80 protein-coding genes and 1 pseudogene (1 of these 81 running past the window's edge) are annotated in these 92,746 nt (G+C 63.7%); 38 read left to right on the top strand and 43 right to left on the bottom strand.

Translation table 11 applies throughout. From position 1 onward, the window contains the following. A partial coding sequence (locus CF161_RS04810) for a 5-guanidino-2-oxopentanoate decarboxylase (protein WP_020295440.1) occupies positions 1–1,102 on the bottom strand: 1,102 nt, incomplete at its 3' end. A 194-nt stretch (positions 1,103–1,296) separates the two neighbouring features. Here CF161_RS04810 and CF161_RS04805 point away from each other — a divergent pair. Together CF161_RS04805 and CF161_RS04800 are read left to right on the top strand one after the other, a co-directional pair. Then, positions 1,297–2,214, top strand: a complete 918-nt coding sequence (locus CF161_RS04805) for a LysR substrate-binding domain-containing protein (protein ID WP_020295439.1) — start codon at positions 1,297–1,299, stop codon at positions 2,212–2,214. A gap of 108 nt (positions 2,215–2,322) precedes the next feature. Continuing rightward, positions 2,323–3,441: a succinylglutamate desuccinylase/aspartoacylase family protein gene (locus CF161_RS04800; RefSeq protein ID WP_020295438.1), complete on the top strand. Its 1,119-nt coding sequence runs from the start codon at positions 2,323–2,325 to the stop codon at positions 3,439–3,441. Between the two features lie 121 nt (positions 3,442–3,562). Here the strand turns inward: CF161_RS04800 and CF161_RS04795 are convergent, their stop codons facing one another. Beyond that, positions 3,563–5,929 (bottom strand): glucose/quinate/shikimate family membrane-bound PQQ-dependent dehydrogenase, encoded by a 2,367-nt coding sequence (locus CF161_RS04795; RefSeq protein ID WP_020295437.1) that lies wholly within the window; start codon positions 5,927–5,929, stop codon positions 3,563–3,565. Between the two features lie 313 nt (positions 5,930–6,242). Between CF161_RS04795 and CF161_RS04790 the strand changes: the two genes are divergently transcribed. The 10 genes from CF161_RS04790 to CF161_RS04750 all read left to right on the top strand — a co-directional run bounded on the left by CF161_RS04790 (position 6,243) and on the right by CF161_RS04750 (position 17,347). Then, a complete protein-coding gene (locus tag CF161_RS04790; protein WP_020295436.1) occupies positions 6,243–6,704 on the top strand; it encodes an Lrp/AsnC family transcriptional regulator in 462 nt (153 codons plus the stop codon). 268 nt (positions 6,705–6,972) lie between these two features. Then, positions 6,973–8,655, top strand: coding sequence for an NAD(P)/FAD-dependent oxidoreductase (locus CF161_RS04785; RefSeq protein WP_020295435.1), 1,683 nt, complete (start codon positions 6,973–6,975; stop codon positions 8,653–8,655). A 79-nt stretch (positions 8,656–8,734) separates the two neighbouring features. Next, on the top strand, positions 8,735–9,529 hold the full coding sequence (locus CF161_RS04780; RefSeq protein WP_020295434.1) for a carbon-nitrogen hydrolase family protein: 795 nt from the start codon (positions 8,735–8,737) through the stop codon (positions 9,527–9,529). Between the two features lie 48 nt (positions 9,530–9,577). Further along, positions 9,578–12,034: a pyrroloquinoline quinone biosynthesis protein PqqF gene (gene pqqF, locus CF161_RS04775; RefSeq protein WP_020295433.1), complete on the top strand. Its 2,457-nt coding sequence runs from the start codon at positions 9,578–9,580 to the stop codon at positions 12,032–12,034. A gap of 156 nt (positions 12,035–12,190) precedes the next feature. Next, positions 12,191–12,265 (top strand): pyrroloquinoline quinone precursor peptide PqqA, encoded by a 75-nt coding sequence (gene pqqA / locus CF161_RS32075; RefSeq protein ID WP_020295432.1) that lies wholly within the window; start codon positions 12,191–12,193, stop codon positions 12,263–12,265. 111 nt (positions 12,266–12,376) lie between these two features. Next, positions 12,377–13,288, top strand: coding sequence for a pyrroloquinoline quinone biosynthesis protein PqqB (gene pqqB, locus CF161_RS04770; protein WP_020295431.1), 912 nt, complete (start codon positions 12,377–12,379; stop codon positions 13,286–13,288). 95 nt (positions 13,289–13,383) lie between these two features. After that, on the top strand, positions 13,384–14,136 hold the full coding sequence (pqqC, locus tag CF161_RS04765) for a pyrroloquinoline-quinone synthase PqqC (protein WP_020295430.1): 753 nt from the start codon (positions 13,384–13,386) through the stop codon (positions 14,134–14,136). Further along, positions 14,133–14,408, top strand: coding sequence for a pyrroloquinoline quinone biosynthesis peptide chaperone PqqD (pqqD, locus tag CF161_RS04760; protein ID WP_020295429.1), 276 nt, complete (start codon positions 14,133–14,135; stop codon positions 14,406–14,408). Before pqqC ends, pqqD begins: the two co-directional genes overlap by 4 nt. Then, positions 14,380–15,549, top strand: coding sequence for a pyrroloquinoline quinone biosynthesis protein PqqE (gene pqqE, locus CF161_RS04755; protein ID WP_020295428.1), 1,170 nt, complete (start codon positions 14,380–14,382; stop codon positions 15,547–15,549). The genes pqqD and pqqE overlap by 29 nt, the downstream gene beginning before the upstream one ends. Next, entirely contained in the window at positions 15,515–17,347 is a 1,833-nt protein-coding gene (locus CF161_RS04750) for a S9 family peptidase (RefSeq protein ID WP_043228648.1), read from the top strand. The genes pqqE and CF161_RS04750 overlap by 35 nt, the downstream gene beginning before the upstream one ends. A 68-nt stretch (positions 17,348–17,415) precedes the next feature. On the opposite strand, the gene CF161_RS32070 is transcribed toward CF161_RS04750, so the two are convergent. The 6 genes from CF161_RS32070 to CF161_RS04720 all read right to left on the bottom strand — a co-directional run bounded on the left by CF161_RS32070 (position 17,416) and on the right by CF161_RS04720 (position 21,328). Continuing rightward, complete coding sequence (locus CF161_RS32070; RefSeq protein WP_003228885.1) at positions 17,416–17,574, bottom strand: YqaE/Pmp3 family membrane protein; 159 nt, start codon at positions 17,572–17,574, stop codon at positions 17,416–17,418. 142 nt (positions 17,575–17,716) lie between these two features. Continuing rightward, a complete protein-coding gene (locus CF161_RS04740; protein WP_020295426.1) occupies positions 17,717–18,037 on the bottom strand; it encodes a DNA-binding transcriptional regulator in 321 nt (106 codons plus the stop codon). Further along, on the bottom strand, positions 18,030–18,386 hold the full coding sequence (locus CF161_RS04735) for a type II toxin-antitoxin system RelE/ParE family toxin (protein WP_020295425.1): 357 nt from the start codon (positions 18,384–18,386) through the stop codon (positions 18,030–18,032). Before CF161_RS04735 ends, CF161_RS04740 begins: the two co-directional genes overlap by 8 nt. A 238-nt stretch (positions 18,387–18,624) precedes the next feature. Then, positions 18,625–19,350 (bottom strand): type 1 glutamine amidotransferase, encoded by a 726-nt coding sequence (locus CF161_RS04730; RefSeq protein WP_020295424.1) that lies wholly within the window; start codon positions 19,348–19,350, stop codon positions 18,625–18,627. Then, a complete protein-coding gene (locus CF161_RS04725; RefSeq protein WP_020295423.1) occupies positions 19,350–20,633 on the bottom strand; it encodes an aspartate aminotransferase family protein in 1,284 nt (427 codons plus the stop codon). The genes CF161_RS04730 and CF161_RS04725 overlap by 1 nt, the downstream gene beginning before the upstream one ends. Continuing rightward, positions 20,630–21,328: an MOSC domain-containing protein gene (locus tag CF161_RS04720; RefSeq protein WP_020295422.1), complete on the bottom strand. Its 699-nt coding sequence runs from the start codon at positions 21,326–21,328 to the stop codon at positions 20,630–20,632. The genes CF161_RS04725 and CF161_RS04720 overlap by 4 nt, the downstream gene beginning before the upstream one ends. A gap of 102 nt (positions 21,329–21,430) precedes the next feature. On the opposite strand from CF161_RS04720, the gene CF161_RS04715 reads away from it, so the two are divergent. Beyond that, positions 21,431–22,360 carry a LysR family transcriptional regulator gene (locus tag CF161_RS04715; protein WP_020295421.1) on the top strand — a complete coding sequence of 310 codons (930 nt, stop codon included), beginning with the start codon at positions 21,431–21,433 and terminating at the stop codon, positions 22,358–22,360. Between the two features lie 236 nt (positions 22,361–22,596). Here CF161_RS04715 and CF161_RS04710 read toward each other — a convergent pair whose 3' ends face one another. From CF161_RS04710 to bioB, 10 genes are all read right to left on the bottom strand, one after another. Then, complete coding sequence (locus tag CF161_RS04710) at positions 22,597–24,375, bottom strand: acyl-CoA dehydrogenase C-terminal domain-containing protein (RefSeq protein WP_020295420.1); 1,779 nt, start codon at positions 24,373–24,375, stop codon at positions 22,597–22,599. A gap of 187 nt (positions 24,376–24,562) precedes the next feature. Next, positions 24,563–26,359 carry an acyl-CoA dehydrogenase C-terminal domain-containing protein gene (locus CF161_RS04705; protein ID WP_020295419.1) on the bottom strand — a complete coding sequence of 599 codons (1,797 nt, stop codon included), beginning with the start codon at positions 26,357–26,359 and terminating at the stop codon, positions 24,563–24,565. An 89-nt stretch (positions 26,360–26,448) separates the two neighbouring features. After that, a complete protein-coding gene (locus CF161_RS04700) occupies positions 26,449–27,741 on the bottom strand; it encodes a GGDEF domain-containing protein (RefSeq protein ID WP_043228644.1) in 1,293 nt (430 codons plus the stop codon). A gap of 220 nt (positions 27,742–27,961) precedes the next feature. Beyond that, positions 27,962–29,767 carry a phenylacyl-CoA dehydrogenase gene (locus CF161_RS04695; RefSeq protein WP_020295417.1) on the bottom strand — a complete coding sequence of 602 codons (1,806 nt, stop codon included), beginning with the start codon at positions 29,765–29,767 and terminating at the stop codon, positions 27,962–27,964. A 293-nt stretch (positions 29,768–30,060) separates the two neighbouring features. Beyond that, positions 30,061–30,357, bottom strand: coding sequence for a hypothetical protein (locus CF161_RS04690; RefSeq protein WP_020295416.1), 297 nt, complete (start codon positions 30,355–30,357; stop codon positions 30,061–30,063). A 107-nt stretch (positions 30,358–30,464) separates the two neighbouring features. Beyond that, positions 30,465–31,145 (bottom strand): dethiobiotin synthase, encoded by a 681-nt coding sequence (gene bioD, locus CF161_RS04685; RefSeq protein ID WP_020295415.1) that lies wholly within the window; start codon positions 31,143–31,145, stop codon positions 30,465–30,467. Further along, the gene (bioC, locus tag CF161_RS04680; protein ID WP_020295414.1) at positions 31,142–31,954 is read right to left on the bottom strand and encodes a malonyl-ACP O-methyltransferase BioC; all 813 of its coding nucleotides are present in this window, start codon (positions 31,952–31,954) and stop codon (positions 31,142–31,144) included. The genes bioD and bioC overlap by 4 nt, the downstream gene beginning before the upstream one ends. Further along, positions 31,947–32,678, bottom strand: a complete 732-nt coding sequence (locus CF161_RS04675; RefSeq protein WP_020295413.1) for an alpha/beta fold hydrolase — start codon at positions 32,676–32,678, stop codon at positions 31,947–31,949. Before CF161_RS04675 ends, bioC begins: the two co-directional genes overlap by 8 nt. Further along, the gene (bioF, locus tag CF161_RS04670) at positions 32,671–33,849 is read right to left on the bottom strand and encodes an 8-amino-7-oxononanoate synthase (protein ID WP_020295412.1); all 1,179 of its coding nucleotides are present in this window, start codon (positions 33,847–33,849) and stop codon (positions 32,671–32,673) included. The genes CF161_RS04675 and bioF overlap by 8 nt, the downstream gene beginning before the upstream one ends. A 125-nt stretch (positions 33,850–33,974) precedes the next feature. Beyond that, positions 33,975–35,030 (bottom strand): biotin synthase BioB, encoded by a 1,056-nt coding sequence (gene bioB, locus CF161_RS04665; RefSeq protein ID WP_020295411.1) that lies wholly within the window; start codon positions 35,028–35,030, stop codon positions 33,975–33,977. A 92-nt stretch (positions 35,031–35,122) separates the two neighbouring features. Here bioB and CF161_RS04660 point away from each other — a divergent pair, with 92 nt between their 5' ends. From CF161_RS04660 to rarD, 5 genes are all read left to right on the top strand, one after another. Next, positions 35,123–35,863, top strand: coding sequence for a ComF family protein (locus CF161_RS04660; RefSeq protein WP_020295410.1), 741 nt, complete (start codon positions 35,123–35,125; stop codon positions 35,861–35,863). Positions 35,864–35,926: 63 nt separating this feature from the next. After that, positions 35,927–36,691, top strand: a complete 765-nt coding sequence (locus CF161_RS04655; protein WP_020295409.1) for a TOBE domain-containing protein — start codon at positions 35,927–35,929, stop codon at positions 36,689–36,691. A gap of 174 nt (positions 36,692–36,865) precedes the next feature. Beyond that, positions 36,866–38,767: a PhoX family phosphatase gene (locus CF161_RS04650; protein ID WP_020295408.1), complete on the top strand. Its 1,902-nt coding sequence runs from the start codon at positions 36,866–36,868 to the stop codon at positions 38,765–38,767. 125 nt (positions 38,768–38,892) lie between these two features. After that, positions 38,893–39,867: a serine/threonine protein kinase gene (locus tag CF161_RS04645; RefSeq protein ID WP_020295407.1), complete on the top strand. Its 975-nt coding sequence runs from the start codon at positions 38,893–38,895 to the stop codon at positions 39,865–39,867. A gap of 222 nt (positions 39,868–40,089) precedes the next feature. After that, a complete protein-coding gene (gene rarD / locus CF161_RS04640) occupies positions 40,090–40,977 on the top strand; it encodes an EamA family transporter RarD (protein WP_020295406.1) in 888 nt (295 codons plus the stop codon). A gap of 226 nt (positions 40,978–41,203) precedes the next feature. Here rarD and CF161_RS04635 read toward each other — a convergent pair whose 3' ends face one another. Beyond that, positions 41,204–41,722, bottom strand: a complete 519-nt coding sequence (locus CF161_RS04635) for a glycine cleavage system protein R (RefSeq protein ID WP_020295405.1) — start codon at positions 41,720–41,722, stop codon at positions 41,204–41,206. Between the two features lie 501 nt (positions 41,723–42,223). On the opposite strand from CF161_RS04635, the gene CF161_RS04630 reads away from it, so the two are divergent. Then, on the top strand, positions 42,224–44,401 hold the full coding sequence (locus tag CF161_RS04630; protein ID WP_020295404.1) for a malate synthase G: 2,178 nt from the start codon (positions 42,224–42,226) through the stop codon (positions 44,399–44,401). A 76-nt stretch (positions 44,402–44,477) separates the two neighbouring features. Here the strand turns inward: CF161_RS04630 and CF161_RS04625 are convergent, their stop codons facing one another. After that, positions 44,478–44,924: a response regulator gene (locus CF161_RS04625; protein WP_020295403.1), complete on the bottom strand. Its 447-nt coding sequence runs from the start codon at positions 44,922–44,924 to the stop codon at positions 44,478–44,480. A 258-nt stretch (positions 44,925–45,182) separates the two neighbouring features. Here CF161_RS04625 and CF161_RS04620 point away from each other — a divergent pair, with 258 nt between their 5' ends. From CF161_RS04620 to CF161_RS04585, 8 genes are all read left to right on the top strand, one after another. Next, positions 45,183–47,117, top strand: a complete 1,935-nt coding sequence (locus tag CF161_RS04620; RefSeq protein WP_020295402.1) for a DUF294 nucleotidyltransferase-like domain-containing protein — start codon at positions 45,183–45,185, stop codon at positions 47,115–47,117. Beyond that, complete coding sequence (locus tag CF161_RS04615; RefSeq protein WP_020295401.1) at positions 47,114–47,821, top strand: PolC-type DNA polymerase III; 708 nt, start codon at positions 47,114–47,116, stop codon at positions 47,819–47,821. Before CF161_RS04620 ends, CF161_RS04615 begins: the two co-directional genes overlap by 4 nt. Before the next feature lie 171 nt (positions 47,822–47,992). Continuing rightward, the gene (locus CF161_RS04610; RefSeq protein WP_020295400.1) at positions 47,993–48,511 is read left to right on the top strand and encodes an RNA polymerase sigma factor; all 519 of its coding nucleotides are present in this window, start codon (positions 47,993–47,995) and stop codon (positions 48,509–48,511) included. Then, the gene (locus tag CF161_RS04605) at positions 48,508–49,482 is read left to right on the top strand and encodes a FecR domain-containing protein (protein ID WP_020295399.1); all 975 of its coding nucleotides are present in this window, start codon (positions 48,508–48,510) and stop codon (positions 49,480–49,482) included. The genes CF161_RS04610 and CF161_RS04605 overlap by 4 nt, the downstream gene beginning before the upstream one ends. 198 nt (positions 49,483–49,680) lie before the next feature. After that, positions 49,681–52,140, top strand: coding sequence for a TonB-dependent siderophore receptor (locus CF161_RS04600; protein WP_020295398.1), 2,460 nt, complete (start codon positions 49,681–49,683; stop codon positions 52,138–52,140). Positions 52,141–52,209: 69 nt separating this feature from the next. Then, the gene (locus CF161_RS04595) at positions 52,210–53,340 is read left to right on the top strand and encodes a PepSY domain-containing protein (protein WP_020295397.1); all 1,131 of its coding nucleotides are present in this window, start codon (positions 52,210–52,212) and stop codon (positions 53,338–53,340) included. Next, positions 53,337–53,516, top strand: coding sequence for a hypothetical protein (locus tag CF161_RS04590; protein WP_020295396.1), 180 nt, complete (start codon positions 53,337–53,339; stop codon positions 53,514–53,516). Before CF161_RS04595 ends, CF161_RS04590 begins: the two co-directional genes overlap by 4 nt. Before the next feature lie 377 nt (positions 53,517–53,893). After that, entirely contained in the window at positions 53,894–55,201 is a 1,308-nt protein-coding gene (locus CF161_RS04585; RefSeq protein ID WP_020295395.1) for an MFS transporter, read from the top strand. A gap of 28 nt (positions 55,202–55,229) precedes the next feature. On the opposite strand, the pseudogene CF161_RS04580 reads toward CF161_RS04585, so the two are convergent. From CF161_RS04580 to CF161_RS04560, 5 genes and pseudogenes are all read right to left on the bottom strand, one after another. Next, positions 55,230–55,703: pseudogene (locus CF161_RS04580) on the bottom strand (hypothetical protein); the annotation flags it as partial. Between the two features lie 233 nt (positions 55,704–55,936). Continuing rightward, a complete protein-coding gene (gene creD, locus CF161_RS04575; protein ID WP_020295393.1) occupies positions 55,937–57,316 on the bottom strand; it encodes a cell envelope integrity protein CreD in 1,380 nt (459 codons plus the stop codon). 218 nt (positions 57,317–57,534) lie between these two features. Continuing rightward, the gene (gene creC, locus CF161_RS04570) at positions 57,535–58,956 is read right to left on the bottom strand and encodes a two-component system sensor histidine kinase CreC (protein WP_020295392.1); all 1,422 of its coding nucleotides are present in this window, start codon (positions 58,954–58,956) and stop codon (positions 57,535–57,537) included. After that, positions 58,956–59,636: a two-component system response regulator CreB gene (gene creB, locus CF161_RS04565; protein WP_020295391.1), complete on the bottom strand. Its 681-nt coding sequence runs from the start codon at positions 59,634–59,636 to the stop codon at positions 58,956–58,958. Before creB ends, creC begins: the two co-directional genes overlap by 1 nt. A 75-nt stretch (positions 59,637–59,711) precedes the next feature. Then, the gene (locus CF161_RS04560) at positions 59,712–60,212 is read right to left on the bottom strand and encodes an ATP-dependent zinc protease (RefSeq protein WP_020295390.1); all 501 of its coding nucleotides are present in this window, start codon (positions 60,210–60,212) and stop codon (positions 59,712–59,714) included. Positions 60,213–60,412: 200 nt separating this feature from the next. Between CF161_RS04560 and CF161_RS04555 the strand changes: the two genes are divergently transcribed. Beyond that, positions 60,413–61,300 carry an acyltransferase gene (locus CF161_RS04555; RefSeq protein WP_020295389.1) on the top strand — a complete coding sequence of 296 codons (888 nt, stop codon included), beginning with the start codon at positions 60,413–60,415 and terminating at the stop codon, positions 61,298–61,300. On the opposite strand, the gene CF161_RS04550 is transcribed toward CF161_RS04555, so the two are convergent. Further along, positions 61,301–61,858 (bottom strand): DUF2780 domain-containing protein, encoded by a 558-nt coding sequence (locus CF161_RS04550; RefSeq protein ID WP_020295388.1) that lies wholly within the window; start codon positions 61,856–61,858, stop codon positions 61,301–61,303. Positions 61,859–62,049: 191 nt separating this feature from the next. Here CF161_RS04550 and CF161_RS04545 point away from each other — a divergent pair, with 191 nt between their 5' ends. The 3 genes from CF161_RS04545 (at position 62,050) to CF161_RS04535 (ending at position 64,080) form a co-directional block, all read left to right on the top strand. Beyond that, complete coding sequence (locus CF161_RS04545) at positions 62,050–62,691, top strand: sigma-70 family RNA polymerase sigma factor (protein ID WP_043228637.1); 642 nt, start codon at positions 62,050–62,052, stop codon at positions 62,689–62,691. After that, a complete protein-coding gene (locus CF161_RS04540; RefSeq protein ID WP_020295386.1) occupies positions 62,688–63,362 on the top strand; it encodes an anti-sigma factor domain-containing protein in 675 nt (224 codons plus the stop codon). Before CF161_RS04545 ends, CF161_RS04540 begins: the two co-directional genes overlap by 4 nt. 148 nt (positions 63,363–63,510) lie before the next feature. Further along, positions 63,511–64,080, top strand: a complete 570-nt coding sequence (locus tag CF161_RS04535; protein ID WP_020295385.1) for a hypothetical protein — start codon at positions 63,511–63,513, stop codon at positions 64,078–64,080. 183 nt (positions 64,081–64,263) lie between these two features. Here the strand turns inward: CF161_RS04535 and fdhA are convergent, their stop codons facing one another. The 8 genes from fdhA to CF161_RS04495 all read right to left on the bottom strand — a co-directional run bounded on the left by fdhA (position 64,264) and on the right by CF161_RS04495 (position 74,094). Continuing rightward, positions 64,264–65,463: a formaldehyde dehydrogenase, glutathione-independent gene (gene fdhA, locus CF161_RS04530; protein WP_020295384.1), complete on the bottom strand. Its 1,200-nt coding sequence runs from the start codon at positions 65,461–65,463 to the stop codon at positions 64,264–64,266. Between the two features lie 126 nt (positions 65,464–65,589). Further along, on the bottom strand, positions 65,590–66,447 hold the full coding sequence (purU, locus tag CF161_RS04525; protein WP_020295383.1) for a formyltetrahydrofolate deformylase: 858 nt from the start codon (positions 66,445–66,447) through the stop codon (positions 65,590–65,592). 85 nt (positions 66,448–66,532) lie between these two features. Continuing rightward, positions 66,533–67,165: a sarcosine oxidase subunit gamma gene (locus CF161_RS04520; RefSeq protein WP_020295382.1), complete on the bottom strand. Its 633-nt coding sequence runs from the start codon at positions 67,163–67,165 to the stop codon at positions 66,533–66,535. Between the two features lie 61 nt (positions 67,166–67,226). After that, positions 67,227–70,244: a sarcosine oxidase subunit alpha gene (locus tag CF161_RS04515; protein WP_020295381.1), complete on the bottom strand. Its 3,018-nt coding sequence runs from the start codon at positions 70,242–70,244 to the stop codon at positions 67,227–67,229. Continuing rightward, positions 70,241–70,543, bottom strand: coding sequence for a sarcosine oxidase subunit delta (locus CF161_RS04510; protein WP_020295380.1), 303 nt, complete (start codon positions 70,541–70,543; stop codon positions 70,241–70,243). The genes CF161_RS04515 and CF161_RS04510 overlap by 4 nt, the downstream gene beginning before the upstream one ends. Positions 70,544–70,557: 14 nt before the next feature. Continuing rightward, the gene (locus tag CF161_RS04505) at positions 70,558–71,808 is read right to left on the bottom strand and encodes a sarcosine oxidase subunit beta family protein (RefSeq protein ID WP_020295379.1); all 1,251 of its coding nucleotides are present in this window, start codon (positions 71,806–71,808) and stop codon (positions 70,558–70,560) included. Between the two features lie 22 nt (positions 71,809–71,830). Then, positions 71,831–73,084 carry a serine hydroxymethyltransferase gene (gene glyA, locus CF161_RS04500; protein WP_020295378.1) on the bottom strand — a complete coding sequence of 418 codons (1,254 nt, stop codon included), beginning with the start codon at positions 73,082–73,084 and terminating at the stop codon, positions 71,831–71,833. 269 nt (positions 73,085–73,353) lie between these two features. After that, positions 73,354–74,094, bottom strand: coding sequence for a TraX family protein (locus CF161_RS04495; protein ID WP_020295377.1), 741 nt, complete (start codon positions 74,092–74,094; stop codon positions 73,354–73,356). Positions 74,095–74,315: 221 nt separating this feature from the next. Between CF161_RS04495 and CF161_RS04490 the strand changes: the two genes are divergently transcribed. From CF161_RS04490 to CF161_RS04480, 3 genes are all read left to right on the top strand, one after another. Beyond that, the gene (locus CF161_RS04490; RefSeq protein WP_020295376.1) at positions 74,316–75,356 is read left to right on the top strand and encodes a low specificity L-threonine aldolase; all 1,041 of its coding nucleotides are present in this window, start codon (positions 74,316–74,318) and stop codon (positions 75,354–75,356) included. An 890-nt stretch (positions 75,357–76,246) separates the two neighbouring features. After that, positions 76,247–77,692 (top strand): cytosine permease, encoded by a 1,446-nt coding sequence (locus CF161_RS04485; RefSeq protein WP_020295375.1) that lies wholly within the window; start codon positions 76,247–76,249, stop codon positions 77,690–77,692. Then, positions 77,689–78,513 carry a nitrilase-related carbon-nitrogen hydrolase gene (locus CF161_RS04480; RefSeq protein WP_020295374.1) on the top strand — a complete coding sequence of 275 codons (825 nt, stop codon included), beginning with the start codon at positions 77,689–77,691 and terminating at the stop codon, positions 78,511–78,513. Before CF161_RS04485 ends, CF161_RS04480 begins: the two co-directional genes overlap by 4 nt. A 182-nt stretch (positions 78,514–78,695) precedes the next feature. Here the strand turns inward: CF161_RS04480 and gbcB are convergent, their stop codons facing one another. Next, on the bottom strand, positions 78,696–79,796 hold the full coding sequence (gbcB, locus tag CF161_RS04475; RefSeq protein WP_020295373.1) for a glycine-betaine demethylase subunit GbcB: 1,101 nt from the start codon (positions 79,794–79,796) through the stop codon (positions 78,696–78,698). A 285-nt stretch (positions 79,797–80,081) separates the two neighbouring features. Here gbcB and gbcA point away from each other — a divergent pair, with 285 nt between their 5' ends. Continuing rightward, positions 80,082–81,377 carry a glycine-betaine demethylase subunit GbcA gene (gene gbcA / locus CF161_RS04470; protein WP_020295372.1) on the top strand — a complete coding sequence of 432 codons (1,296 nt, stop codon included), beginning with the start codon at positions 80,082–80,084 and terminating at the stop codon, positions 81,375–81,377. 99 nt (positions 81,378–81,476) lie between these two features. Here the strand turns inward: gbcA and CF161_RS32765 are convergent, their stop codons facing one another. The 8 genes from CF161_RS32765 to CF161_RS04435 all read right to left on the bottom strand — a co-directional run bounded on the left by CF161_RS32765 (position 81,477) and on the right by CF161_RS04435 (position 91,534). Then, entirely contained in the window at positions 81,477–81,755 is a 279-nt protein-coding gene (locus CF161_RS32765) for a hypothetical protein (protein ID WP_156882655.1), read from the bottom strand. Between the two features lie 28 nt (positions 81,756–81,783). Then, a complete protein-coding gene (locus CF161_RS04465) occupies positions 81,784–82,401 on the bottom strand; it encodes a hypothetical protein (RefSeq protein WP_020295371.1) in 618 nt (205 codons plus the stop codon). Between the two features lie 1,193 nt (positions 82,402–83,594). Then, positions 83,595–84,365, bottom strand: a complete 771-nt coding sequence (locus CF161_RS04460; RefSeq protein WP_020295370.1) for an electron transfer flavoprotein subunit beta — start codon at positions 84,363–84,365, stop codon at positions 83,595–83,597. Between the two features lie 10 nt (positions 84,366–84,375). Further along, entirely contained in the window at positions 84,376–85,596 is a 1,221-nt protein-coding gene (locus CF161_RS04455; protein WP_020295369.1) for an electron transfer flavoprotein subunit alpha/FixB family protein, read from the bottom strand. Continuing rightward, positions 85,596–87,539 carry a dimethylglycine demethylation protein DgcB gene (gene dgcB, locus CF161_RS04450; protein ID WP_020295368.1) on the bottom strand — a complete coding sequence of 648 codons (1,944 nt, stop codon included), beginning with the start codon at positions 87,537–87,539 and terminating at the stop codon, positions 85,596–85,598. Before dgcB ends, CF161_RS04455 begins: the two co-directional genes overlap by 1 nt. 198 nt (positions 87,540–87,737) lie before the next feature. Beyond that, the gene (gene dgcA / locus CF161_RS04445; RefSeq protein ID WP_020295367.1) at positions 87,738–89,798 is read right to left on the bottom strand and encodes a dimethylglycine demethylation protein DgcA; all 2,061 of its coding nucleotides are present in this window, start codon (positions 89,796–89,798) and stop codon (positions 87,738–87,740) included. Between the two features lie 14 nt (positions 89,799–89,812). Next, a complete protein-coding gene (locus CF161_RS04440) occupies positions 89,813–90,343 on the bottom strand; it encodes a 4-vinyl reductase (protein ID WP_020295366.1) in 531 nt (176 codons plus the stop codon). Between the two features lie 213 nt (positions 90,344–90,556). After that, on the bottom strand, positions 90,557–91,534 hold the full coding sequence (locus CF161_RS04435; RefSeq protein WP_020295365.1) for a dipeptidase: 978 nt from the start codon (positions 91,532–91,534) through the stop codon (positions 90,557–90,559). A 237-nt stretch (positions 91,535–91,771) separates the two neighbouring features. On the opposite strand from CF161_RS04435, the gene CF161_RS04430 reads away from it, so the two are divergent. From CF161_RS04430 to CF161_RS04420, 3 genes are all read left to right on the top strand, one after another. Next, a complete protein-coding gene (locus tag CF161_RS04430; protein WP_020295364.1) occupies positions 91,772–92,173 on the top strand; it encodes a lysozyme inhibitor LprI family protein in 402 nt (133 codons plus the stop codon). Positions 92,174–92,284: 111 nt separating this feature from the next. Continuing rightward, positions 92,285–92,539, top strand: a complete 255-nt coding sequence (locus CF161_RS04425) for a type II toxin-antitoxin system RelE/ParE family toxin (protein WP_020295363.1) — start codon at positions 92,285–92,287, stop codon at positions 92,537–92,539. Next, on the top strand, positions 92,520–92,746 hold the 5' portion of the coding sequence (locus CF161_RS04420; protein ID WP_020295362.1) for a helix-turn-helix domain-containing protein. Its footprint extends 100 nt past the window's final position; only the first 227 of its 327 coding nucleotides appear in the window; it begins with the start codon at positions 92,520–92,522; the stop codon falls past the right edge of the window. The genes CF161_RS04425 and CF161_RS04420 overlap by 20 nt, the downstream gene beginning before the upstream one ends.

The raw sequence follows: 92,746 nt of genomic DNA, 5'->3' as shown, positions 1-92,746 counted from the left end.
CGCGCAGGGTGTCGAGCAGCGCCTGCATCCGCCCTTGCTTGGGGTTCCAGCCCGCGCGCTCAGCCGCATTCACTGCGGCCACCCGCCCCTCGGCCCAGGCACCCACAGGCCGTTGCGGCAGGGCGTCGTGCAGCGCCTGCAAGCCCTGCCCGGCATCCCCCAGCAGGCCGATGTCGGCCCGCAGGGCGCCGAGAATCTGCAACGGGTCGATGTCCAGGCGAATCAGGGGTGCGTTTAGGCGCAAGGGCCCAAGGCCGAAGAAGTCGTAGTCGGTTTCCCCAAGTTCAGTGCCCACCGCCAGCACCACGTCGGCCTCGGCGATCAGCTCGCGACCATGGCTCGACGACTGCACGCCATCGAGCAGCAACGGGTGTTCCGGCGGCAGCAGACCCCGGGCGTTGGTGGTCAGCGCCACCGGTGCCTGCAAGCGTTCGGCCAGGGCGCGCAATGCACCCGCGGCGCGACGTGCACCGCCTCCGGCAAGGATCAACGGCTTGCGCGCCTGACTCAGCAACTGCACCGCGCTGGCGATGGCTTCGGCCGCCGGTGCGGGCGCCTGGGGCAAGGCACGGGGGCGCAGGTCGAGGTCGTCGGCCGGCATTTCCAGTACATCCAGGGGGATCTCGATATGCACCGGGCGCGGACGCGAACAGCCAAACAGGGCAAAGGCCCGGCCGAGCAGTTCCGGCAGTTCCTGTGGGCGTTGCAGGGTGTGGCTGAAGGCGCAGACCCCGGCGACCATGGCGCGCTGGTCGGGCATCTCATGCAGGTAACCGTGGCCCAGGCGCAGATGCTCGCGGCGGCTGGTGGTGGAAATCACCAGCATCGGCACCGAGTCGGCATAGGCCTGGCCCATGGCCGTGAGGATGTTGGTCATGCCCGGGCCGGTGATGATGAAACACACACCCGGCTTGCCGCTGGCACGGGCGTAACCGTCGGCCATGAAGCCGGCACCCTGTTCATGGCGCGGGCTGACATGACGCAGGGAACTGCCGTGCAACCCGCGATAAAGCTCGACCGTGTGCACGCCTGGAATGCCGAATACCGACTCCACGCCATAGCCTTCAAGCAACCGGACCAACGCCTGGGCACAACTGACCATGGGAGCTCCTCATCTTATTTTTATAAGTGGCCAGGCTCACCCGGAGCTGGCGCAGGCCCCTAGTATTGGTGAATGAATAATTACATCAATCGAATTTATTTTGCGTTAATGTCAAATTAAATTACCCAAAGATCAGCCGCCTTTTTGCCTGTCTGCCCGGGCTTGGAGGCACCCCATCGCTGCCAGGAGGTTGCATGCGTTACCCCTCGATGACCGCCCTGCGCGCCCTGGATGCGGTCGCCCGCCTGGGCAGCGTGACCGATGCCGCGCGCCAGTTGAACCTGACCCGCAGCGCCATCAGCCATCAGATCAACAGCCTCGAACAGAGCCTGGGCTTTGCCCTCACCGAACGCATCGGCCGTGGCATCGGCCTGACCTATCGCGGCGAATGTTATGCCCGTGAAGTGCACCAGATCCTCGCCGACATCCAGGAGGCCGGCCGCCGCTTCGAGGACCAGCAGATCTCGGGCAAATTGCGCATCAGTTGCAACCCGGGGTTCGCCAGCTTCTGGCTGTGCTACCACATCAACGATTTCCTGCGGCAGTACCCGCAGGTGCAATTGCAGGTGGTCACCCCTCGCGCACCGGACGACACCAGCGACCCGAATGCCGACCTGTTCATCGCCTATGGCATTGGCGACTGGCCGGACCTGCTGGTGGAGCAGATCGTCGCCCTGCACTTTTTCCCGGTGTGCAGCCCACGCCTGATCAACGCCCTGGGCGGCCTGAAAACGCCCCAGGAGCTGGCCGGCTTTCCGCTGATCCACATGAGCGACCAGACCGACTGGCGGGTCTGGCTGGCGGCGGCCGGGGCCTCCAGCATCGACGCCGGCAGCGGGATCATTTTTTCCGACGCCCATTGCGCCCAGTCGGCCTGCATCGCGGCCCAGGGCGTGGCCATCGGCGACAACCTGCTCAGCGGCGATGCCCTGGCGCGAGGCCTGCTGGTCAGGCCGTTCGAGATTGCCATCAACCCGTTGCGCGGCTACTTCCTGGTGGTCGACCCGACCAAGGCCGAACGCTCGGTGGTGCAGGCCTTCAGCACCTGGCTGAAAAACCAGTTGCTGGCCACCACCCAGGGCATCAGCGACAAGCCGCCGATCAGCAGTTGAGGCACGGCAATGGGCAATTACGCTCACCAGTGAGGCGCAAATTCTTCGATTGATGGGCTGTTTTACTTTGCCGAGAATGGCCCGCCATCACTGCCGAGGAAGCCCCCCATGCGTGTCCAACACCAGCCCTTGCTGGCCCGCAGCCCCTGCACCCGCCGGGACCTGACGAGCTTGCATTACGGCGAGCCCGGGCGGGGCACAAAGGTCTACCTGCAAGCCAGCCTGCATGCCGATGAACTGCCCGGCATGCTGGTGCTGCATCACCTGCGCCAGCGCCTGGACCGGGCCCTGGCAGCGGGCGCGATCCTCGGGGAAATCGTCCTGGTGCCGATGGCCAACCCGGTGGGCCTGGAGCAGACCCTGATGCACGATGCCATGGGCCGCTTCGACTTCAACAGCGGGGAAAACTTCAACCGCCGCTACCCCGACCTGGCGGCGTTGATCGGCGACGGCCTCGAGGCATGCCTGGGCCAGGACGCCGCGGACAATCGGCGGCTGATTCGCCAGGCCATGGGCCAGGCCTTGCAGCAGTGGCCGGTCACCAGCGAGCTCGACTCACTGCGGCGGGCCCAACTGCTGCTGGCCCATGACGCCGATGTGGTGCTGGACCTGCACTGCGATGCCCAGGCCGTCCTCCACCTGTACGCCGAAACCCCTTACTGGCCACAGATCGCACCCCTGGCGCGCTACCTGGGCGTGCACGCCAGCCTGCTGGCCAGCGGCACCGGCGCCGGCTCGTTCGACGAGGCCTGCGGCCAACCCTGGTGGCGCCTGGCCGAGCGCTTCGGCGAGCGCTTCCCGATCCCCCTGGGCTGCGCCAGCGTGACCCTGGAGCTGCGGGGCGAAGCCGATGTCGAGCACGAGCTGGCACAGAGCGATGCTGGGCAGCTCTTCGCCTACTTGCAGCACTTGGGGGTGGTGGATGGCGAGGCCCCGGCAATGCCGGCGCTGCTACACCCGGCGACGCCTTTTGCCGGCTCGCTGACCTTGCGTGCACCCTGCGCCGGGCTGGTGGTGTTTCTGCATAAACCCGGGGCCTGGATCAACCACGGGGACCCGGTAGTGGAGCTGATCGACCCAGTGTCCGGCGCGACCCAGGTGGTGCGCAGTTCAACCTGCGGCGTGATGTACATGCGTTCTGCCCTCCGTTTCGCCGCCTCGGGCGTGGAGCTGTGCAAGATCGCCGGTGCCGAACCCCTGCCGGACGGGGTGCAGGTCTCGGCCTGACGCTGGGGCCTACGTGAACCAGGCGTCACTCTCCAGGAACGGCCCAGCCCCAGGCCGAGGCGAAACCCCGCCCATGAAAAAGCCGCGCAATGCGCGGCTTTTTACTTTGCGGTGTCAGCCCTTACTTGGGCAGCGCATAGGCGATCACGTAATCGCCCCGGTCCGTCGACTGACGGGCGCCACCGGCGGTGAGCAGGATGTACTGCTGGCCGGTTTTCGGCGACACGTAGGTCATCGGCCCCGACTGGCTGCCCACCGGCAGGCGGGATTTCCAGATCTCATTGCCGTTGCCGGTGTCGAAGGCGCGCAGGTAGAAGTCCTGGGTGCCGGCGAAGAACAGCAGGCCGGATTGGGTGGCCAGGGAGGCGCCCAGGGTCGGCATGCCGATCGGGATCTGCATGTGCATGCGGATACCCATCGGGCCGGTGTCCTGCACGGTGCCCACCGGCACCTGCCACATCAGCTTGCGGGTCTTCAGGTCGATGGCCGACATGGTGCCGAACGGGGGTTTCTGGCACGGAATGCCAGCCGCCGACAGGAAGCGTTCACGCATGGCGCCAAACGGCGTGCCGGCCTGGGGCACCACGCCCATTTCGATGCCGCTGGCACCGGCGGCGATCTTGTCCCGCGGGATCATGTAGTTGGCCAGGCCCAGGCGCATGTCGTTGACGAACATGTAGTTCGTGTTCGGGTCCACCGACACGCTGCCCCAGTTCATGCCCCCCAGGGAACCCGGGAATTGCAGGGCACGGTCCAGGCCCGGCGGGGTGTAGACGCCCTGGTGGCGCATGCCCTTGAACTGGATCCGGCACATCAACTGATCGAACGGCGTGGCCCCCCACATATCGGCTTCGGTGAGGGTCTGGTTACCGATCGACGGCATTTCCACGGAGAACGGCTGGGTCGGCGAATAACGCTCGCCCGGCACATTGCCCTGGGGCACCGGCCGCTCTTCGACCCGGGCAATCGGCTTGCCGGTCTCGCGGTTGAGCAGGAAGATCTCGCCCTGCTTGGTGACCTGGGCCAGCGCCGGTTGCACGCCACCCTTGTCGTCCGGCACGTCGTACAGCAGCGGCTGCGCCGGCAGGTCGAAGTCCCAGAGGTCGTGGTGGGTGGTCTGGAAGTGCCAGCGCACCTGGCCGGTCGCGACGTCGAGGGCGACGATGGAGGAACTCCACTTGTCATCGAACTCGGTCCGCTCACCCGCGAAAAAGTCCGGGGTCGCGTTGCCGGTCGGCAGGTAGACCAGGCCCAGCTTGGGGTCATAGGACATGGCCGACCACACGTTCGGCGTACCGCGGGTGTACGTCTCGCCCGCCGGTGGCCGTTTGGTGGTGTTCGGGTTGCCCGGATCCCAGGCCCAGACCAGTTCGCCGCTGCGCACGTCGAACGCACGCACCACGCCCGGTGGTTCGCCGGTGGAGAAGTTATCCGCAACACGGCCGCCGACAATCACCACATTGCCCGCCACCAGGGGGGTCGAGGTCTGCTGGTAATAACCGGGTTTGACTTCACCCATGTCGGTTTTCAGATCGACCGTGCCCTGGTCGCCAAAATCGGCGCAGGGCTTGCCGGTTTCGGCGTCGAGGGCGATCAGGCGGGCATCGATGGTCGGCAGGAACAGCCGTTTGACACAGGCGCTGGCCGCCACGGGCTGCGCGGTCCCGGTTGCCGCGCTGCTGTCGAAGTAACCCAGGCCACGGCAACGCTGCCAGTTCGGCGCGCTGCCCTTGGGGTCGAACTTCCAGCGCTCGGCACCGGTGTCGGCGTCCAGGGAGAAGACTTTGCCGTAGGCGGTGCAGACGTAAATGTTGTCGCCGACCTGCAATGGGGTGTTCTGGTCTTCGGCGCCAGAGCCGTTGCTCTCGGGAATGTCGCCGGTGCGGAAGGTCCAGGCCACTTGCAGCTTGTCGATATTGCCTTTGTTGATCTGGTCCAGCGCGGCAAAGCGGTTGCCCGCCGTGGTGTTGCCCCAGTGCGCCCAGTCTTTCTGCTCGGTGCCCGGAGCCACGGGGGTTACCGCCGGCTCAACGCTGGCCTTGACCACATGGGTCGGCACAAACATGTAGGCCAGGGTCGCTACCACGCCAAGGCCGAGCACACCGGCCAGGCCATAGGCGCCACGGCCGGCGGTCGCGCCGGAAGCCCGCACCAGGGTCGGGTAGATCAGCGCCACCACCAGGCCGATCACGGCGAAGGTCAGGACCCGCGACACCAGCGGCCAGTATTCCAGGCCGGTGTCCCACACCGCCCAGATCGCGGTCAGCACCAGGGCCACGCCATAGAGCCAGGCACCGCGGGGGTTGCGGCGCGCGATCAGCAGGCCGGACACCAGCATCGCCAGGCCCATCAGCAGGAAGTACCAGCTGCCACCCAGAGTCACCAGGTAGCCACCGCCACCGGCCAGGCCAAGCCCGATCAGTGCGATCAGGACACCCAGCCCCAGCAGCAGCCATTTGCTGCCGGCGGCAGCTCCAGAGTTGTTCATGTCGGAAATTTCTCCCATCTTTAACGTGGGCGAGAGAATGTACTACCTAGTTACTTATGACAACTTGTCGCAGCCAATTTGTGGCAAAAAATGTCATGAGCGGTTTCAGATTAGCCATAAAGCCGCAGTACCGACGGCCAAAATAAATTCCAACGCTCATCAACACAGAATATTTATTCAGCGAGGCGTTTCCCCCTACGCAATGCTTCACCCCGTAGAACTGCGCGCAGTTACAGCGTCAGTAGCACAGCGAGCGTCGGTGCCGGCGAGGCGGTAACATGCTCGCCCACCGATTCCCGCGCCGGAGCCCACCGTGTCTGAAAGCCGCCCTCCCGTCCTCGACGAAATCGATCGTCAACTGATTGCCGCCTTGCAGATCAACGCCCGCGAAAGCGTGGCCATGCTGGCCCGGCAACTGGGCATCGCGCGGACCACCGTGACCTCGCGCCTGGCCCGCCTGGAAAAAGCCCGGGTCATCACCGGGTACGGCGTGCGCCTGGGGCAACGGGTGGTCGATGGCGGCCTGCAGGCGTATGTGGGCATCAAGGTCCAGCCGCGCTCGGGCAAGGAAGTGCTGCGCCGCCTCAGCGCCATGGCCCAGGTCCAGCAGCTGTGCGCGGTCAGCGGCGAATTCGATTATGTGGCCTGGCTGCGCACCGACTCGCCGGAACAGCTCGACCAGTTGCTCGACCAGATCGGCAGCGTCGACGGCGTCGAAAAAACCACCACCTCCATCATCCTCAGCAGCAAAATCGACCGCGGCCACCCCCTCTGATCCCTGTAGCCCCTGCCGAGCAGCGCGTAGCTGCGCTGGCCCGAATCGGCGCCCAAAAACAGTCAGGTGTACACCCATCACCTGACAGCACCACCCCCGCCCCAGCCACCCCGCCTCGTCATTAATTCACCTAAGTTCGTCATATCGCCTGATATGAATCCAAAACGACGACACTTTGCGTCTTATTTACGTGCGTTACGCTCCCTAGAATGGCTGCCAGCTTTTTCTATACTCAGCGCTCTGCGTGAGCCGCCAGCCAGGTCCCGCCATGAACAAGAACAATCGCCATCCTGCAGACGGTAAAAAACCGATCACCATTTTCGGTCCGGACTTCCCTTTTGCCTTTGACGACTGGATCGAACACCCCGCCGGCCTGGGCAGCATTCCCCAGGCCAACCACGGGGCCGAGGTGGCCATTGTCGGCGCCGGTATCGCGGGCCTGGTGGCCGCCTACGAACTGATGAAACTGGGCCTCAAGCCCGTGGTGTATGAAGCCTCGAAGATGGGCGGACGCCTGCGCTCCCAAGCCTTTGAAGGCGCCGAGGGCATCATCGCCGAGCTGGGCGGCATGCGCTTCCCGGTGTCGTCCACCGCCTTCTATCACTATGTCGACAAGCTCGGGCTGCAAACCAAGCCCTTCCCCAACCCGCTGACCCCGGCCTCGGGCAGCACCGTGATCGACCTCGAGGGCCAGACCCACTACGCCCAGAAACTCGCCGACCTGCCGGCGCTGTTCCAGGAAGTGGCCGACGCCTGGGCCGATGCCCTGGAAGACGGATCGCGCTTCGGCGAGATCCAGCAAGCCATTCGCGAACGCGATGTGCCACGCCTCAAGGAACTGTGGAACACCCTGGTGCCGCTGTGGGACGACCGCACCTTCTACGACTTCGTCGCCACCTCCAAAGCCTTCGCCAAGCTGTCCTTCCACCACCGTGAAGTGTTCGGCCAGGTCGGCTTCGGCACCGGCGGCTGGGATTCGGACTTTCCCAACTCGATGCTGGAAATCTTCCGCGTGGTCATGACCAACTGCGACGATCACCAGCACCTGGTGGTCGGCGGCGTCGAGCAAGTGCCCCTGGGCATCTGGCGCCATGTGCCCGAGCGTTGCGCGCACTGGCCCGAAGGCACCAGCCTCAGCTCGCTGCACAACGGCGCACCGCGCACGGGCGTGAAACGCATCGCCCACGCGGCCGACGGGCGCTTTGCGGTGACCGACAACTGGGGCGATACCCGGGAATACGCCGCGGTGCTGACCACTTGCCAGAGCTGGCTGCTGACCACCCAGATCGAGTGCGACGAAACCCTGTTCTCGCAAAAGATGTGGATGGCCCTGGACCGCACGCGCTACATGCAATCGTCGAAAACCTTCGTCATGGTCGACCGGCCATTCTGGAAGGACAAAGACCCGGAAACCGGGCGCGACCTGATGAGCATGACCCTCACCGACCGCCTGACCCGTGGCACTTATCTGTTCGACAACGGCGACGACAAGCCGGGGGTGATCTGCCTGTCCTACTCGTGGATGAGCGACGCCCTGAAAATGCTCCCGCAGCCCGTGGAAAAGCGCGTGAAGCTGGCCCTGGATGCCTTGAAAAAGATCTACCCGAAAGTCGACATCGCCGCGCGCATCATCGGCGATCCGATCACCGTGTCCTGGGAAGCCGACCCGCATTTCCTCGGGGCCTTCAAAGGCGCGCTGCCGGGCCACTACCGCTACAACCAGCGGATGTACGCGCACTTCATGCAGGACGATATGCCGGCCGAACAACGCGGGATCTTTATCGCCGGCGACGATGTGTCCTGGACCCCGGCCTGGGTCGAGGGCGCGGTACAGACCTCCTTGAATGCGGTTTGGGGCATCATGAAGCACTTCGGCGGGCAGACCCACGCCGAAAACCCGGGCCCAGGCGATGTGTTCCACGAAATCGGCCCCATCGCCCTGGCCGAATAGTCGACACCCGCCCTCGCGGGCCCGCTTGCCAGCCGCACCGCTGCCAAGCCGGCCCCGCGGTTGATCAGGAGTAATCCCCATGCGCGTAGCGCTTTATCAGTGCCCGCCACTGCCCCTGGATGTAGCCGGCAACCTGCAACGCCTGCAGAACATCGCCATGGAAGCCAGCGACGCCGACCTGCTGGTGCTGCCCGAGATGTACCTCAGCGGTTACAACATCGGCCCCGAGGCGGTCGGCGCCCTGGCGGAAGCCCAGGACGGCCCGTCGGCCGAACATATCGCGGCCATCGCCCGGGCCGCGGGCACCGCGATTGTCTATGGCTATGCCGAGCGCGCCGAGGACGGGCAGATCTACAACGCCATCCAACTGATCGATGCCCAGGGCCAGCGCCTGTGCAACTACCGCAAGACCCACCTGTTCGGCGACCTCGACCGCTCGATGTTCAGCGCCGGGGCCGACCAGTTCCCGCTGGTGGAATTGAACGGCTGGAAACTCGGGTTCCTGATCTGCTACGACATCGAGTTCCCGGAAAACGCCCGGCGCCTGGCCCTGGCCGGTGCCGAGCTGATCCTGGTGCCGACGGCGAACATGCGTCCCTACGAGTTCGTTGCCGAAGTGACCGTGCGCTCCCGGGCCTTTGAAAACCAGTGCTATGTGGCCTACGCCAACTACTGCGGCAACGAGGACGAAATCCACTACTGCGGCTTGAGCAGCATCGCCGCTCCCGATGGCACCCTCAGCGCCCAGGCCGGGCTCGACGAAGCGCTGATCAGCGGCGTGCTGGACCGGCAATTGATGCTCGACTCCCGGGCGATCAATCGCTATTTCGTCGACCGCCGCCCCGAGCTTTACGACGACCTGAACAAGCGCTGATCCCGGGTTATCCGCTAGCATGAGCGCTTCTCTGTTCTGGAAGTGCTCATGCCCGCGCTGAACCACCCCCACCTGCCCCACATTGAAACCCTGGCCAACGGCCTGCGGATTTCAGTGCGCCATGCCCCCCATTTGAAACGCTGCGCGGCGAGCGTGCGGGTCAATGCCGGCAGCCACGATGTGCCTCCGGCCTGGCCTGGCCTGGCGCACTTTCTGGAACACCTGATGTTTCTCGGCACTGAGCGCTTTGCCGCGCAGCAAGGGCTGATGGCTTATGTGCAAGGCCACGGCGGGCAGGTCAACGCCCAGACCCGCGAGCGCAGCACCGAGTACTTTTTCGAGTTGCCCCCCGCCGCCTTTGCCGGTGGGCTGGAGCGCCTGTGCGACATGCTGGCCCACCCGCGCCTGGCCGAAGACGATCAACTGCGCGAGCGCGAAGTGCTGCATGCGGAATTTATCGCCTGGTCCCGGGATGCCACGGCACAACGGCAGTTTTCGCTGTTCGACCGGCTGTCCGCGGCCCATCCGTTGCGCGCCTTCCATGCCGGCAATCGCTACAGCCTGCCGGTGCCGCGCCCGGCCTTTCGCCAGGCCCTGGGCGAGTTCTATCAGACCTTCTACCAGGCCGGGCAAATGACCCTGAGCCTGGCCGGCCCGCAACCGCTGCAAGTGCTGCGAGCCCTGGCCGAACGTTGCGGCGGCGAGTTCGCCCAGGGCACGCCCGTGCTCCAGGAGCTGCCGCCCGGTTTGCAGGCCGACGGCCCCGGGATCTATCCCCGGCAGGACGGCCGTCATCTGGACCTGCTGCTGTGCGCCGAGTCGTTGCCCGAGGGTGCCGCAGAGGCCCTGGAGGTGCTCTGTATCTGGCTGGCGTCGAGCAAGCCCGGGGGCCTGGTCGCCGAATTGAAAACACGCGGCCTGATCGACGGTCTCAAGGCCGCGCCGCTGTATCACTTTGCCGGGCAGGCCGTGGTGCATGTCGACATCGGCTTGACGCCCCAGGGCCTGGAACAAACGCCGCTGATCCGCCAACAGGTGCAGGACTGGCTGGGCTTTTTTGCGACGCAGACCGACTGGCCGAAACTGAGCGCGGAATACGCGCGTCTGCAACACCGCCGGCAACAGGTCGCGGGCGCGTTGGAACTGGCACGGTTCGATAGCGAGCAGCGCCAGGGCGCCTTGACCGGGCAAGGGCTGGCTGCCCTCCAGGCCCTGCTCCAGCAACTGCAAGCCAAGACCGGCGAGCCCCTGGGGATGGCCTGGCAACTGCCGCCTGCCAATCCGTTCCTGACCACCGAAGCCGAGCCGCCACGCGCCGGCCTGATTCGCGGACAAACCAGCAAGCACCGCGGGCTGCGCACCTTTGCCCAGGACCGCAGTCGTGGCCGGCTCGAGCTGCCGGCGCTGAACGTCAGCCAGGCCCTGCCCGAGGATACCGGCGAGGCCGCGTTGTACCTGCGCTGGCGCCTGCACCAGGCGGCTCCGGCCGGGCTGCTGCCGGCGCTGGTGCGCAGCCTGCACGAGCTGCAAGTGGATGCGCGCCAGGCCGGGGTGGAGGTGACGCTGCACGCCAATGGCCAGGACTGGCTGCTGAAAATGACCGGCCATCCGCAACCGCTGCCGGCGATTCTGACCCAGGTGCTCAAACAGCTGAGCCAGCCCGTCGCCGCCACGTGGCTGAGCAGCGAGCCGGCCGCCGCGCCGCTGATCCCGATCCGTCAGTTGCTCAAGGCCCTGGCCGAGCCGCAGTGGGAATCCGCCGCAACCAATGATGCCGCAGCCCTGCAGTTACTGTGGGACGGCGCCCGCTGGGACGGGCTGGGCCTGGGCCTGCCCGAAGCGACGCAAAACGCGCTGAAAAGAGCCCTGGGCAAGATGCCCGGCAGCCCCGACAGCGCCCTGGCAGACGTCACGCACAGCGCGACCGGCTACCTCTGGCAAACCCTCGACTGCGACTCCAGCGAACACGCGCTGCTGCTGTTTTGCCCGGCGCCGTCGACCCGTGTGGAAGACGAGGCCGCCTGGCGTCTGCTCGGCCAGCTGTGCCAGGCGCCCTTCTATCAGCGCCTGCGGGTCGAGCTGCAACTGGGTTATGCGGTGTTCAGCGGCGTACGCCAGATCAACGGGCGCACCGGGTTACTGTTTGGCGTGCAGTCGCCCGGTGCTCCGGTGCCCGAGATCCTCGAACACCTCCGGCAGTTTCTGCAGCAGCTGCCAACGCTGCTGGCTGAACTTGACCCCGTGGAACTGGCCTCCCAACGCCAGCGTCTGGCGGCGCAATTCGACCCCGCCGGCCTGGGGCTGACCCAAGCCGCCGAGCTGCTATGGCACAGCGCCCAGGCCGGCCATCCGTCGGATTATCTGCAGCAATTGCAGCCCGCCATCGAGGAGCTGTCGGTGGCCGCACTGCAGGATGCAGCCCGGCGTCTGAATCATGCCGAAGGCGGCTGGAGGTGCCTGGCCACCGGGGTTTGCCCGGGCGCACCGTGGCAGGTGCAGCGCTGATCATTACCGTGGCGGTAAAGGGCTTTCTTGCACAGGGGCAGGTCAGGACCGGGGGCCATTGAGTAAGATAGCTCCCTAAGCATCTGAACATCTCCGGCCGGAGGTGGACTATATGTAATGCAGTCACCCGTCCCACCCACTTGAAGGAGCGCTTCCATGTCCTGGTCCAAACCTGCTTACACCGACCTGCGTATCGGCTTCGAAGTCACCATGTACTTCGCCAACCGCTGATTGCTGTGCCCGGGCAACCGCCTTGCAGGAAGCCCGGAAACAGAACCCGCAGTGCAACGCCTCGGCTCGCCGGGGCGTTTTTTTGTTGTGTCTTGCCCTGATGGAGCCACCATGTTTGTCCAGATTCTAGGTTCGGCCGCCGGTGGCGGTTTTCCGCAGTGGAACTGCAACTGCGTGAATTGCGCAGGCTTTCGCGCTGGCAGCCTGCGGGCGCAGGCGCGCACCCAATCGTCGATCGCGATTTCCGATGACGGCGTGAACTGGGTGCTGTGCAACGCCTCGCCGGATATCCGCGCCCAGCTCCAGGGCTTTGCCGCGATGCAGCCGGGCCGGGCCCTGCGCGATACCGGGATCAGCGCGATCATCCTCATGGACAGCCAGATCGACCACACCACCGGCCTGCTCAGCCTGCGCGAAGGCTGCCCGCACTCGGTCTGGTGCACCGACATGGTCCATGAAGACCTGAGCACCGGTTTCCCGCTGTTCACCATGCTCAAGCACTGGAACGGCGGGCTGGACTGGCACCCCATCGAACTCGGCCAGCGCTTCAGCATCCCGGCCTGCCCCAACCTGCGCTTCAGCCCGCTGCCGCTGCGCAGCGCCGCCCCGCCTTACTCGCCGCACCGTTTCGACCCGCACCCCGGCGACAACATCGGCCTGCTGGTCGAAGACCTGCGCACCGGCGGCACCCTGTTTTACGCACCGGGGCTGGGCCAGGTCGACGCCTCCCTGCTCAAGATCATGGCCAGCAGCGATTGCCTGCTGGTGGACGGCACCCTGTGGGACGACGATGAAATGCAGCGCCGTGGCGTCGGCACCCGCACCGGGCGGGAAATGGGCCACCTGGCGCAAAACGGCCCGGGCGGCATGCTCGAGGTGCTGGAGCAGTTGCCGAACCAGCGCAAGGTGCTGATCCACATTAACAACACCAACCCGATCCTCGACGAAGACTCCGCCGAACGTGCCGAATTGGTACGCCGAAAGGTGGAAGTGGCTTACGACGGAATGAGTATTGAGCTGTAGGGCGAATCGCGAGCAAGCTCGCTGTACGGGCTCTGCATCCACTGTGCAGGAGCGGGCCTGCGCGACCTTGCACCCGCAGCCCCCGGAGAACCGCAATGACTGACACCGCACTGTCCCCCGCCGAGTTCGAACAGGCCCTGCGGGCCAAGGGCGCCTATTACCACATCCACCACCCCTATCACGTGGCGATGTATGAAGGCCGGGCCACCCGCGAACAGATCCAGGGCTGGGTCGCCAACCGTTTCTATTACCAGGTCAACATCCCGCTCAAGGATGCCGCGATCCTGGCCAACTGCCCGGACCGGGAAATCCGCCGCGAGTGGATCCAGCGCCTGCTGGATCACGACGGCGCCCCCGGTGAAGACGGTGGCATCGAAGCCTGGCTGCGCCTGGGCCAGGCCGTGGGCCTGGACCCGGATCAACTGCGCTCCCAGGAACTGGTACTGCCCGGCGTGCGCTTCGCGGTGGATGCCTACGTCAACTTCGCGCGGCGCGCCAGTTGGCAGGAGGCGGCCAGCAGCTCGCTCACCGAACTGTTCGCGCCGCAGATCCACCAGTCGCGCCTGGACAGCTGGCCACAGCATTACCCGTGGATCGACCCGGCCGGCTACCAGTACTTCCGCACCCGCCTGGGCCAGGCCCGGCGCGATGTCGAGCACGGCCTGGCCATCACCCTGCAGCACTACACCACCCTCCAGGGCCAGCAGCGCATGCTGGAAATTCTCCAGTTCAAACTGGACATCCTTTGGAGCATGCTCGACGCCATGAGCATGGCGTACGAGCTGCACCGCCCGCCTTATCACAGCGTCACCGAACAACGGGTCTGGCATAAGGGGATCACCCTATGAGTTTTGATCGCAGCAAGGTTCCGCACTGGCGACCCGGCTACCGCTTCCAGTACGAACCGGCGCAGAAAGGCCATGTGCTGCTGTACCCGGAAGGCATGATCAAGCTCAACGACAGTGCCGCGCTGATCGGTGGCCTGATCGACGCTGAGCGTGATGTGGCGGCGATCATCGCCGAACTCGACGCCCAGTTCCCTGGCGTGCCTGAGCTGGCGGACGATATCGAGCAATTCATGGAGGTCGCCCGTGCTCAGCACTGGATCGAACTCGCCTGATACCGCGCGCCTGCCGCCCAAACCCGAGGTTGGCCTGCCGTTGTGGCTGCTGGCCGAACTGACCTATCGCTGCCCGCTGCAATGCCCTTATTGCTCCAATCCGCTGGATTTCGCCGAGCAGGGCAAGGAGCTGAGCACCGAGCAATGGCTCAAGGTCTTTCGTGAAGCCCGCGAGATGGGCGCCGCGCAGCTGGGGTTTTCCGGGGGCGAACCCCTGGTGCGCCAGGACCTGGCCGAGCTGATTGGGGAAGCGCGCAAGCTGGGGTTTTACACCAACCTGATCACCTCCGGCATCGGCCTCACCGAGCAAAAGATCAGCGACTTCAAACAGGCCGGGCTCGACCATATCCAGATCAGCTTCCAGGCCAGCGACGAGCAGGTGAACAACCTGCTGGCCGGCTCGAAAAAGGCCTTTGCGCAGAAGCTGGAAATGGCCCGCGCGGTCAAGGCCCACGGCTACCCGATGGTGCTGAACTTCGTGACCCACCGGCACAACATCGACAAGATCGACCGCATCATCGAGCTGTGCATCGCCCTCGAAGCCGACTTCGTCGAACTCGCCACCTGCCAGTTCTACGGTTGGGCGCAGTTGAACCGCGTCGGCCTGCTGCCCACCAGGGAGCAGTTGGTGCGTGCCGAACGGGTGACCAACGAATACCGCGCCAAGCTCGAAGCCGAGGGGCATCCGTGCAAGCTGATTTTCGTCACCCCGGATTATTACGAAGAGCGCCCCAAGGCCTGCATGAACGGCTGGGGCAATATTTTCCTGACCGTCACCCCGGATGGCACCGCCCTGCCCTGCCATGGCGCGCGGCAGATGCCGGTGCAGTTCCCCAATGTGCGCGAGCACAGCATGCAGCACATCTGGTACGACTCGTTCGGCTTCAACCGTTTTCGCGGCTACGAGTGGATGCCCGAGCCTTGCCGCTCCTGCGACGAGAAGGAAAAAGACTTCGGTGGCTGCCGCTGCCAGGCGTTCATGCTCACCGGTGATGCGAGCAATGCCGATCCGGTGTGCAGTAAGTCGGCGCATCATGGGATGATCCTCCAGGCTCGCGAAGACGCCGAGCACGCCACCCAAACCATTGAACAACTGGCCTTCCGCAATGAACGAAACTCACGCCTCATCGCCAAGGGCTGAGCCCTTCAGCGCCGCCCAGGCAGTGGCCGCCGGGGTCGACTTCAGCGAATTGCGCCTCGGCGCCCAGGGCCTGTTCTGGAACGAATATCGCCCCGCCGACGCGGCCTGCCGAATCTGGCACTGGCAGCACAACCAGGCCCGGTGCCTGACGCCCAAGGGCTTCAGCGTCAGCAGCCGGGTCTATGAATACGGCGGCGGCGCCTTCTGCCTGAGCGATGACGGGCTGGTGTTCGTCAACGACGCGGACCAGCAGCTGTACCGCCAGTCCTTGCAGGGGGAAACGCCCACTGCGCTGACCGCCGGGGAATGCCGCTACGGCGACCTGCAATTCGCCGCGGGCAAGGTCCTGGCGGTCGAGGAGCACCTGGACCGGCACCGGCTGGTGGCCATTGCCCTGGCAGATGGCAGTCGCCAACTGCTGGCCGAAGGCGCGGACTTCTACGCCGCGCCCACCTTGAGCAGCGACGGCCAGCGCCTGGCCTGGATCGAGTGGGATCGGCCCCATCAACCCTGGACCGCGACCCGGCTGATGGTCGCCGAGCGCCTGGCCAATGGCCTTTGGAGCGCGCCGCGCTGCCTGGCGGGCAATGACACGCAAGAGGCCCTGCAACAGCCGCGCTTCGATGCCAGCGCTCGCCTGTATGCCCTGACCGATCGCGGCGGCTTCTGGCAACCCTGGGGCGAATCGGCGGATGGCTTGCAGCCGCTGCCCAGCGCCGCTGCCGATCATGCCCCGGCGCCTTGGCAACTGGGCGGTTGCAGCTGGCTGCCGTTGGGGGGCGAGGCGTGGCTGGGGAGTTGGACCGAGGCCGGTTTCGGCCGCCTGGGCCTGCGCTGGCAGGACGGCACGCAACAGGACTTGAGCGGCAACTACAGCCGCTTTCGCAGCCTGGCGATGGACCAGCAGTTCATCTACTGCATCGCCGCCTCGCCGGTCAGCCCGTCGGCGGTGATCGCCATCGACCGTCACAGCCAGCAGGTGCAGGTGCTGGCCGGTGGTATGGCGCCGCTGCCCGCAGAGCAGATCAGCCTCCCGCAGACCCTGAACTACCCGAGCGGCCAGGACCAGGCCCACGGGTTCTTCTACCCGGCCATGGACAACGCTGCCTCGCCGCCGTTGGTGGTGTTCATTCATGGCGGCCCGACCTCGGCCTGCTACCCGATACTCGATCCACGTATCCAGTACTGGACCCAGCGCGGGTTCGCCGTGGCCGACCTCAATTACCGGGGCAGCACCGGTTACGGCCGGGCCTATCGCCAGGCCCTGCACCTGCGTTGGGGTGAGGTGGATGTGCAGGATGCCTGCGCCGTGGTCGAGCATCTGGCCGAGCGAGGGCTGATCGACCGCAACCGCGCCTTTATCCGCGGCGGCAGCGCGGGCGGCTACACCACCCTGTGCGCCCTGGCATTCGCCGATGTGTTTCGCGCCGGCGCCAGCCTGTATGGCGTCAGCGATCCCCTGGGCCTGACCCGCACCACGCACAAGTTCGAGGGCGACTACCTGGACTGGCTGATTGGCGACCCGGAGCAGGACGCCGAGCGTTATCGCGCCCGCACACCGCTGCTGCACGCAGGCAATATCCGGGTGCCGGTGATTTTCTTCCAGGGCGAGTTGGACGCAGTGGTGGTGCCGGAACAGACCCGCGACATGCTCAAGGCGCTGACGGACAACGGCATCGCCGCCCAGGCCCACTACTACCCGGACGAGCGCCACGGCTTTCGCAAGGCGAGCAACCAGGCTCATGCGCTGGAGCAGGAGTGGATGTTTTATCGGAAGGTCATGCAAGGGTTGGACTGAATCAAGCGTTCAGCCCGACTGCCGCAATGCGGCAAGCCCGCCCCTGGCATCAGGGGCGGGCGGCGGCTTCAGCGCTTGGCGATGATGTACACCGCATGCACGATGCCCGGGATATAACCGCACAGGGTCAGCAGGATATTCAGCCAGAACGCGCCGCCGAACCCCACTTGCAGGAACACCCCCAGTGGCGGCAACAGAATAGCGATGATGATGCGGATAAAGTCCATGGGCAGCTCCATAACGGCAATTGGCTCACACGAGCCTTACAGCTAATCGACCCGCGCCGCTCGGCAGGGTTCAGTCAATTTGCCCTAACTGCTCAGGCTGCCGATCAGCCACAGGCCCTGCGCCACCGACCTGCGAGTCGATTCACGCGAGTATTTCCAGGCCATGCTTGTGCACGATGCTCAGCAGCTTGAGCGCCATGCCGCTGGGATGTTTGTCCCCGGCCTCCCACTGCTTGACCGTGGACGCGCTGGTGTTCAGGTACCGTGCGAACACCGGCTGGCTGACGTGGTTGCGCTCGCGAATCGCCTTGATCTGCTGCGCCGACATCGCAGCCGGAACCACCGCGATGCAGGACTCATCGAAGCGGCGCAGGGTGGTCTTGCTGATCGCGCCAATGGCGTGCAGCGCACTGGCCGATTCGTGGATCGACTCCAGGGCCTCGCTGTTGAATTTCCTAGTCATGCTTGATCTCCACAAAAGCGTTCATTTCCAGCATCTGCTGCACTTGCCAGTCGTCCAGGCGGTCATAGGCCCTGGCCAATTCGCGGAAGGCCATCAGCTCCTTGAGGCTGATGTTGCCCCGGTCCTGCTTGGCGAAAAGAAACTGATACACCCAATAACGCCGCCCCCTGGCCAACACGATCGAACGATGGCGGTTGGCGTTCAGGCGTTTTTTCCAGATTCCGCCGCCGAGGTCGTCAGCTTGCCCGAGCAGCATCTCGCTGAAGGCTTGCCGGAGCGAACTGTCGCTGATCAAGGCCTTGTTGGCGGCGGCCGTGAACCCCCTGGTTTTGAATAGTCGGACTTTCATGGTGTCCCTTCCGCAGAAAAACTACCACCAAGTGGTAGATTTTTTCAAATCGAGCCGCCCAACGGCGCCCCGCCCCGACCTCGGCGAATCCGTGCCGAGTGCTTCAGGCAACCCGAAACAGGGCCCCGCTTCAAGTACCACAAAGGGTTCTGCAAAAACCCGAGACAAAAAAACGCCCCGTGCGAAAAATCGGACACGGGGCGACGCGTTATTACCGCGAGACGGTTCAGGAATTCTGTCAACGCAAGGTCGGATGCGGCCCTGAGAGGTAGTCCAGCAAACGGAACAGGGTCGGCGCCAGGCCACTGCAATGGGGAATGCCGGCGCGGATCGCCTGGTCATCCTCGACGGTATCCGGCCGGGCCTGGTGTTCGGCATTCAGCCAGGCCTTGGGCCGGGCCTGGAGCAGCGCCTCGATACTGTGCCAATCACTCTGCATCAGGCACTGCAGGGCAATGGCCCGTTCCTGCCAGATAAACCCCTGGTTGGCGCAGGCCGCCGAGCGATACAGCGGCAACGCGCCCTTGGGCAGCTCGAAGCTCTCACCGTGCCAATGAAAAGCCATCAGCCGTTCCGGCAATGCCAGGCCCAGGGGCGAATCCTGGGCATGGGGGTATTTTTCCACCGGCCACCAGCCGATCTCCCGCGATGCGCTGGTGTGCACTTCAGCCCCCAGCGCCTGGGCCAGCAGTTGGCCGCCCAGGCCAATGCCCAATACCCGCTTGCCCGCGGACAGCGCCTTTCTGATCAAGCGCTTTTCGGCGCCCAGCCAGGGAATCTGTGGTTCATCGTGAACGCTCATCGGCCCGCCCAGGGCGATCAGCAAATCGAAACTGTCGAGCCGCGGGATTCGCGCCTGGGCATAGAGATGGCAGATGTGCACGGCACTGGCACGTTCCAGCAGCCATTGGCTGATACGGCCCGGGCCGGCGGCCGGGGAATGTTGCAGAATCAGCACCCGCATCAGACCGCCACTCCCTTGCGACACTGCAATTGCGCCGTGCGCACCCGAGAAAACGCACGCGCCAGGCGCAGCAACATTTCATCGATATTGGCCTTGCTCACCGTCAGCGCCGGGGTGAAGCGCAGGCAGTCAGGCTGGGGCGCGCTGAGCAGCAAGCCTTCGTGACGCGCGGCCTTGACCAGCGCCTGGGCCGAGTCGTCGGACAGGCTCAGGCCCCAGAACAACCCGTGCCCACGCAGCGCGCCCTGGGCGTGACGATGGGCCAGGCGCGCCAGGCCTTCGCGCAGGTACTGGCCGGTGTCGCGAACCTGTTCGAGAAAACCGTGCTCCAGCACGGTGTCGAGGACCGCCAGCCCGGCCGCACTCATCAACGCGTTACCGTGATGGGTGCCATCGAGTTCGCCCACCTCGAAACAGCAGGCCTTGCCCCGCGCCAGCAACGCCGCCAACGGCACGCCACCCCCCAGGCCCTTGCCGAGCACGGTGATGTCGGCGCGGACACCGTAGACCTGCTCCGCAAGCAATGTCCCGCAACGCCCGATGCCGGTCTGCACTTCATCGAGAATCAGCAGGATGCCCAGCTCACGACACAGCCGCTCGACGCCCTTGAGGTAATGCTCGGTGGCGGGAATCACCCCAGCCTCGCCCTGAATCGGTTCCAGCATGATCGCCACGGTGTGCGCGTCCACCGCGGCATGCAGCGCCGGCAGGTCATTGAACGGCACATGGCTGAAACCTGGCAGCCGGGGTTCGAAGCGGTTGCTCTGGTTCGGGCTGGCCGAGGCCGACATCGCCGCAAACCCGCGACCGTGGCAGCTGTTGCTGGCGGTGATGATCTGCGCCGCGCCGCCGCGATGCAGTTGACCCCACTTGCGCGCCAGCTTGATCGCCGCCTCGCAGGCTTCGCTGCCACTGCCCAGGAGGTACGCCTGGTCACTGCCGGTGCTCAGGCATAGGCGTTCGGCGAGCTTGAGCATGCTGCGGTTGTAAAAACCCGAGCCGGGGTTGATCAGCGATTGCGCCTGGGCGGCCAGCGCCGTGACCAGGGCCGATGGGCTGTGGCCCAGGCTGTTGGCGGCCGCGCCCTGGGTGAAGTCCAGGTAGGCGCGGTCTTCGTTATCCCAGAGCCAGGAACCCTGCCCCCGTACAAACACCGGTTGCGGCCGCTGCACGCTGGGCATCAGGCGCTCGCTGCTGCGCTCGTCAGCGTTGGCGGGCAGGCAGAAATCAGCGGCCAGGTCGTCGAGGCTGGCCGGCTTGCGCCGCAGATTGAACAGATTCATGCGCGCAGCCCTTCCAGCGGCAGGCCGAGCAACCGTGAAGACCAGTCTTCGACGCGGCCGGTGCGCATACGTTTGATTGCAATATCGCGCCAGCGCGAAGCGAGCGCCGGGCAGTCCACCAGTTTTTTCAAGCCGGCATGCTCCAGAGGTTCCTGATAAAAACAACGCAGGGCCCAGGCCACGGTCAGGCCGGGATAGCTGCGCTGGATCAGCTCGAACGGCTGGTCGGCGCTGACGAACCCCGGCTTGAGCACCCGGTAGAACCAGCCGCAGCGGCCATTGTCCTGGGCCTGTTGCGGCAGGCTCGGGATGCCCCAGCGGTGGCTCAGGCGATAGCAGGGGGAACGGGGCTGGCTGATCTGCAGCAAGGCGCCGCCCCAGCGAAACATGTCGCCCAGGCACACCTGCTCTTCCGTCAGGCCATGGGTGGAGAGGTTTTCGCCAAAGGCCGGGGCGCACCAGTCGATCTGTGGATAACGCTTGCGCCAATAGGCGTAGTGCTCGGCAGGGTAATGATGCAGGGCACGCTCGGGGCCGGTATGAAAGCGCGGATCACCGTGCTCATCGCTGCCCAGGCCTTGCGGCCATAACCAGAGTCGATTTGCAACCGGGTGTTTATCCGTGTCGCTGATCAAACCCTGGCCGAGGTTTTTTGCCTTGCCTATGTAAACGCCCTCCACATAAACCGTATTCATCGCGCTCTCTGGCCCTGTAAGCCTTGTGAATAGGGGTTAGACTAGGCTTCTTGGCGGCACTCGGCCATTTCGATTTTCCAGCATTTTTGATAAGTAAAACTTATGGATTTCAAGCAACTGCGTTATTTCGTCGCGGTCTATGAAGAAGGCCACGTGGGCCGGGCCGCGGAACGTCTTTCCATCTCCCAGCCGGCGCTCTCGCAGCAGATCCGGCAACTGGAACAGAACCTCGATGTCAGCCTGTTCGAGCGCAGCAGCAAGCGCCTGTTGCCGACCCTTGCCGCGCACACGCTGTATAACCATGCCCTGCCGCTGCTCGATGGCATGCAACGGGCGCGCGAGGCCCTGGGCAACTTTCGCGGCCAGGCCTTGCGGACCCTGGCCATCGGCGTGTTGCAGACCGTGCACACCAGCCTGGTGCCGCAAATGCTTGAGCGGGTGCGCAAGGCACAGCCCCATCTGGTGGTGCAGATCTATGAATTGACCGGCCTGGAAATCGAGCGCCGCCTGCTCAATGGCGCGCTGGACATCGGCATCAGCTACCTGCCGCCGCGCCAGGCCGGATTGCACGGCGTGTCACTGTATGAAGATGAACTGACCCTGGTCATCCCCGCCGACCACCCGCTGCGCGAATTCAAGAAAGTGTCCATCAGCCAGGCGGCCGAGTTGCCGATGCTGCTGCTTGGCGAGGAGTTTCAGGTGCGGCAGATCTGGCAGGCGCAACTGGCCAGCCTCGGGCGCCGCCCGCAAGTGCAGGCCGAGTTGAACAATATGGCGGGGATTCTCGATAGCCTGCCCCATACCCGCCTGGCGACGGTGCTGCCGGGGCGCTCACGCCAGGAACACGGCAATAAGGATCTGCTCTGGAAACCGCTGAGCGAACCCAGGGTGCCGCTGAAAGTGGGGTTGGTGTGTCGCGACGTGCAGCGTCAGCAAGGCACATTGGAGCTGCTGCGCAGCCTGCTGGAAGACGTGATGAATGGCCCGCAAGGACGCTTGCCCGGATCCGCCGCCCTGGATGGGCTGGGCTGAAGAGCCCGAAACAAAAAACCGGGCAAAAGAAAACCCCGCCGAAGCGGGGTTTTGCAGACTGTTTCCCTGACATCCTTTTCACTCCGCCATCCTGGCAGAATCCTACGTGTCCGTGTTTTGCTTTTGCGCTTCCTGCGCGACGTCCATGTGAAGTAGATTAGCTCTGGATCCAATCTGTCGGTAGACGTAAACAGCAGCACGCAATGTAAGAGAATGCTTACATTGCGTCCTCAGCCTCAGAACTGCGCAGCGTCCAGCAGGAACAGTGATTCACTGCCCGCCTTGACCGACGCGCTCAACGAGTGAATCCGCGGCAACAGGCGAGCGAAGTAGAAACGCGCGGTGCCCAGTTTGCTGGCGTAGAAGTCTTCCTGCCCCTCCTTGCCCAGTGCGGCCTTGGCCATCAACGCCCACATGTAGGCATAGGCCGTGTAACCAAACGCTTGCAAATACTCGACCGAGGCCGCGCCGATTTCGTTGGGGTTGCTCTTTGCCCGATCCAGCAGCCAGGCCGTCAGGTCGTCGAGCACAGCCACGGCGTCATTCAACGGCTTAGTGAATTCCCCCAGGTCGCTGCTGGCGGTCGCGGTGAAATGGCGGATCTCATCGGCGAACAACTGATAGAACGCACCGCCGTTGCCGACAATCTTGCGCCCTACCAGGTCCAGCGCCTGAATGCCGTTGGTGCCTTCGTAAATCTGAGTGATGCGCACATCCCGCACCAGTTGCTCCTGGCCCCACTCGCGAATGTAGCCGTGACCGCCGAAAATCTGCTGCCCGTGCACCGTGGTTTCCAGGCCCAGATCGGTAAGGAACGCCTTGGCCACCGGGGTCAGCAAGGCCACCAGGTCTTCGGCGCGTTTGCGCGTGGCGGGCTCTTCGCTGAACTTGGCGGTGTCCAGTTGCATCGCCACATAGGTCGAGAACGCCCGGCCGCCTTCGTTCGAGGCTTTCATGGTCAACAGCATGCGGCGCACGTCGGGGTGGACGATGATCGGGTCGGCCACTTTGTCCTTGGCTTGCGGGCCGGTTGGCGAACGGCTTTGCAGGCGATCGCGGGCGTACTCGACGGCGTTCTGGTAGGAACGCTCACCCGAGGCCAGGCCCTGGATACCGACCCCCAGGCGCTCGTAGTTCATCATGGTGAACATCGCCGCCAGGCCTTTGTTCGGCTCGCCCACGATGTAGCCGACTGCCTCGTCGAAGTTCATGACACAGGTGGCCGAGGCCTGGATGCCCATCTTGTGTTCGATCGAACCGCAGGTCACCGGGTTGCGCGCGCCCAGGCTGCCGTCGGCATTGACCATGAACTTGGGCACCAGGAACAACGAGATACCCTTGGGCCCGGCCGGTGCGTCCGGCAGCTTGGCCAGCACCAGGTGGATGATGTTTTCGGTCAGGTCGTGCTCACCGCCGGTGATAAAGATCTTGGTCCCGCTGACCCTGTAGGAACTGTCCGCCTGCGGCTCGGCCTTGGTGCGGATAATGCCCAGGTCGGTGCCGGCATGGGGTTCGGTCAGGCACATGGACCCGGCCCAGACACCGGCGTACATGTTCGGCAGGTAGGTCTCTTTCAGTTCTTCGCTGGCGTGGGCGTTGATCGACAGGCAAGCCCCGGCGGTCAGCATCGGGTACAGGCCAAACGACAGGCTGGCGGAGTTGACCATTTCCTCGACCTGGGCCGACACCGCCTTGGGCATGCCCATGCCGCCATAGGCGGGGTCGCCGCCGACGCCAACCCAGCCGCCCTCGGCATAGGTCTGGTAGGCCTGGGTGAACCCCTGGGGCGTGGTCACCGCGCCATTGCTCCAGTGGCAACCTTCTTCGTCAGCGCTACGGCTCAGCGGGGCAATGCTTTTGCCAGTGACTTTGCCGGCTTCCTCAAGAATGGCCTCGACGGTTTGCGCATCGACCGTTTCGGCCAGCGCAGGCAGCTCGGCCCAGAGTTTGGCGACCTCGAAAACTTCATTGAGGACGAAGCGCATATCGCGCAGGGGCGCTTTGTAGTCAGCCATGGCAAACCTCGCAAGATCTAAACAAGAGGGCCGAAACAGGCCCCAATAACGAAAACCGAAGTGTAACCTAACAACTTTTGTGACACATAGGGTCAACTAGTGACCTTTTTGTTAATTTTAGTCACGCGCAATTCCGGGCATGATAAAGCCCGCACCAGGCGGGCTTTCAACGGCTTGATTGATCAGGTTAAAGCGCGAACAACTCCGCTGGCAGCTGCATCAGGCAGTCGCTGCCGGCTTCCACCGCCGCCCGATGAGTTGCAGTACGCGGCAGCAGACGCTTGAAGTAAAACTCACAGGTCGCAAGCTTGGCCGTGCAGTAATCCCGGTCACCCTCGCCGGCCTCGAGCTGCGCCTGAGCCACCAGGGCCATGCGCAACCAGAGGTAGCCGAGAATGATGTAGCCGCTGTACATCAGGTAATCCAGGGCGGCGGCCCCCACTTCATCGGGATTCTTCAGCGCCGCCATGCCCACCTGGGTGGTCAGTGTGCCCCACTCCTGATTCAGGCCATTGAGCTGGGCAACATAGGCCTTGAGCTGCGGGTGCTCGCCCTGGGCCTGGCAGAACTTGTGCACGATCTTGGTGAACCCCTGCAGCAGCTTGCCCTGGCTGCCAAGGACCTTGCGCCCCAGCAGGTCCAGGGCCTGGATGCCGTTGGTGCCTTCATAAATAGGGGCGATACGGCAATCGCGAACCAGTTGCTCCATGCCCCATTCGCGGATAAACCCGTGGCCGCCAAACACCTGCATGCCGTGGTTGGTCACTTCCAGCCCGGTCTCGGTCATGAACGCCTTGCAGATCGGGGTAAGGAAGGCCAGCAGATTCTCGGCCTCCTGGCGCTGCTCCGGGTCCGCGCCGAGGTGGGCCACGTCCAGCAGTTGCGCGGTGAAATAGGTCAGCGCCCGGTTGCCTTCGTTGAAGGCCTTCATGGTCAGCAACATGCGCCGCACGTCCGGGTGGACGATGATCGGGTCCGCCGCCTTGTCCGGGGCCTTGGGCCCGGTCAGCGAGCGCATCTGCAGGCGGTCGTTGGCGTACTTGATCGCACCCTGGAAGCTCGCCTCGCCCAGGCACAAGCCCTGCATCCCGGTGCCCAGGCGCGCATGGTTCATCATGGTGAACATGCAGTTCAGGCCCTTATTGGCCTCGCCGATCAGATAACCCCTGGCCCCATCGAAGTTGAGCACACAGGTGGCCGACGCCTTGATGCCCATCTTGTGCTCGATGGAGCCACAGCTGACCCCATTGCGCTCGCCTGCCTCGCCTTGGGCGTCAGGCACGAACTTGGGCACGATGAACAGCGAAATGCCCTTGGTCCCCGCCGGCGCGTCCGGCAGCTTGGCGAGCACCAGGTGGATGATGTTGTCACTCAAATCATGCTCGCCGGCGGAGATGAAAATCTTGCTCCCGGAGACCGCATAACTGCCATCGGCCTGGGGCACGGCGCGGGTCTTGATGATGCCCAGGTCGGTGCCGCAATGGGCTTCGGTCAGGCACATGGTGCCGGTCCACTGGCCGCTGGTGAGTTTGCTCAGGTAGGTGGCTTTCTGCTCGCTGGAGCCGTGGGCGTGGATCGCCGACATCGCGCCGTGGGTCAGCCCCGGGTACATGCCCCAGGACGTATTGCTGGAACCGACCATCTCGCTGATGACCAGCCCCAGGGACTGCGGCAAGCCCTGGCCGCCGTAGCTCGGGTCCGCCGCCAGGCCGTGCCAGCCGCCTTCGACGTACTGCGCGAAGGCCTGCTTGAAGCCCTTGGGGGTGGTGACCACGCCATTTTCGAAGTGGCAGCCTTCCTCGTCCCCGGAGCGGTTCAACGGCGCGAGTACGTTCTCGCAGAACCTCGCCCCCTCTTCGAGGATCGCGTCGACCATGTCCGGGCTGGCGTCGGTCGCGCCCAGGGCCGCGTAGTTGGCGTGGAAGTCGAACACATGGTCGATCAGAAAGCGCATGTCGCGCAGCGGGGCTTTGTACTCAGGCATGGTCGTGTCTCCGGCAGCAGATAACCCACGCTACTGCTGCCCACCAGGCCTGCCAATCACAGTCCAGACGCTGAATGCGCCATCATCACTCAACCCGCAGCGCTGTCCATGCGCACCGCGCCACGGCGGTTCTGACCGAAGGCGATAACACAGTTACGGCCGGCGCCCTTGGCGTTGTACAGGGCCTGGTCGGCGGACTTGAGCACCTCTTCCGGGGAGCGATGCTCCACCAGGCGTTCGGCCACACCGATGCTGACCGTCACCGACACACTGGAGGCACCGGCGCCCGCTCGGCGCTGGCGACCTTGATGATCGTCCTGGGGCCGGCTGTCCTGGTTGCGCAACTGGATGTTGTAGCTGGCAATCGACTCACGGATCACCTCCAGGTGCGGCATGCATTCCTCCAGGGTCTTGCCGGCGAACACCAGGGCGAACTCCTCGCCGCCATAGCGGTAGGCGCGCCCGCCGCCACTGATTTTCGACAGTTTGCTGGCCACCAGGCGCAGCACCTGGTCGCCGACATCGTGGCCGTGGGTGTCGTTGAATTTCTTGAAGTGGTCGACGTCGCTCATCGCCAACACATAGTTGCGACCCAGGCGCTGCATGCGCTCGTTCAAGGCGCGGCGCCCCGGCAGGCCCGTCAGCTCATCGCGGAACGCCATCTGGTACGCCTCATGGGCCACCGCAGCGGCGATCATCAGCATCACCTGGCTGCACATGATGTTCAGGGTGAACGGCAGGATGAAGGTCTTGGGCAGCATCCAGAACAGCCCGAGCAAGCCCACCAGTTGCGCCGCGTGCAGCGGCCGTGGATTGCGCCAGTACTGCACCGCCAGCAACAGGAACGCTGCCAGGAACACGGGGTAGGACAGCTGGATCAGGCTCATCCAGGCGCCATGCAGCGCCGGCCAGCGGATTTCCGCCAGCCAGTTCAACAGCGCCTGTGGGTAACTTTGCTCAAAGCCCAGGGCCACGCTGCCAAACGCCAGCAGCACGGCAAACCGCGCCACCATGTCCTGGAACAGGTGGGTGCGTTCCTGCCAAGCGGCAAACAGCCCGAACAGCAGCGGCAACAACAGGCACACCAAGTGAAAGACCACCGCCGCGTCCTCACGGACCTTGCCGTTGTCGCGGTAGTAGTCGGTCTGGGTATCGAGCAGAAAGTAGGCGATGTACACCGTGACCATCAGGAACAGCTCGCGCTGGCGTCGATAAACCGCGCAATAAGCGCCGCCGAGCAGCAGCACCAAGGTCGGCAGGACGTTGAACAGCGAGGTGAAGAAGACGTTGAGATCCTTGACGTAGGCAGCCGCGAGCCCCGCAAGCAACAGCAGCAAAGACGGTAAAAAGTGACTGAAACGTACAGCAGAAGAACGCGGCAAGGGTAAAGCTCCGACGCGGCTAATCAGTAGGTGGCATTGTGCCTGCATTGCACGCAGTTAAGCACAATCAATGTGACAGACATCACATTGCCACCTCTTTAACGGCAGGCAAGACATTCTTCTTAGCGTTTTAGTCAGGAATTTTATTGGCAAGTCGCCAGGCATAAAAAAGCCGCTTTCCCCGAAGGAAAAGCGGCCTTTTAATTGACGCCGGTAAGGCTTAGTAGCCCAGGCCGAAGTCTTCTTCTTTCATGTCCATCAGGTTGTTGGCGCCCGACAGCATGGTGGCCACATGAGTGCGGGTACGCGGCAGGATGCGCTGGAAGTAGAAGCGCGCAGTCTGCAGCTTGGCGGTGTAGAACGCCTCTTCGCTGGTGCCGGCAGCCAGTTTCTCGGCAGCCAGGCGCGCCATGTCGGCCCAGAAGTAAGCCAGGCAGGCGTAACCGGAGTACATCAGGTAGTCCACCGAGGCGGCGCCCACTTCTTCACGGTCTTTCATGGCGGCCATACCGACCTTCATGGTCAGCTCGCCCCACTCTTTGTTCAGCGCAGCCAGCGGTGCGACAAACTCTTTGACAGCCTCGTTGCCTTCGTTGGTCTGGCAGAACTTGTGGACGATCTTGGTGAAGCCCTTCAGCGCTTCGCCTTGAGTCATCAACACTTTACGGCCCAGCAGGTCGAGGGCCTGGATACCGGTGGTGCCTTCGTACAGCATGGAAATGCGGCTGTCGCGAACGTTCTGCTCCATGCCCCACTCGGCGATGAAGCCGTGACCGCCGTAGATCTGTACGCCGTGGTTGGCGGACTCGAAGCCGACTTCAGTCATGAAGGCCTTGGCGATTGGCGTCATGAACGCCAGCAGCGCGTCGGCTTTCTTCTTCTCTTCTTCGTCCACACCGTATTTGACGATGTCGACCTGTTTGGCGGTGAAGTAGACCATTGCCCGGTTGCCTTCGGCGAACGCCTTCATGGTCAACAGCATACGGCGTACGTCAGGGTGCACGATGATCGGGTCGGCGGCCTTGTCCGGCGCTTTCGGGCCAGTCAGGGAGCGCATTTGCAGGCGATCGCGAGCGTATTTCAGGCCGCCCTGGAAACCGATCTCGGCGTGGGCCAAACCTTGCAGGGCGGTGCCCAGGCGCGCGGTGTTCATAAAGGTGAACATGCAGTTCAGGCCTTTGTTCGCCGGGCCGATCAGGAAACCGGTGGCCGCGTCGAAGTTCATCACGCAGGTGGCGTTACCGTGGATGCCCATCTTGTGTTCCAGGGAACCACAGCTCACGGCGTTGCGTGCGCCAATCGAACCGTCGGCGTTGGGCAGGAACTTGGGAACGATAAACAGCGAGATGCCTTTGGTGCCCGCTGGGGCATCCGGCAGGCGGGCCAGAACGATATGGACGATGTTGTCGGCCATGTCGTGTTCACCGGCCGAGATGAAGATCTTGGTGCCGGAGACTTTGTAGGAGCCGTCGGCCTGAGGTTCGGCCTTGGTGCGCAGCATGCCCAGGTCGGTGCCGCAGTGCGGTTCGGTCAGGCACATGGTGCCGGTCCATTCGCCGGAGACCAGCTTGGTCAGGTAAGCGTCTTGCTGTTCAGGCGTACCGTGCTCGGAGATGGTGTTCATCGCACCATGGGACAGGCCTGGGTACATGCCCCACGACCAGTTGGACTCGCCCACCATTTCACTCACGGCCAGACCCAGGGACTCCGGCAGGCCTTGGCCACCGTGCTCTACGTCATGCGCCAGGCTTGGCCAGCCGCCTTCGACAAATTGTTTGTAGGCTTCTTTGAAGCCAGTCGGGGTTTTAACGCCGGACTCGCTCCAGGTGCAGCCTTCGATGTCACCCACGCGGTTCAGCGGAGCCAGCACCTGCTCACAAAACTTGGCGCCTTCTTCGAGAATGGCGTCAACCATGTCCGGAGTGGCGTCTGCGCACGCCGGAAGGCTCTGATAGTGCGCTTCGTAGCCGAGCAGTTCGTCACGAACGAAGCGAATATCACGCAAGGGGGCCTTGTAGTCAGGCATAGCGATAAACCTCTGCTGATGTAACCGGGAATGAACAACCGCGTGGATTTATTATGGCGGTCAAACAGTTGTTTGAAACATACGTTTACGCCTAATTCTTGTCAAGCACCGCGCAACCGCCATTCGTCATCACGCCGCTGAACGCCGCGCAGGCAAAGGCCGGCGGCGAATGCCACGAAAAATGTCAGGCCACGAATGAAGTAGCGACGCAGGCAGGCAGCGCTTGAAAGACAGGAAGGGAGAAGCGGCGCAGTCTGGCCCGCCCCTTCTGAAGGAGCAGGCCGGCGCGGGGATCAGGCGTAGGTATCGATCAATGTACCGAGCATTTCATCGCTGGCCTTGGCGATTTTCACACCCAGTTCGGCCTGGACCTTGCCCATGGACATCTCGACCATGCTCGACTCCAGATCCGACTGCTGGCTGCGGTCCACCGAACGCAAGCGGTCGACCTGGACGTCGGAAGACTGGCTGGTGACGGAGCGCTCGATGGTGGTATTGGCGATCTGGCTGGCGGCCTGATCGACACGGTTCTGCCCGGTCTGAATGCTGCTCAGACCCGCGTAGAAAGCGGTATTCCCTGAAATTTCCATGGGAGGACTCGACCTGATTAAGGATGAACGACGCTCATTGAAGCAGACCCGTCAAAAAAACACCCGTCAAAAACACTAATGGCCATCTGCCCTGTCATAGGCAAAATCTAGTCCAGCAGGTCCAGCTGCAAGTGTTCGGCCACCGCCTGGGCGCTGAGAGGCTTGAGCTTGGGCACTCGACCCAGGCACGGGGCCGGCAGGCGTTCAGCCAGGGTGGCGAGGTTTTCCTCCAGACGGGAGGTCTTGGGATCGATGATATTGGCCACCCAGCCGGCCAGTTGCAGCCCGTCCCGGGCGATGGCTTCGGCGGTCAGCAGCGCATGGCTGATGCAACCCAGCCGCACCCCCACCACCAGAATCACCGGCAGGTCCAGGGCCATGGCCAGGTCCGACAGGTTGTCCTGGTCAGCCAGGGGCACACGCCAGCCGCCCGCGCCTTCGATCAGGGTGAAATCGGCGCCCCGGGCCAGGATCTGGCGCATGGGCAGCAGCAATGACTGCACCGTCAAGGCCACCCCCGCCTCGCGCGCCGCCAGATGGGGGGCGATGGCCGGTTCGAACGCCACCGGGTTGACCTCGGCATAGTCCAGGGCCAGGGAGCACTCCGCCATCAGCGCCAGGGCGTCCGCATTGCGCAGGCCCTTAGGCGTCACTTCACAGCCGGAGGCCACCGGCTTGCCGGCCGCCGTACTCAACCCCGCCAGGCGCGCCGCATGCAGCAGCCCGGCGGCGATGGTGGTCTTGCCGACATCGGTATCGGTTCCGGTGATGAAATAGGCAGGGCTCATTGCGGCTTCTCCAACACGGCGTACACCGCCTGATAGGTCGCGGGCAGACCCTGAGGCTGACGAAAGCCCTCATAAGCGTCGATCAGGCCCATGATCCGGGCGCGTCCGGTCAAGCCGCCGGGGCGTCCGGGGTTCAGATTATGCGCGCCCAGGGCTTTCAACTCATGGGTCAGGCTGCGCACGTCCGGATAATGCAGCACATGGGGCCGGGATTGCAGGCTCAAAATCCGCAGGCCACTGGCCGCGCACAGCTGTTGATAAGTGCCCAGCTCGCGGAACCGATTGACGTGCACCATGCCATCCACCTGCCGCCAGCTGTCACGCAGCTCCTGCAAGGTCCCGACACACAGGCTGGCAAACGCCAGCACACCACCGGGGCGCAGCACCCGGTGCGCCTCTCGCAGTACCGAGGCAAAATCCGCACACCACTGCACCGCCAGGCTGGAGAACAGCAGATCGCAGCTGTCTGAACGCAACGGCAGGCGTTCGGCATCCCCGGCAATAAAATACTGCGCGCCCCCCAGGGGCCGTGCGTGATCGAGCATGCCTTCGGCGATATCCAGCGCCAGCCCCTGGGCCCCAGGGAAACGCTCGGCCAGGGCCCGGGTGAAATACCCGGTACCGCAGCCTATATCCAGCCAGCGGGCGAACGACCGCTCGGGCGGCAAGCGCCGCAGCAGCTCATAGCCCACCGCCCGTTGCAGATCGGCGACGCTGTCGTAACTGGCGGCGGCACGGGAAAAGGACGCCGCGACCTGGCGCTTGTCCGGCAAGCCGCCGGGTAATGGGGGAAGGGACAGATCAGTCATCACCGGACTCATGCAAAAAGGCCTGGATCGCCCCCGCCACTCCGTGGGGGTCTTCCAGAAGAAACGCGTGGCTGGCCTGTTCAATCAGGCCAATTTCGACATCGGGCAATAACGCCAGCAACTCGCTGGCGGCTTCTGCCGGCACCAGCGCGTCGAGCCCGGCAAACAGATGCAACTGCGGGCCACGAAACGCCTGTAACGCGTCCCGGGTATCCAACTGCGCCAGCAACTCCAGCCCGGCCATCAACACCGCCGGCGGGGTATTCGGCGCACCACCCAGCAGCAGGCGCGACAGGCCGCGCGGGTCCTCGGCACCCTGGGCACAGAGCAGGCCGAAACGCTTGAGGGTCAGGCGCGAGTCGGCGTTGCAGCCGGCCAGAAAGGCATCGAAGGTTTCCCCGGCCATGGCGCTCGCCCACTCGCCGTGGGCGACAAAGCTCGGGTTGCTGGCCAGGGTCAGCAAGCCGCAGCAGCGATCGCCACGGCGCGCCGCCAGCTCACTGGCCAGCATCCCGCCCAGCGACCAGCCGCCGAGCCAGGCGTTGTCCGGCAAATCCGCGTCGAGTTCATCGAGCCAATCCCCCAGGTCGCTGGACTCCAGCTCCGGCAACGGCTCGATCTCTACCTTCAGGTGCTGGTCCAGGCCCTGCAACGCCGCCGCCAGCGGCTCCAGCGGGGAAATGCCCAGGCCCCAGCCCGGCAGCAGAATCAGTCGATCACGCATGGCTTGGCTCCGGTCCCAGTTCGCTAAAACAATCCGCCAGTGCGTTTAACAATAGCTGGACCTGGGCTTCGCTGTGGGCTGCGGACAAGGTCACACGCAAGCGCGCACTGCCCGCAGGCACGGTTGGCGGGCGGATGGCCGTGACCATCAGGCCGCGTTCGCGGAGCATCTGCGACAGGCGAATGGCCCGCCCGCTGTCGCCAATCATGATCGGCTGGATCGGGGTAAAACTGTCCATTAACGCCAGGCCGATCTGCTCGGCGCCACGCCGGAACTGGCGGATCAGGCCATTGAGGTGCTCGCGCCGCCAGTGCTCGCTGCGCAGCAGTTCCAGGCTTTTCAAGGTCGCGCAGGCCAGCGCCGGGGGTTGGCTGGTGGTGTAGATGTAGGGCCGGGCAAACTGGATCAGGCTTTCGATCAGCTCTTCGCTGCCGGCGACAAAGGCCCCGGCGGTGCCGAACGCCTTGCCCAGGGTGCCGACCAGCACCGGCACGTCGTCCTGGCTCAGGCCGAAGTGCTCGACAATCCCGCCGCCATTGGCCCCCAGCGGGCCGAAACCATGGGCGTCATCCACCATCAACCAGGCGCCCTTGGCCCGGGTTTCGCGGGCCAGGGCCGGCAGGTCGGCCAGGTCGCCGTCCATGCTGAACACGCCGTCGGTGACCACCAGGGTATTGCCGGTGGCTTTTTCCAGGCGTTTGGCCAGGCTGACCGCATCGTTGTGCAGATACCGATTGAAACGCGCCCCGGACAACAGGCCGGCATCCAGCAGGGACGCGTGGTTGAGACGGTCTTCCAGCACCGTGTCGCCCTGCCCCACCAGGGCCGTGACCGCCCCCAGGTTGGCCATGTAGCCGGTGGTGAACAGCAGCGCTCGCGGGCGCCCGGTCAGGTCGGCCAGGGCTTCTTCGAGTGCGTGGTGCGGGCCGCTGTGGCCGATCACCAGGTGCGAGGCGCCACCGCCCACGCCCCACCGCGAAGCGCCGGCGCGCCAGGCTTCGATGACTTGCGGGTGGTTGGCCAGGCCCAGGTAGTCGTTGTTGCAGAACGCCAGCAAAGGCTGGCCATCGACCACCACTTCAGGCCCCTGGGGGCTTTCCAGCAGGGGGCGGTGGCGATAGAGGTTTTCGGCACGGCGGGCAGCGAGGCGCGCGGCGAGATCAAAAGACATGCAGGCCTCGGTGATCAAAAGATGATCTGTAGCCGCGGCCCCAGGCTGCGACAGGCGCGCAGAACCTCGACGGATCCAAGGTCCTCGCGCTCCCGGCCCAGGGCGCGGCTACAGGTTGTGGGCCGTCAGACGGCCGCGTTGTAGAACTGCTCGCTGCTCTTTTGCTCCACCAGCGCCTGCTCGATCGCCGCCTGGTGCACTTCATCGGCGTGCTCTTCGCGGGCTTCGGGCAGGATCCCCAGGCGCGAGAACAGTTGCATGTCCTTGTCGGCCTGCGGGTTGGCGGTGGTCAGCAACTTGTCGCCATAGAAAATCGAGTTGGCGCCGGCGAAAAACGCCAGGGCCTGCATCTGCTCGTTCATCGCTTCACGTCCCGCAGACAAACGCACGTGGGACTGCGGCATCAGGATGCGGGCCACGGCGAGCATGCGGATAAAGTCGAACGGGTCGATGTCCTCGGCGTTTTCCAGCGGCGTGCCGGCGACCTTCACCAGCATGTTGATCGGCACCGACTCCGGGTGTTCGGGCAGGTTGGCCAGCTGGATCAGCAGGTTGGCGCGGTCATCGAGGGACTCGCCCATGCCGAGAATGCCACCGGAGCAGATCTTCATCCCCGAATCACGCACATAGGCCAGGGTTTGCAGGCGCTCGCTGTAGGTGCGGGTGGTAATGATGCTGCCGTAGAACTCCGGCGAGGTGTCGAGGTTGTGGTTGTAGTAGTCCAGGCCAGCCTTGGCCAGGGCTTCGGTCTGCTCCTGGTCGAGGCGCCCCAGGGTCATGCAGGTCTCCAGGCCCATGGCCTTGACGCCCTGGACCATCTGCAGCACGTAGGGCATGTCTTTGGCCGAGGGGTGCTTCCAGGCCGCGCCCATGCAGAACCGGGTCGAGCCGATGGCCTTGGCGCGAGCGGCCTCTTCCAGGACCTTCTGCACTTCCATCAGCTTTTCTTTTTCCAGCCCGGTGTTGTAGTGGCCGGACTGCGGACAATATTTGCAATCTTCCGGGCAGGCCCCGGTTTTGATCGACAGCAAGGTCGACACCTGGACCCGGTTGGCATCGAAATGCGCGCGGTGCACGGTCTGCGCCTGGAACAACAAGTCGTTGAACGGCTGAACGAACAGGGCTTTGACTTCAGCCAAAGACCAGTCATGACGCAAGGTGGCGGTGGTGCTGGCGCTCATGGGCGATTCCTTGATTATGCTTGGGGCAGACGACGGGGTAATCGAATACCCACAGCCGCGACACGGATGTTCGGCATATTTAAGGAAGCGCCATGCACTGTCAACCAGAATACGAAGGACCGGTTTACATCTGGTTAAATAACAACCAAGCCTGTTTGCTCTGCGATGAGCCCTGCGATAACCCGTCGCCCATCTGCGTCGAGTGCGAAGCCGAGCTGCCCTGGCTGGGCCCACAGTGCCGGATCTGCGCCCTGCCCTTGCCCCAGGCGGGCCTGACCTGCGGCGAGTGTCTGCGGCGGCGGCCGGCGTTTTCCCAGGTGGTAGCGCCCTGGAGCTACCGCTTTCCGGTTGACAGTTTGATCACCCGCTTCAAGCACGGAGCCAAGTGGCCATTTGGCCGCCTGCTCGGCGAACTTCTCAGCCAATCCCTGCACCATTGCTTCAATGACGGCCTGCCGCGTCCGCAGTTGCTGTTGCCGGTGCCCCTGGCCAGCCGGCGCCTGCGCGAACGCGGTTTCAACCAGGCGGCGCTGCTTGCCCAATGGCTGGGCCAGGGCTTGGGCATTGCAGTGGATGAAGGCATGCTGCTGCGGCTGCAGGACACCCCGGCGCAGCAAGGCCTGGACGCCCAGGCCCGGCGGCGCAACATGCGCCGGGCCTTCAGCCTGGCGGACAAGGCCTGGGTTGGCGGCCGTCATCTGGCCCTGGTGGATGACGTGCTCACCACCGGCGCCACTGCCGAAACCCTGGCCAGGCTGCTGCTGGATGCCGGCGCGCACCGGGTCGACGTGTATTGCCTGGCCCGCACGCCCAAACCCGGGGAGCCGGCCTGACTTGACTCTCGCCACTCAAGCCGCACACTCAGCCTCCACTTCCAGCGTTCACAGTGCCCTGCCATGTCCTTGCCCACGTTGTTGACCCAGCACATCGTCCGCCGCCCGCAACGCATCGCCCTGTTGCAGCACATCGCCGAACAAGGCTCGATCACCCGCGCGGCAAAAAGCGCCGGGCTCAGCTACAAGGCCGCCTGGGACGCCATCGATGAGTTGAATAACCTGGCGCAAAAGCCCCTGGTGGAACGCAGCGTCGGCGGCAAGGGCGGGGGTGGCGCCAAGCTCTCGGCGGAAGGTGAACGGGTGTTGCGCCTGTACCTGCGCCTGCAAGCCTTGCAGGCCCAGGTGCTGGAAGCCGCCGAGGACGCCAGCGACCTCGACCTGCTGGGCCGCCTGATGCTGCGTACCAGCGCGCGCAACCAGCTGCACGGTAAGGTGGTGGCGATCGAGGGGCACGGTCGCAATGACCTGATCAGCCTGGAACTGGCCCCAGGCCTGGTGATCCAGGCGCAGATCACCCACGACAGCACCCAGCGCCTGGAACTGCTGCCCGACACCGAAGTGGTGGCGCTGATCAAGGCCGGCTGGCTGGAGCTGCAAGCGCTCGGCCAGCCCATTACCGCCGGGCACAATGGCCTGATCGGCAGCATCGAACAGATCCTCGACGCCGAAGACGGCCCCTGGGAAGTGCGGATCAGCCTGCCCAACGGCCCGACCCTGTGCGCCCTGGTCGAGTCCTCGCAACTCAAGGCCCAGGGCCTCGTGGTGAACCAAGCGGTCCAGGTGCACTTCTCCCCCTCCAACGTCCTCCTCGGCACCCCTCTGTAGCCGCAGCCGCCAGGCTGCGCTGGCCCCCGCAAAAAAAGCATTTCAACCGGAATAACCCGGCGCCCGAACCGGCCAGCGCAGCCTTCGGCAGCGGCTACGGGTGGGACACATGGCTGCAACATTTTTGTCATCAGCGCTGATTAAGGTGTCTGCAAAAATCGCAGGAAGCCTGACATGAGCCTATTAGAAGAAGACCAACCCACGGACCTGGAGCAAATTGTCGGCCTCAGCCGCCGTGGTTTCATCGGTGCCGGTGCGCTGTGCGGCGCGGCGATGTTCCTGGGGGGCAGCCTGCTGAGCCGCAGTGCACTGGCGGCCAGCGTCAGCGTCGGCTCCAGCCCGTTGCTGGGTTTTACCGGCATCGCCGCAGCCACTGCTGACCGCCTCAGCCTGCCGCCGGGCTACACGGCGTCGGTGCTGATCAGTTGGGGTCAGCCGCTGCACAAAAACGGCCCAGCCTTCGACCCCACGGGTAACGGCAGCGCCCAGGCCCAGGAACTGCAGTTCGGCGACAACAACGACGGCATGAGCCTGTTCGCCTTCCCCGGCGACGACCAGCGCGCGCTGATGGCGATCAACAACGAATACACCAACTATCGCTACCTCTACGCCCACGGCGGCATGCCGCAATCGGCCGCCGAGGTGCACAAGGCCCAAGCCAGCGAAGGCGTGTCGGTGATCGAAGTGCAACGCAAGAACGGCCAATGGCAGTTCGTCCAGGGCTCGCGCTACAACCGACGCATCCACGGCAACACGCCGATCCGCCTGAGCGGTCCCGCCGCCGGTCATGAACTGTTGCAGACCGCCGCCGACACCAAGGGCAAGCTCGTCCTCGGCACCTTCCAGAACTGCGCCAACGGCAAAACCCCGTGGGGCACCTACCTGACCTGCGAAGAGAACTTCACCGACTGCTTTGGCAGCAGCAACGCCGAACAGACGTTCGATGCCGCGCAAAAACGCTACGGCGCGGTGGCCGCCAGCAAAGAGATCAACTGGCACCCCCACGACCCGCGCTTCGACCTGGCGCACAACCCCAACGAACTCAACCGCCATGGCTGGGTCGTGGAAATCGACCCGTTCGACCCGCAATCGACCCCGGTCAAACGCACCGCCCTGGGCCGTTTCAAGCACGAGAACGCGGCCCTGGCCGAAACCGCTGATGGTCGCGCCGTGGTCTACATGGGCGATGACGAACGCGGTGAGTTCATCTACAAATTCATCAGCCGCGACAAGATCGACCACCGCAACCCCAAGGCCAACCGCGACCTGCTGGACCACGGCACGCTGTACGTGGCGCGCTTCGATGGCGGCGACAGCGACCCCGATCATCCCAAGGGCCAGGGCCAATGGATCGAGCTGAGTCACGGCAAGAACGGGCTCGATGCCGCCAGCGGCTTTGCCGACCAGGGCCAGGTACTGATCCACGCCCGCCTGGCCGCCAGCGTGGTCAAGGCCACGCGCATGGACCGCCCGGAATGGATAGTGGTCAGCCCCAAGGATGGCCAGGTCTATTGCACCTTGACCAACAACGTCAAACGCGGCGAAGACGGCCAGCCGGTGGGCGGCCCCAACCCGCGGGAGAAAAACGTCTATGGGCAGATCCTGCGCTGGCGCACCGACCGCGATGACCATGGTGCCATGAGCTTTGCCTGGGACTTGTTCGTGGTCGCCGGCAACCCTTCGGTGCACGCGGGGCAAGCCAAGGGCGGCTCATCGAACATCACCCCTCAGAACATGTTCAACAGCCCCGACGGCCTGGGGTTCGACCAGGCCGGGCGTCTGTGGATCCTGACCGATGGCGATGTCAGCAACAGCGGCGACTTCGCCGGCATGGGCAACAATCAGATGCTCTGCGCGGACCCGGCCAGTGGCGAGATCCGCCGCTTCATGGTCGGCCCGGTAGGCTGCGAAGTCACCGGCATCAGCTTCTCGCCCGATCAGAAAACCCTGTTTGTCGGGATCCAGCACCCAGGCGAAAACGGCGGCTCGACGTTCCCCGAACACCTGCCCAACGGCAAGCCGCGCTCTTCGGTCATGGCTATCCGCCGTGAAGACGGCGGGATCGTCGGCACCTGATCGGCCCAGGCCGGGATGTCACCCACCGAGACATCCCGGCCAAGCCTAAAGCCGCCACCTATCCGGGCCGGTGTGCGCTACCATGCGTGGCCTTACGCGGCAGCCTGCTGCGCGCAGGAGTGAGCATGTCCCACCCGTTTGAAACACTGACCCCGGATCTGGTTCTCGACGCCGTAGAAAGCATCGGTTTTCTCAGCGACGCCCGCGTTTTGGCGCTCAATAGCTATGAAAATCGCGTGTACCAGGTCGGCATCGAAGACGGCGAACCGCTGATCGCCAAGTTCTACCGTCCCCAGCGCTGGACCAACGAAGCCATCCTGGAAGAACACCGCTTCACCTTCGAACTCGCCGAGTGCGACGTACCGGTGGTGGCGCCGATGATCCACAACGGCGCCAGCCTGTTCGAGCACGCGGGCTTTCGCTTTACCCTGTTCCCGCGCCGTGGCGGCCGGGCCCCGGAGCCGGGCAACCTCGACCAGCTCTATCGACTGGGCCAGTTGCTCGGTCGTTTGCACGCGGTCGGCGCCACCAAGCCGTTCGAGCACCGTGAAGCGCTGGGGGTGAAAAACTTCGGCCACGACTCCCTGACCACCCTGCTTGAAGGCAATTTCATACCCAAGGGCCTGCTGCCCGCCTATGAGTCAGTGGCGCGGGATCTGCTCAAGCGCGTGGAAGAGGTGTACAAGGCCACGCCGCACACCAACATCCGCATGCACGGCGATTGCCACCCCGGCAACATGATGTGCCGTGACGAGATGTTCCATATCGTCGACCTCGACGACTGCCGCATGGGGCCCGCCGTGCAAGACCTGTGGATGATGCTCGCGGGTGATCGTCAGGAATGTCTCGGGCAGCTGTCGGAATTGATGGATGGCTACAGCGAATTCCACGATTTCGACCCACGGGAACTGGCCCTGATCGAAGCCCTGCGCGCCCTGCGTCTGATGCACTACAGCGCCTGGCTCGCACGGCGCTGGGACGATCCGGCATTCCCCCACAGTTTTCCGTGGTTCGGCACCGAACGCTATTGGGGCGACCAGGTCCTGGCCCTGCGCGAGCAGCTGTCGGCACTCAATGAAGAACCGCTGAAACTGTTCTAAACCGCCGTTGCACCCCCGGCCCTCGCCCAGGGTCGGGACTGCTACCAGCCATTGCCGCAGGCGCGGGCTGCGTTCGGACGCCACCCCTCACCAACACCGCCCATGCACCTGGCACCTGGCACCTGGCACCCCAGCGCACGACTGTTAACAAAGTCTCACGACAGTTTCAGACAAATCTCCTTACAATCGTCGCTTTGTTAGCTGCCTAAGCAAGGATTCTGCATGCAAGCCGCCAACCCGCGTCACGGGTACATTCTGGGTCTGAGTGCCTACATCATCTGGGGCCTGTTCCCCCTCTACTTCAAAGCCATCGCCAGCGTGCCCGCGGTTGAAATCATTATTCACCGGGTGCTGTGGTCGGCGTTGTTCGGCGCTTTGTTGCTGATGGTCTGGAAACACCCCGGCTGGTGGCGCGAGCTGCGGGAGAACCCGAAACGCCTGGCTATCCTGGCCTTGAGCGGCACCTTGATCGCCGCCAACTGGCTGACGTACGTCTGGTCGGTGAACAACGGCCGGATGCTGGAGGCCAGCCTGGGCTACTACATCAACCCCCTGGTGAATGTGCTGCTGGGCATGTTGATTCTCGGCGAGCGTCTGCGACGCCTGCAGTGGCTGGCCGTACTGCTGGCGGCGGTGGGCGTGGCGCAACAGGTGTGGCAGGTAGGCAGCCTGCCCTGGGTGTCGCTGGTGCTGGCACTGACCTTTGGTTTCTACGGGCTGATCCGCAAGCAGGCACCGGTCAAGGCATTGCCCGGGCTGGTGGTGGAAACCTGGATGCTGGTGCCGATTGCGGTGGCCTGGCTGCTGTTCAACCCGACGGCGAGCAGCGCCCAGCTCGAGTTCTGGAGCAGCTCCGAAGCCTGGTGGCTGGTGGCCGCAGGCCCGGTCACCCTGGTGCCGCTGGTGTGTTTCAACGCGGCTGCGCGGCATTTGCCTTACACCACCCTGGGCTTCTTGCAGTACCTGGCACCGACCCTGGTGCTGTTGCAGGCGGTGCTGTTGTTCGATGAACACCTGTCCTCCAGCACGCTGGTGGCGTTCATGTTTATCTGGGCGGGCCTGGCGGTGTACAGCGTGGATGCCTGGTTGAGTTTGCGTCGTCGCAGCTGATCAAAAAACGAACAACAACTTGCAGGCCACGGCTCACGTGGCCTGCAAGCATCCTTCCCAAGGTTATCCACAGCGTGATCCCCGGCGTTTGTGCACAAGCCCTTGAAAACTGATGATTTTTTGATCAAACCTTGGAGAGCCCCGGCCCCTCTGGGCTGGAGACCTGTCTCTACAGGTTATCCACAGGCGCATGCACCTTAAACTTGGATAACCGGCGGGGCCCGGCTCAGGTCTCGCTGCGCAGCACCAATTCGACCATCAGGTCATCGGCCAGGGTTTCCAGGCGCGCCTGCAGCACATCCAGGGACAAGGTCAGGGGCACCGCCAGGATCGCCTCGGCATGAAACAACGGCTCGCTGCTCATGGGCGCCGGGCGCACTTCGGTCACCAACCGTTCCAGGTTGACCCCCTGCTCGCTGAGCAGCCGGGTGATGTCGCGCACGATACCCGGCCGGTCGTTGCCCACCAGCTCCATGGCGATCGGCTTCCAGGTGCAGGACTGCTCGATACCGCTTTCAGCGATCAGTACGCGAATCCCATGGCTCGACAGGCCCTGGAGCGCGTCCACCAGTTCGTCATAGGCTTCGGCCGGCACCCCGACGCGCAGGATCCCGGCAAACTGCCCCGCCATGCGCGACATGCGGCTCTCCAGCCAGTTACCCCCGTGCTCGGCGATGCACTGGGCAATGCGCTCGACCTGTCCGGGCTTGTCCGGGGCGAATACGGTGAGTACGAGGTGGTCCATGGCGCAGTCCTCTGATCATGACTTTTGTTATAGAAGCGCAAGTATAGGCAAGCCTCGGCGGCCCACCTGCGGCCGGTTAAATCCGCTGAAGACCGCTTGGGAGGGGCGCTGGCAGCCGGGGACCCGGCGCGAAGACACAAATCGTGTACAACTATTTGAATTTATATGGAACAATCCGTGCGCTTTTTGAGAACATGACCGGCACTTGCGTGACCAAAGAAGCAACTTTAGTCGCGGAACGACGTATTTAGTCTAATTTTCACAAGCGCAATTGATCATGTAGTATGCCGCAGCGCGCACTACATAACGTTGGATCGATGTCTGCCAAGGCCCAGTCGCAACCCTCAAAAGCCCCGTCAGCAAGGCTCCGCCGTTGATTGGAAGCAGCCAGCCGCCCGCGATGGCATGTACTGGTAGAGGGGTTTGTGGTTTAAATGCCAGGGCTTCATTGTCAATTTGAAGAGCTGAAAAGCGAAATAGCTGAGCAGAGTGAGGCAAGCAATGACTGAACACGTTCAAGTGGGTGGCCTGCAGGTCGCCAAAGTCCTGTTCGACTTCGTGAACAACGAAGCCATTCCCGGTACCGGCCTCACCGCCGACTCGTTCTGGGCCGGCGCCGACCAGGTCATCCATGACCTGGCCCCGAAAAACCAAGCCCTACTCGCCAAACGCGACGATTTCCAAGCGCGTATCGATGCCTGGCACCAATCCCGTGCCGGTCAATCCCACGACGCTGTGGCCTACAAGGCCTTCCTGCAAGACATCGGTTACCTGCTGCCAGAAGCAGCGGACTTCCAGGCCACGACGCAAAACGTCGATGACGAGATCGCCCGCATGGCCGGTCCGCAGCTGGTGGTTCCGGTCATGAACGCCCGCTTTGCCCTCAACGCCTCCAACGCCCGTTGGGGCTCGCTGTACGACGCGCTGTATGGCACCGACGCCATCAGCGAAGCCGACGGCGCGCAAAAGGGCAAAGGCTACAACAAGGTCCGTGGCGACAAGGTCATCGCCTTCGCCCGTGCCTTCCTCGATGAATCCGCACCGCTGAGCGCGGGTTCCCATGTCGACGCCACAAGCTACAAGATCGTTGGCGGCAAGCTGGTGGTCGGCCTCAAGGGCGGCAGCAACAGCGGCCTGCGCGACGACGCCCAGTTGATCGGCTACCACGGCGACGCTGCGGCACCGACCGCGATCCTGCTCAAACACAACGGCCTGCACTTCGAAATCCAGATCGACGCCACCAGCCCCGTCGGCCAGACCGACGCCGCCGGCGTCAAAGACGTACTGATGGAAGCTGCACTGACCACCATCATGGACTGCGAAGACTCGGTAGCAGCCGTCGACGCCGACGATAAGGTGGTGATCTACCGCAACTGGCTCGGCCTGATGAAAGGCGACCTGGCGGAAGAAGTGGCCAAGGGCGGCCAGTCCTTCACCCGCACCATGAACGCCGACCGCGAGTACACCGCCGTCGACGGCTCGACCCTGAAGCTGCACGGTCGCTCCCTGCTGTTCGTGCGCAACGTGGGTCACTTGATGACCATTGACGCGATCCTCGACAAGCACGGCAACGAAGTCCCGGAAGGCATCCTCGACGGCCTGCTCACCAGCCTGGCAGCGGTGCACAACCTGAACGGCAATACCTCGCGCAGCAACAGCCGCACCGGATCGGTCTACATCGTCAAACCGAAGATGCACGGGCCGGAAGAAGCCGCATTCACCAACGAGCTGTTCGGCCGCATCGAAGACGTGCTGAAGCTGCCACGCAACACCCTGAAAGTCGGGATCATGGACGAGGAGCGCCGCACCACGGTCAACCTCAAGGCCTGCATCCAGGCGGCCAGCGAGCGCGTGGTGTTCATCAACACCGGCTTCCTCGACCGTACCGGCGACGAAATCCACACCTCCATGGAAGCCGGCGCCGTGGTGCGCAAGGCCGAGATGAAGGCCGCAAAATGGATCGGCGCCTACGAAAACTGGAACGTCGATATCGGCCTGAGCACCGGCCTGCAAGGTCGTGCGCAGATCGGCAAAGGCATGTGGGCCATGCCCGACCTGATGGCCGCGATGCTCGAACAGAAAATCGCCCATCCGCTGGCCGGTGCCAACACCGCCTGGGTGCCATCGCCCACCGCGGCGGCGCTGCATGCCCTGCACTACCACAAGGTCGACGTATTCGCCCGCCAGGCCGAGCTGGCCAAGCGTCCTCGCGCTTCGGTGGACGACATCCTGACCATCCCCCTGGCCAGCAACACCAACTGGTCCGAGCAGGAAATCCGCAACGAACTGGACAACAACGCCCAGGGCATCCTCGGTTACGTGGTGCGCTGGATCGACCAGGGCGTGGGCTGCTCCAAAGTGCCGGACATCAACGACGTAGGCCTGATGGAAGACCGCGCGACCCTGCGCATTTCCAGCCAGCACATCGCCAACTGGCTGCGCCACGGCGTGGTCACCGAGGCCCAGGTGCTGGAAAGCCTCAAGCGCATGGCTCCGGTGGTTGACCGGCAGAACGCCGGCGACGCGCTGTACCGCCCTCTGGCGCCAGACTTCGACAGCAACATCGCCTTCCAGGCGGCGGTCGAACTGGTGATCGAAGGCACCAAGCAGCCAAACGGCTACACCGAGCCAGTGCTGCACCGTCGTCGTCGCGAGTTCAAGGCCAAGAACGGCCTGTAACAACCCGGCGCTAGCCCAATGAAAAAGCCCCGATCACTGGATCGGGGCTTTTTTTTTGCAACGTGGGCGGCGGCGTCTAGGGGACCACGCCCAGTTCGTGCTTGACCAGGCTCAGCAGCTTGTCGGTGTCGATGGGTTTGAGCAGGAAGTCGACCACGCTCAAATGCATGGCCGCAATGGCGTCGCGTACGTCGGCGTCGCCGGAAACGATGATGATCGGCAATGCCGCCCGTTCCGATTCACGCACCTGGCGGATCAGCTCCAGGCCATTGCAAGGCGCCATGCGCAGGTCGGTGATCAGCAGTCCGATGGATTTATTCGAGTTCAACAGCTCCAGTGCCGCTTTGCCGCTGGCAGCGGTGATGCAACGGATGCCATCCAGTCCGAGGATTTCCGAAAGCAACTCGCGCGCATCTTTGTCGTCATCGGCAATCAACACGCGCTGTGGCGGCAGGTCGGGCTCCAGCATGACTGCGCTTAGCGCCTCGCGCTCGGCGTCACTCAAAATATCGTGGTCGGACATAGGTTTCCTACATGTTCAAGTCAATCCCCTAGCACAGTGGTCAGACATCGCTAAGCAGGCCTTCAATGTGCACTTCGTCGGAAATTTTTCCAAGAGGTCTGTTGAGCACTTTTTTTGCACTAACGACCCCGGGCTTAGAGCAAATACCCACGATTGAAGCCCTACCTAGACTTACGTCCAATGGGCACCCCGGGCACAGGGGCCGACCATGGCTGTTGATCCGACCACAACAAATCCAAAAAGACTGCGGTAATAGTTATGAGTAAAGCGGATGCCTTCACCCAGGCAGGGAAAACCGCGGTGTTGCAGAACATCCACGGCACCATGCAGTTCCTGCAACGGTTCCCGCCGTTCAACCAGATGGAAAACGCCCACCTGGCCTACCTGGTAGAACAATGCCAACTGCGCTTCTACGGGCCTGACGAAAGCATCATCAAGCCCGCCGACGGGCCGGTGGAACACTTCTATATCGTCAAGCAGGGTCGAGTGGTCGGCGAACGTCCGCACACGGCCAAGGGCGGCACCGAGACCACCTTCGAGATCACCACCGGCGAATGCTTCCCGCTGGCCGCCCTGCTGGGCGAACGGGCCACGCGTACCGAACACCTGGCGGCCGAAGACACCTTCTGCCTGCAACTGAACAAGCCGGCCTTTATCAAGTTGTTTGCCCTGTCCTCGGTGTTTCGCGACTTCGCCTTGCGCGGGGTCAGCAGCCTGCTGGACCAGGTCAACCAGCAGGTCCAGCAAAAAGCCGTGGAGACCCTCGGCACCCAATACTCGCTCAACACCCGCCTGGGCGAGCTGGCCATGCGTCATCCCGTGACCTGCAGCACCGCCACCCCCCTGCGCGAAGCCGTGACCCTGATGCACGAGCAACAGGTCGGCAGCATCGTGGTGGTGGATGAGCACAAGGCGCCGATCGGCATTTTTACCCTGCGCGACCTGCGCCAGGTGGTGGCCGACGGCACCGATGATTTCACCCAGCCGATCGAACGGCACATGACCCACGGCCCGTTCTACCTGACGCCGGACCACAGCGCCTTCGACGCGGCCATCGCCATGACCGAGCGCCATATCGCTCATGTCTGCCTGGTCAAGGACCAGCGCCTGTGCGGCGTGGTCTCCGAGCGTGACCTGTTTTCCCTGCAACGGGTCGACCTGGTGCACCTGGCGCGCACCATCCGCAATGCCCCCCGGGTCGAAAACCTGGTGGCGCTGCGCGGCGAGATCGGGCAACTGGTGGAGCGCATGCTGGCCCACGGCGCGTCCTCGACCCAGATCACTCACATCATCACCCTGCTTAACGACCACACCGTGTGCCGGGTGATCGAGCTGACCCTGGCCGACCGCGGCGATCCCGGCGTGCCCTTCAGTTGGCTGTGTTTCGGCAGCGAAGGCCGCCGCGAGCAGACCCTGCACACCGACCAAGACAACGGCATTCTGTTCGACGCCCGCGACGCGGCCCATGCGGCCGAGATCCGCGGCAAGCTGCTGCCCCTGGCGCAGCAGATCAACCAGAGCCTGGCGCAGTGCGGCTTTACCCTGTGCAAGGGCAATATCATGGCTGGCAACCCCGAGCTGTGCCTGTCTCGCGCCGAATGGGCCCGGCGTTTTGCCGCCTTTATCCGCGAAGCCACCCCGGAAAACCTGCTGGCCTCCAGCATCTACTTCGACCTGCGGGTGGTCTGGGGCGATGAACAAGGCTGCGAGCAACTGCGACGCGGCATCCTCGACCAGGTGGCCGACAACCGGTTGTTCCAGCGCATGCTGGCGGAAAACGCCTTGCGCCAGCGCCCGCCCGTGGGGCGCTTCCGCGAATTTGTGCTGGCGAAAAAGAACGGCGAAAAAGCCACCCTCGACCTCAAGGTCCAGGGCCTGACCCCCTTCGTCGACGGCGCTCGCCTGCTGGCCCTGGCCAACGGCATCAGCGCCAACAACACCCTGGAGCGCCTGCGCCAACTGGTGGCCAGGGAGGTGATCGAGCCCCTGGACGGCGCGGCCTATGAAGAGGCCTACCACTTTATCCAGCAGACCCGCATGCAACAGCACCAGCTGCAAACCCGCGAGAACCTGCCCTACTCCAACCGCGTCGACCCGGACCGCCTCAACCACCTGGACCGGCGCATCCTGCGTGAATCCCTGCGCCAGGCCCAGCGCCTGCAAAGCAGCCTGGCCCTGCGGTATCAGCTATGAGCCTGTTCGCCTGGCTGCGCCCCGCCAGCGCCAGCCTCACCGCCGAACAACAACAGCGCCGCGACCGCCTGCCGGCCCCGGCGCCATTGGGCGAATGCAGCCTGCGGCAACAGCGCTGGGTGGTGCTGGACCTGGAAACCAGCGGCCTGAACCTCAATCGCGACCAGGTGCTGTCGATCGGCGCGGTGGTGATCGAGGACGGCGCCATCGACTTCAGCCAGCAGTTCGAACGCACCTTGCTGCGGGTCGACCACAAGCTCAGCCCCAGCGTGCTGATCCACGGCCTGGGACCGAGCGCGATTGCCGCCGGTTGCGACCCGGCCCAGGCGTTGCTGGACTTTATGGAGTTTGTCGGCGACAGCCCGGTGCTGGCCTTCCACGCGCCCTTTGACCAGCACATGCTCGGTCGGGCGCTGAAAGACAGCCTGGGTTATCGCCTGCAACACAGCTTTATGGATGTCGCCGAACTGGCACCGCTGCTGTGCCCTCAAGCCAATATCCGCGAAGCCGGGCTGGATGACTGGATCGACTGGTTCAAGCTGCAAGTGGGCGAACGCCACCACGCTGCCGCCGACGCCCTGGCCACCGCCGAACTGGCGCTGATTCTGTTCAGCCGGGCCCGTCAGCAGCAGATCCACAGCCCGCTGAACCTGCAACAGCGCCTCAACCAGTGGAAGCGCCGGCAGCAGGCGCCTTCTTTCTAACCGGCCCATCTTCGGTGCCGGCCAGGGCCAGCGCAGCCTCGCAGGCTCGGCAGCGGCTACCCACGGCGCCCACGGGTTCTACCCGACAGGCGCCCATTGCGCGGCCGTTGCGCCCCTGCGACAATCGCGAATAATTCTCGTTAGTTTAAACTTCTCGATTGGTGATGCCCGTTGTCGTCCGCCCAAAGCCCCCACAATGAGCTCGTTGGCGCGTTATACCGCGACCATCGCGGCTGGCTGCTGGCTTGGCTGCGACGCAACGTGGCCTGTCCGCAACGGGCCGAAGACCTGAGCCAGGACACCTTCGTCCGCCTGCTGGGCCGCGACGAGCTGAACACGCCGCGCGAGCCACGGGCCTTTCTCGTCGCCATCGCCAAGGGCCTGCTGTTCGACTACTTCCGCCGTGCCGCCCTGGAACAGGCTTACCTCACCGAATTGATGCTGATCCCGGAAGCCGAGCACCCCTCGCCGGAAGAACAGCAAATGATCCTCGAAGACCTCAAGGCCATCGACCGCCTGCTCGGCAAGCTGTCGAGCAAGGCCCGCGCCGCGTTCCTCTATAACCGCCTGGATGGCCTGAGCCACGCCCAGATTGCCGAGCGCCTCGCCGTCTCGGTGCCCCGGGTGCGCCAGTACCTGGCCCAGGGCATCCGCCAGTGCTACATCGCGCTGTACGGTGAGCCGGTATGAACCCCATCAGCTCCAAGCCGGTTTCGTCCCAGGTGCTGGACGCGGCGATTGCCTGGCAGTTGTCGCTCGATTCCGGCAACGCCGTGGAGCGCGAGGAGTTCGCCAAATGGCACGCCGCCCATGAAGAACATGCCCGGGCCTGGCGCCAGTTGGGCATGCTCGACCAGCGTTTCAGCGTGGCCTCGGGCCCGGCCCGGGTGGCCTTGCTGCAATCGCGCGAAAGCATCCGCCGGCGCGTGCGCAAGCTCGGCAGTGGCCTGGCCAGCGTCGCGCTGATGATCGGCCTGGCGCTGTTCGCCGGGGAACGTTACCTGCCGCTCAACTATTGGCTGGCCGACCAGCGCACGGCCACCGGCGAGCAGCGCACCCTGCACCTGAGCGACGGCACCGTGATCAACCTCAATACCCACAGTGCCCTGGATGTGCGCTTTGACGACAAGCAACGGCGCATCGTGTTGCAGGAAGGCGAGATCCTGATCGAAACCGGCCACGGCGACGCCCGCCCGTTCATTGTCGAAACCGCTGACGGGCACATGCGCGCCCTGGGCACGCGGTTCCTGGTCAAGCGCGAGGACCAGGGCACCCGCCTGAGCGTGTTGCAGTCCGCCGTCGCCGCACGTCCGGAGTCGAGCCCCGACGAGCAGATCCTCAAGGAAGGCCAGCAGGTACTGATGCGCCGTGACGGGCTCGGCCCGCTCCAGGCCTTGAGTGTCGGCGCCGACGCCTGGACCCGCGGCATGCTGGTGGTGGACAACGCACGGCTCGAAGACCTGATCGGCGAACTCAGTCGCTACCGCCGCGGCCACCTGGGCGTGACCCCGGACGTCGCCGACCTGCGTATTACCGGCAGCTTCCCGCTGCACAACACCGACCTGGCGCTGACCGCGCTATTGCCGACCCTGCCAGTGCAGATCGAACGGCATACGGCCTGGTGGGTGACGGTGGCGGCCAAGGCCGACGCCAAGCCCTGAACCTCGGCGGTCGGCATTACGGCCATGTCCGGTAGGCCCGCACCGCCCCTCTACCACGCAGGCGCTGGCCAGGCACAAGGGGCGCGCTGAGCGCTCGCCTTTAGCTGAATAAAAATTATTTACAATCAGCCCTATCACTTTTTGCATCTCGTCCGGCACATAGGCAATTGCGAACTATTTCCATTCAGGAGCCGCCGTATGTCCCGCTCGCTAGACACCTTGTTGCGCCCCAGCCTGTTGGCCGTGGCCATTGCCCTCTGCACCCCGCTGGCCAGCACTGCGTTGTTGGCCGCCGAGCAGGCGTCCAGCGTGCGCACCTACAACCTGCCGGCCGCGTCCCTGGCCAGCACCCTGAATCAGATCGCCAGCCAGGCCGGCCTGGCCCTGAGCCTGAACCCGTCCCTGGCCGCCGGCAAAACCTCGGCCCCGGTCAAGGGCCCGTTCGACGCCCCCGGTGCCCTGCGCGAAGCCCTGCGCGGCACCGGTCTGCAACTGGAGCAAAGCGGCGCCGGCACCTACAGCCTGGCGCCGATCCCGGAGGGCGTGGTGGCGTTGCCGGAAACCAGTATTACCGGTCAGGAGGTCGCTGAAACGGCTTGGGGACCTGTGGATGGTTACGCCGCCAAGCGCACCGCCGCGGGCACCAAAACCGATACCGAGCTGCGAGAAGTGCCCCGTTCGATCTCTGTCGCCACCCGCGATCAGATGCAGGATCGGGCCGTGCAGAACCTCGACGATGCCGTGCGCTACATGCCGGGCGTCACTGCCAGCAGCTATGGCAGCGACAGCCGCGCCGAATGGCTGAAGGTCCGTGGCTTCGAGCCCACCCAGTTCCTCGATGGCTTGCCGCTGCCCAAGGGCACCTACACCATGCCCAAACTGGAAACCTGGGACCTTGAGCGTGTGGCGCTGCTGCGCGGCCCGGCATCCTCGGTGTACGGTCAAACCCCACCCGGCGGCTTGCTGGATATGGTCAGCCGGCGCCCGCAGGACACGGCCGGCCATGAAGTCCAGCTGCAAATCGGCAGCTACCAGCGCAAGCAGATCAGCTTTGACAGCACCGGTCCGATCGATGATGACGGCCGCTTCCTGTACCGCGTCAGCGGCGTGGTACGCGACAGCAACACCGCCATCGAGCACAACCAGGACAAGCGCTACAACATTGCCCCCAGCCTGACCTGGAACATCGACGACGACACCAAACTGACATTCCTGAGCCAGTTCAACCGCGACGATACCGGGATCACCAGCCAGTTCCTGCCCCTGCAAGGCACCAAGCTGTACAGCCCGGCAGGCGAGGTGAAATACCACAAGAACCTGGGCGACCCGAGCTGGGAGTACTACGACAAGACCTACTACGCCCTGGGCTACGCCTTTGAACATCGCCTGAACGATGTCTGGCAGTTCCGGCAGAACCTGCGTTACACCAAAAGCGACCTGTCCTTCCAGGGCATCACGGCCGGTGGCTTCTATTGGCCGAACAAACCGGATCTGGCGGTCAGTGCCGACGGTACGGTTCGGCGCGGTGCCAACATCGTCAACGAAGACATCAGCCAGTTCGCCGTGGATAACAACGTCCAGGCCGACTTCAATACCGGCGCACTCAAACACACGCTGTTGCTAGGCCTGGATCACGAACGCGTCAACACCAACTACAAATGGCTGTACGGCGAAGCCCCCACCAGCAACATCATCAACCCGATCTACGGGCAGGACTTCAGCAAGGTCGCCTACGCCGCCTACAACGATTACAACCAGAAACGTCAGGGCACCGGCCTGTACCTCCAGGACCAGATGGCCCTCGACAACTGGCGCCTGACCCTTGGCGGACGCCAGGACTGGCTGCACACCGATAGCAAGTTCTACAACATTGCCAACGAACCCCGTGATCAGCGCGACGACCACGCGTTCACCGGCAATGCTGCGCTGAGTTACGTCTTCGACTCGGGCTTCACGCCCTATGTCTCCTATGCCGAGTCGTTCCAGGCCGAAGCCGGCGGTAACTCCAAGGGGCAGGCCTTCGAGCCTAGCACCGGCAAGCAATACGAACTGGGGGTCAAATACCAGCCGCCAGGCAGCGACATACTGCTGACCGCGGCGGTCTACGACCTGACGCGGCAGAACATCGTGCTCTCCGACGCCCTGGGCGTAAGCCGGCCCTTGGGCGAAGCCAAGGTACGGGGCTTCGAGCTGGAAGCGGTAGGCAACGTCAACGAGAACCTCAAGCTCACGGCGGCCTACACCTACGCCAACAGCAAAATGACCAAGGTTGGCGACCCTCAGGACAAAAACCGTCCATTGCCCCTGACCCCGGAAAACCAGGCCTCGATCTGGGCCGACTACACCTGGCATAACGGCTTGCTGGACGGCTTCGGCGTGGGCTTTGGAGCGCGCTACATCGGCGAGACCCATAACATCCCTGCAGGCAACCTGCCCTATGTCGGCAGTAAGTCCGACGGCGACACCGATGCCTATACGGTCTACGACGCCGCCGTGCACTACGACCTGGGCCGTCTGCAAAACTCGCTGAAAGGCGCCAGCATCGCGCTCAATGCCAACAACGTATTCGACAAGGAATACATGTCGACCTGCGACGGCACTTACTGCTACTACGGCGATCGCCGCAACGTCATGGCCAGCGTCAACTACAAGTGGTAAACCGCTAGCTTTCCGGTATCACAACAAGGGTCACGGCCACGCCGTGGCCCTTTTGCATCTGGATGATTCATGAAAAGCCAAACCATCCGCCGCTGGTCCTTTATCCACACCTGGACCAGCCTGGTCTGCACCGTATTTTTGCTGCTGCTGGCCCTGACCGGCCTGCCGCTGATTTTCCACCACGAGATCGATCATCTGTTGGGCGACTCGCCGCAGCTGCGGGAAATGCCCGCCGATACCCCGCACCTGGACCTGCAGCAACTGGTGCGCGCCGCCGAGGCCCATCGGCCAGGCGAGGTGATGCAGTACTTCGGCTGGGATGAAGACGATCCCAACGGCGTGGTGACGATCATGGCCAAGACCGCCGGCACCGAGCCCAATTCGTCCCACACCTTTATGCTCGACGCCCGCACCGGCGAGGCCGTGGCAATGCCCTCGGCCAATGGCGGGCTGATGATGGTCATGCTGCGCCTGCACGTGGACCTGTTCGCCGGCCTGCCGGGCAAGCTGCTGCTGGCATTCATGGGCCTGCTGTTCGTGCTGGCGATCATTTCCGGCACCGTGCTGTACCTGCCCTTCATGCGCCGGCTGAAGTTCGCCAGCGTGCGCCACGACAAATCCACCCGCCTGCGCTGGCTCGACCTGCATAACCTGATCGGCGTGGTGACCCTGACCTGGGCCCTGGTGGTGGGCGTGACCGGGGTGATCAGCGCCTGCGCCGACCTGATCATCGCCGCCTGGCGCAACGACAGCCTGAGCGCGATGATCGCCCCCTACCGCGACGCGCCACCGCTGACGCAACTGGCCCCGGCCAGCCGCCTGCTGGATATCGCCGCGCAGGCCGCGCCGGGCATGCGGCCGGACTTTATCGCCTTCCCCGGCACGCGTTTTTCCAGCGAGCACCATTACGCGGTGTTCATGAAGGGCAGCAGCCACCTGACCTCGCACCTGCTGACCCCGGTGCTGATCGACGCCGCGACCCTGCAGGTCACTGCGGTGGCCGAACGGCCGTGGTACATGGACGCCATGGGCATGTCCCAGCCGCTGCACTTTGGCGACTATGGCGGCATGCCAATGAAGGTTCTGTGGGCGGTGCTGGATGGGCTGACCATTATCGTCCTGGGCAGCGGCCTGTACCTGTGGCTCGTGCGCCGGCGCAACAGCCGTACCTTGAACAGCACGCAAAAGGTGGTGCCATGAAGCCCCGGCAGAGCAATTTCTGGAAGGTCTTCAGTGCCCCGCTGCTGATCGGCCTGCTCAGTGCCGTCGGACTCTTCGCCGCCCTGCTGGGCGATGGCGCCTGGGACAGCCTGAGCTGGCTCGGCCTTGGGCTGCCGGCCCTGATCGCCCTGCGCGGATTGCTCGTACGCCGTTAACCCCCTCCAGCCCCCCTCTGCTTCCAGGCGCCCTGCAGTGGCGCCTGGAGCGCTTGCCGCCCTCGTTGTACGACGACAACCCCGCCACAAACCCTTGCATCTCGTCAGCCCAGGATAAAAACCCCATTGACAGCCGATTAAAGGGCTCTTATAACGGAATCCAGTTGTACGACGACACACAACGTAACAATTTATCGACCCATAAAAATAATTCAAAGAGTGTCCAGCCAATCATGACCCGACTCCGTCCTTCCCTCGCCCGACCCGCCTGTTTCCTGCTGCACGCCGCCCATTCGCCACCGTGACGCCCCCTGCGCGCGCCCTTTGGCGCCGCCAACCGGCAACACCCATAAATCCAAGAAAATGATGGTGAAGCGATGAAAATCAAAGGCATCCGCTGGTGGATGGTCGGCCTGGTCACGGCTGGCCTGATGGTCAATTACCTGGCCCGCAATACCCTGTCGGTGGCCGCACCGACCCTGATGAGCGAGATGAACATCTCCACCGAGCAGTACTCGCACATCGTCGTTGCCTGGCAGGTCTGCTACGCGCTGATGCAACCGGTGGCCGGTTACATCATCGATGCCATCGGCACCAAACTGGGCTTCGCGATATTTGCCGTGGCCTGGTCCGTGGCCTGCGCGGCGGCGGCACTGGCCTCGGGCTGGCAAGGCCTGGCGGTGGTTCGTGGCTTGCTCGGCCTGACCGAAGCGGCCGGGCTGCCGGCGGCGGTCAAGGCCTCCACCGAATGGTTTCCAGCCAAGGAGCGCTCGGTAGCCATCGGCTGGTTCAACATCGGTTCGTCGATCGGCGCGCTGCTGGCTCCGCCCCTGGTGGTCTGGGCGATTCTCAACAGTGGCTGGGAGCTGGCGTTCCTGATCGTCGGTGCCATGGGCATCATCTGGAGCTTGCTGTGGCTGGTGCTGTACAAACACCCGCGCGACCAGAAGCTGCTGAGCGAGCGTGAGCGCGACTACATCCTCAGTGGCCAGGAAGAGCACTTCAAGGATCCAAACCCGAAAAAAGGCAGCTGGAAAAAGATCATCGGCAACCGCAACTTCTACGCCATCGCCAGCGCACGGATGTTGTCGGAACCGGCCTGGCAGACCTTCAACGCCTGGATCCCGCTGTACCTGATGACCGAGCGCCACATGAACATCAAGGAAATCGCGATGTTCGCCTGGCTGCCGTTCCTCGCCGCCGACCTGGGCTGCGTGCTGGGGGGCTACCTGAGCCCGTTCTTCCACCGCTACTGCAAGGTCTCGCTGTTCACCTCGCGCAAGATGGTGTTGTTCTTCGGCGCCTCGTGCATGATCGGCCCGGCCTGCATCGGCCTCGTGGCCAGCCCCTACACCGCGATTGCCCTGCTGTGCGTCGGCGGCTTCGCCCACCAGACCCTGTCCGGGGCGCTGTATGCCATTACCTCGGATTCGTTCGGCAAGAATGAAGTGGCCACCGCCACCGGCATGGGCGGGATGTTCGGCTACCTGGGCGCTGCGGCATTCACCCTGGTGTTTGGCGTGATGGTGACCAAGATCGGCTACAGCCCACTGTTCGTGGTGCTGGCGATTTTCGACATCATCGCCGCCCTGGTCGTGTGGAACGTCGCCCGCGAACTCAAACCCACCCCGGCCTCACCCGCCAGCAGCAACACCCCGGACGCCCAATTGAAACCTGCGCTCTGACCACTCTGTAGCCGCTGCCGAGCAGCGGCTACAGGGCTTGGGTGGCGGGCTGGTATTTGGGGAAGCGGCGCAGGACATAGGCGATGCGGGCCAGGTCGATCAGGATCACCGGCACAAACCACAGGTTCTCCGACACCGCGCCAGAGGCCACCAGCAGCGTGAAGCCGCTCAGTAGCAACAACGGCAGGTGACACAGGGCCAACGCCCGGTGCAGCCTGGCACTCACGCCCTTGCGTGCCCTGAGGCAAAACACGCCAAAACCCGCCACCAGCCATAAGGCCGCCGGAAGCACCAGCATCCAGCCGATATAGGCAAACATCACCACAAACTCCGGTTCCCCCTCACCCTTGCGCCGAAACTCGCTGTCGAGGGCGATAACCACCGCCAGCCCATACAGCGCCAGCAAGGCCAACGTCAGTACCGTGTGCTTGAAATACAACCTGCGCATCCTGCATTCCCTGGTTTGAAAGAGTGTCCGGCCGGCACGATACAGCTCAATCGCCCGGCCCTGTAGCGCTGTTTACCGATGGCGTACTCGCTCAAGCCTTCGGCCCCGGTGCCGATTGCCCCGGTGGTGCAGGCCGCGTCACAGCGACCGCAGCGTCCAGCAACACCCACTGGCGGCGGCTACTCGCCGGCCGTTGCAGAGGGGGCAATGGCTCCAGGGGGAACAACCCGGCAATGCGCTGTGCCAACGCCTCACCCTCTGCCTGATCTTCACGCAACCCCAATGATCTACACATGAACCGTCTCCAGGTCGAACTCCAGTGGCTTGGCGGCACGGGTCTGGGCGATGCCATACCAGTCCAGCTTGCGGGTCAGCACCATGAACACACCCAGCAGCCCGAACAGCAGCAGCGAGCCCATCAACAGTGCGTAGTCTTCGGCGCTCAGCAAGCCATAGAGCAGGCCATACAGGGCCGCCAGGCCGACCGCGAAAGCGCAACCGTGACGCCAACTGTGCAACACATGGCTGACGTAAAAACCGATCAGCAACACGCAGGCGCCGGCCGACAGCAGGTACGCCAGGGTGAACCCCAGGTGCTCCGACAGCGACAGCAGCAACAGGTAGAAGAACGCCAGCGCCACCCCCACCAGGGCGTACTGGATCGGGTGCACCGCCAGGCTCTTGAGCACTTCGAACAGGAAGAACCCGGCAAAGGTCAGGCCGATAAACAGCAACGCGTATTTGATCGCCCGATCGCTCTTGAGGTACTGGTCCACCGGGTCGATAAAGCTCACGCCGAAGTTGCGGCTGTTGAAATCATTGCACTCCTCGCTCATGGCCACGCAGCGATCCAGGGCCTGCTGCAGGTTGGTGGAGAAGAACGAGGTCTGCCAGGTGGCGGAAAAACCCTGTTCGGTGATTTCACGCTGGGCCGGCAGGTAGTTGCCGATAAAGCTTGGGTGCGGCCAGTTGGCCATCAACTGCACCTTGCTGGTCTTGCCCACGGGCACCACCGACAACTGCCCGGTGCCTTGCAGGCGCAGTTCGAAACCGAAATCCAGCTGGGTGGGTTTCTTCACGTCCAGCGGCGGCAACATCACGTGCACGCCCTCGTCCAGCCAGCTGACATAGGTGCCCGGGGCAAAGTCCAGGGTCTGGCCGTTGAGTTCCAGTTTCAGGGCGTTTTCAATACCGCGGATGTCGCTGATGCCCACCGCCAGGAAGGCCCGGTCGAACTGATAATCGGCAAAGTCTTCGGTGATGCCGTACTGCGCGGGAATGGCAAATTGGCCGCTGAGGTGGGTGTTGGCGTGAAACAGCCGAGCCTCGTAGATCCCCCGGGCGCGCAGTTCGGTCTGCGCCTGGCCGTTGAGCTCGAAGTGCTCGGGCAGGAAAAACAACCGGCCCTGTTTCTCGACAATGTATTCAGAGCGTTTTTTGGTTTTTTCATCTTCCCGCCAGGTGCGGACCTTCCTGCGGTAGTCGACCACCATCACCGGGCCGGTCACCCGTTGGCTGCCACTGGAGCTGCGGGCGATCTCGTCGAGTACGCCGTCGCGCAGTTGCTGACGGTCCTGGATCAGGCCGTTGATCATCAGCAAGGGGATCAGCAGGAGCAGGATCAACAGGGCAATCGCCCCCAGTTTTACGGTCAAGCTGCGGTTCATGGATTCTCTCCCGATTCGTATGAGAGAGAGTCTGGGCCGCCCATATGGGGGCTTTATGAGGGCAATGTGGAGACTGTGTGGAGATTTCCGTCCCCTGTAGCCGCTGCCGAGCCCGCGAGGCTGCGCTGGCCCTCAACGACAACGCATTGATCCTGCGCGATCTTCAGCGCCCTTTCGGGACAGCGCAGCCTGGCGGCAGCGGCTGCGGGAATGGCATTTTATCGGGGGAGATGGAGGGTGACTTGCACGCCGCCGGGGACGTTGCCGATGGACATGCGGCCACCGTGCAGTTGCACCACCTCTTCGACGAAGTTCAACCCCAGGCCGGTGCTTTTGCGCCCACTGTCCGGGCGAGGCAGGGAGTAGAAGCGCTCGCAGAGGCGGGCCAGGGCGTACTCCGGAATCGCCTCGGCCTGGTTGAACAGGCTGAACTCGACCTGCGCACCCAGTTGTTTGGCAAAGAACCGCAGCACGCCCTGGGCCGGGGTGAAGTCCAGGGCGTTTTCCAGCAGATTGCCGATGGCCTGGCGCAACAGGAACGGCTCGCCGACCAGGGTCAGATTCGGGTCGATGCGTTGTTCGACCTGCAATTGCTTGCGCTCGATCCGCGCGCTCTGGCTTTGCAGCAAGGTGTCGATCAGGGCCGCCAACGGCACCTCGACCCGCTCCTCCAGCCCCTGGCGCTGCTCGACCTGGGCCAGGTCCAGCAGGCGCTCGATCAACTGCTGCATGCGCGCGCTTTCGCTGCCGATGTTGCCGACAAAGCGCTGCTGCTGCTCCACCGGCATCTCGCCCTGCAGCAACTCCGCAGCGCCACGAATCGCCGCCAGCGGGCTTTTCAACTCGTGGGTCAGGGTGTGCACATAACGTTCGACGTAGGCCTTGCCCTCAAGCTGGGTGCGCATGTGCTCCACCGCCGTGGCCAGTTGCTCCAGCTCACCACCACGGTAATGCGGCAACGCGGCGCGCCGGCCTTCGCTGACCGCCTGGGCATAGGCGGTCAGGCGGCGCAACGCCGCGCTGAGCCACCAGGACAGCAACGCGCCGAACAGCAGGCCCAGGGCAATCAGGCCGATGCCGTACCACACCAGGCGGCGTTCGGTGCGGTCGACATAGGGCTGCAACGAGCTGTTGGGCTTGGCCACGGTGACCACGCCGATGATCTTGCCCTTGTCACGGATCGGCGCGCCCACGTGCATGACCGAAGAGTTCGGATCATCGGCCACCGCTCGCGACGAACGCGCACCGTACTGGCCGCGCAAGGTCAGGTACACATCGTTCCAGCGCGAATAATCCTGGCCCACCGCGACACCGCTGGAGTCCAGCACCACCTTGCCCTGGTCGTCGGTGACATAGATGCGGTGGTTGACCTGGTTCTTCGGCAGGCCCCAGATACTGGCCGCCGGCTGCCGCTCGCCGTAGGCCTCGAGCAGTTGCGGCCAGCGGTTTTCATTGAGGGTCCCGGCCTTGAAGTCATCGCGCAGGATTTCGGCCATCAGGTTGGCGGTGTCCACCAGGGTTTCTTCGGTGGACTGGCGCACCCCGGGACGGATTTCCTCCATCACGGTGCTGAGCACAAAGTAGCTGGTCAGGCCGATAAACAGCGCATAGACCAGGAAGATCCGGATGCCGAGGGACATCAGCTATGACTCGGGCTGTAGCTGTAACCCAGGCCGCGGTGGGTCTGGATCGGCTCGGCGGTGGCCGCCACCAGGCGCAATTTGGCGCGCACGCTCTTGATATGGCTGTCGATGCTGCGTTCGTAACCAGCGTCCGCCGCCACCCCCAGGGCATCGAGCAACTGCTCGCGGCTGAACACCCGCTCCGGCTGCTCCAGCAGGCACTGCAACAGGCGAAACTCGTGGCGGGTCAGGCTCAGGGGCTGGGTGCGGTAGCTGATCTGCACCCGTTCGGCGTCCACCACAAACAGCGCCGAAGCCGGTTCAGCACTGGCCCGCGGCCCCATGCGCTTGAGAATCGCCTTGACCCGCGCCGCCACCTCGCGCGGGCTGAACGGCTTGACCACGTAATCGTCGGCGCCGATTTCCAGGCCCACCACGCGGTCGATTTCACCGTCGCGGGCGCTGAGAAACATCACCGGCACCTCGCTGAAGCGCCGCAGTTGCTTGCAGGTTTCAAAGCCGCTGATGTCAGGCAGGCCGATGTCGAGAATGATCAGGTCCGCCGGCGTCGCCCGCTGATGCTCCAGCGCCGCCTGCCCCAGGCTCAGCCAGGTGGTGCTGAAACCTTCGCCTTGCAGGGCGAAAATCAGCGTATCGGCTATCGCCGCTTCGTCTTCGACAATCAGGATATGGGCCATGGCGTCCGGGCACAGGAGTTGAATGCCCGAACGGTGCCGGATGCCTCAGGCCGCGTCAATCAGATGCAGCAGCCATCAGCAGTCAGGTTTGTCTGCGGTGTAACGCCGGGCCGGGTTCACCGCCGCGCCAAATTCGCGCAGGGCCTTGGCCCCGATCAGCAACGGGTAGTTGAAGCTGCTGCGGTCGGTCAGGTTGACCTCCACCGTGCGCTTGACGTTGCCCAGGCACATTTCCAGGTCAACCACCGGACGCTTGGCGGACTGCGGCTCGTCCTTCTCGTCATCTTCGTCGGAGCGACTCTTGATCTTGCTGATCCGCGCCACCTTGTGTTCGTAGACCTTGTTATCGGCGTCCTTGGTGGCCAGGCGAAAGCGCACCCAGTCCTCGCCGTCACGGGTGAAGGTCTCGATGTCCTTGGCCGACAGCGAGGCGGTCAGGGCCCCGGTGTCCATCTTGGCCTTGAGGGTTTCACCGATTTCCGGCAGGCGAATGTTTTCGTAGCGCCCGTAGAGGGTTGGCTCGGCGGCCATGACCGGCAGGGCCAGGAGGGACAAAAGAGCAAGGACGGCTTTCACGTGGTGGGGTTCCTTGAAGAGTGGGCAGCGGGATTTTAGACCCTTGCCGCTGGATTCGTTCGCCAGCGCCACCGCGTTAGCGGCGCAGCGAATGAAAAGCATACCCGGCCATGGGTGAAACATTCGTCAGCACACTGGGGTTTGGCCTGTTCGCCGAAGCTGCTTATCATGGCGCGCCAAAATGATTTCAAGAGTGCCTTATGCGCCGCCTGCTCACCGGCTGTTTCGTCACCCTGCTGCTGTTGCTCAACACCCTGGTCCTGTTCGGCCCGCTGATGGTGTTTGCCCTGCTCAAGCTGGTCCTGCCGGGGCGCCTGCGTGACTACGCGTCCTGGGCGGTGATGTGGATCGCCGAAACCTGGGCCGAGATCGACAAGCTGATTTTCGCCCTGTGCATCCCCACCCGCTGGGACATTCGCGGCGGCGAGGGGCTGCGGGTCGACACCTCCTACCTGGTGATCAGCAATCACCAGTCCTGGGTCGATATTCCGGCGCTGATCCAGACCCTCAACCGGCGCACGCCGTTCTTCAAGTTCTTCCTCAAGAAGGAACTGATCTGGGTGCCGTTCCTGGGCCTGGCCTGGTGGGCGCTGGACTACCCCTTCATGAAACGCTACAGCAAGGCCTTCCTGGCCAAACACCCGCAGTTGCAAGGCAAGGATCTGGAGATCACCCGCGCGGCCTGCGAGCTGTTCAAGCGCCAGCCGGTGACCGTCGTCAACTACCTGGAAGGCACCCGTTTCACCCCGGCCAAGCGCGCGCAGCAACAGTCACCCTTCACCCATCTGCTCAAGCCCAAGGCCGGCGGCGTGGCCTTTGTGCTGGCGGCGATGGGTGAGCAGCTGGATGCAATTCTGGATGTGACCGTGGTCTATCCACAGCCGACGATTCCGGGCTTCTGGGACCTGATCAGCGGCGCGGTGCCCAAGGTCATCATCGACATCCGCACCCGCGAGCTGGACCCGACATTGTGGCAGGGCGACTACGAAAACGATCCGGCCTTCCGCCAGCAGATCCAGAACTGGGTCAACCAGCTCTGGACCGAGAAGGATCAGCGCATCGCCCAATTGCGCGCCGAGGGCAGTTGATCAGCTGCCAGTGCCCCAGATGCCGCTCAGGCTTTGCAGCAACGAACCACCGACGCCCTGCTGCCCCAGGTATTGCAGGATCAACGGCGCAAACTGGCCGATCATGCCGCTGTCCATGCCCAGGGCGCCAAAGGTGTTGTTCAGGTCGCTGGTGTTTTTCACATTGCCCAGCAGCCCGTCCAGGGCCGGGGATTTGGCCGAATCACCGAGCAAACCACCCAAACCGCCAAGCCCGCCGAGGGCATTGTTGCCCGTCAGTTGATCCAGGCCCGGCACGCTTTTCGCCAACTGCGCGTAATCGGTGGAACTGAGCTGGTTTTTTGCCAGGCCGAGCATGGCTCCGGCGCCGCCCACTGCCTGCTCCGGCGACACGTTCAAGTGCGAACCCAGGGTATCGAGCAAGCCGGCCGCTTGCGGGGTGGTGGCCGCCTCGCCGGCCTTGTTGCCCTGGGCGCCGGCAATGGCCCCGGCCACATCACCCAGGTTGAACCCCGCAAACACCGGGCTCGCCGCCAGGGTCATCAGCGAAGCCAGTAGCAAACCGCGTGAAATCTTCATCGAGCCAACCTCAGTGAACGCTGCGCCATCCTCAAGAGTGGGATGGAAAACAGTTTTTTGACTGAATTCCCCAAGTAATGTTCCGAACGCTGGTCGGCGCGAGGCGAGAACAGCGCTCCTGAAAAAAAACCAACGGGGTGCATCCGCCAGCCGCTTGCCCACGTATATCCAAGGGCCTGGAGGACACCCTGATGCATGGAACAACCGCCCACCCTGGACTAACCTCAAGCCACCTTCGCGGCCCGTCGCCTTGGGCTCACCCCTGGACTGCCTGGAGAACGGTTATTTCCACTGTCGATACCGATCAGCTCAGACAGCTGCTGGCCCAGTGCTCACTGGGTGACCGGCATGCCTTCGAAACCCTGTACCGCAGCGTCGCGCCGCGACTGCACGGGGTGGCCCTGCGCTTCATGGGCCGCCGCGACCTGGCGGAAGAGGTGTTGCAGGAAAGCTTCGTGCGCATCTGGAACAACGCTTCGCGCTACCAGGCGCACGTGTCCGCGCCGCTGACCTGGATGATCAACATCACTCGCAACCAGGCCATCGACCAGTTGCGCAAACACCGCGAACGGCCCCTGGGCGCGCTGGAAGAACAACAGCTGGAGGATCAGAGCCTGTCGGCCCACGAACAACTGGACCGCGCCCGCGATGCCAGCGCCTTGAACCGCTGCCTGGCGACCCTGGAAAGCATGCAGCGCCAGTCCATCAGCGTGGCCTACTTCCAGGGCCTGTCGTGCTCGGAACTGGCCGAACACCTGGCCGCGCCCCTGGGCTCGGTCAAGTCGTGGATTCGTCGCGGCATGGAGCGCCTGCGCAGGTGCCTTGAATCATGAATTACCAGACCCCCGCCCTGCGCCGTGCCCTCGCCGCCGACTACAGCATCGGCCTGATGCAGGGCGCGGCCCGACGCCGCTTCGAGCAGTTGCTGCTGGATGACGCGGCCCTGCGCGCCGAAGTCGCGCAATGGCAGGAACACCTCGCCAGCCTGACCCACGCGCTCCCGGAGCAGGACGTGCCGGAGCGGGTGTGGCAGGCGATCCAGGCCCGCATCGAACCGCAACGCCTGCACGTGCCGCCCAAGCAATCGCTGTGGATGCGTCTGCGCCTGGTGGTCGCCGCCTGCGCGGTGCTGGCCTCGCTGTACATCGGCTTCATCTACCAAAGCGACAGTGTGCGCTACAGCGCCACCCTGCTCAGCGCCAGCCAGCAACCGGCGTTGCAGATCCAGGCCCATGGCCAATACCTGCAGGTCGAACCCCTGGCCCTGGCCACCGTCGGCCTGGACCGCAGCCTGGAGCTGTGGGCCGTACCGGCCGACGGCAAACCCATCTCCCTGGGCGTGGTGCCGGTGGGCGGCAAGGGCCGGATCAACCTGACCCAGGCCCAACGCGACCTGCTGGGCACCCCCATCGCCCTGGCCGTCAGCCTCGAACCTCACGGCGGCTCGCCCACCGGGCAACCGACCGGGCCGGTGTTGTATCAGGGGCCATTGGTGGCGTTGTGAGCCTCGTGGACTGACATGAAAAATCAGCCCCGAGATAGCGTTCGAACCCAAGCTGATTGAAAATGCCGCGCCCCCCCCTGGCCTCAGACCGGCCAGGGGGTGCTGGTGTGAAGGATTCACCCTTTTTCGGCGTTATAAGCGAAGCACAATGAGACGTTTTCTGTATGTTTGCGGCCTGCTGGGCCTGGCCACATTGATTGGCATCTGGAGAGTGGGTACGCCGGTCGATGAGGCTGTATGCAGCGCCGAAGCAACCACCTCCGGCCCCTTGGGCACGGTTATCGCCGAATACGCCGACGCCACGGATGGGGCCGATTGGAGAGACAACGGCAGTCCCTTTACCGTTCTCGAACTGCCCGCCGCCCACGCCCTCGCACGCGAACCCCGGCAGCACTACTGCGAAGCCCTGAGCCTTCTGCAAAACCCCCAGCGCACGCAGACCGAAAAGGTGCACACCGTGATGCTGATGCTTAACCTGCCTATCGATTACTACCTCGGTTTTATGGATCGCAGCCATGAGCTGTATCAGCGTGGGCTTATCGATGCCTCAGTGCTGGGCTTGGTCATGACCCCCAGGGGAACCGCACTCAACTACTGGTGGCTGCCGCAATGGCGATCACGCTACCAACGCGATGCGCCCGGGCTGTACAGCCAGGCGCAGATTGAAGACGTGTTATCGGGCGCACACTGGTTTGACTACCCGGGGCGGGGGTTTTGAGCGGTTCTGCTTCGCAGGGGCTTACCTCCCAGCAGCCGGTCGTTGAGGCGGCGAAATAACACCCATACACCTGACACGCCACGGCGCCAGATAGGACCAGCGCAGCCTTCGGCAGCGGCTACGGGCGGTGGGGCGCGAAAAAAAAGGGCGACCCGTGGGTCGCCCTGTTTGTTGCGGCTGGAGTTAAGCAGCGCTGAACAGTTTGTGCGGGTCGATGACGAATTTCTTCGGTACGCCGGCATCGAATTCGCCGTAGCCGCGAGGGGCGTCGTCGAGGCTGATGACTTCGACCCCGACGATGTCGGCGATTTTGATCCGGTCCCACATGATGGCTTGCATCAATTGGCGGTTGTACTTCATCACCGGGGTCTGGCCGGTGTGGAAGCTGTGGGATTTGGCCCAGCCCAGGCCGAAGCGAATGCTCAGGCTGCCCATTTTGGCTGCGGCGTCCACCGCACCCGGGTCTTCGGTCACATACAGGCCGGGAATCCCGATCTTGCCCGCCACCCGTACCACGCCCATCAACGAGTTGAGCACGGTGGCCGGAGCCTCGTGCTTGACCCCGTCATGCCCATGACCACGGGCTTCGAAGCCCACGGCGTCCACCGCGCAATCGACTTCCGGCTCGCCGAGCAAGGCCGCGATCTGTTCGTGCAGCGGGGTGTCCTTGGACAGGTCGGCGATTTCAAAACCCTGGGCCTTGGCGTGGGCCAGGCGGATCGGGTTGACGTCACCAATGATCACCACCGCCGCCCCCAGCAAGCGGGCAGACGCCGCAGCCGCCAGGCCGACCGGGCCGGCACCGGCCACATACACGGTACTGCCGGGCCCTACACCCGCCGTCACCGCACCGTGGTAACCGGTGGGCAGAATGTCGGAGAGGCAGGTCAGGTCGCGGATTTTCTCCATGGCCTTGTCGCGATCCGGCAGCTTCAGCAGGTTGAAGTCGGCGTAAGGCACCAGCACGTATTCAGCCTGGCCGCCGGTCCAGTCGCCCATGTCGACATAGCCGTAGGCACCGCCCGGGCGCGCCGGGTTGACGCTCAGGCACACCCCGGTGTGCTGCTCCTTGCAGGAACGGCAGCGCCCGCAGGCCACGTTGAACGGCACCGACACTAGGTCACCGAGCTTCAGGTTCTCGACGTCGCTGCCCTTCTCGATCACTTCGCCGGTAATTTCATGCCCCAGGACCAGGCCGGTCTGGGCGGTGGTACGGCCGCGCACCATGTGTTGGTCGGAGCCGCAGATGTTGGTGGAAACCACGCGCAGGATGACGCCGTGCTCAATCTTCCTGCCACGGGGGTCCTGCATTTTGGGATAGTCGATTTTCTGTACTTCGACCTTGCCGTTGCCGAGATACACGACGCCACGATTACCAGACATGCAAGTCACCTCTGTAGTTGTTGTTGTGAAGAGAGTTGAAGCAGCCTCAAGCGGCAAGCTACAAGCCGCAAGAAGTGTGCATACCGCTGTTACTTGTCGCTTGTCGCTTGAAACTTGCCGCTGCCCTTAAAGCACCACCGTGCGGTTGGCGTTCAAGAACACCCGTCTTTCGATGTGATAGCCCACTGCGCGGGCCAGGGTCAGGCCTTCGATATCGCGTCCCTTGGCGATCAGGTCCTCGGGGTAATGGCTGTGGTCCACCACTTCCACGCCCTGGGCGATGATCGGGCCTTCGTCCAGGTCGTTATTGATGTAATGCGCCGTGGCGCCCACCAGCTTCACGCCTTTGTTGTAGGCCTGGTGGTACGGCTTGGCGCCCTTGAAACCGGGCAGCAACGAGTGGTGGATATTGATCGCCTTGCCGTCGAGCTTGCGGCACAGCTCCGGCGACAGCACCTGCATGTAGCGCGCAAGGATCACCAGCTCGGCGCCCGACTCTTCTATCACCTGCCACACCTGGCGCTCCTGGGACGGTTTGTCGTTAGGGTCGAGGGGGAAATGGTAGTAGGGAATCTGGTGCCAGTCGGCCAAAGGTTTCAAATCGGGGTGATTGGACACCACCGCCACCACGTCCATCGACAGTTGGCCGATGCGCTGGCGGTACAGCAGGTCGTTGAGGCAGTGATCGGCCTTGGAGACCATGATCACCACTTTGGGCCGGTAATTGGGCGCGGTCAGTTCGAAGACCATGCCGAACGCCTCGCCCCTGGCGGCCAGGCCGGCGCGAAACCCCTGCTCGTCAAAGGACTCGGGCTGGCGAAATTCAACGCGAATGAAGAAACGGCCCGAAAGCCGGTCATCGAAGGAGTGGTGCTCGGTGACGTAGCAACCCTGCTCGAACAGAAAGCGGGTCACCGCGTCCACCGTGCCGAGCACACTGGGGCAATCGGCGGTCAAAATCCATGTGTCTGGGACGCGGCTCATCGTTGACGACTCCTGAGTAAAGAAAAGGCCGGTCGTGGAGCGGGCGCCTCCCGGGGCGGGGGCGCCGGCCACCACGGCACAGCATTCAGGCCTGGACGCTCAGGCCGTACTCGGCGGCGGCATCCTGCAACCACAACCACCAGTAATCGGAGAAGCTGCGGCGGATCAGCAGTTCCCAGGTGTCTTCAGCGGTATGGCGGATCACCAGCTGCGACTTGGCGAACACCGTGCCGACCGCCTTGCCCACCGGGAAGTTGTCCGGGTGCACGTCGTAGCTGGTGGACTTCATCAGCACCTGGCGCACATTGGGCCCCGACAACTCGAGGATCTGCTGGCCGCCGCTGACGTTAACGATCTGGATATGCAACTCGCCCAGGGCTTCGCGCAGGCTTTTTTCCGCGGCGAACTCTTCACCGCCGGGCACGATCAGCAGCCACTCATCCGGGCCGAGCCATTGCAGGCTGGTTTCACCTTTGACGATCACCGCCAGGGCGCCGGGCAATTCGATGCCCAGGGCCTTGTGCACCCCGGCGGCAAAGGCCGGGTCATGGCCGTCGCCACGAATCGTCAGGTGGCCCAGGAGTTTCTTTTCACGCACGGTCACGCCGGCATTCTTGCGGCCCTTGCCCACAAGGCTGGCGAGGTCGGCGTGATGCAGCGACGACTCGGCCTTGGCCCCGGTGGTCGGGCGTTGCTGGTAAACATTGGCAGCGGTCATATGGAGCACCTGTGTTGAATTCTGTTGGAGCCTTGCCAGAGGAACAGGGCAAGGCTCACGGCTACACGTTCTGGCGATCACCCTTGGGGTCGAAGAACACCGAAGACACGATCTCCGCCTCGATCACGCGGCCATCGGCCAGGGGCGCGAAGACTCGCTCGCCCAGGCGCTTGAGGCCACCCTTGACCACGCCCAGGGCAAACGAATACCCCAGTGAGTTGTGGGCGTAGCTGGAGGTGACGTGGCCGACCATGCTCATCGGGATCGCCTGCTTGGTGTTGAACACCAGTTGCGCGCCCTCCGGCAGCCATTGGGTCGGATCGATCGGCTTGAGGCCCACCAGTTGCTTGCGCTGATCGCGCACGCAGTCTTCACGGTTCATCCCGCGCCAGCCGATCCACGAGAACGGCTTGGTCCGCCCCACGCACCAGCCCATGTTCAGGTCGTCCGGGGTCATGGAGCCGTCGGTGTCCTGGCCGACAATGATGAAACCCTTCTCGGCCCGCAGCACGTGCATGGTCTCGGTGCCGTAGGGGGTCAGGTTGTAGGCCTTGCCGGCCTCGACGATCTTCTCCAGCACGCCCATGGCGTAGTCGGCCTGGACGTTGACTTCGTACGACAGCTCGCCGGTGAACGAGATCCGGAATACCCGCGCCGGCACGCCGCCCACCAGGCCTTCCTTCCAGGTCATGAACGGGAAGGCTTCGTTGCCCAGGTCAATGTCGGTGACCTGGCTCAGCAGCTTGCGGCTGTTGGGCCCGGACAGGGTCATGGTCGCCCAGTGGTCGGTGACCGAGGTGAAGTACACCTTGAGCTCCGGCCATTCGGTCTGCTGGTAGATCTCCAGCCATTGCAGCACACGCGCCGCGCCGCCGGTGGTGGTGGTCATCAGGAAGTGGTTGTCGGCCAGGCAGGCGGTCACGCCGTCGTCGAAGACCATGCCGTCTTCCTTGCACATCAGGCCATAGCGCGCCTTGCCCACATCGAGCTTGGTCCAGGCGTTGGTATAGATGCGGTTGAGAAACTCGCGGGCGTCCGGGCCCTGGATGTCGATCTTGCCCAGGGTCGAGGCGTCCAGCAGGCCGACGCTGTCGCGCACGGCCAGGCATTCGCGCTTGACGGCGGCGTGCAGGTCTTCGCCGTTTTTCGGGAAGTACCAGGGACGCTTCCACTGCCCGACGTCTTCGAACTCGGCGCCGTTTTTCAGGTGCCAGTGATGCAGCGCGGTAAAGCGAACCGGCTCGAAAATGTGCCCGCAGTGCCGACCCGCCACAGCACCGAAGGTCACCGGCGTGTAGTTGGGCCGGAACATGGTGGTGCCCATCTGCGGGATGCTGACGTTCAGCGAGCGGGCGGCAATCGCCAGGCCGTTGACGTTGCCGAGCTTGCCCTGGTCGGTGCCAAAACCGAGAGCGGTGTAGCGCTTGACGTGCTCCACCGACTCGAAGCCTTCGCGGGTGGCCAGTTCGATGGCGGCGGCGGTGACGTCGTTTTGCAGGTCGACAAATTGCTTGGGCGCCCGCGAGGTGCCTTTTTCATGGGGCACCTGGAACAGCGCCAGGGTCGCTTCTTCAAGGCGGGTCAGGGTTTTGGGCAACACCCCTTCCACGCTCTTGAACCCGGCTTCGCTGGCGGCGCGCACGCCCCCTTCAAAACCGTCGGCCAGGGAATCGCCCAGGCCGTAGACGCCATTGATGCCACCGACGCACACGCGTTTTTGCGGTGCTTCACCGGGTACAAAACCCAGGATGTCTTCACGCCAGGTCGGCTTGCCGCCCAGGTGCGAGGCCAGGTGCACCACCGGGCTGTAGCCACCGGAGCTGGCGATCAAGTCGCAATCAAGCCACTCGCCGGGGCTGGTCACGGTGTGCGCCTTGACGTCGATCGCCGCCACTCGCGCGGCGGTCACGTGCTTGCTGCCACGGGCTTCGATCACCGCACTGCCGGTGAGGATGCGAATGCCCTTGGCCCGGGCCTCTTCCACCAGCGCACCGCGCGGGTTGCTGCGGGCGTCGGCGATGGCCACCACCTGCAGGCTGGCGTCGAGCCAGTCCAGGGCCACGCGGTAGGCGTGGTCGTTGTTGGTGCTCAGCACCAGTTTCTTGCCCGGGGCCACGCCGTAACGGCGAACGTAGGTCGACACCGCGCCGGCCAGCATATTGCCCGGCACGTCGTTATTGCCGTAGACCAGCGGCCGCTCGCACGCGCCGGTGGCCAGCACCACGCGTTTGGCGCGCACACGGTGGATGCGCTGGCGCACCTGGCCGATGGGCGCGCGATCACCGAGGTGGTCGGTGAGGCGCTCGTGAATGGTCAGGAAATTATGGTCGTGGTAGCCGTTGACCGTGGCCCGTGGCAACAGCAGCACATCCGGCAGCGCCTTGAGTTCGGCGATCACCGTGGCCACCCATTCCGCCGCCGGTTTGCCGTCCAGGCTTTCGCGACTGTCGAGCAGGCTGCCGCCGAATTCTTCCTGTTCATCGGCCAGTATCACCCGCGCACCGCTGCGCGCCGCCGCCAGGGCTGCGGCCAGGCCGGCAGGGCCGGCGCCGACGATCAGCACGTCGCAGTGCTGGTTCATGTAGTCGTAGCTGTCCGGGTCGTTCTCGGTCGGCGAGCGGCCCAGGCCCGCGGCCTTGCGGATGTACTTCTCGTAGGTCATCCAGAACGATTGCGGGTACATGAAGGTTTTGTAGTAGAAGCCCGGCGGCATCAGCTTGCCGCCGACCTTGCCGAGAATCCCCATCATGTCGTTGTTGACGCTGGGCCAGCCGTTGGTGCTGGTGGCAACCAGGCCCTGGTACAGCGCCTGTTGCGTGGCACGCACGTTGGGGATTTGCGTGGCTTCGGTGGCGCCGATCTGCAGCACCGCGTTCGGCTCTTCGGCGCCGGCGGCGAAGATGCCCCGTGGCCGCGAATACTTGAAGCTGCGACCGATGATGTCCACGCCATTGGCCAGCAGCGCGGCGGCCAGGGTATCGCCTTCATAGCCTTTGTAGGTCTGGCCGTTGAAGGTGAAGCTGAGGACTTTGTTGCGGTCGATGCGGCCACCGTTGGACAGCCGATTGGTCTGGCTCATACCTTCTCTCCAGCAGCCTTGGCGGTGAATTGCGGCTTGGTGCCGATCTTGTAGGTTTCAAGAATTTCGTAGGTCAGGGTGTCGCGGGTGGCGTTGAAATACTGGCGGCAACCGGCGGCGTGAATCCACAGTTCGTGGTGCAGGCCACGGGGGTTGTCGCGAAAGAACATGTAGTCGCCCCACTCGGCGTCGGTGCAGGCGTTGGGGTCCAGCGGACGCGGGATGTGGGCCTGGCCCGATGAGTGGAATTCCTCTTCGGAGCGCAGCTCGCCGCAATGAGGACAGAAGATATGCAACATAGGGATTTCTCCTGTTAGTGGGCGACAGCGGCGGCGCCGTGTTCATCGATCAGCGCACCGTTGTGGAAACGGTCGATGGAGAAAGGCGCGGCCAGCGGGTGCATTTCACCCTTGGCCAGGCTCGCGGCAAATACGTTGCCCGAGCCCGGGGTGGCCTTGAAGCCACCGGTGCCCCAACCGCAGTTGAAGAACATGTTCGGTACCGGGGTCTTGGAGATGATCGGGCAAGCGTCCGGCGTGGTGTCGACGATGCCGCCCCACTGGCGGTTCATGCGCACCCGGGACAAGACCGGGAACATCTCGACGATGGCCTGGATGGTGTGTTCGATCACCGGGTACGAGCCGCGCTGGCCGTAGCCGACCCAGCCGTCGATGCCGGCGCCGATCACCAGGTCGCCCTTGTCGGACTGGCTGATGTAACCGTGCACGGCGTTGGACATGATCACGCTGTCGATGATGGGTTTGATCGGTTCCGACACCAGGGCTTGCAGCGGGTGGGACTCGATCGGCAGGCGAAAGCCCGCGAGCTTGGCCATGTGCCCGGAGTTACCGGCGGTGACCACGCCGACACGCTTGGCGCCGATAAAGCCCTTGTTGGTTTCGACGCCGATGCACACGCCGTTTTCCTTGCGAAAACCGATGACTTCGGTCTGCTGGATCAAGTCCACACCCAGGGCATCCGCCGCACGGGCAAAGCCCCAGGCCACGGCGTCGTGCCGGGCCACGCCGCCACGGCGCTGGACGGTGGCGCCGAGTACCGGGTAGCGGGTGTTTTTCGAGCAGTCGAGGTACGGGATCTCGTCCGCCACCTGCTGGGTGTTGAGCAGTTCGCCGTCCACGCCGTTGAGGCGGTTGGCGCTGACCCGACGCTCGGAATCACGGATGTCCTGCAGGGTGTGGCACAGGTTGTAGACCCCGCGCTGGGAGAACATGACGTTGTAGTTGAGGTCCTGGGACAGGCCTTCCCAGAGTTTCATCGCGTGTTCGTAGAGCTGCGCCGACTCGTCCCACAGGTAGTTGGAACGCACGATGGTGGTGTTGCGCGCCGTGTTGCCGCCGCCCAGCCAGCCCTTTTCAACCACCGCGACGTTGGTGATGCCGTGTTCCTTGGCCAGGTAATAGGCAGTGGCCAGGCCATGCCCGCCGCCGCCGACGATGACCACGTCATAGACCTTTTTCGGGGTCGGCGTACGCCACATGCGCTGCCAGTTTTCATGGTGGCTGAGGGAGTGCTTGAAGAGGCCGAAGCCCGAGTAGCGTTGCATAGTCATTACTCCAAAACGGCGCTCAGCGATAAACCGGGAAATCAGCGCACAAGGCCGCGACCTGGCGGGCGACATTGGCCTCGACATCGGCATCGCCGAGGTGGTCGAGGATGTCGCAGATCCAGCCGGCCAGTTCGGTGCACTGGCTGACCTTGAAGCCGCGGGTGGTGACCGCTGGGGTGCCGATACGCAGGCCGGAAGTGACAAACGGCGACTGCGGGTCGTTGGGCACGGCGTTCTTGTTCACGGTGATATGGGCCCGGCCCAGGGCGGCATCGGCTTCCTTGCCGGTCAGGCCCTGACGAATCAGGCTGACCAGGAACAGGTGGTTATCGGTGCCGCCGGACACTACATCGTAGCCACGCTTGATAAACACGCCGGCCATGGCCTGGGCGTTGTCGATCACTTGTTGCTGATAAGTCTTGAAGCCGGGCTCCAGGGCTTCCTTGAAGCACACCGCCTTGCCGGCGATCACGTGCATCAAGGGGCCGCCCTGGCCGCCGGGGAATACCGCGGCGTTGAATTTCTTTTCCAGTTCTTCGTTGGCCTTGGCCAGGATCAGGCCGCCACGGGGCCCGCGCAGGGTCTTGTGGGTGGTGGTGGTGACCACATCGGCGTACGGCAGCGGGTTCGGGTACAGGCCGGCGGCAACCAGGCCGGCGACGTGGGCCATGTCGACGAACAGGTAAGCCCCGACCTTATCGGCGATCTGCCGGAAGCGCGGAAAATCCAGGGTCTTGGAGTAGGCAGAGAAGCCGGCAATGATCATTTTCGGCTGGTGCTCGACCGCCAGGCGCTCCACTTCGTCGTAGTCGATCAGGCCGGTGTCGGTGTCGATGCCGTACTGCACGGCGTTGTAGAGCTTGCCGGAAAAACTGACCTTGGCGCCGTGGGTCAAGTGCCCGCCGTGGGCCAGGCTCATGCCGAGCACGGTGTCGCCGGCCTGCAACAGGGCGAGGAACACCGCGGCATTGGCCTGGCTCCCGGAGTGCGGCTGGACGTTGGCGTAATCGGCGCCGAACAGCTGCTTGGCGCGCTCGATGGCCAGGGCCTCGACCTTGTCCACGTGCTCGCAACCACCGTAGTAGCGCTTGCCCGGGTAGCCTTCGGCGTATTTGTTGGTCAGGCCGCTGCCCTGGGCCTGCATGACGCGCTTGCTGGTGTAGTTTTCCGACGCGATCAGTTCGATATGGTCTTCCTGACGCTGCTCCTCGGCATTCATCGCCGCCAGCAGCGCATCGTCATAACCCTGGATCTGGTCTTGCTTGCTGAACATCGCGTCTCTCCCAGCGGCGGCGGTGCGCCTTTCGTCTCGGTGAGGCCTGCCTCACGACAGTGCCCTTTGGATGCGATGGTAGGGCCGGCGCTGCCCAGCCAAATGCCTATGGACGCCACGCAAAGGTGCGTTTACGACATGGGCCCACCCATCCCTGTAGCCGCTGCCGCCAGGCTCGGGCCGCGTTCGGATGCTGGCCAGAACTAACCGGAGGATCTACTGGAAGAATCGCGGTGCGACATAGGGCCAGCGCAGCCTGGCGGCAACGGCTACAGCGCTTGGCGCAACGCCAGCAACAGCAGGAAGTGCCCGGGGTACAGCAGGTAGGCCCAACGCCGCATCGGCGGCACGGAGTGCGGGTGCAGGCCGCGCAACAGGCCGATGCCCAACAACGGCGCCAGCAGGCAGCTGACAATGCCCAGGCTCGCCGCCTGATTGCCCAGCAGCGCCGCCGGGAACAGGGTCTGCCATTGATTGGCTGCCAGGCACACCAGCCCGGGCAACAGGCTCCAGTACCAGGGCCGGCGAATCACCAGCAGCAACGCCAGGGGCAACAGCACGCCAAACACGCCGAACATCAGACGCTCGGAGAACAGTCCCGCCAGCGCCAAGGCCGCCGCCCCCAAGTACAACGCCGTCCCCCTTCGTTGCTGCCAGCCGCGGGCCACCAACAACCCCAACGCCAGGGTCGGCAACACGTTCAAGGTGTCGGGGTCGGGAATAAACAAGCGGTAAGGAATCTCGCTGATCAGGCTGAACAGCAGCAACCACCCCAGATACCGCCACTGCCCGGCCACCTCGCCCTGCACCACGCCCACCCGCGCCAGATTGGCCGCCATCGCCAGGCAAAACCAGGGGAACGCAAGGCGCCCGGGCACATACAGAAGATCCACCTGCCAGCCCACATAGCGCAGGTGGTCGAGCACCATGCTCAGCAGCGCCAGCCACTTGAGCAGGTCCAGGGCGCCGTCACGTCGGCCGGCAGGTGTGATCAGCGTGGGCCCAGGCATAAATCTCCATGCAATGTGCATTTTTCATGCATAAACAGAACGTGTGCACCCTCGCCAATCTTGGGTAAAGTGCCCACCACCAGGCGCTCGATAGTGCGGCGCCCGCTACGCAATGTGTGTTTCAACCGATCTTCAGCGCAGCACTCCTTACCCAGGAACGCCTTACCCGAGGCCCTTTACCCAAGGCGCCTCATTACGGACACCTATCACGGAAGCAGGCCATGACCGACAAGAGCCAACAATTCGCCAGCGACAATTATTCCGGCATCTGCCCTGAAGCCTGGGCTGCCATGGAACAGGCCAATCACGGCCATGAACGCGCTTACGGCGACGACCAATGGACCGCACGGGCCTCGGATCATTTCCGCAAACTGTTTGAAACCGACTGCGAGGTGTTCTTCGCCTTCAACGGCACCGCCGCCAACTCCCTGGCCCTGTCGTCGCTGTGCCAGAGTTACCACAGCGTGATCTGCTCGGAAACCGCCCACGTCGAAACCGACGAATGCGGCGCTCCGGAATTTTTCTCCAACGGTTCCAAGCTGCTGATTGCCGGCACTGAAAACGGCAAGCTGAGCCCGGAATCGATCCGCGAAATCGCCCTCAAGCGCCAGGACATTCACTACCCGAAACCGCGGGTGGTCACCCTGACCCAGGCCACTGAAGTCGGCAGCGTCTACACCCCGGAAGAAATCCGCGCCATCAGCGCCACCTGCAAGGAACTGGGGCTGAACCTGCACATGGACGGCGCGCGCTTCTCCAACGCCTGCGCCTTCCTCGGCTGCTCGCCGGCCGACCTGACCTGGAAAGCCGGGGTCGACGTACTGTGCTTTGGTGGCACCAAGAACGGCATGGCGGTGGGCGAGGCGATCCTGTTCTTCAACCACAAGCTGGCCGAAGACTTCGACTATCGCTGCAAACAGGCAGGCCAGCTGGCCTCGAAAATGCGCTTCCTTTCGGCGCCCTGGGTCGGCCTGCTGGAAAACGACGCCTGGCTCAAATACGCCTGCCACGCCAACCACTGCGCGCAACTGCTGGCCAACCTGGTGGCCGACATCCCGGGGGTGGAACTGATGTTCCCGGTGCAGGCCAACGGCGTGTTCCTGCAACTCTCGGAACCGGCCATCGCCGCGCTGACGGCCAAGGGCTGGCGCTTCTACACCTTCATCGGCAAGGGCGGCGCACGCTTCATGTGCTCCTGGGACACCGAAGAAGAACGCGTGCGCGAGCTGGCGGCAGATATCCGTACGGTCATGAGCGCCTGACGTGGCGAGGGAGCTTGCTCCCGCTGGGACGCGTAGCGGCCCCAACGGCGGCAACTCCATTTCTCCAGGCAAATCGCGAACTCCGGGTTTACAACCCCTGCACCCCGCAGCGCCGGCCGGCCGAGCGGGAGCAAGCTCCCTCGCCACAGAGGGCAAGCCGCCTGTGACGTCGGTGGGAGCATCCGCACTTTTTTGTGGCGAGGGAGCTTGCTCCCGCTGGGACGCGTAGCGGCCCCAACGGCGGCAACTCCATTTCTCCAGGCAAATCGCGAACTCCGGGTTTACGACCCCTGCCCCCCCAATGGCGGCAACCGCATTTCTCCAGGCAAATCGCGAACTCCGGGGTTACGCCCCCTGCACCCCGCAGCGTCGGCCGGCCGAGCGGGAGCAAGCTCCCGCTGGGACGCGTAGCGGCCCCAATGGCGGCAACCGCATTTCTCCAGGCAAATCGCGAACTCCGGGGTTACGCCCCCTGCACCCCGCAGCGTCGGCCGGCCGAGCGGGAGCAAGCTCCCGCTGGGACGCGTAGCGGCCCCAATGGCGGCAACCGCATTTCTCCAGGCAAATCGCGAACGCCGGGGTTACGCCCCCTGCACCCCGCAGCGTCGGCCGGCCGAGCGGGAGCAAGCTCCCGCTGGGACGCGTAGCGGCCCCAATGGCGGCAACCGCATTTCTCCAGGCAAATCGCGAACGCCGGGGTTACGCCCCCTGCACCCCGCAGCGTCGGCCGGCCGAGCGGGAGCAAGCTCCCTCGCCACAGAGGGCAAGCGCCCCTGGCCCTGCAATCAGTTCACAGATTCGTGAACTGATTATTTGCCGCCGCTGATTCAACATCCCCGGCAGATCCCGGACACTTCAAGGTCGACCTATAAAAACAAGGCAGCGACCCCATGACGAGCCTGGCCTCGGCTTCCGACAAAGCCCCTGCGTCAACCCTCAAGATCGAAACCCGCTCCATCGACTACGTCCCCCGCAACGAGCGGCACGGCAAGGTCTGGCACCAGGGGCCCTTCTGGTTTACCGGCAATTTCGTCCTCACCACCATGGTCACCGGCTTCACCGGTGCCGCCCTCGGCTTGAGCCTGCACTACGCGATCCTGGCGATTGTGATCGGCGTGTGCCTGGGCACCTTCTGCATGGCCTTTCACGCCAACCAGGGCCCGCGCATGGGTTTGCCGCAGATGATCCAGTCCCGGGCGCAGTTCGGCCTGCGCGGCGCCATCGTGCCGTTTATCGCGGTGGTGTTTGTCTACATCGGCTTCAACGTGTTCAACGTGATTCTCGCCACCGACGCCATCAACACCGTGCTGCCCGGCGCCCGCGCGCCCTGGTACACGCTGATGATCATCCTCGCGGTAATCATCGCCGTGATCGGCCACGACCTGCTGCACACCGTGCAGCGCTGGCTGACCTACGTGATGATCAGCGTGTTCGCGGTGCTGACCATCAGCGCCCTGATGACCCTGCAGGCCGACGCCGCCGTGGCCAACGCGCACTTTTCCTGGTCGGCGTTCCTGATCCAGTTGTCGGCCGCCGCCGGCTACCAGATCAGCTACTCGGTGTATGTCTCCGACTACTCGCGCTACCTGCCGCACAAGACGCCGTCGCGCCAGGTGATTTTCTGGACCTACCTCGGCGCCGCCGGTTCGGCGCTGTGGCTGATGTCCCTGGGGGCATTCCTGGCCTCCGCCCTGCCCTCGCCGGACGCCATCGGCAGCGTGCGTGAAGTCGGCAACCAGGTGATTCCGGGCTTCGGCACCTTTACCGTGTTGATCGCGGTACCGGCGCTGATCGGCATCATGGCGGTCAACTGCTACGGCGCGATGCTCACCGGCATCAGTGCCATCGACGGCTTCCTGCAAATCAAACCCAACCTCAAGAGCCGGGTGGTGGGGATCTCGCTGGTGGCGGTGGTGATCTTCCTGATCGCCCTGAATATCCCCGAGAGCTACCTGGGCAGCTTCAACACCTTCGTGCTGCTGATGCTGTATTTCCTGGTGCCCTGGACCGCGGTCAACCTCGCCGACTTTTATGTGGTGCGCAAAGGGCGCTACGCCATCGGCGACATCTTCAACCCAGCCGGGATCTACGGCCGATGGTCCAGTGCCGGCCTGGTGGCGTACTTCCTCGGTTTGCTGGCGATGGTGCCGTTCATGTCCCTGAGTTTTTACCAGGGGCCGGTTTCCCGGGCCCTGGAAGGTGCCGACATTGCCTTTGTGATCGGTTTGGCCGTGGCCGGGGTGGCCTATTGGGCGATGACCCGGCGACTGGATCTGGCTGCCGAGCAGCGGGCCATTGCCGCCAGCGAGCACCTGCTGGAGGGCCCGAGCGCATGAACCCGGTACAGACCCTGAAAGTCGCCTGCCAGCAACTGGCGCCGCGCGTCGGCGAGCTGGCCCATAACCGCGAGCTCAGCGCCGCCGCCATCCGCCAGGCCGCGGCCCAGGGCGCCCAGGTGGTGGTGCTGCCGGAGCTGATGCAAAGCGGCTACGTGTTCCACGACCTGGCGGAAGCCCTGGCACTGGCGGAAACCCTCGACGGCCCGGCCCTGAGCCTGTGGAAAAGCCTGGCCGAAGAACTGCAGGTGGTGATTGTCGCCGGCTTCTGCGAGCGCCTGGCACAAGACCAGGTGGCCAACAGTGCGGTGCTGATCGAGCCCGAAGGCAACCTGGCGGTGTACCGCAAGGCTCACCTGTGGGATCGGGAAAACCTGATCTTCACACCCGGCAATGAACCGCCACCGGTGGTGGCGACCCGCTTCGGGCCGATAGCGCTGATGATCTGCTACGACCTGGAGTTTCCCGAATGGGTGCGCTTGCCGGCCCTGGCCGGGGCCGCCCTGCTCTGCGCCCCGGTGAATTGGCCGGACGGCCCGCGCCCGGCAGGCGAGCGGCCGGGGGAAATGGTTCGGGTACAGGCCAATGCCGCGGTGAACCGGATGTTTATTGCCGCCTGCGATCGCAGCGGCGAGGAGCGCGGGGTGAATTGGGTCGGCGGTTCGACCATCGTCGATGCCGACGGCTACCCCCTGGCGGGCAAAAACCGCCACACCGGGGAGCAACTGCTGCTGGCCGACCTGCCCCTGGCCGAGGCCTGGCACAAGTCCATCAGTGAACATAACCACGTGCACCTGGATCGGCGCCCGAGCTTGTACTAACCCCCTGCGTGGCGAGCGAGCTTGCTCGCGCTGGGTCGGCCGGCGCTCCGGGGCGCCGCCGCCCTAATGGCTGCCCCCCATTTATTCAGATAGACCGAGCACTCCGGGTTTGCGACCGCTGCGCGGCCGAGCGGGAGCAAGCGCCCTCGCCACGGGGGGAGTGCCTGATCGGGTCCTTGGGATCAGAACTCGACCCGCACATCGCCCTTGGGCACGCTGCAGCAGGAGAGGATGTAGCCTTCGGCTTCGTCTTCTTCGGTGATGCCGCCGTTGTGTTCCATTTCCACTTCGCCGCCGAGCTTGAGCACTTTGCAGGTGCCGCAGATGCCCAGGCCGCAGGCCTTGGGGATCATCAGGCCGAGCTTGGCCGCCGCCGCGTGCACGGTTTCGCCCGGGGCCACGCGGATGCTCTTGCCCGAGGCGGTGAATTCCACCTGGTGCAGGTCGGCAACGTCGATTTCCGGCGCGTCGGCCGCTTGTTCGGCTTGTTCCACCGCGTCGGCACGGGCTTCGGCCGGGGTCGCGCCGAATGATTCTTCGTGGTAGCGGGCCATGTCGAAGCCCGAGGCCTCCAGCAGGCGCTTGACCGCGGTCATATAGGGCGTCGGCCCGCAGCAGAACACTTCGCGCTCAAGGAAGTCGGGCGCCATCAATTCCAGCATCTTGTGGTTCAGGTAGCCGCGATAACCGGCCCAGGGCTCGCCCAGGCCGTGTTTCTCGCAGATCAGGTGCAGGCTGAAGTTGTCGATGCGCGACGCCATGTGCTCCAGCTCGCGGTGGTAAATGATGTCCTTGGGCGAGCGGGCGCTGTGGATAAACACCATGTCGACATTGGCGTTGGTGTCGTAGAACCAGCGCGCCATGGACATCACCGGGGTGATGCCGACTCCGCCACTGAGGTAAAGCACCTTGGGGCTGGGGAAATCCATGGCGTTGAACAGCCCCACCGGCCCGTGCACCGCCAGCTCCTGGCCTTCGTGCAGGGTGTCGTGCAACCAGTTGGAGACCTTGCCCCCCGGCACGCGCTTGATGGTCACCGAAAAGCTGTAGGGCACCGAAGGCGAGCTGGAAATGGTGTAGGAACGCATGATCGGCTGGCCGTCGATTTCCAGCTCCAGGGTCACGAACTGCCCCGGTTTGAAGAAGAACAGGATCGGCTGGTCGGCCATGAAGCAGAAGGTGCGCACGTCCCAGGTTTCCTGGATGACTTTGACGCAACGGACGATATGCCGACCATTGGCCCAGGTCTGGGTTGTTACCGGATTCAGGAAGCTGTTGGACATGCTGTTCTCCATAGCCGTGTGCTCGGCTTCATGGTGGCGATTCTGCGTAACGCACGAAGCACCCATTTACCTATCTGCGACATTCACATGCTTATCGCGACCAGCCCCCAATCACCGGGGGTTGCGCGTCGGGAACAGGTTGGGCCATGTCGCCCATGGATAAGGTTCGGGGCGCTGGCGACCGCACACTCGGCGCAACGACAACAGCCGTATTTCGTGCCTTGCGTAGCACCAACCGTAGCCACTTTTCGCCGGCCGCACAGAACGGCCATGAGGACTTTAACGATGGACGTCACCGCAACCCTGAGCTTGGGCGATCCGCTGGAACCTGCACGCAAGGCCACTGCACAGATGCTGCAGGAGCGCGAGCGGACCTTTTCCCTGCCGCAGCCGTTTTACTCTGACGAGCGACTGTTCGATATCGACATGCAGGAGATCTTCCAGAAGGAGTGGTTGATCGCCGGCATGACCTGCGAAATTCCGACCAAAGGTAACTACCTCACGCTGCAGGTCGGCAAAAACCCGATCATCGTGATTCGCGGCGCCGAGGGCGTGGTGCACGCTTTCCACAACGTCTGCCGTCACCGTGGCTCGCGCTTGTGCACCAGCGACAAGGGCAAGGTGGCCAAACTGGTGTGCCACTACCACCAGTGGACCTACGAGCTGGACGGCCGCCTGCTGTTCGCCGGCACCGAAATGGGCGCCGACTTCGACATGAAGCAGTACGGCCTCAAGCCGGTGAACGTGAAGACGGCCGGCGGCTACATCTTTATCTCGTTGTCGCAGAACCCGCCGGCGATCGATGACTTCCTGTCGACCTTGAGCCACTACATGGAGCCCTACGACATGGAGAACACCAAGGTGGCGGTGCAAACCACCTTGATGGAAAAGGCCAACTGGAAACTGGTGCTGGAAAACAACCGCGAGTGCTACCACTGCAACGCCTCGCACCCGGAGCTGCTGAAAACCCTGCTGGAATGGGACGACGTCACCGACCCCCGGGCCGATCAGGCGTTCAAGGACCACGTGGCCGCTTCGGCCGCCGCCTGGGATGCCGAGAAGATCCCCTACGCCCACGCCAGCTTCGGCCTGCGCAACCGTATCGTGCGCATGCCCCTGCTCAAGGGCACCGTGTCCATGACCCTGGACGGCAAACAGGGCTGCGCCAAACTCATGGGCCGGATCAAGAACCCGGACCTGGGCTCGATGCGCATCCTGCACCTGCCGCACTCATGGAACCACTGCATGGGCGACCACATCATCGTGTTCACGGTCTGGCCGATCAGCGCCCAGGAAACCCTGGTCAGCACCAAGTGGATCGTGCACAAGGACGCGGTCGAAGGCGTGGACTATGACGTCGAGCGCATGCGCAAGGTGTGGGACGCCACCAACGACCAGGACCGGCGCCTGGCCGAGGAAAACCAGCGCGGCATCAACTCCACCGCCTACCAGCCCGGCCCGTACTCCAAGACCTACGAGTTCGGCGTGGTCAACTTCGTGGATTGGTACAGCGAACGCATGCTGAGCAACCTGGGAGCGGCGCCTGCGCCCTACCTCAAAGGCGTGCCGGTAGAAAGCTGACCGCCCAACGTGTGCGAGCAGGACCCGCGCCCCCAACGATTACTCGCTGGGAGCGCGCGCCCTGCTCGCGATGACGGCCCAATCACTGCAGACCGCCGGTTACCAGTGCCAAGTACCGATGAGGCGCTGCGCCAACGCGTAGATCCGCTCTATATCAGAGGCATTGGGCGCTCTTCGATAGTCCGGAGCGACGGCGCGCTGCAGTTCGTCATATAAGCCGTCGATTCTTTCTTCGGTACGTCTTTGATCCCGTCGACGAAGTTCTTCAAGCTTGGCCTTGTTACTTTCCAGCGCTCGACTTTCTTCGAGATTGAACGCAAGACGCCACTGCTGTTGAAGGGGATCGATAAACGGTGGCGGCCCAATTGACTTATTCATGGTTCACCTCGACACAGGCGGTGTCAGTTCAAGAAAACCAACCACTGATCCAACTCACGACGCTGTTGAATGTATTGGTGATGGTTTCCCAGACTTTTTGTGCCCAGGCCAGAATTTTCTTGCCGATGTCGATGAAAAAATCGCTGATCTTGTCCAGCACGGCATTGAACAAGTTACCGAAGGTTTCCATGAAGCCGACGATGGCATCGGCACTTTGTGGGAACTTGTCCAACTGCCGGCCGGCTTCGTCATACATATTGTCGATGCGTTTTTCAGCAGCGGCCTTATCGCGCTTACGCAACTCTTCGAGCTTTTTGCGGTAGTCGCTGGTGTCGGTCGAACCCGAGCTTTCAAAGACTTCGGTGGCCTTGGTCAACTCCGTCTGCGACTGGTTGGACTGCCCCTCACCGGCTTCCCGGGCCTTGGGTTGCAGGTACTGCACTGCTGGATCATTGGAGCTCGCGTTGAGGTACAGGCTGCGCAGGTGAATCGTTTGCAGTTGTGGCGAAGCCATCAGCACACCGCGGGCGGTGCCTGAGGAACGTTTTTTCGCGTGAACCCGCATTTCATTCAACAGTTGGTGATACGCCTCTTTGGTGGCGGCGGCAGTGACTGGCTGGGCTTTTGACTTGGCGGCTTCAGACATTTTGGAACTCCTTGTAAGTTTATTTGAAACGCACGACTGTGCCCTGTAAACGAGGGCCGAAAGTATCTATCGGCGCAACCCGCTATTAATTTTCATAGTCCGTTTGGCCGGGCACACCGCTGCCCGTTGGTTCAATAACACGATGGCCAATGATTATTTGAAAAACCGAATATAGGGCGCCAAATTATTAAACCCAGCGCTACTACATAGGGGCTTTTTTAAATAGGTACTTTTTACATAAATACTTTGTTGAGCGCCGGCATTGGATAACACTCAGCGCGATAACCGTGCATGGCAATACTCCTTGGGGGGAGAAGTAAGCGTTGAACTTCCTGTTCACTGTATTGCGTGGAGCAAATTAAAGTCGTGGCCTTTGGCATTGTCAAACAATCCCATAGACCCAAAAGAAACTTGTTTTATTTTGATTGGCTATATCCAAACACTCGGCTCGGGAGCGATTGACTGCCGTGGACGCTGCTGCTCGCTGTACAAAAAACGCCCAACTGCCCGCCACCCCGCCATCCCCCTGCCCTGCAGCCTTTGCCTAACAACTTATCCACAAAGCCACCCACAGCAATTGTGGGCAACTGCACTTTTCACTCGACATAAAATCAAGAAAATCCGTGACTTATTCAAAGCAGCGGGTTTTATCCCGCACTGATCAGTTTTTGATCAAAAACCTACAAGCCACGTTTTATAAGGCCTACAGCGGAACGCAAACACCTTATCCACAGAAGCGCCAACAGACTTTGGGGGCAACTTGGGTCCATCTGTGGAAAACCGGCTGTAACTGAGCAAAATAGCGGCTTCGAGCGCAGAAGTCCGCTAAAAAGGCGACATTGATCATATTTTAACCAGCACGCTATAAGCCAGGTTTTATAAGGCCTACAGCGGATAGCGAACATCTTATCCACAGAAGCACCAACAGACTTTGGGGGCAAGTCTGTGCCGGGTATTTTCCTTATCCACAGAAAAACCCAAGAAAAAACCGACAGTTAGGCTGGTTGTTTTTCGTACAGAGGGCTGCAGGGCTTGATTGGCGTGGGGCGCGGCCAACCGCGAACAGGTTATCCACAGGCGTGCCAACAGGGATTGTGGGTAAACCCACTTATCTCCTGTTGGAGCGAGCCTGCTCGCGAAGGCGGTGCATCAGTCAATACCCGTGCCGACTGACACGCCGCCCCCACAAGGGGTTAGCGCACCACACCTTCTTCTATAAGCAGCTTGAGAATGGCTTGCGCGCCAGCTTCCGCGCTCACGCCCTTGAGCACCTGGCCGGTGCCGCCGCTGGCCTTGGCTGTGGCGGCTTTCATGCGGTCGGCGCCGCTCTTGGCCTTGATCACTTTCAGGCGCTTGGGTCGGGGCTTGGCCGGTTGCAGGGTCGAGGCTGTGAGTAACTCGTCGTCCACCACCGTGACCTGGTCCGCCTGCAACACGCCGCGCTGGGCCGGGCCGTAGGCGCTTTGCCGGGGTTTGGGCGCGGCGTTATCCACAGTGGCGAGAAACGGCAGGCGCACTTTCAGGCGCCGCCGCTGGCCACGGGGCAAGGCTTGCAGCACCAGGGCCACCCCGGCGTCGATGGATTCGACCTGGGCCAGCCCCACCACCAGCGGCCAGCCCAGGTTCTCGGCCAGCAGAAACGGGAGCATGCCCGAGCCTTCGCCGGTTTCCGCCTGGCTGCCGGTCAGCACCACCTGGGCCCCGGCGTCACGCAGGTAGTCGGTCAGCGCCGGCAAGGCATCGGCACCGGACGGCTGTTCCAATACATGCAACTGCTCCAGGCCCATGCCCAGGTAGGCCCGCAGCGCCGGTTCGTGGATGTCGCCGGCGTGCAGCACCTGTAGCTTGTCCCCGGCCAGCTGCAGGCCCAGCTCCACTGCCCGCGCATCCTGATCGGCGCGTCGTGGCCGCCCGGAAGTCGGGTGGGCGCCGATGGACACCAGGCTGATTACATTACTGTTCATGGTCATCCCCTTAAGCCGCGTCGCGCTTGGCGCCGTTGCGGTAAGCCGCGACCGCCGCGATCAAGGCTTGAAGAATCTCGGCGCTCTCGCCAATCACCGACAGGTCGGCACGCTTGATCATGTCGCAACCGGGGTCGAGGTTGATCGCCACCACCTTGTCGCAGGCACCGATGCCTTGCAGGTGCTGGATCGCCCCGGAAATCCCCACCGCGACATACACCCGCGCCGTGACCCAGGTGCCGGATGCCCCGACCTGGCGGTCGCGGGCCATGAACCCATCGTCCACCGCCACCCGCGACGCACCTTCGGTGGCGCCCAGGGCCGCAGCGGTTTGGTGAAACAGTGCCCAGTCCTTGACCCCGTTGCCGCCGGAGAAGATGAACTCGGCCTCGGCCATGGGAATGGCGGCTGGGTCCACGGCCACCGCCCCCAGGTCTTCGATCCGCGCCAGGCTGCGAGCAACGCTTGTGGATAACTCCACGGGCAGCGCTTCATGCCGGGTTTCGCTGACCGGTTCGGCGCATTCGACGGCGCCCAGGATCAGCCGTGCCAGCGGTCGTGCCAAGTCCTGCAAGCCGGCACCGGCACGTCCGATGCACTGCTCGTCCTTGACCTGCCAGACCCGGGTCGCCGGGCGTTCGCCCAGGGCCGCGGCAAAACGTCGGCCCAGTTCGGCACCGCCGCTGCGGCTGTCAGGCAGCAGCCAATGGCGCGGGTTGAACTGGTTATCCACAGCCCGCAGGCCCTGGACCCGTTGCTCCGGTGCATAACCTTCGAACTCATGGCCTTGCAGCACCAGCAAGCGGTCGACGCCGGCCTGGGCAAAGGCGGTTTCCTTGTGCTCGCCAAACACCACCGCCAGCACCGCGCCGTCCTGGCCGGCCAACTGGCGGGCCAGGCCCAGCAGGTCGCGGTCGTGGCTGCCGAGACGGCCACCGACCATGTCCGGCACCACGCTGATGTAAAACGCCGGTTGCGGCACCTGATGCAGCGGCAGTTGCACGTCGACTGCGGCGCTGCGCTTGCTCATGCCGCCCTGCTGGGCGCCGCTGCGGTCGATGCGCTTGATCCCGTTGGGGCCGATAAAACCCTGGCTATGGGGATTCTTGCGCAGCAGGCCATTGGGCCCCATCCAGCTGTGGGTCACCGGTTGCATGGCGGCATGCAGCGGGTGCAGGCGATTACGGGCGATCCACTCGGCCCGTGGGTCGCGGCGAATAATGTCGCTCATCAGTGCACCTCCGCAGGTTCGCGCTTGGCCGGGGCCTTGCCTGGCGCCGGCTCTTCGAGCAGGGCATCGGCCACCAGCTCGGCAATGTCCTTGATCTGCGGCCGGGGCTCGACCACCCCTTCGAGCATCGCCGTGCACTGTGGACAACCCACTGCCACCAGCTCGGCGCCGGTTTCGCGGATGTCCTCCATGCGCATATCGGGGATGCGCTGCTTGCCGGGGATGTCGGTAATCGGCGCACCGCCGCCACCGCCGCAGCAGCGGGAGCGGAAGCCCGAGCGCTGCATCTCCTTGACCTCGATCCCCAGGGCACGCAGCACCTGGCGCGGAGCCTCGTATTCGCCGTTGTAGCGGCCCAGGTAGCACGGGTCGTGATAGGTCACGCTGCTGCCCTTGTGCTGACCGAGGTTCAAGGCCCCCTCGTCAATGATCTGGGCCAGATAAGTGCTGTGGTGCTGCACCTGATAGTCCCCGCCAAATGCGCCGTATTCGTTCTTCAGCACATGGAAGCTGTGGGGATCGCAGGTGACGATGCGCTTGAAGCTGTACTGGGCCAGGGTCTGGATATTGCGCCGGGCCAGCAGCTGGAAGGTCGCCTCATCCCCCAGGCGCCGGGCCACGTCGCCGCTGTCCCGTTCTTCGAGGCCGAGCACGGCAAAGTCGACGCCGGCCGCCTTCAGCACTTTGACGAACGCCCGCAGGGTGCGCTGGTTGCGCATATCGAAGGCGCCGTCGCCGACCCAGAACAGCACGTCGGTGGTTTTCTTCTCGCTGAGCAGGGTCAGGTTCAGGTCCGCTGCCCAGTTCATCCGCCCACCGGGGTTGAAGCCGCCGGGGTTGTCGGTGGCGATCAGGTTTTCCAGGACTTCGGCGCCCTTGTTCGGGGTCGCGCCTTTTTCCAGGGTCAGGTGCCGCCGCATGTCGACGATGGCATCGACGTGCTCGATCATCATCGGGCACTCCTCGACACAGGCGCGGCAGGTGGTGCAGGACCACAGGGTCTCGGCGTCCACCAGGCCGTTGACGATCGGCTGATGGGGGTTACCGCCATGCTCGCCAATCGGTTTGCCTGGGTAAGGGCTGCCGGCGAACTGGGCGTCGGTGCCCCCGGCGAGGCCGACCACCATGTCCTGAATCAGCTTTTTCGGGTTCAGCGGCTGGCCGGCGGCGAACGCCGGGCACGCCGCTTCGCATTTGCCGCACTGCACGCAGGCGTCAAAACCCAGCAGTTGGTTCCAGGTGAAATCCTTGGGTTTTTCCACTCCCAAAGGCGCGGAGCGGTCGCTCAGGTCCAGGGGCTTGAGCCCGGTGGAACGGCCGCCGCCAAAGCGCTCGGCGCGGCGATGCCAGGCCAGGTGCAGGGCACCGGCGAAGGCGTGCTTCATCGGCCCGCCCCAGGTCATGCCGAAGAACAGCTCGGACACGCCCCACAGCACACCGACCGCGAGGATCAGCGCCAGCACCCAGCCGCCGAAATCCTCCGGCAGGATGCCCGCCACCGGCAGGGTCAGGACAAAGAACGAGGCCGAGAACGCCAGCAGGCTTTTCGGCAGGCGCATCCACGGGCCTTTGGACAAGCGCGCGGGCGGGTTGCGCCGGCGCAGGAAGACAAAGATCGCGCCGACGAACATCACGGCCGTCATCAACAGCAAGGCGTAGCCGAGGATGCGGTTGTGCAGGCCGAAACCGTGCACCAGCAGCGCCAGCACAATCGACGCCACCGCGCCGCCGGCCGTGGCCACGTGGGTGTTGGCGATGTATTTGTCCCGCGCCACCACGTGGTGCAGGTCGACCATATAGCGCCTGGGCATGGCCAGCAGGCCGCCCAGCAGGTCAACCTTGGAGGCTCGCCCCCGGCGCCACAGGGATGCACGCCGCAGCGCGCCGAGGAGCGCAAGGCCCAGGGCGGCGAAGAGCAGGATGGGGATCAGGATGTTGAGCATGGTGAAGCTCCCGCAAGGATCTTGTCGGAGCTGGCGGGTGTGGCGAGGGAGCTTGCTCCCGCTGGGCTGCGAAGCAACCCCAAACTGGGCAATCGAGATACATCAGGTGGATCTCGGTGAGCGGTTTGGGAGTGCTGCGCACTCCAGCGGGAGCAAGCTCCCTCGCCACAACAAGCCGGCTCCTACTAGCAACTGTTGTTAAAAATCCTTGCACAAGCGCAGGGCGTCATAGATAGCGGCATGGGTATTACGCTGAGCCACGCAGTCGCCAATCCGGAACAGCAGGAAACCCTCGCCCGGCTCGCCCAAGCACGGCTGCGGCTTGATCGCGAACAGCGCCTCGACATCGATCTGGCCCTTGTTGCGCGAGTCTTGCTTGAGCCCGTAATACAGCTCTTCATCCGGGCGCACGCCGTTCTCCACCACCACCTGGTCCACCACCCGCTCTTCCTTGGCCCCGGTGTATTCGTTTTCCAGCACGGCAATCAGCTTGTCGCCCTCGCGGTAGACCTTCTCCAGCATCATGTCGCCGGTCATGATCACTTCCTTGGGGTACATGCTGCGGTAGTAGGTCGGGAACGACGTCCCGCCAATCGCCACCCCAGGCTTGATGTCGTCGGTGACGATCTCGACCTGGCTGCCTTTGTCGGCCAGGAAATCGGCCACCGACATACCGGTGAATTCGCAGATGGTGTCGTAGACCAGCACATTTTTGCCCGGCGCCACCTTGCCATCGAGCACGTCCCAGCTGCTGACCACCAGGCCTTCGGCAGCGCCCCAGTGTTCGTTCTGCTCCAGGTTCGGGTGCCCGCCCACGGCCAGCACCACGATGTCCGGACGCAGGTCGAGGATGGTCGCGATGTCGGCAGCGGTGCCCAGGCGCAGGTCGACTTTCAGTCGCGCCAGCTCCAGCTGATACCAGCGGGTGATACCGGCGATCTGGTCCCGTTGCGGCGCCTTGGAGGCCGTGGTGATCTGCCCGCCGATGGCGTCCTTTTTCTCGATCAGGGTCACGTCATGCCCGCGTTCGGCGGCCACTCGCGCGGCTTCCATCCCCGCCGGGCCGGCTCCGACCACCACCACCTTGCGCTTGACCCCGGTGCTCTTCTCGATGATGTGCGGCACGCCCATGTATTCACGGGAGGTCGCGGCGTTCTGGATGCACAGCACATCGAGGCCCTGGTACTGGCGGTCGATGCAGTAGTTGGCGCCGACGCACTGCTTGATCTGGTCGATCTGGCCCATCTTGATCTTGGCGATCAGGTGCGGGTCGGCGATGTGCGCGCGGGTCATGCCGACCATGTCGACGTAACCGCCTTCGAGAATGCGCGTGGCCTGGTTCGGGTCCTTGATGTTCTGTGCGTGCAGCACCGGAACCTTGACCACTTCCTTGATCCCGGCCGCCAGGTGCAGGAACGGCTCCGGTGGATAACTCATGTTGGGAATGACGTTGGCCAGGGTGTTGTGGGTGTCGCAGCCCGAGCCCACCACACCGATAAAGTCGAGCATGCCGGTGTCGTCGTAGTACTTGGCGATCTGCTTCATGTCCTCGTGGGACAGGCCGTCCGGGTGGAATTCGTCGCCGCACAGGCGCATGCCGACGCAGAAATCGTCACCGACTTCGGCGCGCACGGCCTTGAGTACTTCCAGGCCGAAACGCATGCGTTTCTCGAAGGTGCCGCCCCATTCGTCGGTGCGCTTGTTGACCCGCGGGCTCCAGAACTGGTCGATCATGTGCTGGTGCACCGCCGACAGTTCGACGCCGTCCAGGCCACCGGCCTTGGCCCGGCGTGCAGCCTGGGCGTAGTTGCCGATCACGCGCCAGATCTCTTCCGGCTCGATGGTCTTGCAAGTGGCGCGGTGCACCGGCTCGCGCACACCGGACGGCGACATCAGGGTCGGCCAGTTGAAGCCATCCCAGCGTGAGCGACGGCCCATGTGGGTAATCTGAATCATGATCTTGGCGCCATGCTTGTGCATGGCGTCGGCCAGGTTCTGGAAGTGCGGAATGATGCGGTCGGTGGCCAGGTTGACCGAGGCCCACCACTCCTGCGGGCTGTCGATGGCCACCACCGAGGAACCGCCGCAGATCGCCAGGCCGATGCCGCCCTTGGCTTTCTCTTCGTAGTACTTCACATAACGGTCGGTGGTCATGCCGCCATCAGTGGCATAGACCTCGGCGTGCGCGGTGCTCAGCACACGGTTGCGGATGGTCAGTTTGCCGATCTGGATCGGCTGGAACATCGCTTCGAAAGCCATTTTCTAAACTCCACCTACAACGGTTTGACGATGAACAGGCCGTCGTCGTGGCCTTCTTCGGAGCCACCGTAGACCTGCTCCGCCACGGTCCGGATCGAACTGCCCCGGGCCTGGAGAATCTGGTCCATGGCGCCGGCGAACCAGCCGGTGAACATGTAGTCGACCTTGCGCCCGACCTTGCCGTAGACGTAGACGAACGCCGAGTGCTCGAGCTTGACGCTGGCGGTGCCTTGATCCAGGTCGATGTCCTGGATCTTGAACAGGCCCCAGCCGCGCTGCGACAGGCGCTTCATGTAGTGTTCGAACACCGCCACGCCTTCCAGGCCGTGGCATTCGGCTTCTTTCTCGCACCAGTGCCAGGCGGATTTGTAGCCGGCCTTGTACAGGATCTCGGCGTAGGCCTCGGCCCCCAGCACCTCCTCGATTCCCATGTGGTTGTTGACGAAAAAGTGCCGTGGCACGTAGAGCATCGGCAGGGCGTCGGAGGTCCAGACACCGGTCTCGCTGTCGACTTCGATGGGCAATTGCGGGGCGATTTTGGCCATGGAAACTTAACTCCAGAAAATTCGTTTTCAGTGCTTAGCAAAGCTTTTGCCTTGCTCTAATAAACAAGCCGTGTGAATGACTTTGGAGCCGTAGCGAGCACGTCGAGAGCAAGAAAGGACCGGCGTGGCCAGCGAGACAGTACGGGACGTACGGCGAGCTTGGCGCGAGGACCTGACGCAGCTATCGGCGAGCGGAGCAGGCTCCGCAGGCATTCATTCGCCCCAGACGTCCTTCAGGACATTGACCCAGTTCTCGCCCATGATCTTGCGCACCAAACGCTCGGGGTGGCCGCGCTTGAGCAGGGTTTCGGTGAGGTTGGGAAACTCGCCCACGGTACGGATCCCCAGGGGGTTGATGATCTTGCCGAAGCTGGTCAGGCGGCGGGCGTAGCCCTTGTCGTGGGTCAGGTATTCGAAGAAGTCCTGGCCATGGCCCTGGGTGAAGTCGGTGCCGATGCCGATGGCGTCTTCGCCCACCAGGTTCATGGTGTACTCGATGGCTTCGGCGTAGTCGTCGATGGTCGAGTCGATGCCCTTGGCCAGGAACGGTGCAAACATGGTCACGCCGACAAAACCACCGTGATCGGCGATGAATTTCAGCTCCGCATCGGACTTGTTGCGCGGGTGTTCCTTGAGGCCCGACGGCAGGCAGTGGGAGTAGCAGACGGGTTTCTTCGATTCGAGGATGACTTCCTCGGAGGTCTTGGAACCGACGTGGGACAGGTCGCACATGACCCCGACGCGATTCATCTCGGCCACGATCTCGCGACCAAAACCCGAGAGCCCGCCATCACGCTCATAACAGCCGGTGCCCACCAGGTTCTGGGTGTTGTAGCACATCTGCACAATGCCCACGCCCAGCTGCTTGAACACCTCGACATAGCCGATCTGGTCTTCATAGGCATGGGCGTTCTGGAAACCGAAGAGGATGCCGGTCTTGCCCTGTTCCTTGGCCTTGCGGATATCGGCGGTGCTGCGGACCGGCATCACCAGGTCGCTGTTTTCGCGCATCAGCTTCTGGCTTTTGCAGATGCTGTCGATGGTGGCCTGGAAGCCTTCCCACACCGACACAGTGCAGTTGGCTGCGGTCAGGCCGCCCTTGCGCATGTCTTCAAACAGCTCGCGGTTCCACTTGGCAATGATCAGCCCGTCGATAACGATGCTGTCGGCGTGCAGTTCGGCTGGGCTCATCAGGCTGTCCCCTTATTGGCGATTCATGCGCCGAATCGTCTGCCGGCGCTTTGGGGCCAGCATATGCCGCGTCGGCAAGGGAGCCGGATGCAAAAGCGACAGGGGAATTGCCGAAAGCGTCAAGGCGCGACAAAGGGTCGGCAGCCGGGCATCGGCGTCATCTGTTCTTTGCCCGGCGCTTGCGCCAGAATCCGCCGCTTTACTGGATGCTTCACTGGATTTAGGGGCGGCGACGCAATGAAATCGATCTTCCTCGCTTTGGCACTGATAGCGACCGGCGTACAGGCGGCTGAAGAAGCCGACAACTCGCCTTGCGATGCCGTCGAAAACGACGTGCAGACCCTGGAGTGCGCGACCTACAACCGCACCACCGCCGAACAGTTGCTCAAGGACAACGTCCAGGGCCTGCTGGAACGCTTCGCCAACCTGTACGGCAGCGACAAGGCCAAGCTCGCCGACATCACCGGCAAGCTCAACACCGCCCAGCAACTGTGGCAAAAACAGCGCGAAGCCGATTGCGCCGTGGAAAGCTTCCCCGCCAAGCCGGGCAGCAAGGCCCATACCATTGCCCAGAACGACTGCATGGCACGTATCAGCGATGAACGATCGGAGTTCCTGGAGTCGATTGCCCAGGAGTGAACCGCGGCGGTAAAGCCCTGCGGGTGGCAACATCCAGTGAAGGTTCAGGGCTTGGCGATGCAGCTTTTATAAGTAAATATTGACTTACCTTATAATAAGCTTATATTCGCCATGAACAGTATCCAGTGGACCCGCAAGGCCGTGAAGCAGCTGCTCAGGCTGCAACGCGAACATCAGGTTCAAGTCCGCGATGCCATCAGCCTGTTGGCCAACATGCCCGATGTGGCTCAGGTCAGGGCATTGACTGGTCACGGCTACGCCTATCGACTGCGCGTCGGTCATTACCGCGTGTTGTTCGATTGGGACGGCGCGATTCACGTGATCAGTGTCCAAGAGGTCAAACGACGTGACGAACGTACCTACTGATATTCAGATCATCAACGACACGGACGGCAAGCCAGCGTTCGTGGTCATTCCCTATACCCAGTACCTGGCCCGGTACAACAGCGCCGAGCTGATTCCCCATGATGTGGTCAGCCGCATCGTCGACGGCGCCACGCCGATCCGTGCCTGGCGCGAACACCTGCACCTGACCCAGGATGAAGTCGCCCAGCGCCTGGGCATTTCCCAGCC

Source organism: Pseudomonas sp. CF161 (genome assembly GCF_000416215.1).
In the GTDB taxonomy this organism is placed as follows: domain Bacteria; phylum Pseudomonadota; class Gammaproteobacteria; order Pseudomonadales; family Pseudomonadaceae; genus Aquipseudomonas.
Note: the sequence above shows the minus strand (reverse complement) of the source record. Positions and strands in the feature narration are given on the sequence as shown.

What these genes read in the sequence shown, in the direction of transcription:
- CF161_RS04695 (WP_020295417.1), bottom strand. Translation starts at nt 29,767, where the DNA reads ATGCCTGACTACAAGGCCCCCTTGCGTGATATTCGCTTCGTTCGTGAC.
- CF161_RS04455 (WP_020295369.1), bottom strand. Translation starts at nt 85,596, where the DNA reads ATGAGCGACATTATTCGCCGCGACCCACGGGCCGAGTGGATCGCCCGT.
- dgcB (WP_020295368.1), bottom strand. Translation starts at nt 87,539, where the DNA reads ATGCTCAACATCCTGATCCCCATCCTGCTCTTCGCCGCCCTGGGCCTT.
- gbcA (WP_020295372.1), top strand. Translation starts at nt 80,082, where the DNA reads ATGGACGTCACCGCAACCCTGAGCTTGGGCGATCCGCTGGAACCTGCA.
- bioD (WP_020295415.1), bottom strand. Translation starts at nt 31,145, where the DNA reads ATGAGCCCTGCCTATTTCATCACCGGAACCGATACCGATGTCGGCAAG.
- CF161_RS04690 (WP_020295416.1), bottom strand. Translation starts at nt 30,357, where the DNA reads ATGGAAATTTCAGGGAATACCGCTTTCTACGCGGGTCTGAGCAGCATT.
- CF161_RS04625 (WP_020295403.1), bottom strand. Translation starts at nt 44,924, where the DNA reads ATGTCCGACCACGATATTTTGAGTGACGCCGAGCGCGAGGCGCTAAGC.
- CF161_RS04510 (WP_020295380.1), bottom strand. Translation starts at nt 70,543, where the DNA reads ATGTTGCATATCTTCTGTCCTCATTGCGGCGAGCTGCGCTCCGAAGAG.
- CF161_RS04710 (WP_020295420.1), bottom strand. Translation starts at nt 24,375, where the DNA reads ATGGCTGACTACAAAGCGCCCCTGCGCGATATGCGCTTCGTCCTCAAT.
- CF161_RS04535 (WP_020295385.1), top strand. Translation starts at nt 63,511, where the DNA reads ATGAGACGTTTTCTGTATGTTTGCGGCCTGCTGGGCCTGGCCACATTG.
- CF161_RS04735 (WP_020295425.1), bottom strand. Translation starts at nt 18,386, where the DNA reads ATGAAAGTCCGACTATTCAAAACCAGGGGGTTCACGGCCGCCGCCAAC.
- CF161_RS04430 (WP_020295364.1), top strand. Translation starts at nt 91,772, where the DNA reads ATGAAATCGATCTTCCTCGCTTTGGCACTGATAGCGACCGGCGTACAG.
- CF161_RS04590 (WP_020295396.1), top strand. Translation starts at nt 53,337, where the DNA reads ATGAAGCCCCGGCAGAGCAATTTCTGGAAGGTCTTCAGTGCCCCGCTG.
- CF161_RS32765 (WP_156882655.1), bottom strand. Translation starts at nt 81,755, where the DNA reads ATGAATAAGTCAATTGGGCCGCCACCGTTTATCGATCCCCTTCAACAG.
- purU (WP_020295383.1), bottom strand. Translation starts at nt 66,447, where the DNA reads ATGAGCCGCGTCCCAGACACATGGATTTTGACCGCCGATTGCCCCAGT.
- CF161_RS04630 (WP_020295404.1), top strand. Translation starts at nt 42,224, where the DNA reads ATGACTGAACACGTTCAAGTGGGTGGCCTGCAGGTCGCCAAAGTCCTG.
- gbcB (WP_020295373.1), bottom strand. Translation starts at nt 79,796, where the DNA reads ATGTCCAACAGCTTCCTGAATCCGGTAACAACCCAGACCTGGGCCAAT.
- CF161_RS04485 (WP_020295375.1), top strand. Translation starts at nt 76,247, where the DNA reads ATGACGAGCCTGGCCTCGGCTTCCGACAAAGCCCCTGCGTCAACCCTC.
- CF161_RS04520 (WP_020295382.1), bottom strand. Translation starts at nt 67,165, where the DNA reads ATGACCGCTGCCAATGTTTACCAGCAACGCCCGACCACCGGGGCCAAG.
- CF161_RS04635 (WP_020295405.1), bottom strand. Translation starts at nt 41,722, where the DNA reads ATGGACCACCTCGTACTCACCGTATTCGCCCCGGACAAGCCCGGACAG.
- glyA (WP_020295378.1), bottom strand. Translation starts at nt 73,084, where the DNA reads ATGTTCAGCAAGCAAGACCAGATCCAGGGTTATGACGATGCGCTGCTG.
- CF161_RS04480 (WP_020295374.1), top strand. Translation starts at nt 77,689, where the DNA reads ATGAACCCGGTACAGACCCTGAAAGTCGCCTGCCAGCAACTGGCGCCG.
- CF161_RS04515 (WP_020295381.1), bottom strand. Translation starts at nt 70,244, where the DNA reads ATGAGCCAGACCAATCGGCTGTCCAACGGTGGCCGCATCGACCGCAAC.
- CF161_RS04495 (WP_020295377.1), bottom strand. Translation starts at nt 74,094, where the DNA reads ATGCCTGGGCCCACGCTGATCACACCTGCCGGCCGACGTGACGGCGCC.
- CF161_RS04725 (WP_020295423.1), bottom strand. Translation starts at nt 20,633, where the DNA reads ATGAATCTGTTCAATCTGCGGCGCAAGCCGGCCAGCCTCGACGACCTG.
- fdhA (WP_020295384.1), bottom strand. Translation starts at nt 65,463, where the DNA reads ATGTCTGGTAATCGTGGCGTCGTGTATCTCGGCAACGGCAAGGTCGAA.
- pqqD (WP_020295429.1), top strand. Translation starts at nt 14,133, where the DNA reads ATGAGTTTTGATCGCAGCAAGGTTCCGCACTGGCGACCCGGCTACCGC.
- CF161_RS04465 (WP_020295371.1), bottom strand. Translation starts at nt 82,401, where the DNA reads ATGTCTGAAGCCGCCAAGTCAAAAGCCCAGCCAGTCACTGCCGCCGCC.
- CF161_RS04645 (WP_020295407.1), top strand. Translation starts at nt 38,893, where the DNA reads ATGTCCCACCCGTTTGAAACACTGACCCCGGATCTGGTTCTCGACGCC.
- CF161_RS04740 (WP_020295426.1), bottom strand. Translation starts at nt 18,037, where the DNA reads ATGACTAGGAAATTCAACAGCGAGGCCCTGGAGTCGATCCACGAATCG.
- CF161_RS04750 (WP_043228648.1), top strand. Translation starts at nt 15,515, where the DNA reads ATGAACGAAACTCACGCCTCATCGCCAAGGGCTGAGCCCTTCAGCGCC.
- CF161_RS04540 (WP_020295386.1), top strand. Translation starts at nt 62,688, where the DNA reads ATGAATTACCAGACCCCCGCCCTGCGCCGTGCCCTCGCCGCCGACTAC.
- creD (WP_020295393.1), bottom strand. Translation starts at nt 57,316, where the DNA reads ATGAACCGCAGCTTGACCGTAAAACTGGGGGCGATTGCCCTGTTGATC.
- CF161_RS04600 (WP_020295398.1), top strand. Translation starts at nt 49,681, where the DNA reads ATGTCCCGCTCGCTAGACACCTTGTTGCGCCCCAGCCTGTTGGCCGTG.
- CF161_RS04675 (WP_020295413.1), bottom strand. Translation starts at nt 32,678, where the DNA reads ATGCGTGATCGACTGATTCTGCTGCCGGGCTGGGGCCTGGGCATTTCC.
- CF161_RS04650 (WP_020295408.1), top strand. Translation starts at nt 36,866, where the DNA reads ATGAGCCTATTAGAAGAAGACCAACCCACGGACCTGGAGCAAATTGTC.
- CF161_RS04795 (WP_020295437.1), bottom strand. Translation starts at nt 5,929, where the DNA reads ATGAACAACTCTGGAGCTGCCGCCGGCAGCAAATGGCTGCTGCTGGGG.
- CF161_RS04545 (WP_043228637.1), top strand. Translation starts at nt 62,050, where the DNA reads ATGCATGGAACAACCGCCCACCCTGGACTAACCTCAAGCCACCTTCGC.
- CF161_RS04460 (WP_020295370.1), bottom strand. Translation starts at nt 84,365, where the DNA reads ATGAACAGTAATGTAATCAGCCTGGTGTCCATCGGCGCCCACCCGACT.
- bioB (WP_020295411.1), bottom strand. Translation starts at nt 35,030, where the DNA reads ATGAGCGCCAGCACCACCGCCACCTTGCGTCATGACTGGTCTTTGGCT.
- CF161_RS04800 (WP_020295438.1), top strand. Translation starts at nt 2,323, where the DNA reads ATGCGTGTCCAACACCAGCCCTTGCTGGCCCGCAGCCCCTGCACCCGC.
- creB (WP_020295391.1), bottom strand. Translation starts at nt 59,636, where the DNA reads ATGGCCCATATCCTGATTGTCGAAGACGAAGCGGCGATAGCCGATACG.
- CF161_RS04805 (WP_020295439.1), top strand. Translation starts at nt 1,297, where the DNA reads ATGCGTTACCCCTCGATGACCGCCCTGCGCGCCCTGGATGCGGTCGCC.
- CF161_RS04705 (WP_020295419.1), bottom strand. Translation starts at nt 26,359, where the DNA reads ATGCCTGAGTACAAAGCCCCGCTGCGCGACATGCGCTTTCTGATCGAC.
- CF161_RS04660 (WP_020295410.1), top strand. Translation starts at nt 35,123, where the DNA reads ATGCACTGTCAACCAGAATACGAAGGACCGGTTTACATCTGGTTAAAT.
- CF161_RS04440 (WP_020295366.1), bottom strand. Translation starts at nt 90,343, where the DNA reads ATGGCCAAAATCGCCCCGCAATTGCCCATCGAAGTCGACAGCGAGACC.
- pqqB (WP_020295431.1), top strand. Translation starts at nt 12,377, where the DNA reads ATGTTTGTCCAGATTCTAGGTTCGGCCGCCGGTGGCGGTTTTCCGCAG.
- CF161_RS04435 (WP_020295365.1), bottom strand. Translation starts at nt 91,534, where the DNA reads ATGAGCCCAGCCGAACTGCACGCCGACAGCATCGTTATCGACGGGCTG.
- CF161_RS04550 (WP_020295388.1), bottom strand. Translation starts at nt 61,858, where the DNA reads ATGAAGATTTCACGCGGTTTGCTACTGGCTTCGCTGATGACCCTGGCG.
- CF161_RS04555 (WP_020295389.1), top strand. Translation starts at nt 60,413, where the DNA reads ATGCGCCGCCTGCTCACCGGCTGTTTCGTCACCCTGCTGCTGTTGCTC.
- bioF (WP_020295412.1), bottom strand. Translation starts at nt 33,849, where the DNA reads ATGTCTTTTGATCTCGCCGCGCGCCTCGCTGCCCGCCGTGCCGAAAAC.
- bioC (WP_020295414.1), bottom strand. Translation starts at nt 31,954, where the DNA reads ATGACTGATCTGTCCCTTCCCCCATTACCCGGCGGCTTGCCGGACAAG.
- CF161_RS04585 (WP_020295395.1), top strand. Translation starts at nt 53,894, where the DNA reads ATGAAAATCAAAGGCATCCGCTGGTGGATGGTCGGCCTGGTCACGGCT.
- CF161_RS32070 (WP_003228885.1), bottom strand. Translation starts at nt 17,574, where the DNA reads ATGGACTTTATCCGCATCATCATCGCTATTCTGTTGCCGCCACTGGGG.
- rarD (WP_020295406.1), top strand. Translation starts at nt 40,090, where the DNA reads ATGCAAGCCGCCAACCCGCGTCACGGGTACATTCTGGGTCTGAGTGCC.
- creC (WP_020295392.1), bottom strand. Translation starts at nt 58,956, where the DNA reads ATGTCCCTCGGCATCCGGATCTTCCTGGTCTATGCGCTGTTTATCGGC.
- CF161_RS04785 (WP_020295435.1), top strand. Translation starts at nt 6,973, where the DNA reads ATGAACAAGAACAATCGCCATCCTGCAGACGGTAAAAAACCGATCACC.
- CF161_RS04620 (WP_020295402.1), top strand. Translation starts at nt 45,183, where the DNA reads ATGAGTAAAGCGGATGCCTTCACCCAGGCAGGGAAAACCGCGGTGTTG.
- CF161_RS04715 (WP_020295421.1), top strand. Translation starts at nt 21,431, where the DNA reads ATGGATTTCAAGCAACTGCGTTATTTCGTCGCGGTCTATGAAGAAGGC.
- CF161_RS04615 (WP_020295401.1), top strand. Translation starts at nt 47,114, where the DNA reads ATGAGCCTGTTCGCCTGGCTGCGCCCCGCCAGCGCCAGCCTCACCGCC.
- CF161_RS04730 (WP_020295424.1), bottom strand. Translation starts at nt 19,350, where the DNA reads ATGCGGGTGCTGATTCTGCAACATTCCCCGGCCGCCGGCCCGGGCCGT.
- CF161_RS04655 (WP_020295409.1), top strand. Translation starts at nt 35,927, where the DNA reads ATGTCCTTGCCCACGTTGTTGACCCAGCACATCGTCCGCCGCCCGCAA.
- pqqF (WP_020295433.1), top strand. Translation starts at nt 9,578, where the DNA reads ATGCCCGCGCTGAACCACCCCCACCTGCCCCACATTGAAACCCTGGCC.
- CF161_RS04595 (WP_020295397.1), top strand. Translation starts at nt 52,210, where the DNA reads ATGAAAAGCCAAACCATCCGCCGCTGGTCCTTTATCCACACCTGGACC.
- CF161_RS04490 (WP_020295376.1), top strand. Translation starts at nt 74,316, where the DNA reads ATGACCGACAAGAGCCAACAATTCGCCAGCGACAATTATTCCGGCATC.
- CF161_RS04780 (WP_020295434.1), top strand. Translation starts at nt 8,735, where the DNA reads ATGCGCGTAGCGCTTTATCAGTGCCCGCCACTGCCCCTGGATGTAGCC.
- dgcA (WP_020295367.1), bottom strand. Translation starts at nt 89,798, where the DNA reads ATGGCTTTCGAAGCGATGTTCCAGCCGATCCAGATCGGCAAACTGACC.
- CF161_RS04720 (WP_020295422.1), bottom strand. Translation starts at nt 21,328, where the DNA reads ATGAATACGGTTTATGTGGAGGGCGTTTACATAGGCAAGGCAAAAAAC.
- pqqC (WP_020295430.1), top strand. Translation starts at nt 13,384, where the DNA reads ATGACTGACACCGCACTGTCCCCCGCCGAGTTCGAACAGGCCCTGCGG.
- CF161_RS04605 (WP_020295399.1), top strand. Translation starts at nt 48,508, where the DNA reads ATGAACCCCATCAGCTCCAAGCCGGTTTCGTCCCAGGTGCTGGACGCG.
- CF161_RS04425 (WP_020295363.1), top strand. Translation starts at nt 92,285, where the DNA reads ATGAACAGTATCCAGTGGACCCGCAAGGCCGTGAAGCAGCTGCTCAGG.
- CF161_RS04505 (WP_020295379.1), bottom strand. Translation starts at nt 71,808, where the DNA reads ATGCAACGCTACTCGGGCTTCGGCCTCTTCAAGCACTCCCTCAGCCAC.